The organism is Pseudomonas sp. (assembly GCF_035497915.1).
Classification (GTDB): Bacteria; Pseudomonadota; Gammaproteobacteria; order Pseudomonadales; family Pseudomonadaceae; genus Serpens.
Genome location: NZ_DATJCS010000017.1, coordinates 1 through 111663 on the forward strand (window position 1 = coordinate 1; position 111663 = coordinate 111663).

A 111663-nucleotide genomic window follows, 5' to 3' on the forward strand; every position below is an offset into this window, starting at 1 on the left:
CGGCCAGCGCCAGGGCTTCGTCCTTGTAGGCCTGGGAATGACGGGTACGAGTTTGCTTCATCGGATTTATGGGTCTTGCCATGGTTCACCTCGTCGCAGTTTATCGCTTAACGGGGTGTCCACTGGAACTGGGCAAGATCAGCCCTCACGACAGCTCGGCCAAAACCGCTTCCAACTCGACTCGCCAATCCGCAGGTTCAATACCATGAGCCTGCCGAAGCAACGAACAATCCAGCACCGAGCTGGCCGGTCGCCTGGCCGGAGTTGGATACTGCGCGGTGGTGATGGCATGCACAACGGGCTGCCGCGCCAGCACTCCGGCCTGCTGGGCCTGCTGGAAGATCTCCACGGCAAATGCATGCCAGGAGCACGCCGGCGTGCCGCTGTAGTGATACAGCCCCCAACGCAACTTGCCCTCTAGCCGGTACTGCTCCGCCAATGCCCACAGGGCCCGGGCAATACTGGCTGCGGAGGTTGGGCAACCTTGCTGGTCCGCCACCACCGAAAGCTCGCTCCGCTCGCGCCCCAGCCGCAGCATGGTTTTCACGAAGTTGTTGCCGTGGGCGCCAAATACCCAACTGGTCCGCAGGATCAGATGCCGGGAACAGGCATCAGCCAACGCCTGCTCGCCAGCCAGCTTGCTGGCACCGTACACACCGGTCGGGCCCGTGGAATCACTTTCCCGGTAGGGCGTTGTGGCATCGCCGGCAAACACATAGTCGGTGGAAATATGCAGCACGGGAATGCCCAGTTGCTCGGCGGCACGCCCCAGGTTTGCAGGGCCGTCCCGGTTTACCGCATAGGCACGCCCGGGTTCGGACTCGGCCTTATCGACTGCCGTATAGGCTGCCGCGTTGATGATCAACTGCGGCCGCAAGCGATCAATTTCCCGCCCTACTGCCGAGGCATCGCCGATATCCAGTTCAGTTGAACCCAGGCCAACCACTTCGCAACCTTCGGGCGCCAGACGCAACAGCTCGTAACCCACCTGACCACGAGCGCCAGTTATCAGTACCCGCATCGCTTACCTCTCCAACAGCTGGCGCAGGCTCGGGTTCTGCTGGTCCTTGGCGGACAGTTGCGGTGTGTCGATCGGCCACGGAATACCCACCTCAGGATCATTCCAGAGCAGCCCGCCTTCATCCTCGGGGAAGTACAGATCGGTGCACTTGTAACAGAAGTCGGCAACGTCACTGAGCACACAGAAACCATGGGCATAGCCCGGTGGAACCCAGAGCTGGCGGTGGTTCTCGTCGTTCAGTTCGACGCCCACATACTGCCCGCAGGTTGGCGATGCCGGATCAATATCCACGGCTACGTCGTACACCGCCCCACGGGCCACGCTGACCAGCTTGCCCTGCGGACGAGACTTCTGGAAATGCAGCCCACGCAGAACCCCCCGCTGCGAGCGAGAATGGTTGTCCTGAACGAACGGCAGATCGATCCCCGCCTCGCGATAGCGCTCGACCTGGAACGTTTCCAGAAAGAACCCGCGATGATCCCCAAATACGTTGGGCTCAATGATCAGCACCCCGGGAAGCTTCGTTTCAATAACCTTCAAAACTGTACTCCTGCCCGCGACGAAGCCGGCGTCGTCACCTGTAGGGCCGGGTTATCCCGGCCGATGGAGCCGAATCCCCATACAACCCGACCGCTCAGAGAGCGGGCGGCATCACCAACAACCGCTGCAAATACTGCCCATACCCCGTCTTGCTCAAGGCTTCAGCCTGTCGGACCAGCTGCTCCTTGCTCAGCCACCCCTGGTGGTAGGCAATTTCCTCCAGGCACGCCACCTTCAACCCCTGTCGCGCCTCGATGGTCTGCACGAAGTGGCTGGCCTCCATCAGCGAATCATGGGTACCGGTATCCAGCCAGGCAAAGCCGCGACCCAACAGGCTGACATGCAGATCACCGCGCTGGAGGTAGGCGTTGTTCACATCGGTGATCTCCAGCTCGCCACGTGGCGAGGGCTTCACCTGCTTGGCGATTTCCACCACCGAGTTGTCGTAGAAATACAGCCCGGTAACCGCATAGTTGGATCTGGGCGCCTTGGGCTTCTCCTCAATGGAGACAGCCTTGCCACTGGCATCGAACTCAACGACCCCGAAGCGTTCGGGATCGGTCACGTGATAGCCGAACACGGTGGCGCCATTCTTGCGGCTGGCAGCCTCGCGCAGCATGGCGCTGAAACCGTAGCCGTAGAAGATGTTGTCACCGAGGATCAGGCAAACGCTGCTGTCGCCGATGAACTCCTCGCCGATCAGGAATGCCTGGGCCAGCCCATCCGGCGAAGGCTGCTCGGCATAACTCAAGGAAATGCCGAAATCCGAACCATCGCCGAGCAACTTGCGAAAGTTCGGCAGATCGTCGGGGGTGGAGATCACCAGGATCTCACGGATCCCGGCCAGCATCAGCACTGACAACGGGTAGTAGATCATCGGCTTGTCGTAGATCGGCAACAGCTGCTTGGACACGCCGCGCGTGATCGGATGCAGACGGGTGCCAGAGCCGCCGGCCAGAATGATGCCCTTCATGCCTTCTCTCCCAAACGACCCAGTTGATAGCTGCCGTTCAAGACACGCTCCCACCACTGGCGATTATCCAGATACCACTGCACCGTCTTGCGGATACCGCTCTCGAAGGTTTCCTGTGGTTTCCAGCCCAGCTCGCGCTCGATCTTCGAGGCATCGATGGCATAGCGACGATCATGCCCCGGCCGGTCCTTCACGAAGGTAATCAGCTCCTTATAGGAACGACCATCGGCAGCGGGCTTCAACTCGTCCAGCAGCGCACAAATGGTCTCGACGACTTCAAGGTTGCGCTTCTCGTTGTGGCCACCAATGTTGTACGTCTCGCCGATTTCGCCACGGGTCACCACCTCGACCAGCGCGCGGGCATGGTCTTCCACATACAGCCAGTCACGAACCTGTGAGCCATCGCCATACACCGGCAGCGGCTTGCCCGCCAGGGCGTTGAGAATCATGTGTGGAATCAGCTTCTCGGGGAAATGATAGGGGCCGTAATTGTTCGAGCAGTTGGTGACGAGGGTCGGCAGCCCGTAGGTCCGCTGCCAGGCACGTACCAGATGATCGGAACTGGCCTTGGAGGCCGAATAGGGAGAGCTGGGGGCGTAAGGCGTGGTTTCGGTGAACAGATCATCGGTGCCTTCCAGATCGCCATACACCTCATCCGTGGAGATGTGATGGAAGCGGAAGGACGCTTTCGACTCAGGCTCAAGAGCGTTCCAATAGCGCCGTGCAGCTTCCAGCAACGTGTAGGTACCGACGATATTGGTTTGAATAAAGTCAGCAGGCCCATCGATGGAGCGATCCACATGGGACTCGGCTGCCAGATGCATCACCGCTGTCGGCTGGAACTCGACGAAAACTCTTTTCAATGCTTCTGCATCACAAATATCTTCCCGATAAAAAGTATACCTCGGCGAAGAAGAAACTGAGATTAATGACTCGAGATTACCTGCATAAGTCAGCTTATCGAGGCAGGCGATTTTATAATCAGTATTATCAATCAAAAAGCGCACAACAGCAGAACCAATAAAGCCGGCCCCACCGGTAACCAAAATAGCCTTAGACATAACAAACCTGTCAATATTTAAAAACAAAAAATGCAAGTAGAAAAACCAACCCTTTAGATTCTCCCATACTTATCGTCGAAACGAACGATATCATCTTCACCCAAATACGATCCGGATTGGACCTCAATCACTTCAAGGGGGATCACCCCAGGATTTTCCAAGGAGTGAACCTGCCCAACAGGTATATACGTAGACTGATTTTCGGCAACCAAATATGTATTATCACCATTAGTCACCTTGGCAGTTCCACTGACCACAATCCAATGTTCAGCCCGATGGTGGTGCATTTGAACTGAGAGCTTTGCACCTGGGTTAACTGTAATCCGTTTAACCTGATAGCGATGACCATTGTCGACAGCTTCATAGACACCCCAAGGCCGATATACCTCTCGATGATTGAGATGCTCATTGCGATCTTCCGCCTTTAGCCGCTCCACAATCATTCTAACGTCTTGGACTTCCGATTTCCTCGCTACGAGAACGGCGTCTTTCGTCTCGACAACCACTAGGTCATCGACCCCCAAAGTTGTGATTAGACGGCTGTCACCATGCACATACGAATTAGTCGTCTTGATGCCTATCACATCACCCTTGAAGACGTTGCCGGCCTCGTCTTTTATACCTACATCCCAAAGCGCCGACCAAGAGCCGATATCACTCCAGCCCGCATCCAAAGGAACCATCACCGCCTCAGTCGTTCTCTCCATAACTGCATAATCAATCGATTTATCGGGGCAAGCCAAAAAAGCCTTACTATCAATACGAGTGAAATGCATATCTTGGGTACCGCCTGCCAAAGCACTCCTGCATGCTGCCAGAATTTCAGGGTGAAAACGCTCCAGCTCCGCAAGGTAGCGACTAGCCCGAAACATAAACATCCCGCTATTCCATAGGTGATTCCCGCCACGCAAATATTCTTGCGCTGTATGTATATCGGGCTTTTCTACGAAACGACTTACAGCAAATCCGGCCCCAACCGGAGCACCCTTTTCAATGTAGCCATAGCCTGTTTCGGGATGCGTTGGTACGACCCCAAAAGTAACTAGCTTGCCTGCTTCCGCCAAAACTTGGGCAGCACGAACGCTGACGTGGAACGCGGCTACATCTTGAATCAAATGATCAGCAGCCAGCACCAGAAGGATTGGATCACCCACCTCGACGGCCTGCAATGCAGCTAAAGCAATTGCCGGAGCAGTATTCCTACCTGCCGGTTCTAGCATAATGGCGGCTTGCTCCATACCCAGCTGACGGAGCTGCTCGGCTGCTAAAAAACGGTGTTGTTCATTACATATTAAGCAGGGCGGGGAGATATCGAGCCCCTGCAAACGAATTATTGCGGCCTGGAGCATAGATTTCCCCATTTCGCCCAACTCCAAAAATTGCTTCGGATTGAGATGGCGCGACAGAGGCCATAGCCGCGAACCGGAACCACCAGCCATAATGATTGGGTAAATCATACTATTGGTGCCCTATCTCTAAAGAAAAAAATAATAGCTTCAAAAGCATAATAAGCTATGAGTCTTTTTTACTACCCATCGGATGCCAGGCAGATAGAAGAACTTCGTATTCGTGTAAAATACTTTCCCAGGTAAAACATTCGTTAAACCTGGCGCGACTAGCATCTTTCATATTTTTTATTGAAATATCATCCACCGCCAACATTCGCTCAAATAGCGAAGCAAGACTAGTCTCATCTTTAAAATAAAGGGCGCCCGAACCAGAGACCCACCGATTAAATGGATTGTCATGTGCAATAATTGCACACCCTGCCCCCAAGGCTTCAACTAAAGATGGATTAGTCCCGCCAACACGATGCCCATGCAGGTAAAATCGACTAAAAAAACGTAAAGCCTGAATAACTGCCGAGTCATAGATAGCGCCAGGAAAGATAACCTCATCACTGGCGGCTTCCACCACCAAACGATGAAACTCATTGACGCCTGGAGTAAAATTCCCCAAAACTATCAACTTATGATCTCGTCGTTGACGACTAAACGCCCGCACCATTTCTAGAAACGAATTTTCAGGTTCCGGGCGAGCAATAATCACGGAGAATTGATCAGGTTCTACCCCAAACCGTTTAAGAATTTCAACATCGGCAAAGCGAATTTCATCTCCACCATAGGGGATCATAGAAATTTTCGATCCATGTACACGCGTAGCCAAGTGCTCTTTTATTTTGGGATGATCGGCCACGAGATGATTGCCTATCCAGCAGCCTAGACGCTCATTAATCCAGAACCAAGCTTTTGCCAATGCCCCCCATTTTTCGCGCCGCCACTCAATTCCATCCATGTTAATTATATTGATCTGTCCTTTCAATCGCTGAAAAGCATTAAAAATAGCCGTATTATATCCCAGCGTTAAAAATAACCCATCGCTTTTTAGTGCATGTAGAATAGCACGAAGATCAAATAGGACAGTGCCAAGCGCACCAGTTTGTTTCACAGGAACATGAATACGGTGAATATTTCGCCATTTGCTTTCAGTAATATTCCCGACACCTTCCTCTTGACAATAAACAGTTACGCTCCATCCTCGGGCCACCAGATGAAGCGCTAGGCGCTCAGCAAAAGTCTCGAATCCACCATGCGATGCGGGTATACCGCGAATCCCTAATATAGATAATTTCAACTTCAAGCCCGGTACCATTCAGAGTGAGAAATACTTTCTATACGAATCAGCAAGAATCTCAGCAGAGACTCTCCAATCAAATTTATCGATATGCTTTAAACCGCAAGAGCGCAACTGATCGACTTTAATTTCTCCTGATAAAATTCTTTTCATCCCATTAGCTATGCTCTCTACATCTAGTGGGTCTACGAGCTCCGCAGCTCTGCCTGCCACTTCAATTAACGAAGTGGTGCTGCTCGTGATGACTGGAACGCCGCTAGCTAAGGCCTCGACTACCGGCATTCCAAATCCTTCAGCAATGGCAGGAAAAACAAAAAGCCTGGCATTCCGGAGCAGGATTGGCAATACATCGTCGTTGACATTTTCTAGAAAAATTACCTTAGCTGAAATGCCAAACTTTTCTGCAGCCGCAAGCGCTGAATCATAGCCAAAATCCTTTTGGCCAACGCAAACAAGCGGAGGAGCGTTTTCTCCGATCTTCGAATACGCCTCAATCAAGCGCAAGTGATTTTTTCTCGGCTCTAGCCTGCCAATTGTCAAAATATAATTAGACGAGACAAGACCAAATTTCGCCAGCACGCCTTCCGGATCTATATTCTTATCAGGATGAAATCGACTGCGATCCACACCGTTATAAATAACTTTAATTTTCTCAGGGCTTATTGAGTAGCAACGCGAAATTTCCGACCTGGAATACTCGCTTACCGTAAATAATAATTTAGAGTTCCGCGCGGCGTACCTAAACAAAAATTTTGACTGCCACGTGAACAACTTTGGAAAATACTCCGGATGGGTTTCAAAGAGAACATCATGTATTGTACAAGCGCAATCACCCAGTGGATAAATAGGAATTCTATACTGGGTGTGAAGCAGAGATATTTTATTTTTAAACCTAAGCCATGGCAGCTTAATGAAAAGCCTAACAACTCCAGAACAGGGCCGCATGCGCACTAAAGTTACATTACCCCTATTAAACTCTGGATGCTCGCTCAGTAGATTTTCAACCTTATCCAGAAAAAAGAAGAAGCGAACTTCTGGCAAAATGCAAACAACCAATTTAAACAATGCTATTACATGACTTCTGCTCCCCTGATAAATACCATCGTAAGCATGGAAATCCACTCCAACGGAAGGGCTTATTTTTTTTGTGGAATCTTTCATCGATGCCTCGGTCCTTAACTATTCTTGACGCAAAACCGTACGCTCCGGCAAGAAAGCCGTAGCCAGCAGCAGAATAACGAAATAATGCACCCCCATATCAGGGACATCAGTGCCTGTCATTTGAATTAAAAAGCCTACCAAGAACATAAGCCCGAACATAGTCCTTTTGAATAAAAGTTCAAAAAGAGAAAGTATGAAGAAGATAAAGCCCAGAAAACCAACCTCTGCCATTTGAATATAAATGAAAGCATCCGAGACTTTTTTATAATACACCTCACCAACAAGCACATTTCTGTCTATCAAATCGGATTTTAGAAAGCCAATACCTCGCCCCAAGGGATTTTCAAAGAAAGAATTAATGGAGTAATCCTTAAAGCCACCCCGTTGAGAAAGTGCATTTCCATCTTCGGACAATATATTAAAAGAACTCAACGTTTTTTTTGCCTCATCCCCCCCAAACATTGAATATGAGACAATAGAGATAACACCCACCAAGAATAATCCCAACAATCTAAAAACTACACTAGGTAATGTTTTTGAGTGATATAGGGATGCTCCCAAGATCACGCAGGCCCAAAGCACCATCGCGCCTCTTGACATACTTAGTATCACGGCAAGCGAAGCAATAATGATATCGATCTTTTTAAATTTATAATCTGGACTAACTATGGCAATCAATAGATACAAAACGCCAAATATTCCTTGTATTCTAAAATCCCAAAAAGGCCCCAGCATACGTGGGATACCAAATAAGACTAAAGACTGACCCTCAACCGGCTTAGAAAAAACGTCCCCGCTTGCAAGCAGATCATAAGATAGATCCAAATAATTTTCCGTGAAATACAAAAAAATCGCCGTCAAAAACAAGAATCTAAAAAACAAGATAAGCTCTTTTCCTTGAAGCGGGCCTTTTAAAAAAACTAGCGTTCCGAATAGCATTAGCATCGGCACAACCCTAGGAAAAAAGTACTGAGCACTCGTTAAAGGGCTGGGCAACATGTAGATAAGCAGAAATATTATATAAATAGCAGTAAGCCAATACTTACGAAAAAGCTTAACCTCGAAGGAGCACCTGCTAACACTGAAGTTTCTTAATAAATATAATGCTAGCGGCAAATATCCAGAAAGAAAATTGAATAAACTATACGCAGCGGAATTTCCGAATACAATAAACCCATTCAGACATTTCGAAAAGACAATCAGAAACACCACAGGGTAGAATTTGTTATTTATTAGTAAAATCCAATAAGAAGAGAATAGTATTATGGCATTTAAGATGGGCGCTAGCGGCTTGTGGATATATAAGCTAGCGTAGCTTAAACAGAAAAGAGAGATATATAAAAAAAACCACGGCGCGCGGAACACTGGCCGCGCACCCTGAAGCGGCAAAGAATCGTTAGTCATCCGCCTAAGCCCAGCAGTTTAATAAAAGAATCAGCAACATTTTTTATGTTATCAGGATCCACACAAGAAGGATCGGAGTTGGGATCCCCAATTTTCCCACAGAAACTATTAGAAACTATATAATTCTTAACTTCACAATCATTGCCAGCTTCAAGCTCAACCTCAAGCAAACTAGAAGTTCTCAATAGCTCCAGATCCAGTTTTTTGCACATCGAAAATTTGTTGAAAAAACATGGCGAAAAAGTAAGCGCTTTAACTCCAAGAAGCGCCGCTTCGTAAGCAACTGTTCCCGAAACAGTTATAACAAAATTTGCATTCCTTATCAAAGAATGGGAGTCCTCTTTTGGATCTATCAGGATAACATCAGCGAGTCTCGATATATTTCGGTAAAAAGCTAAAGATCGATCTCCTATGGCATTAGAGTGCTCTTTAACAAGCAATTTCCAGCCATCTGGGAGACCCCTCCACACGTTTAATATATTGGAAAATTGGTCGTCATAATACCGACCGATTACGTCAATAGAAGCTTCGGGCTGTTTGTGTAACGCGATAAATATGTATTTTTGCCGAGAAAGCTGTTCAGTGAACTTGTAAAAATTAACAAATCGAATCAAATCTCTATTCAACTCCTCGGAAGCATTTTTCCGAAAGGATACCCAACGACTTACTGTCACAGTGGGATCAAGTGGATCTATATTTTCGCGAGTGATGTACCTCCGAACTCTATCTACTCTCGATTTAAAACTACGAGCCGCACTTACTCTTTTATCATTAATTTTCAGGTAATCCGGCTTAGCCACCTCGAAAGATACTTGCTCCCCTCTATAATTTAATGATGAACCCACCTCATAAAATTCAGATTGATACTCGTCTTTAAAGAATGCAAACCTTCCGTTAGGAATACGAATGGTGTGCGGACACAAATATTGGGCACCCATATCTTTATTGCAATCCAATAATCTATGAAACAGAATTTCATGCGCCCACGTAGTCTCTCCAAACACAAACTTAATACAATTTTCTTTTACAAAGTCGGAGAACGGCTTTTGGATATTTCTCAAATAATCTTTTGCCCACCGACCCTCGTAACGCAATACGCGATCCCCATAAATAAGTTCATTTAATTTAAATTCACTGATAATTGGTTGCCGAGACTTGCTATTTAGCTTGTTTATGTAGAGGATTCTTTCTTTTGGGTAGTGATTGCATAGAAAATCAAAAAGCTTGCGATTAACCACGATCCAGAAAATATTTACATCTTGCTTTTCAAGACACTTTGCAACCTCATGAAAAAAATAAGTCTTATAAAAGTTCGCAACGAAACAGATATTCATAGCTATACGCCCAGCTATATTAATGGAATTTCATATGTTACAGGACTACAAATTAATTATGAACTTCAGCGCATCTGGGACTTAATCTCCCAAAAAATCGTCCCCATGCAGGTAACAGCCAGACGAATCTATATTTAATCTAGATCAAACGCTCTTGGCTCAAGGGGGCTTCAGCGCGGCACTCAATCGCATGCCGCTGGTGATGCGAAAGAGCATGACCCACGACCAAGGCCGGGAGATGGCGCGGCACGCAAACTGACGCAGGATGGGGGTGGCGATTTATTTCTGCGATCCGCACAGCCCTTGGCAGAGCGGCAGCAACGAGAACATCAATGGACTGAGTCAGTACCTGCCCAAGAACACGGACCTGTCGGTACACAGCCAGGAGGAACTGGATGCCATTGCCCTGCAATTGAGCATGCGCCCCCGCAAGCGCTTCGACTACAAGTGCCCGATCGAAGTCATGAGCGAGGTCGTGCAGAAAGCGATCGCTATGCGGCATGATGCTCCGGCTTCAATTCAATGACTGTGTTGCACTCAGTTTCTGCATCCGCCCCTCTTCCTTCAAAAATCTTCAAAATAAGATAGTCCACGTTAAGAAAACGGATGTTAACAGCCCAGGCCACCTGAAAGCCGTATCGGCCTCTAGCTATTCGCTTATAAATTTACCGACGAATCCACTATGACATCACTTATCACTGCGGTTTCTCTGTAGACATCTCGAGAAACTTTCTTACCCAAAATAATGCTTTTGTATTTTGGCGCCAAGCCAAAACCCGGCCGTACGCTACGTATCGAATCCTCTGTAATTACGTCGCCAGCCTTTAAATCTTTAACAAAGTATAATGAGCGGCGGAATTTTGCATTTCCCTGCTCACTGGATTTTCGTCCGTAGTCCACTTTACCAAGAGCCGCCCATGCTATCTTGCTGTCACGACAAAGCATTGCTAACTCGGCAGGTTCAAGCGAGAAGCTATCGTCTGGGCCGCCGCCACTGCGATCAAGCGTGAAATGTTTTTCGATGATCGAGGAGCCCAGTACAACGCTGGCGATGGCCGTGGTGTTGTCCAAGGTGTGGTCGGAAAGTCCCGTAACCAACCCGAAGCGCTGCATCATATCGGGGATTGTGCGCAGATTGTAATCCTCCGCCGGAGCCGGGTATCCACTAACGCAATGGAGAATCGCCAGCTCCTTGCAACCGCCTTCACGTGCGGCGTCGATGGCTTCCTGGATTTCCTCGGCGTCCGCCATTCCAGTCGAGATAATCATTGGCTTGCCAGTGCTGGCTACATACTTGATCAATGGCAGGTCGACGGCCTCGAAGGAGGCAATCTTGTAGGCAGGCGCATTGAGATCTTCCAGCAGATCGACGGCCGTATTGTCGAAGGGCGAGCTGAAAATCGTGATTTCGTGCTTGCGGGCATGCTCGAATAGCGGCTTGTGCCACTCCCAGGGCATGTGAGCTTCTTTATAGAGTTGATAGAGGGTCTTTCCGTCCCACAGACCGCCGTGGATCTGAAACTCTTCAGAGTCGCAGTTAAGCGTGATCGTATCCGCCGTGTACGTCTGCAACTTGATCGCATCGGCACCAGCTTTCTTGGCTTCCTCGATAATCTTCAGCGCAGTTTCCAAACGGCCGTTATGGTTGGCGGAGAGTTCGGCAATGATATAGGGAGGCATATCGGCTGCAATTCTGCGGCCCGCGATGCTGATGCTCGGAATTTTGTGCATGGAGTTCGTTCTCAATGGTTCTTTTGCCATTCGCTGGCAAGCAGGCCGAAGCACACCACATCGTGATAATGCTGGCCGTCGAAATGTTGCTGCCGCAGGATGCCTTCCTGCGTGAATCCCAGACTCAAATGAAACTGAATCGACTTTTCGTTATAGCCAAGTGCCTGACCGCAGAGCTTATGAAGGCCAGCACCCTGGAAGGCATACTGTAATGCGGCTTGCCCAAGTTGTCGCCCCGTCCCTTTTGGTGCGTCTGGTGCTGCGTAGAAGCCCCAGTCCGCTATCCCGCCCGTGGCTATCTGATGGATATTTATGAAGCCTAGGGGAGCGGCGTCGTTCTCAAAGATCAACAAGTGCCGACTGCGGTCCTGTGTGGCTCGCTCGAACCAACGGCTATGCTCTTCCAGTGTAATTTCGTGCTGGGTGTACATATAACGTCGGACTTCGGGATGATTGCGCCAAGCCAATACCCTTTCGAGATCAGAGACGACCATCGGGCGTACCGACTGGTGGGTGGTGGATAGGGTCACGTCAGAACTCCAGATGCTGGATAACAGTATCGATACCCTTTCCATCGACGATATCGCAAGCGGACTGGCTCATGGTTTTTAGCAGCATTGGAGATTCAATCAATGGAATGAGCCGACTGAGTAGATGGCGGGCAATGCTCTGTGTTGACTCAATAACCTGCGCAGCGCCCGCCTGCTCAAGACCTTGGGCAACCTGGTGCTGGTTATCGGCTAGCACAACCATGATCGTTGGCAGGCCAAGACAGCAGCGCTCCCAGGAAGTAGCCCCCGCCGCCCCTATCGCCAAGTCACTGTCAGCCATGAGTTGCGCCATGTCTCTGACGCCAACCTTTACCTGCGTTGGCCATGGCATGTTCTGAGCCAACCGCTCCACCTCATTCAGCCAGGGCGCGGTTGCGCCCATCACCACGGAGATTCGGCAATCCACCGGGAGCGCGCATGAACGCAGTGCTTCGAGCACCTGGCCGGTGGCGTTGTCCTTGTCGACACCGCCCATGGTGATCAGCAACTGGCGCAGTTGCGGTTCGGCACGGCGCTGCAGGCTATAGGGGCGCAGCGCGGCGAATTCCGGGCGTAGCAAGGCGTACTGCGAGCCGCACAGCAGGCGGCAACTGGCCGGGACCCAGGCGCGATAATCGTCAGTCTTGCGGGAATAGGTCTGATCCAGCAGCAGGTCGCTTTCGTGCGGCCTGTCAGCCAGATCGTCGATGACCATTAGCCGCCGGTAATACGGTTTGAGGGCTCGCTCCCAGCGGGCATCCAGCGCGTAGTGGTCCATGATCAGCCAATCCGGCTGCAGCTCGGCAAGGATGGCCGCGCAGGCTTCGGCGTCCTGTGCCTGGGTGACACCCAGCCAGTGGCTATGCGCAACCGATTGCGCCGGGTCCGCACGCAGGTCCGCTTCGATGCCTGCGGGCGATTCCGGCAGGGCATGGACGATGTAGCCTCGGCTGCGGACGAACTCGATCAGGTTGCCTGGGTGTGCGCGGCTGATGAACTGGCAGTTCGCCCCGCGCGCAACAAGTGCATCGGCCAGGGTCAGGCAGCGCATCACATGGCCGGTACCGATCTGCAAGGAGGCATCGGCGCGGAAAACGACGTTCATTCTTAGCCCTGCGCCTGCATGGCTTTGAACAACCATTCGGCTCGCACCCAGTCTTCCGGCGTGTCGATGTCCTGGACCCGATGGCGCGGCAGCATCACCGGCAGCGACGCTGGACTGAAGATCATCTTGCCCTGCAGCCAGGCATCGGCACGGCCCCAATAGAACTGGCCGGCATCGTGATAAGCCTCTTCAAGATCTTGCGAGCGGGTGCTGAAATGTTCGGGGTTGAACATTTCCACTCTGCCCTCAGGCGTGAGGCGAATGGCACGCTGGATGGGGAAGGCATAGCTGGTGACCGAGAACGCGTAATCGCCCCCGCTACCCTGCAGGATCTCCAGCCCGCGTTGCAGATCTTCGGCGCGAATGAAGGGCGCAGTGGCATACAGGCAGCAGGCCTGTTCCACGACACGACCTTCGCTATTGATCATCTCGATGGCATGCCGGATCACCGGAATGGTTCCAGTATGGTCATCGGACAGCTCGAGCGGCCGCATGAACGGAACCTCGGCGCCGTACTGGCGAGCCACCTCGGCAATCTCCTCATCGTCCGTCGAGACGATGACACGGTCGAAGCAGCCGCTATCCAGGGCTGCTTCGATGGACCAGGCGATCATCGGCTTGCCGCAGAACGGTTTGATGTTCTTGCGGGGTATCCGCTTGCTGCCGCCCCGGGCCGGGATGATCGCCAGTTTCATGCTGCTACTGCCTTGCGCACGGCTGCCACGACTGCATCCTGCTGCGCCTCGGTCATGGTCTGGAACATCGGCAGACTGATGGCTTCGGTGTAGTAGCGTTCGGCTTCGGGGTAGTCACCCTGACGGAAGCCCATGCGCTGGTAATACGGCTGGGTGTGCACCGGGATGTAGTGCAGGTTCACGCCGATACCCTGCTCGCGCAGGGCTTCGAACACCTGGCGATGGGTTCTGGTGATCTTGTCCAGTTGCAGGCGAATGACATACAGGTGCAGACCGGAGTAGCTGTCCGGATGCTGCCAGGGGGTGGTGACCGGCAGATCGGCGAGCAGGTCGTCATAGCGGCTGGCCAACTGGTGACGACGCGCCACGAACGCGTCCAGGCGCTCCATCTGGCTGTTGCCGAGGGCGGCCTGCAGTTCGGTCATCCGGTAGTTGAAGCCCAGATCGATCTGCTGGTAGTACCAGGGGCCATCGGCCTCGTGGGTCATCTGCGCCGGGTCACGGGTAATGCCGTGACTGCGCAGCAGCGCCATCTTGTTCGCCAACTCGGCATCGTTGGTCAGCGCCATACCGCCTTCGGCGGTGGTGATGATCTTGACGGGGTGGAAACTGAAGACGGTGATGTCGCTGTAGCGGCAGTTGCCGATGAACTCGCCTCGGTACTTGCCGCCGATGGCATGGGAGGCGTCTTCAATGATCCTGAAGTCGTAGCGTTGTGCCAGAGCATGGATGGCCTGCATATCGCACGGCTGGCCACACAAGTGCACCGCCACTACCACCTTGGGCAGTTTGCCCTCCCGCTCGGCCTGCTCCAGCTTGCGTGCCAAAGCTTGCGGGCAGAGGTTATAGGTGCGCGGGTCGATATCAACGAAATCGACTGCGGCGCCACAATACAGCCCGCAGTTGGCCGAGGCCACGAAGGTGATCGGCGTGGTCCACAGACGGTCGCCGGGGCCAAGCCCCAGCGCCAGGCAGGCAATGTGCAGCGCCGAGGTGGCGCTGTTCACTGCCAGCGCATGGCTGGCGCCCACATGTTGGGCCACGCACTGTTCGAAGCGCGGCACCTGCGGACCCTGGGTGAGGAAATCGGATTTCAGTACATCCAGCACCGCATCGATATCGGCCTGGCTGATGTCCTGGCGACCGTAGGGGATCATGACTTCAGATGCTCCCGATCTTTTCGCGGTTGGCGTCGATCCAGGCTTGCAGCTGGGCGTCGCTCATCCATTCGGTGTTGTTGTCGCTGGCGTAGACGAAACCTTCCGGAACCTTGGTGCCGTCCTTGATGCGCTTCTCGCAGACGCCCCAGTTGTGGATGGTGGGCAGGATCTTGAAGTGTTCCGGGTACTCGTAGGTGTAGTAGGAGTCCTCGGCGCTGATCATCTGCTCGTGCAGTTTCTCGCCGGGGCGAATGCCGACGATCTCCTGGCGGGCATCCGGAGCCACCACGCGGGCGAGGTCGGTCACCTTCATGGAGGGGATCTTCTTGACGTAGATCTCGCCACCCACCATGTCCTGGAAGGCGTGCCAGACCAGTTCCACGCCCTCTTCCAGGGAGATCATGAAACGGGTCATGCGCTCGTCGGTGATGGGCAGCACGCCCTTGTCCTTGATGGACATGAAGAACGGGATGACCGAACCACGCGAGCCCATCACGTTGCCGTAGCGCACCACCGAGAAGCGGGTGCCGTGTTCGCCGGAATAGGAATTGCCGGCCACGAACAGCTTGTCGGAGGTCAGCTTGGTGGCGCCGTACAGGTTGATCGGGCTGCTGGCCTTGTCGGTGGACAGGGCGACGACGCCTTTCACCTTCTTGTCGATGCAGGCATCGATCAGGTTCATGGCGCCCATCACGTTGGTCTTGACGCACTCGAAGGGGTTGTATTCAGCGGTCGGCACAATCTTGGTGGCGGCGGCATGGACGACATAGTCGACGCCATCCAGGGCGCGGTACAGGCGATCTTTGTCACGCACGTCGCCAATGAAGAAGCGCACGCGCTTGTCGCCCTGGAACTTCTTGGCCATGTCCCACTGCTTCATCTCGTCACGCGAGAAGATGATGATCTTCTTCGGGTTGTACTTGGCCAGGGTCATCGGCACGAAGGTATTGCCGAAGGAGCCAGTGCCGCCGGTGACGAGGATGGTTGAATTTTCGAACATGCGAGAAATACCTTTTTCTGAAGATCAACGTTCAAGCTGAGGTGAGTAGTACTGCGCGGGGGTCAGCCTGAAGAAGGCGTACGACTTCCAGAGCGCGATGGAAACAAATGCCAGGCAAAGGCCGAGCGGAACGGCAAGCTGCGGCCAGGTCTGCGAAAACAGCCAGGTGGCTGCAACGAAGACGACCAGGCTGGCGATATGACTTTGAATGATCGGCCGATCGCGATTCTGAGCGTACAGGCCATAGTGGGGAACCATGCCCAGCGCATACAGGAAGGTCCCCAGAAGAACCCAGGGAAACATCGCCTTCTGCTCGAGATAGAGCGGCTTGCCCAGCCAGTGCAACAGGGGGTCGATCAGCAGCAGGGCCATGCCCGCAAAGACACAGGACAGCACCAGCGTATGCACCAGCAAACGCTTCAACTCCTGTCGGAACTCAGCGGAACTGGCCTGCTGGAACGCAGTGATCAGTTTCGGATAGCTGAAGGCGAAAACGCCTGCATCCAGAAAGGACAGCATGGCGTTGGCAATTCCCATGAACAGCACATAGGCGCCCAGCACTTCAAGCCCGGCCAGCGCGTCCAGCCAGTACCGGTCCAGCGTGTACAAGGCGCGTACCGCCAGGGTAGCCACCAGCAACGGGGCGGCTACCTTTATGCCCTGGCGAATCCAGCGCCAATCTACCTTGCTTCGCCAGCCGGAAAGGCCCAGGCGACTCAGCCGCCACACCGCCAGCAATACCGCCAGCAGCCCGCCGAGCGTCCAGGCAGCCAGTATCGTTTGCAGAGTCCGCAATTCGGGCTGGATGAACATCAGCAGCACCACCGCGACCGCCCAGGCTCCTGAGCGCAGGAACAGCACCACGCTGGCCATCAGTTGATCCGATATCGCGATCAGCAACCGCATGAGTTCCTGGTTGAGGTGCTCCAGCACCAGCAGCACGAAGAACCAGAAGGCCAGATACCAGGGCAGCGTTCCCGCCACGAAAATCAGCAACAGCAGCGGAATGAACAGGGCGTAAAGCACCAGGGTGAGGGCCCCCTGGCTTTTCAGCAGCCCGCCCCACTCGTTGCGCTCGCGCTTGAGGATTTCCCGGGTCGAGTAGGTGTAGAAATCCAACCCCAGCAGGTACAGCGCGTAACCGATCGTCGCGACGAGCAAGCCATACAGTCCCAGCTCCGCCGGCTCGAGGAATCTCGCCAGGAAGAAGATCAGCAGGAACTTGCTGCCCAGGGTCATGCCCCGCAGCGCAATGTTGAGCAGGCGATGCGGGATCATGCGTCGGTCAGTTGGTGTTTGGCCTTGGATATCATCCTAATCCCTGCCGAACAGGTCGCGGGTGTAGATCTTTTCCGGCACATCCTGCAAGGCGTCGGCCTGGCGGTTGGCGATGATGACGTCGCTGATGCGCTTGAACTCATCCAGGTCGCGGATGACTCGCGAGTTGTAGAAGCTGTCGTCTTCCAACACGGGCTCGTAGATCACCACTTCCACGCCCTTGGCCTTGATGCGCTTCATCACGCCCTGAATGGCCGAGGCGCGGAAGTTGTCGGAGCCGGACTTCATCACCAGGCGGTAGATGCCCACCACCTTCGGGTTGCGCTTGAGGATAGACTCGGCGATGAAGTCCTTGCGTGTGGTGTTGGCGTCGACGATGGCGCGGATCAGGGTGCTGGGCACATCGGCGTAATTGGCCAGCAGTTGCTTGGTGTCCTTGGGCAGGCAGTAGCCGCCGTAACCGAAGCTGGGGTTGTTGTAGTGCGTGCCGATGCGCGGGTCGAGGCCGACGCCCTCGATGATCTGCCGGGTGTCCAGGCCATGGGTTTCGGCGTAGGTGTCCAGCTCGTTGAAATAGGCCACGCGCATGGCCAGATAGGTGTTGGCGAACAGCTTGATGGCTTCGGCTTCGGTGCTGTCGGTATACAGGGTGGGGATGTCTTGCTTGACGGCACCCTGCTGTAGCAGGCGGGCGAAGGTCTCGGCCCGCTCGGAGCGCTCGCCGACGATGATGCGCGAAGGGTGGAGGTTGTCGTACAGCGCGCGGCCTTCACGCAGGAATTCCGGCGAGAAAAGGATGTTTTGGGTGTGGTATTTCTCGCGCACGCTCTGGGTATAGCCGACCGGCACGGTGGATTTGATCACCATGACCGCGCTCGGATTGATCGCCAGCACGTCCTCGATCACCGACTCGACGCTGCGGGTGTTGAAGAAGTTGGTCTGCGGGTCGTAGTCGGTCGGCGTGGCGATGATGACGAACTGCGCGTCGCGGTAGGCCTCGTGCTTGTCGAGGGTGGCGCGCAGATCCAGGTTCTTTTCAGCGAGGTAGCGCTCGATCTCGCTGTCTTCGATGGGCGACATGCGGTCGTTGATCAGGTCGACCTTGGCCTGAACGACATCCAGGGCGATGACCTTGTTGTGCTGCGCCAGGAGAACGGCATTGGAAAGACCGACGTAGCCGGTTCCGGCGATGGTGATGTTCATCTAAACGCTCTAGGGGTTTCATCCCACTGGGGATGTGTTGCCTTTGATCGCGGCTGAAGCCGCTCCTACAGTTCGTTGTCAGGCGTGCCAAGACACGCTACCGCCCCAGGATTTACCGTCGGTTTCCTGAGAACGAAAGATATGCGCGGCGCTACAGGCAAGAGCTGTGCCGCCGGATATTTGGCCTGGAGGCCGGTGCGTCTGCAGGTACGGATTCCTCCGCGGTCTTGGCGGCTTGAGCCGTTCCCCACTTACGCTGGCCGGCGTAAAGCCGGCCCTACAAACATCATGCGTCGCGGCTGAAGCCGCTCCTACGAGGTACGTTTCTTCTTTAGCCCTTGCGCACGCTGGCCAGGGGCAGGGTCAGTTTCTGTTCACGATTGAGCAGATTCATCAGCAGCACCACGCGTTCTTCACCGTCCATGCTGAGGAAAATGGCGTCCAGTTCGGCAAAGGTGCCTTCCACGATGCGCACCGGGTCGCCGGGCTGCAGCAGGGGCTGCGGCTCGTGCTGGGCGCGTTGCTGAAGGGAGTCGATAAGCTGGTCGGAGACCTGCAACGGGTAGCCACCAAAGCTCACCAGGCGACTGACGCCGCGGGTGGAGCGCAGCGGCGCCCAGTTGGCGTCGGGCTGCAGCTGGATGAAGAGGTAACCGGGAAACAGGGACTCCACCACTGTTTGCCGCCGGCCACGCAGCAGCCGCTCGCGGGGCAAGCGCGGGCGATAGCAGCAATAGCCCTGCCTGGCGAGGTGCTCTTCGGCGCGCTCGTCCTGGCGGGGCTTGCAGTGAACGAGGTACCAGGCTGTTGCAGCGGCCGTGTCGATACCTGCGTGCTGAAGCGAGTTCATGTCCATAACACCTGTTGCCCCCATCCAGAGGGCCTTACTTGCCATGCGGAGGCATCGCATGCCGGCCGGGATTCTACCGAAAAAGAACGCCTACTCCATCACTATTTCCAGGTCGACTTGTCGCGCCTTATAGCGCTGGCGCAGCACGTCAGCCAGTTGCCGCCGAGCCTCGCGCTCGCCGTGCACGAGGCGAATATGAGAGGGCCAACGCCGCATGCGGGTCACGAAATTGACCAGCCCCTGCTGATCGGCATGCGCCGAGTAGCCGCCCAGGGTGTCGATGCCGGCGCGGATGTCGACGCGCTCGCCGTCCAGGTCCACGTAGCCGCCGCGCGGTCCGTGGCTCTGGATGGCGTTGCCGGGCGTGCCGCGCGCCTGGTAGCCGACGAACAGCACGTTGTGTCGTGCGTCGCCGAGCATGGCCTTGAGGTAATTGACGATGCGCCCGCCCGAGCACATGCCGTTGCCGGCGATGACGATGGCCGGGCGGGCCGTGCGGGTCAGGTGCTGGACCATGCGTTCATGTTCGTTGTGGCTATCCACGGTGATCAGTTGCTCGAACGCCAGCGGTCGGCGGCCTGTCCGGACCCGGCGCAAGGCTTCCTGATCCCAGAACGGCTGCAGCTCGCGATAGGCAATGGTGAAGCGGCTGGCCAGTGGCGAGTCGAGAATAATCGGCAACTGCGGCCAATCGATTGGAGTACCGGGCGGGGCAGCCGGTTCCCGACGCGTGGTTTGCCGGGCCTTGCGATGGATGATGTCTTCCAGCTCGTAGAGCAGTTCCTGGGTGCGGCCGATGCTGAAGGCGGGAATCAGCACGCTGCCGCCATCGGCCAGGGCGCGCTCGATCACCGCCTCCAGACGCTGGCGGCGACTCCGGCGATCCTCGTGGAGGCGGTCGCCGTAGGTGCTTTCGATCACCAGGGTGTCGGCGCGATAGGGCGACTTGGGTGCCGGCAGCAGTGGCGCGTGGGGCGCGCCCAGGTCGCCGGAGAACAGCACCCGCTCGCGGTGCTGGCGCTGCGGGTAATGCAGGTCGATCTCAACGTAGGCCGAACCGAGGATGTGGCCGGCGCGCTGCAGGCGGATGCGGGCGTTCAGTTGCGGCTGGTCCGCCAGGGTGAACCAGGTGTTGTAGGGCAAGGCGATCAGGCGCTGTTCGATGAGCTTCAGGTAGCGCTCGACCTGTTTCTGGTCGCGGCTGACGCCGAGCCGGAAGGCGTCTTCCAGCACGATGGGCAGCAGCTTGGCGGACGGCTCGCTGCACAGGATCGGCCCCTTGAAGCCGGCCGCCAGCAGCCAGGGAATGCGCCCGACGTGGTCGATGTGCACATGGGTGGCAACCAGGGCGCGGATGCCGTCGAGGGGGAAGTCGATGGCGAGGTTGTCGGCACCGGCCCTGCCTTCGGCGGAGGTTTCCGCGCCCTGGAACAGGCCGCAGTCGATCAGCAGACCGTGCTGGTCATCCATGTTGAGCTGGTGACAGGAGCCGGTGACGCCGTCCCGGGCGCCATGATGGAGAATCTGCGGGTACTGCATGGCGCGCTAGTCCTTTAACAGCCATCGAGGGGCCGGCATGGTAATGCCGGCGCGTCAAAATCCCAACATCAAGGGGGAGCGAGAGCGACAGGGATCACGTTGGGCGGTCAGTGCGATTCTGGCCACCGAACGCGCCTTGCGGCGCGATGGTGGACAAGAACGACGTTGTCCACCCTACGGTTCCTGTTCCGGCCGCCGATGGGCACCGCTCGGCTCCATGGTGGGTCGGTGCGTTATTTGCTGGGCTGGTAGAGCCTGGGCTCGCCTTCCGGGCGGGTCTTGTAGCGACGGTGGCACCAGAGGTACTGCTCGGGGTGCTCGGTGAGCTTTTCCTCGATCCACCGGTTGATGCGCAGGCAGTCGGCTTCCTCGCTTTCACCGGGGAAGTCCGCCAGCGGTGGATGGATCACCAGCCGGTAGCCCGAGCCATCGGCCAGGCGTTCCTGGGTGAAGGGGATCACGCGCGCGCGGCCCAGGCGGGCGAACTTGGTGGTGGCGGTCACTGTGGCGGCGGGCACGCCGAACAGCGGCACGAAGATGCTCTGCCGGCGGCCGTAGTCCTGATCCGGCGCGTACCAGATGGCCCGGCCGGCGCGCAGCACCTTGAGCATGGTGCGCACGTCCTCACGCTCCACGGCGGTGGCGTCCAGGTTGTGGCGCTCCCGGCCGCGGCGCTGAACGAAATCGAACACCGCGTTGTCGTGCTGGCGATACATGCCGTCGATGGTGTGCAGCTGGCCGAGCAACGAAGCGCCGATTTCCAGGGTGGTGAAGTGCAGCGCCATGAGGATCACGCCCTGCCCTTCGGCCTGCGCCTGCCGCAGGTGCTCCAGACCTTCGACATGCGCCAGCTTCGCCAGACGCGGCTTGGCCCACCACCAGCTCATGGCCATCTCGAAGAAGGCGATGCCCATGGAGGCGAAGTTCTCCTTGAGCAGGTGCGTGAGCTCGGCCTCGCTCAACTGCGGGAAGGCCAGCTCCAGGTTGCGGCGAGCGATGGCGCGACGCTCGGCCCCGAACCGGTACAGCAGCAGCCCTACCGCTCGCCCCAGACGCAGCAGCAGCGGATAGGGCAATTGCACGATCAGCCACAGCAAGCCAAGGCCGAACCACAACAACCAGAAGCGCGGATGCAGGTAATAGGAGCGAAAGGGTGAACGTTCCATGCCGGGACTCGTTTGCGTAAAAGTGCGGCATGTTACCGGTAATTGAGGATTTTTGGAGTCTGCGCGGCGACTTTAGCTGCGGGCTTTGGGGCGGCCGGCCAGGCGCGGCCGGCCAGGCTGGGCTTGCACGAAAAGCGTCCCGGCTAAAGCCCCTCCTACAAAAGCCGGCGCGGCGCGGACTGTAGGAGCGACTTCAGTCGCGAGTTTTGAAGATTCCCATCGCGGCTGAAGCCGCTCCTACGAAAGGCCGATGCGCTGCGAACTTCCACAGAAAAACGACGCCAGAAACCCGGCTGTCCAAAATGCGTATTCTCCCTTGGAAAACCCTTCTATTTCCCGCTATAAGTCCCGTCATTTACCGAAGCGGGCAGATGATGAGCCAGGAACAGGACGCGGTATTCCAACTCAAGGGCAGCATGCTGGCCATTACCCTGTTGGAGTTGGCCCGTTACGACCTCGCCAGGCTCGAACGTCAATTGGCGGACAAGGTGGCCCAGGCGCCGAAGTTCTTCGACAATACGCCGCTGATTCTCGCGCTGGACAAGTTGCAGGACGCGTCCATTCCCGTCGATCTACAGAAACTCATCGACGTTTGCCGGCAACATGGCCTGCAGACATTGGCGGTGCGCACGGATCGCCCGGACGACGTTTCCCTGGCCAGCGAGCTCGAGGTGCCGGTGATTCCTTCCGGTAGCGCCAGCGGCCGCGCCCTGGAACCGAGTGATGACGCTGGCCAGGGCGAGGTAGCCCGGCCGAGCAAGGTCATCCACCGCCCGATCCGTGGCGGCCAACAGGTCTATGCCCAGGGCTGCGATCTGATCGTAATCGGACCGGTGAGTCCCGGGGCGGAACTTCTCTCGGACGGCAATATCCATGTTTACGGCCCCCTTCGTGGCCGCGCGCTGGCCGGCATCAAGGGCGATGGCAAGGCGCGGATATTCTGCAAGGAGTTGAAAGCCGAGCTGGTTTCCATCGCCGGGCGTTACAAGGTTGCCGAAGATTTGCGCCGCAGTCCCTTCTGGGATCAGGGTGTGCATATCAGTCTCACGGGGGATTTATTGAATATCCACCGGTTATGAAAGACGCAGTTAGGAAGATCCGGAAAGGAAGCCACCTTTCGGCTCTCGAAGTTCCCGTTTTACTCATTCAGGGGTGATTTACCTTGGCCAAGATCCTCGTAATTACTTCCGGCAAGGGAGGCGTAGGTAAAACCACTACCAGCGCCGCACTGGGCACCGGACTCGCCCTGCGAGGGCACAAAACCGTCATCGTCGACTTCGACATTGGCCTGCGTAATCTGGACCTCGTCATGGGCTGCGAGCGCCGGGTGGTGTACGACTTCGTCAACGTCATCAACGGCGACGCCACGCTGCACCAGGCGCTGATCAAGGACAAGCGCCTGGAGAATCTCTACGTGCTGGCCGCCAGCCAGACCCGCGACAAGGACGCGCTGACCCAGGACGGTGTCGGCCGGGTGCTGGACGAACTGTCCCAGAACTTCGAGTACGTCATCTGCGACTCCCCCGCCGGCATTGAGCGTGGCGCCCACCTGGCCATGTACTACGCCGACGAGGCCATCGTGGTGACCAACCCGGAAGTGTCCTCGGTGCCCGACTCCGACCTCATGCTGGGCCTGCTTTCCAGCAAGTCGCGGCGCGCCGAGCGCGGCGAGGAGCCGATCAAGGAACACCTGCTGCTGACCCGCTACGACCCGACCCGCGTCGACAAGGGCGAGATGCTCGGCGTCGATGACGTCGAGGAAATCCTCGCCATCCGCCTGCTGGGCGTGATTCCCGAATCCCAGTCGGTGCTCAAGGCCTCCAACCAGGGCGTGCCGGTCATCCTCGACGAGCACAGCGACGCCGGCCAGGCCTACAGCGACGCGGTCGACCGCCTGATGGGCAAGGAAGTCCCGCACCGCTTCATCGACGCGCAGAAGAAGGGATTCCTGCAACGTCTGTTCGGAGGCCGCTAAATGAGCTTTTTCGACCTGCTGCGCGAGCGCGAGAGAAAACAAACCGCCTCCATCGCCAAGGAGCGCCTGCAGATCATCGTGGCCCACGAGCGCGGCCAGCGGGTGCAACCCGACTATCTGCCGGCCCTGCACAAGGAACTGATCGCCGTCGTGCGCAAGTACGTGAACATCAGTGACGACAAGGTGCAGGTCACTCTGGAGGACCACGACAACTGCTCGATCCTGGAAGTGAACATTCCGCTGCCGGATCGCTGAGATCGGCGTCCCCCCTCTCCCTAACCCTCTCCCGCGAGGGGAGAGGGAACTATATGTGCACACTCCTCCCCTCTCCCTTGATGGGAGAGGGGCCGGGGGAGAGGGTGGAGGCTCGTAGGGTGGATCACGCTTCACCGATCCACCAACGCGCCGGGTGCGGCCGGCCAGGCGCCTAATCGGCGCTGCCCCTTTATCGCCGCTGAAGCCGCTCCTACAATCCCGCACGCACCCTGCGCGGACACGTCCGCCCTCGCCTTGTTTTACGGATTTGTCCCCATGCCCCTGTCGAACATCGAGATCCTCCACCAGGACGACGCCCTGCTGGTGATCAACAAGCCTACCCTGCTGCTGTCAGTACCCGGCCGCGCCGAGGACAACCGCGACTGCCTGGTGACCCGCCTGCAGGAAAACGGCTACCCCGAGGCGCGCATCGTGCACCGCCTGGACTGGGAAACCTCCGGGGTGATCGTGCTGGCCCGCGATGCCGACAGCCACCGCGAGCTGTCCCGCCAGTTCCATGATCGGGAAACCGAGAAGGCCTATACCGCCCTGTGCTGGGGCGAACCGGAGCTGGACAGCGGGCGGATCGAACTGCCGCTGCGCTACGACCCGCCGACCAAGCCGCGCCATGTGGTGGACCATGAACTGGGCCGGCATGCGCTGACCTTCTGGCGCGTACTGGAGCGCTGCGGGCACTACAGCCGCGTGGAGCTCACACCGATCACCGGCCGCTCGCACCAGTTGCGCGTGCACATGCTGAGCATCGGCCACCCGCTGCTCGGCGACCGCCTGTATGCCCACGACGAAGCCCTGGCCGCCCACGACCGCCTGTGCCTGCACGCCAGCCTGCTGGTGCTCACCCACCCGGTGACCGGCGAGCGGATGCGCTTCGAAAGCCACGCCCCGTTCTGACAGCCCAACACCAAACCTGTGGGAGCGAACTTGTTCGCGAGCTTCTGGGTGACGCCTGCAGCCTAGCCGGCCGCACCTAGCCGGCCGCCGAAAAGCTCGCGGACAAGTCCGCTCCCACGAAAGGCGGGCGCGGCGCGATACCTGGGGGAGCGAATTCATTCGCGAGTTTTTTGGCCGAGCCTGCATGAAAGCTCGTGGACCAATCCGCTCACCTGTCTTTGCGGCAGGCTAGTCTCCTTGCCTCACGAATCCAGAGGCAATGGACATGCCCAACTCACACCGCTTGCGCCTGGGGCGACACTCCGAACCAGGGCGCATTTATCTGCTGACCGCATGTACCCATGACCGCCGCCCATTCTTCGCCGAGGCGAAGGCTGGCCGCCAGCTTGTCAGGGAATTGCGCGCCGCTCAGGAGCAGGGTTGGGTAGATTCCCTGGCCTGGGTGGTCATGCCGGATCATTTTCATTGGCTGATCCAGCTCCACAAACAAGACTTTCCTTGCTGATGAAGCGGATCAAGGCCAACAGTAGCCGCCGGTTGCGAATGCCGGGCCGGATCTGGCAACCAGGCTTCCATGACCGGGCCTTGCGCAAGGAAGATGACCTGCTCGCTGTGGCCCGTTACATCGTCGCCAACCCCTTGCGGGCAGGATTGGTGACCCGCCTTGGGGACTACCCGCTGTGGGATGCGGTCTGGCTGTAGAAAAAGAGGCCGAAAAGCTCGCGGACAAGTCCGCTCCCACAAAAGCGGGCGCGGCACGGGGCCTGTGGGAGCGAATTCATTCGCGAGCTCTTGGCTGGGCCCACAGCCCAGCCGGTCGCACCTAGCCGGCCGCCGAAAGCTCGCGGACAAGTCCGCTCCCACAAAAGCGGCTAGCAGCTCATCCCCGTCTGCAGCAGCGCCAGGCCGCCGCGGGTCCAGCCCCACCAGGCCAGGGCCAGCAGCAAACCGAGGCCGATCAGCAGTGCGGTTTTCAGCCAGGCGCCACGGTTCATGCGCTCGCCCCTCCGGTCTGCAGGCGGGCCACCGGGACTTCGCGCACCGGCCAGTTGAGCAGGGCCGCCATCAGGCTAAGCAGGATGGAGATCTCCCAGACCAGCGAATAGCTGCCGGTCAGGTCATACAGGTAGCCACCCAGCCAGCCGCCCATGAACGAGCCCAGTTGGTGGAACAGGAACGCGATGCCGCCCAGCATCGACAGGTTGCGCACACCGAACAGGGTGGCCACCGTGCCGTTGGTCAGCGGCACGGTGGACAGCCACAGCAGCCCCATGGCCATGCCGAACAGGTAGGCGGACATCTCGCTCAGCGGCAGGTAGAAGAACGCGGTGATCACCACGCCGCGCAGCAGGTACAGGGCCACCAGCAGCTTCGGCTTGGACATGCGTCCGCCCAGCCAGCCGGCGCCGTAGGTGCCGGCGATGTTGAACAGGCCGACCAGCGCCAGCACCGTGGTGCCCACATGTACACCGAGGCCCTGGTCCACCAGGTACGCCGGCAGGTGTACGCCGACGAACACCACCTGGAAGCCGCAGACGAAGAAGCCCACCGACAGCAGCCAGAAGCCCGGATGGCGGGCCGCCTCGCTAAGCGCCTCGCCCAGCGTCTGCTGGTGTGCCTGGCGCGGCGCCGGCGCTTCGCGCAGGGCGGCGCCCATCGGCACGATCAGCGCCACCAGCGCGCCCAGCGCCAGCAGGGCCGCCGACCAGCCCAGCCACTCCATCAGCCCCAGGGTGCCGGGCAGCATGATGAACTGGCCGAAGGAGCCGGCCGCGGCGGCGATGCCCATCGCCATACTGCGCTTTTCCGGGGTGGCGGCGCGGCCGACGGCGGCCAGCAGCACCGAGAAGGAAGTGCCGGACAGCCCCAGGCCGATCAGCACGCCGGCGCTCAGCGACAGTCCCAGCGGGGTTTCCGCCATGCCCATCAGCACCAGGCCGACCACATAGAACAGCCCGCCCACCAGCACCACGCGCCCGGCGCCGAAGCGGTCGGCCAGCGCGCCGGTGAACGGCTGCGCCAGGCCCCAGATCAGGTTCTGCAGGGCAATGGCGAAGGCGAACACCTCGCGCCCCCAGCCGAACTCGGCGCTCATCGGCGCCAGGAACAGGCCGAAGCCGTGTCGCACGCCGAGCGACAGGGTCAGCACCACCGAACTCAGCACCAGGATCCACAGTCCCGCCCGGGTAAAACCGTTCATCACCACCCCTGTCTATCTCAAGGCATGCCCATGTGCGCGGGCGAGTGGGGCTGTATAGCCCCGCGCCCACGGGTGCGTCAATTGGTCCCGTGGCTCGCCTGGGTGTGGGGCCGGGGTTATCCCGGCCAACGCAGCCAGCCCTGACCTCCACCGGCCGGCATCAAGCCCGCCCCACCAGGTGCTGCCTTTCAGCTTCGGTTAAGCCACCTTGCCTACCCTGTGTTCGTCAAAGCAATTCACTGGAGACCATCCCCATGCGCAAGACCCTCACCCTGCTGTTCGCCGCCTCCAGCTTCGCCCTCGGCGCCAACCTGGCGCTGGCCGCCGACCGCGACATCGGCCCGGACGAAGCCCTCAAGCTGCGCGATGCCGGCACCATCCAGTCGTTCGAGAAGCTCAACGAGGCCGCCCTCGCCCAGCATCCCGGCGCCCAGGTGGAAGAAACCGAACTCGAAGAGGAGAATGGCCGCTACCTCTACAAGCTGGAACTGCGCGATGCCCAGGACCAGCAGTGGGAGCTGAAACTGGACGCCGCCACCGGCGAAGTCCTCAAGAACCGCAAGGACGACTGACGCGCTCCGCACGGACCTGTAGGGTGGACAACGCCGTCCTTGTCCACCATCGCGCCGCGCCTCGCGGCGCGATGGTGGATCGATGAAGCGCGATCCACCCTACAGGCTTGGACGGCTGCCGAAAAAGCTCGCGGACGAGTCCGCTCCCACAACAGGCCCTGACCGCTCCTGATGAGTAAACCACCCATGCCGCGCACCCTGCCCCTGCTGCTCGCTGCCCTGCTCGCTGCCAGCCCAGCGCTGGCCGGCCGCGATCTGGACCAGGACGAAGCCCTGCGCTTGCGTCAGGCAGGCGTGATCCAGCCTCTGGACGCGCTGCTGCGCCCGCTGCTGGAGCGCTACCCCGGTGCACGCTTGCTGGAGGCCGAACTGGAGGAAGAGCATGGCCGTTACATCTACGAGCTGGAGCTGCTGACCCATCAGGGCGAGGTGCGCGACATCGAACTCGACGCCAGTAGCGGCGCCGTGCTCGAGGACAAGGAGGACTGATGCGCCTGCTGCTGGTGGAAGACCATGTGCCGCTGGCCGACCAGTTGCTGGCCGATCTGCAGCGCCACGGCTACGCCGTCGACTGGCTGGCGGATGGCCGCGACGCCGAGCACCAGGGCGCCAGCGAGCCCTATGACCTGATCGTGCTGGACCTGGGCCTGCCCGGCAAACCCGGTCTGGAGGTGCTGCGCACCTGGCGCGCCCGGGGCCTGGCCACGCCGGTGCTGATCCTCACTGCCCGCGACAGCTGGGCCGAGCGTATCGATGGTCTGAAGGCCGGCGCCGACGATTACCTGACCAAACCCTTCCATCCGGAGGAACTGCTGCTGCGCATCCAGGCGCTGCTGCGCCGCGCCCACGGCCTGGCCAACCAGCCGCTGCTGGCGACCGGCGGGCTGGAGCTGGACGAGGCGCGCCAGGAGTGCCGGCGCGACGGACAGGCCATCGCGCTGACCGCCGGCGAATTCCGCCTGCTGCGCTACTTCATGCTGCATCCCGGTCAGCTGCTGTCCAAGTCCCAGCTGGCCGAACACCTGTATGACGGCGAAACCGAGCGCGACTCCAACGTCATCGAGGTGCTGGTCAACCGTCTGCGCGGCAAGCTGGGCCGCGAGATCATCGAAACCCGCCGCGGCCAGGGCTACCGCTTCGGAACGCGTGAATGAACTCCCTGCAGCGCCGTCTCGGCCTGGGCCTGATCGCCGCCTTGCTGGTGGTCGGGCTGATTCTGCTGCAGGCCAGTCTGTGGCTGTTCGAAGCGGGGCTGCGCCGCAGCCTGGAAACCGACCTGCGCGAGGAGACCGAAGGCCTGCTGGTGGCGCTGGTCCCCGGAGCCGACGGCCTGCAGCTGGATGCCCAGCGTCTCGGCCCGCGCTACCAGCGGGCATTCTCCGGTCATTACTTCCGCATCGACAGTGCCAATCGCGACTGGCGTTCCCGCTCGCTATGGGACAGCGACCTCGACTGGCCCGCACAAGACGGTCTGCACTCAGAACTGGTCGACGGGCCGCAGGGACAGCGCCTCTTGGTCTACCGCGCCGAGTACCGGCGCAGCGGCCAGACCCTGCACATCAGCGTGGCCCAGGACTACACCCCGATCCTCGACAGTTTCCGCCAGGTGCGCCTCGGCGGACTGGCGCTGCTCGGCCTCGCGCTGCTGGCCTTCGGGCTGCTGCAGCGCCTGGCGATTCGCACCGCCCTGCGCCCGCTGGAAAGCGCCCGCGTGCAGATCGCCGAGCTGCAACAGGGCCGCCGCGCCCAGCTCGACACCCACGTGCCGCAGGAACTGCAGCCGCTGGTCACGCAGATCAATCATCTGCTGACGCAGACCGACGAGACCCTGAAACGCTCGCGGCATGCCCTCGGCAACCTCGGACATGCCCTGAAGACGCCGCTGGCGGTGCTCACCGGCCTGCTGGACAGCGAAGCCCTGACCGGCCAGCCGGCGCTGCGCCAGCAGCTGGAGGAGCAACTGGGCCAGATTCGCCAACGGGTCTCCCGCGAACTGAGCCGCGCCCGGCTGGCCGGCGAGGGTCAGCCGGGCGGCGGCTTCGATTGCGCCGAGGAACTGCCGGCGCTGTTCGCCACCCTGGCGGCCATCCACCGCCGCGACCTGGCGCTGGACTGGCAGGCACCGCCGGGCTGCCGCCTGCCCTGGGAACGCGAGGATGTGCTGGAGCTGCTCGGCAACCTGCTGGACAACGCCTGCAAGTGGGCGCGCAGCCAGGTGCGCCTGAGTATCGAAACGTCGCCTGACGGCTATTGGCTGCGGGTCGACGACGACGGCCCGGGCATTCCCGTCGAACGTCGCGCCGCCGTGTGCCAGCGTGGCACCCGTCTGGACGAAGGCTTCGAGGGTCATGGCCTGGGGCTGGGTATCGTCGCCGACATCGTCAGCGCCTGGCGCGGTGAATGGCAGTTGCAGGACAGCCCGCTGGGCGGGCTGCGGGTGGAGATTCACCTGCCCGCCGTATCACCAGGACGGTAGGAGCGGTCCGCTGCTGCTCCCGTGGGAGCGAATTCATTCGCGAGCTTTTGATGGTGCCTGCAGGAAGCTCGCGGACGAGTCCGCTCCCACAAAAGGCGAGTCCGCTTGGGCGGCTGCAGCGGCCTGCCACCCGCAGCCATGGTAAAGTCCCCAGCGTTCATTTTTTCCCACGGTTGCTCATGCGCGCTCTGTTGACCCTGCTGCTCTGCCTCGCCCTGCCGGCGCACGCCGATGGCTTCCTTTCCCGCCTGCTCGACAAGCCGGTCCCCGGTGGCGTCGCCGTGGTCGATCTGGGCGATGCCCCGCAGGCGCCGCAGGTGAGCTATCAGGACAAGCCGGCGCTGGTTGTCCGCGAGGACGACCAGCGCTGGATCGCCATCGTCGGCGTGCCGCTGCGGACCCCCGCCGGCGCGCAGACCCTGCTGGTGGATGGCCAGCCGCGCGACTTCGCGGTCGGCGAACGCACCTACCGCGAGCAGCACATCACCCTGAAGAACAAGGAACAGGTCAATCCCGGCCCGGAAGCCCTGGCGCGCATCGGCCGCGAGCTGGCCGAGCAGCAGGAGGCGTACCGACGCTTCAGCGCCTTCCAGCCGAGCAACCTGTACTTCGACCGGCCGGTGGACGGCCCGCTGTCCTCGCCGTTCGGGCTGCGGCGCTTCTTCAATGGCGAGGAGCGCAATCCGCATTCGGGCCTGGACTTCGCCGCCTCGGCTGGCACGCCGGTCAAGGCCCCCGCCGCCGGCGAGGTGATCCTGGTCGGCGACTACTTCTTCAATGGCCAGACGGTGTTCGTCGACCACGGTCGCGGGCTGATCAGCATGTTCTGCCATCTCTCGGCCATCGACGTGACGGTCGGCCAGCGCCTGGCGCGTGGCGAGGTGCTGGGCAAGGTCGGCAGCACCGGTCGCTCCACCGGCCCGCACCTGCACTGGAACGTCAGCCTGAACGATGTGCGCATCGATCCGGCCATTTTCATCGGCGCCTATCGCCCCTGATTTCACACCTGCACACGGAGACTCACATGCAAGAAGAGCTGGCCTTAGGGCTCGACTGGCTGCGCGGCCATCCCGAACTGCAAACCCTCGCCGCCTGCGTCGGCCTGCTGCTGGTCGCCGCGATCGCCAACTGGCTGGTCAAGCGCATCCTGGTGCGCGGCCTGTATTCGCTGCTGAAGACCGGCGCCTTCGAAGACTTCGGGCTGATCCGCCGGCTGTCCAACGTGGTGCCGGCGCTGATCATCACCGGCGGCGTGAACGCCGTGCCGGGGCTGCCCCAGGCGGCGATCACCGTCACGCAGAACGTCTGCGCCGGCTTCATCATCCTTACCGTGGCCATGGCGCTGGGCGCCGCGCTGAACATCGTCAACCATCTCTACCAGCGCCGCCCGGATGCGCAGCGTCGGCCCATCAAGGGCTATCTGCAGGTGGTGAAGATCGCCATCTACGCCATCGCCACCATCCTGGTGATTGCCGCGCTCATCGACCGCTCGCCGCTGATCCTGCTCTCCGGCCTGGGTGCCATGGCCGCGGTCCTGATGCTGATCTTCCAGGACACCCTGCTGTCGCTGGTGGCCAGCGTGCAGATCACCTCCAACGACATCGTGCGCGTCGGCGACTGGGTGGAGATGCCGCAGCTCAACGCCGACGGCGACGTGATCGATATCGCCCTGCACACCGTTAAGGTGCAGAACTGGGACAAGACCATCACCACCATCCCGACCAAGCGCTTTATCACCGACCCCTTCAAGAACTGGCGTGGCATGCAGGAGTCCGGCGGCCGGCGCATCAAGCGCAGCCTGCTGATCGACGAGCAGAGCATCCACTTCCTGGACAGCGAGGAGCGCGAGCGGTTGTATCGCTTCAACCTGCTGCAGGACTACCTGGTCAACAAGCGCCGCGAGATCGACGACTGGAACGCCAAGCTGGCCGAAGCCGGTCGCGAGCCGGTGAATACCCGGCGCGTCACTAACATCGGCACCTTCCGCGCCTATGTGGAGCGCTATCTGCGCAGCCACCCGGGGATCCACCAGGGCATGACGCTGATGGTGCGCCAGCTGGCGCCGAGCGCCGAGGGCCTGCCGCTGGAAATCTACTGCTTCACCAACACGGTGGCCTGGGGAGAGTACGAAGGCATCCAGGCGGATATCTTCGACCACCTGCTGGCGATCCTGCCGGAGTTCGGCCTGCGCGTGTTCCAGAGCCCGGGCGGCGCGGATCTGCGCGCCTGGAGCGAAGCCATGCCGGCACCGGCACGCAGGGCGCTGCCGGTTTAGGCTGCCCCGCCCGACTCGAAGGTGGCCAACGCCTGGCGTTGACCACCCTACGATTTCGCTGGCCCGACATGAAAGCTCAGCGAGATGCCATCGCCGCTGCCATCCCCCACCACAGAGCCCACCACCGGGTCGGCGTGCACGCTGCGCCCGGGGTAGGCTTCCTGCAGATGGCGGCGGCAGACGGCGCTGATCTCGTTGAGCAGGCTGGTGAACTGGGTATCCCGCGGAATGATGAAATGCAGCTGCACCAGCAGCGCGCAGGCATCCCTAGGCAAATGGGTCAGCCCACAGGTGTTCCACTGGTCGTTGACGTAGGCTTCGGCACCTTTCATGGGATGACCTCCCTGCTGGACTTCCCCTATCTATAGACCAGCGGCTGGCGGTTCGCCGATGCAACGGCGGCGGTAAACTGGTCGCCCTTCACTGTTCAGGAAACGACCATGCAGCAGCCGAAAGCGGAGATCGTCATCACCTATTGCACCCAGTGCCACTGGCTGCTGCGCGCCGCCTGGCTGGCCCAGGAGCTGCTGAGCACCTTCGCCGACGACCTCGGCAGGGTCAGCCTGGAACCAGGCACCGGCGGCGTGTTTCGCATCACCTGCAATGGCGAGCAGATCTGGGAACGCAAGGCCGACGGCGGCTTCCCGGAGGCCAAGGAGCTCAAGCAGCGGGTGCGCGACCGCATCGATCCGCAACGGGACCTGGGGCATAACGACCGCTGAACCACCAGACGGCGCGCCGAACCCTGTAGGGCCGGCTTTACGCCGGCCTGCGGAGTCGAGTGGCAGGCTGCGGTTTCCTGTACCCCGGAAACACAAGACCCCGCCGAAGCGGGGTCCTGGATGGAGCAGGCGCAGCGATCAGGCGTTGGCGGCCAGCTTCTTCAGCTCTTCGTCCCGCAGCTCGCGGCGCAGGATCTTGCCGACGTTGGTGGTCGGCAGGCTGTCGCGGAACTCGACCATCTTGGGACGCTTGTAGCCGGTGACGTTGTCGTGCATGTGCTTGAGCACCTGCTCCTTGGTCAGGCTGGCGCCCGGCTTGACCACCACGAACATCTTGATGGCCTCGCCGGCACGCTCGTCCGGCACACCGATGGCGGCGCACTGCAGCACGCCCGGCAGGGTGGCCAGCACGTCTTCCAGTTCGTTCGGGTACACGTTGAAGCCGGAGACCAGGATCATGTCCTTCTTGCGATCGACGATGCGCATGTAGCCGTCGTCCTGGATGATCGCCACGTCACCGGTGCGCAGCCAGCCTTCGGCGTCCATCACTTCGCGGGTGGCTTCCTCGCGTTGCCAGTAGCCCTTCATCACCTGCGGGCCCTTGACGCACAGCTCGCCGCGCTCGCCGAACGGCAGCACCTTGCCTTCGTCGTCGATCACGCGGCACTGGGTGGAGGGCAGCGGGATGCCGATGGTGCCGACCTGGATGTTCTGTACCGGGTTGACCGACACCACGGGGCTGGTCTCGGTCATGCCGTAGCCTTCGCAGATGGCGCAACCGGTGACTTCCTTCCAGCGTTCGGCCGCCGCCAGTTGCAGGGCCATGCCGCCGGAGAGGGTCAGCTTCAGGTTGGAGAAGTCCAGGCGACGGAAGTCCTCGTTGTTGCACAGGGCCACGAACAGGGTGTTCAGGCCGATGAAGCCGGTGAACTTGTAGTTGCCCAGGTCCTTGATCATCGCCGGCAGGTCGCGCGGGTTGGTGATCAGCACGTTATGGTTGCCGGTCAGCATCAGCATCATGCAGTGCACGGTGAAGGCATAGATGTGGTACAGCGGCAGCGGCGCGATGACCACCTCGCCGCCTTCGCCCAGGTTGGCGCCCATCAGTGCCTTGCACTGCAGCATGTTGGCCACCAGGTTGCGGTGGGTGAGCATGGCGCCCTTGGCGACGCCAGTGGTGCCGCCGGTGTATTGCAGCACGGCAACGTCGGAGTTGGCCGGATTGGCTTCGCGCACCGGCACACCCTTGCCCTTGGCCAGGGCGTCGGTGAGCTTGATGGCCTGCGGCAGGCGGTAGGCCGGCACCATCTTCTTCACGTGCTTGACCACGGCATTGACGATCAGGCGCTTGAGCGGCGGCAGCATGTCGCCGACTTCGGTGACGATGACGTGCTTCACCCCGGTCTTGGGCAGCACTTCCTCGGCCAGGTGGGCCATGTTGGCCAGGCACACCAGCGCCTTGGCGCCGGCGTCGTTGAACTGGTGTTCCATTTCCCGCGCGGTGTACAGCGGGTTGGTGTTGACCACGATGAGGCCGGCGCGCATGGCGCCGAAAACCACCACGGGGTACTGCAGCACGTTGGGCAGCTGGACGGCGATGCGGTCGCCCGGTTGCAGGTCGGTGTGCTGTTGCAGCCAGGCGGCGAACCGACCGGAAAGCGCATAGAGCTCACCGTAGGTCAGGGTCTTGCCCAGGTTGCTGAAGGCGGGCTTGTTGGCAAAGCGCTGGCAGGACTCTTTCAGAACGGCCTGGATGTTCGGAAACGCATCGGCATTGATCTCCGCAGGCACGCCTGCCGGATACTTGTCCTTCCAGTAATGTTCGGTCATGGAAAGCCCACTCCTAAGCTACAGCTTGTCTTCACCGTCGGCAGTGACGGTTGGTTGATATTATTCGGTGGCCGAGAGCCCGGTGCAGAGCCCCTAAGCGCCGCGAGAGTACCAGCTTTACAAAAGGTCATCCATAGGCAAAATCAAGCCGTTACGTCTCACTAATGACTGAAAATTGACATCCAGTCACACAACCGAATGCTCAGCGACCCGATAGCCGGCGCGGCTTCCAGCAAGCCCCGGAGCAAGGTAGCAGCCCCTGATCAGAGCGCAAACGCAAACCGTGACGCGGTGCGCGAACGCTCCGGCTGGGCAGCGACGGGAGGCCTACCTACAATGCGTGCTTTCCCTTACGGAGCGCCGCCATGCGCACCTTCACCCTGCCCGCCAGCGACGGCGTGGCCATCCAGGTCCACCAGTGCGGCGGCGACCCGCCGGTACGCGCCGCGCTGTTGCTGATTCACGGCATGAGCGAACACACCGCGCGCTACGCCGAATTCGGCGCGGCCCTGGCGGCGCGCGGCATCGCGCTCTACGCACCGGATCTGCGCGGCCATGGCGCCACCGGCCACGCGCAGGGCCTGCTCGGCCACTTCGCCGACCACGACGGCTGGCAGCGCGTGCTGCAGGATCTGCACGCGCTGGAAGGCCTGATCCGCGAGCGGCACCCCGGCGTCCCGCTGCTGCTGTTCGGCCACAGCATGGGCAGCTACCTGGCGCAGGCCTACCTGCTGCGCCACGGTCCCGGCTTCGCCGGCGCGGTGCTGTCCGGCTCGAACTATCAACCGGTGGCCCTGTATCGCCTGGGCCAATTGGTCGCACGGCTGGAACGCTGGCGGCAGGGACCGACCGGGCGCAGCGACCTGCTGGAGGCCCTGACCTTCGGCGCGTTCAACCGCACCTTCCGGCCGACGCGCACCAGTCACGACTGGCTGAGCCGCGACCCCGCCGCGGTCGATGCCTACCTGGCCGATCCGCTGTGCGGCTTTCGCTGCACCAACCAGTTGTGGATCGACCTGTTCGGCGGCCTGCGGGAAATCACCCCGCTGGCCAACCTGGCGCGCATTCCCCACGACCTGCCGCTGCTGGTGATCGGCGGCGAACGTGACCCGGTCAGCGCCGGACGGCGTCAACTGGACCTTGCCGACGCGCTGCGCCGTGCCGGCCTGGAGCGCGTCAGCGCTCGGCTTTACCCGGACGCCCGCCACGAACTGCTGCACGAAACGAACCGCGCGGATGTCATAGCCTTTTTGCTCGACTGGCTGGAGGCCGCCCTGGCCGCCCGGCAGTCCTGCCACCCCAAGGAGATCGCATGACCCAACTCACCAATACTCCCTACGAGGCGCTCGAAGTCGGCCAGCAGGCCACTTACAGCAAGACCGTCGGTGAGAAGGACATTCAGCTGTTCGCCGCCATGTCCGGCGACCGCAACCCGGTGCACCTGGACGCGGAGTTCGCCGCCGGCACGATGTTCAAGGAGCGCATCGCCCACGGCATGTTCAGCGGCGCCCTGATCAGCGCGGCGGTGGCCTGCACCCTGCCCGGCCCCGGCACCATCTACCTGGGCCAGACCATGAAGTTCACCCGCCCGGTGAAGTTCGGCGACACCCTTACCGTGCAGCTGGAAATCCTCGAGAAGCTGCCCAAGTTCCGCGTGCGCATCGGCACCCGCGTGGTCAACCAGCGCGACGAGATCGTCGTCGACGGCGAAGCGGAAATCCTCGCCCCGCGCAGCCAGCAGACCGTGACCCTGCCGGAACTGCCGCCGATCAGCATCGGCTGATATCCCGCGCCTCGCCGGGATCAGCGTTCGGTCCCGGTGTCATCCTCGTACAGGTCCGGCCGGTCCGCGCCCTCGGCGGTCGGATTGCCCGGCTGCATGGCCGGCGCGGCGGGCGGCCGCTCCCGCTGCTCGGCATCCTCGCCACAGGCGCTCAGCAACAGTCCCAGCAGCGCCACGGCACCCCAGCGCACCTCCCGCATGATGTCCTCCCGCCTCGCGGCCGCGTGATCGTCTTCACAACCGACCCGAAGCGTCCGCTGAAATTCGCCCCGGGCGAACCCATTCCCCGCCGAGCCTTCTAAAGCGGGTACTGCTCAGCAAGGAAATCCACCATGTTCCGGCCTCTGTTCGCCCTCTGCGGCCTCGCCCTGGCCCTGCCCCTGTTCGCCCAGGATGCCGAGCCCGAAATCATCCTCCACCACGACGGCCTGGAGATCGACGTCCAGCCCATGGGCAAACCGCTGCAGGCGCTGGACGGCGAACTGCTCGGCGTCCGCGCGGTGAAGGTGACCAACCGCGGCGAGCAAACCATCGTCTGCGAGTTCCAGGTTCCGTCCGAGGTGCGCTCGACCACTCCACCGGCCCCCTTCCGGATCCTCCCGGGGGCCCAGGTGGTGGAACGGGTGCCCGGTGACTATGCGCCGGGCCAGCCCTACGCCGAACTGAGCTGTCGCCCCGTCCCCTGAAGCGCGGCTCGCCACGCCAGCGGAACTCGTGCGCCGCACCCTCGGTCCCCTGCTCAGCCCTGTCACTACATCGGGGGATCTCATGATGGCCACCGGCAACCCGCACGATTCGAAACCCCAAGCCGATCCGCTGGGGGAAAGCGGTGAAAATGGCGAGCCCGCTGAAGCGCCCCATGTCGGCGATCTGCGTCATCAGGGCGAGCGCCTGCACGACAAGGCCAGCGATCTGGGCCAGGGCACGCCGGGAAAGCCCGGCGCCGAGGGGACGCCAGAGCAGAATCCGTAGATCGGCCGGCACACGAAGGGGTAAGCCAGCAGTCGAGCCTTCCCCCACCTGCGCTGGCCGGGATAAACCCGGCCCTACAGTCCCACTCTCCCCTTGCGGGAGAGGGCCGGGAAGAGGGGTAGCAAGCCCCGCCGGGCAGGCCCGGCTTCACAGGGATCGACTTTTCTTCCCGCCGCCACTTATGCAAAACAGCTATATCACTATGAGAATTCCGTATTTTCATAGCATATAGCTATCCCGCAGAATCCCCACCCAGACGGCCTCCCGGCCCCCTCCGATTCCCGCTTGTGCGAAGGACGATCCCGATGTTCAAGAAACTGTTGCTGGCCACCGCCCTGTCCACCAGCCTGTTCGGCGCCGCCGCCCAGGCGCAGACCCCGCCGCTGCTCAACGCCTCCTATGACGTGGCGCGCGAGCTGTTCGCCGAGATCAACCCGAAGTTCGTCGAACACTGGAAGGCCGCCAACGGCGAGGAGCCGAAGATCGACCAGTCCTTCGCCGGCACCTCCAAGCAGGCCCAGGACATCATCCAGGGCAAGAAGGTCGACGTGGTGACCTTCAACCAAGTGACCGACGTGGACATCCTCGCCAAGCGCCGCCTGCTCAACGAGGATTGGGCCAGCGAGTTCCCCAACAACAGCTCGCCCTACTACAGCACCATCGGTTTCCTGGTGCGCGAGGGCAACCCGAAGAACATCCAGAGCTGGGATGACCTGATCCGCGACGACGTGAAGCTGGTGTTCCCCAACCCGAAGACCTCCGGCAACGCCCGCTACACCTACCTGGCCGCCTGGCTGTTCGCCAACGAGAAGTTCAATGGTGACCAGGCCAAGATCAAGGCCTTCGTCAGCAAGCTGCTGCACAACGTGGAGAACTTCCCCACCGGCGGCCGTGGCGCCACCGTGGCCTTTGCCCAGAACGGCCAGGGCGATGCCCTGCTGACCTTCGAGTCGGAAGTGATCAACATCGCCAACCACCCGGATTTCAAAGCCGGCAAGTTCCAGCCGGTGATCCCGCCGGTGAGCGTGCTGGCCGAGTTCCCGGTGGCCATCGTCGACAAGGTGGTGGACCAGAAGGGCACCCGCAAGCTGGCCACCGACTACCTGAACTTCCAGTACAGCAAGGACGTGCAGCAACTGCTGACCCGCTACAACCTGCGCGTCCACCACCCCGAAGTGGTCAAGGCCACCGAGGCCCAGTTCGCCAAGGTTCGCCTGATCAACCCCACCGACGTGCTGGGTAGCTGGGACGCCATCACCGAGACCCACTTCGGCCGCAACGGTGTGCTGGACCAGCTGCTGAGCCAGCGCGCCAACTGATGTCCCGCCTGCGCTAGACTGTGCCGCCCCCACCGGGCGGCACTGCCTTTGCGGCGGTTGTTCTCCGATCGACAAGCGATTTCCCGTGACCTTTCCGATTCCGCGCTTCTTTCATCAGGCACCCACCCTGCCGGGTTTCGGGCTGAGCTTCGGCATCAGCACCCTGTACCTGTCGCTGGTGATCCTGCTGCCCATCTCGGCGCTGCTGCTCTACGTCAGTGATCTCAGCTGGCTGGAATACTGGCGGGCGATCAGCGATCCGCGGGTGGTTTCCAGCTACGCGGTGACCCTCGAGGCGGCGCTCATTTCGTCCTTCGCCGCGCTGCTGATCGGCCTGCTGCTGGCCTGGATCATCGCCCGCTACGACTTTCCCGGCCGGCGGCTGGTCGATGCCCTGGTGGACCTGCCCTTCGCCCTGCCCACCTCAGTGGCCGGCCTGACCCTGGCCGTCCTGCTGGTGCCGGACGGCTGGATCGGCCAGTGGCTGGGCTTCAAGGTCTCCTACGCCTTCCCCGGCATCGTGGTGGCCATGATCTTCACCAGCCTGCCGTTCGTGGTGCGCACCGTGCAGCCGGTGCTGCTGGAGCTGGGCAATGAGTTCGAGGAAGCCGCCCACACACTGGGCGCCAGCAAGTGGCAGACCTTCTGGCACGTAATCCTGCCGATGCTGGTGCCGGCGCTGATTACCGGCGGCGCGCAGTCCTTCGTGCGCAGCCTCGGCGAGTTCGGCGCGGTGGTGATGATTGCCGGCAACATGCCGTTCAAGACCGAGGTCAGTTCGCTGATGATCTTCGTGCGCCTGCAGGAGTTCGACTACCCCGCCGCCGCGGCCATCGCCTCGGTGATCCTGCTGGCCTCCCTGGTTCTGCTGTTCACCCTGCAGGTGGTGCAGAGCCGCGTCCTTCGTTGGCAGCGCAAGAAATGAAGAAACCGCATTCCTGGCAGCAATGGCTGCTGATCGGCCTCGGCCTCGCCGTGGTCGCCGTGATCCTGCTGGTGCCGCTGGTGCTGATCTTCAGCCGCGCCCTCTCCGGCGGCTGGGAGCTGCTGGTGCAGAACCTCTCCGAGGACTACATGCAGCACGCGCTGATGCTCACCGTGCTGGTGGCCATCGCCACGGTGCCGATCAACCTGGTGTTCGGCATCTGCCTGGCCTGGTGCGTGACCCGCTACGACTTCCGTGGCCGCCGCCTGCTGTCGACGCTGATCGACATCCCCTACGCGGTCTCGCCGGTGGTCGCCGGCCTGTGCTACCTGGTGATCTACGGTATCGAGGGTTTCGTCGGCCAGTGGTTCTACGAGCGCGACATCCAGCTGATGTTCGCCTGGCCGGGGATCGTCATGGTCACGGTGTTCGTCACCGCGCCCTATGTGGCGCGCATCCTGATTCCCACCATGCAGAGCCAGGGCGCCGAGGAGGAAACCGCCGCGCTGACCCTGGGCGCCAGTGGCTGGCAGATCTTCCGCCACGTCACCCTGCCCAACATCAAGTGGGCGTTGCTGTATGGCGTGGTGGTCACCAATGCGCGGGCGGTGGGCGAGTTCGGCGCGGTGTCGGTGGTGTCCGGCACCATCATGAACCAGACCCTGACCCTGCCGCTGCTGGTCGAGCAGTTGAACAACGACTACAAGACCGCGGCCGCCTTCACCGCCGCCGCGCTGCTGGCGTGCATGGCGCTGCTCACGCTGTTTCTGAAGACCTTCATGGAATGGCGCCAGCGCCAGGCGATGGCGCGGGCCGAGGCGGCCTGAAAGCGGCGCACTCCTTCTCCCTGTAGGGCCGGCTTTACGCCGGCCAGTGGGGCCAAGCAGCATGCTGTGGTGCGGTACCGCATCGGCGGCCAGAAAAGCGCTGACCACCCTACTGCCCGTGCCGTCGCTTGTAGGAGGGGCTTCAGCCGCGATGCTTTTTAGCGCCGCGCCTTGAAGAATTCCTTCAACACCGCCCCGCACTCCTCCGCCAGCACGCCACCCTCGACGCGCACCCAGTGGTTGAGGAAGTTCTGCTCGAAGAAGCGCCCCTGGCTCACCGCCACCCCGGCGCGCGGCTCGGCGGCGCCGTAAACCACGCGGGCGATGCGCGAATGCACGATCAGCCCGGCGCACATGCTGCAGGGTTCCAGCGTCACGTACAGGGTGCTGCCCGGCAGGCGATAGTTCTGCGCCGCCTCGGCGGCGGCGCGGATGGCGAGCATCTCGGCGTGGGCGCTGGGGTCGTGGCGGCTGATCGGCGCGTTGAAGCCGCTGCCGATCACCTCGCCGTCGCGCACCAGCACCGCGCCGACCGGGACCTCGCCCTGCGCCGCGCCCAGGCGCGCCTGTTCCAGCGCCAGGCGCATGAAATGCGCGTCGCGGGAACGGTCGATGATGGGGCTGAACTTGCTCATGGCGAATCCGGAAACAGAAATTTCAAGTTGAAGCGGGACGAGAGTACCCACGTAGCGCGGTCAGCGCTTTGCTGGCCGCCGTGCGGGCTCAATGGCGGACAGGAACAACGTTGTCCACCCTACGGCGCTTCGGTGCACCCTATCGTGGACAAGTCCGCTCCCACGAAAAGCGGATCAGCCCGGCACCAGCCTTGTGGGAGCGAATTCATTCGCGAGCTTTTTTGGTGGCGGCCGGCACGGATCCGTCAGAATCCATCATCTTCCCAGCACTTGCCGCGCGTCTTGCCGATCACCGGCAAACCCTGCTGCAGCGCGGCCTTGGCCAGCATGTGCGCACTGACCGGGGCGGTGATGAACAGGAACAGGGCGATCAGCAGCTCGTGCAGGCTCAGTCCCTGCTTCTGCACGGCGAAGAAGATCGCCGAGGCGATGATGATGCCGCCCACCCCGAGGGTGGTGGCCTTGGTCGGTGCGTGCAGGCGGGTGAAGAAGTCCGGCAGGCGATACAAACCGATGGCGCCGACCAGCGCGAACAGGCTGCCCAGCAGCAGGAAGGCGCAGATCAGCAGTTCGATCCAGAAAGGCATGACTCATATTCCTCAGTCGATCAGGTCGCCGTGCAGCAGGTGCTTGCCCACCGCCACGGTGCCGACGAAGCCGAATAGCGCGATCAGCAACGCGGCCTCGAAGAAGATGTCCGACGCCAGCCAGATGCCGAACAGCACGACCAGCGCCAGGCCGTTGATGTACAGGGTATCCAGCGCCAGGATCCGGTCGGGTACCGAGGGCCCGCGCACCAGACTCAGCATGTTCAGCGCCAGGGCCAGACCGAGCAGGCCCATGCACAGCGGAATCACGTAGGCGAGCATTCGAATATCTCCAGCAGCGGGGCCTCGTAGCGTTTCTTGATTTCGACCACCAGCGCGTCGATGTCCGGCACGTCAAGCGCATGCAGCAACAGGGTCTTGTGGTCGGGCGTCAGGCCGGCGGAGACCGTCCCCGGGGTCAGGGAAATGATGCTGGCCAGGGTGGCGAGCAGGAACTCGTCCTTGAGCTCCATGGGCACCTCGACGAACGCCGGGTTCAGGCGCGATTTGGGGCCCAGCACCAGGCGCGCCACATGCAGGTTGGCGACCACGATATCCCAGAGCACCTTGAGCAGGAACAGACACAGCCCCAGGGGCTTGCGCACCCTTGGCACGAAGATCAGGTAGCGACGCAGCAGCAGCGGAATGGCCCAACCGAGGAACAGGCCGAGCAGCAGCTGGCCGAGGCTGAGCTGGTTGGCCAGCAGCAGCCACATGCCGGTAAGCAACAGGGTCAGCCCCGGATGGGGCAGCCAGGCGAAGCGCTTCATGCCCCACCTCCTTCGACGATGCGCAGATAGGGAGCCAGGTCGAGCAGCTGCGCCGCGGTGGCGTCCAGGTAGTCCTGCAGCGGCTCGGCGACGATGACCAGCACCACGCTGGCCAGCAACAGCCCGGTGGCAGCCACCAGCCGCACGGGGTCAGCCAGCGGCCCCTGGGCGGTCTGCCCGTTGTTGCGCCAGAACAGGCGATTGCCGGCCCGGCTGAGGGTGACGATGGAGGCCAGCCCGGCGATCAGCAGCAGCGGCCAGAACTCCAGCGCGGTAGCGCCGGTGCCGGCCGAGCGCAGCATCAGCAGCTTGCCGATGAAGCCGGACAGCGGCGGCAGGCCGGCCACCGCCAGCGCGCCGAAGAAGAACAGCCCGCCGAGCAGCATCGGCTGGCGCAGCAGCGGGCCGACCTGCAGGGCACCGCCCAGCTCGCCCCGCTGACGACCCAGCAGGTCGGCCAGCAGGAACAGGCCACCGCACACCAGGGTGCTGTGCAGCAGGTAATAGAGTCCGGCCCCCAGACTGGCGCGGCTGCCCAGGGCGAACACCGCCAGCAGGCTGCCCACCGAGATCAGCAGCAGGTAGGCGATCATTTCCTGCAGGCTGCGCGCGGCCAGGGCACCGATGGCGCCGCCCACCAGCGTCGCCAGTGCCAGCCACCAGAACCAGTCATGGGCATAGAAGGCCAGATCGCCGGCTTCGCTGCCGAAGATCAGCGTGAACACGCGCAGGATGGCGTACAGGCCCACCTTGGTCATGATCGCGAACAGCGCCGCCACCGGCGCGCTGGCCGACGCATAGGCGCGCGGCAGCCAGAAATACAGCGGCAGGATGGCCGCCTTGAGGCCGAACACCACCAGCAGCAGGAAGCCGGCGGCGGCAATGATCGGCGCCGTGTCCGGTCCGGCGGCGCCGGCGCGGGCGGCCAGGTCGACCATGTTCAGGGTGCCGAGCAGGCCATAGAGGGTGCCGACGCCGATCAGGAACAGCGAGGAGCCCAGCAGGTTGAGCACCACGTAGTGCATGCCGGCGCGCGCCCGCGCCGCGCCGTTGCCGTAGACCAGCAGGCCGTAGGAGGCGATCAGCAGGATCTCGAAGAACACGAACAGGTTGAACAGGTCGCCGGTCAGGAACGCCCCGTTGATGCCCGCCAGCTGGAACTGGAACAAGGCATGGAAGTTGGGCGCGCGTTCGTCCTCCCCGGCGCTGGCGTACAGCGCGGCAAAGGTGGCCAGCACGGCGGTGAGCAGCACCATCAGCGCGCTCAGGCGATCGAGCAGCAGGATGATGCCGAACGGCGGCTGCCAGTCGCCCAGGGCGTAGACGCGCAGCTCGTTGTCGCCGGCCAGCAGCACCAGCCAGGCGGTCGCCGGGATCAGCGCCAGCGTCGCCAGCAGGGACAGCGCGCGCTTGAACGACTTGCCGCGACGGTGCAGCACCAGCAACAGGGCGCCGGTGAACAGCGGCAACAGGATCGGCAGGATGACGGCGTGATTCATTGACGCGGCTCCCGACCATCCACGTGGTCGCTGCGCAGTTCGCCCATGCTGCGCAGGGCCAGCACCAGCACGAAGGCGGTCATGGCGAAGCCGATGACGATGGCGGTCAGCACCAGCGCCTGGGGCAGCGGATCGGCGAATTCGACGCTCTTGCCGATCACCGCCGGCGCGCCGGTGACCAGGCGCCCCATGGCGAACAGGAACAGGTTGACGGCATAGGAGATCAGCGTCAGGCCGAGCACCACGGGAAAGATGCGCGCCCGCAGCAGCAGATAGACGCCGCTGGCGACCAGCACACCCAGGGTGATGGCATACAAAGCTTCCATATCAGAGCATTTCCTCGCAATCGGTCTGGCTCACGTGGCCGATGTTGGACAGGATCAGCAGGGTCGCGCCGACGACCGCCAGATAGACCCCCAGGTCGAAGAGCATGGCGGTCGCCAGCTCCACATCGCCGATCAGCGGGATATGGAAATGGCCGAACGCCGAGGTGAGGAACGGATGGTCGAAGGCCCAGCTGCCCAGGCCGGTGAGCGCGGCGATCAGCACGCCGCCGCCAGCCACCGCGTGGTAGCTGAACGGCTGGCGCGCCTCGGCCCAGGTCACGCCGTGGGAGATGTACTGCAGCACCAGGGCCACCGCCGTGACCAGGCCGGCGATGAAGCCGCCGCCCGGCATGTTGTGGCCGCGCAGGAAGATGAACACCGCCACCAGCAGCGCCAGCGGCATCATGGTGCGCGCCAGCACGTCGAGGATCATCGGATGGCTGTCGGTGGACCATGGCTGGCCGCGATAATCGCGGCGCGGGTGCGGCAGGTGCAGGCCGTGCAGCAGGCCGTAGATGCCCACGGCGGCGATGGCCAGCACGCTGATCTCGCCCAGGGTATCGAAGCCGCGGAAGTCCACCAGGATCACGTTGACCACGTTGGTACCGCCGCCACCGGACACACTGTTGGCCAGGAAGAAGCCGGCGATGGTCTCGTAGGGGCGGGTCAGCACGGCGAAGGCCAGCACCGCCACCAGCGTGCCCACGGCGATCGCCACCACCAGGTCGCGGAAACCGCGCAGGCTGCTGGTTTCCATCTCGGCGCGCGGCGGCAGGAAGAACAGCGCCAGCAGCATGAGGATGATGCTCACCACTTCCACCGCCAACTGGGTCAGCGCCAGGTCCGGCGCCGAGAAGCGCGCGAAGACCAGCGAGACCATCAGGCCCACCACGCTGAGCAGCGCCAGGGCGGTCAGGTAGCGCAGCTTGTACACCACCGTCAGCAGGCCGGCCACCATCAGCACCACCAGGCCCAGTGCGGTGACCGGATCGATCGGCGTCATGGCCAGCTCGCCAGTCAGGGCGCGCAGCGGCGACAGGGCCACCACCACCAGCACCAGCGTCAGCACCAGCACCCAGATCAGGTAGCTCTGCAGTGAGCCGTTCTCCAGCACGCGGGTCAGGCGCCGGGCGATGTTGACCAGGTTGGTCATCGCACGGTCGAAGATCATCAGCGCGTTGAACGACGGCAAGCCGTCGAACCAGGCGTACAGGGGTTTGCGCGCCGCGTACAGCGCCAGACCGCCGAGCAGCGCCACGGTGCTCATGGCCAGCGGCATGTTCAGGCCATGCCAGATCGACAGGCTGTACTCCGGCAGCAGGCCGTTGAGGCTGGCGCTCGCCGCCGAGGCCAGCAGCGGGGCCACCGTCCAGGCCGGCAGCATGCCCACCACCAGGCACAGCAGCACGAGAATCTCCACCGGGATCTTCATGTAGCGCGGCGGCTCGTGGGGCGGGTACTTGGGCAGGTCGATGGGCTCGCCATTGAAGAACACGTCATGGATGAAGCGCAGCGAATAGGCCACCGAGAACATCCCGGCCACGGTGGCCAGGGTCGGCACCAGCCAGTTGAAGCCGCCGAACAGGCTCTGGTGCAGGGTTTCGCCGAAGAACATTTCCTTGCTGAGGAAGCCGTTGAGCAGCGGCACGCCGGCCATGGCCAGCGAGGCCACCATGGCCAGCACGGCGGTGTGCGGCATGTACTTCCACAGGCCGTTGATGCGCCGCATGTCGCGGGTGCCGGTCTCGTGGTCGATGATGCCGGCCGCCATGAACAGCGAGGCCTTGAAGGTGGCGTGGTTGATGATGTGGAAGATCGCCGCCACGTTGGCCAGCGGCGCGTCCAGACCGAACAGCAGGGTGATCAGGCCCAGGTGGCTGATGGTGGAATAGGCCAGCAGGCCCTTGAGGTCGGTCTGGAACAGCGCCAGTACGGCACCCACCAGCAGGGTCGACAGACCGGTCAGGCTGACCAGGTAGAACCACCAGTCGGTGCCGGCCAGCGCCGGATACAGGCGCGCCAGCAGGAAGATGCCGGCCTTGACCATGGTCGCCGAGTGCAGGTACGCGGACACCGGCGTGGGCGCGGCCATCGCCCGGGGCAGCCAGAAGTGGAACGGGAACTGCGCGGACTTGGTGAACACGCCCAGCAACACGAGGATCAGTGCCACCGGATACAGCGCATCGGCGCGAATCCGGTCGCCGGAGGCCAGCACATCGCTCAGCTCGAAGCTGCCGACGATGTTGCCGATCAGCAGGATGCCGGCCAGCAGGGCGAAGCCGCCGCCGGCGGTGATGGTCAGCGACATGCCGGCGCCCATGCGCGCATCGCGGCGGTGCGACCAGAAGCCGATCAGCAGGAAGCTGGACAGGCTGGTCATTTCCCAGAACACCAGCATCAGCAGCAGGTTCTCGGAGAGCACCACGCCCAGCATGGCACCCATGAACAGCAGCAGGTAGGTGAAGAAGCGCCCGGCCGCCTCGTGGCGACCCAGATAGTAGTGGGCGTAGAGAATCACCAGCAGACCGATGCCGAGGATCATCAGCGCGAACAGGAAACCCAGTCCGTCCAGACGCAGGCTGAGGTTGAGGCCCAGCTCGGTCAGCCAGGGCTGGTAGAGGATCAGTGTCTCGCCGGAGAACACCCGGCTGGCTTCACTCAGCAGCAGGCCGAAGGCGATCGCCGGCGCCAGGGCGGTGGCCAGCGCGCAGACCAGACGGCCGCGCCCCTCGGCCAGGGTGGGCAGGAAAGCACCCAGGAAGGGCAATGCCAGGATCAGTGCCAGAATCATCCATCGCACCTCGTGAGTCGGTTGGAGATGTATACGACGCCCACGCAGAGCGAAACGGCAGCATTCTCAAATAAACAAAGAATTGCCGTCATGCTTTTTTTATTACAAAAGACGATTAGCAGCGCCATTAGCCTTCCGTCGGGCTTGGCGCCGCGCGATTCACCCCAAGGGAGCCGCCATGTTCACGGGAGAGGCTGCGGGCGCGGCGCTTCCGGCGCCATTCGTCGTGGCGCCCTCGGTAGACCGGTACGCCGGTGTCCCTTACAGCGGCGCCACCCGGCTGGTGCCATCCACGGTGAGGATACGTACCCGCTGGCCGACCCGGAAGGTCTGGTTCGGTTCCACCGCTTGCACGTAGGCACGCAGGCTGCCATCGTCCTCGCGCACGGTGATCTCCACCCCCTGGGTGCGGGTCATACCCTCTTCCGCCGCCGCGCCCAGCATACCGCCGGCCACCGCGCCGATCACCGCTGCCACGGCACTGCCGCGACCGCCGCCCACGCCGCTGCCGGCGATGCCGCCGACCACCGCGCCGGCACCGGAGCCAATGGGCGTCTTGGTGCCTTCGATGCGCACCGGCCGCAGCGACTCGATGGTGCCCATGCGTACCAGTTGCACGGTACGCGCCTCGCTGCGCGAATAGGTATCGCCGGTCAGGCTGGAGGCACAGCCGCCCAGCACCAGCCCGCTCAGGGAAACACTGGCAATCAGGATCAGGGATTTACGCATGGACTCCTCCGCTTTGACCGAAGCACCAGTTCCGAAGCATGCCCCTGGAGCGCACCCGGGGCGTCACTTCCAGACGACCGGCAGTTCCGTTAGGGTAGCGGCTTTTGTGCGAAGGTCAGACGTTCCATGGACTACTTCATCATCTTCATCGCCACGGCCAGCGGGCTGTACTTCCACTGGTGGCTGATGGTGCGCATCCGCCGTTGGGCCGACCGCGACCTGGCGCTGTCGATGGCCGGCGAGGACGCGGCCAAGCGGGAATACATGCTGGAGCGCCTGGAGCAGGCCAAGCGAGACAAGGTGCCGCGCAAGCAGCTGCAGGGCTGGCTGGAACAGGCGGCCGGGGAATATGCCGGGCGAGCCTAGATCACACGCCCTGTAGGGCCGGGTTACCCCGGCCGACGCCGGTGGACCAGAGCAGAATCGGATTTCGACTCCGCTGGCCGGCGTAAAGCCGGCCCCACAGGGGTGATAACCCCTCCCCGAGTCCGGCTATTTGGACAGGAAGCGCATGCCCTCTTCCAGCCCCTGCAGCGTCAGCGGGAACATCTGGTCGTTGGTCAGCTCGCGCACCAGCGAGGTGGACGCGGTGTAGTCCCAGGTGTGCTTGGGGTACGGGTTGATCCAGATGAGCTTCTTGTATTTCTCCATGAAGCGGCGCATCCACACGTAGCCGGCTTCCTCGTTCCAGTGCTCGACGCTGCCGCCGGCCTGGGTGATTTCGTAGGGCGCCATGGCGGCGTCGCCGACGAAGACGATCTTCCAGTCCGCGCCGTACTTGTGCAGCAGATCGAAGGTGGAAAAGCGCTCGGTGGTGCGGCGCATGTTGTTCTTCCACACCGACTCGTAGATGAAGTTGTGGAAATAGAAGAACTCCAGGTGCTTGAACTCGGTCTTGCAGGCCGAGAACAGCTCCTCGCAGACCTTCACGTGGGCGTCCATCGAGCCGCCGATGTCCATCAGCAGCAACAGCTTCACGGTGTTGCGCCGCTCCGGACGCATCTGGATGTTGAGCAGGCCACCGTCACGGGCGGTGTGGTCGATGGTGCCGTCGATATCGAACTCTTCCGCTGCGCCTTCGCGGGCGAACTTGCGCAGGCGGCGCAGGGCGACCTTGATGTTGCGGGTGCCGAGTTCCACCTGGTCGTCGAGGTTCTTGTACTCGCGCTGGTCCCAGACCTTCACCGCCCGCCCCTGGCGCTTGCCGGCGTCGCCGATACGGATGCCTTCCGGGTTGTAGCCGCCGGAGCCGAACGGGCTGGTGCCGCCGGTGCCGATCCACTTGTTGCCGCCGGCGTGCTTTTCCTTCTGCTCTTCCAGACGTTTCTTGAATTCCTCGATCAACTTATCCAGCCCGCCGAGGGACTGGATCATCGCCCGTTCCTCGTCGCTCAGGTGACGCTCGAACTCCTTGCGCAGCCATTCCTCCGGGATCAGCGCCTCGATGTGCCGGTCCAGGTCCTCCAGGCCTTTGAAGTAGGCGCCGAAGGCCCGGTCGAACTTGTCGAAGTGGCGCTCGTCCTTCACCAGGATCGCCCGCGACAGGTAGTAGAACTCGTCCATGTCGGCGAACACGACGTTGTGCTTGAGCGCGTTGATCAGGTCGAGCAGCTCGCGCACCGACACCGGCACCTTGGCCGCGCGCATTTCATTGAACAAACCAAGCAGCATTGCTTACCTCGATGGGCGACTCACAGATCGCCGCTGTGCTGGGGCAGATCGTCCTGGATGCGGTACCAGTCGGCCTTGGAATCCACATAGATGTGCGCCTGGCGCACCGCGCCCAGCGGCGAATCCAGCGTACCGGCGGCCACGCCGATTTCTCCGGCATGCGCGTCGATGAACTGCAGGGTGGCTCCGCAGCGACTGCAGAAGGTCCGCGTGATGCCGGGCGAAGACGGGTAACGGGCGACCAGGGCTTCCCCGGCGGTGAAGTGGAACGCCTCGGGCGGCACGCCGGCATAGGAGGCGAAGGCCGCGCCGTGGGCCTTGCGGCACATGCTGCAATGGCAATGGGTGACTTCCTCGATGGGTGTGTCGATACGGTATTTCACCGCCCCGCACAGGCAGCTGCCGTTATGCATCGCTGTGTCCCCTCTCCCATGTTGCAGTCGTAGCCGCGCAGCGGCGTAACCCACCGTCTCGTGCCCGGCCAGCCTGGCGGCTGCTTGGCGGGTTACGCTTCGCTAACCCACCCTACCTTCACCCTATCGGGCGGCACGGCGGCTCATGAACGCCAGGCGTTCGAGCAACATCACGTCCTGCTCGTTCTTCACCAGGGCGCCAGCCAGCGGCGGGATGGCCTTGGTGGGGTCGCGCTCGCGCAGCACCGCTTCACCGATGTTGTCGGCCATCAACAGTTTCAGCCAGTCGACCAGCTCGCTGGTGGAAGGTTTCTTCTTCAGGCCCGGCACCTTGCGCACGTCGAAGAACACGTCCAGCGCTTCCGCCACCAGCTCGGTGCTGATGCCCGGGTAGTGCACATCGACGATCTTCTGCAGGGTCTCGCGATCCGGGAAGGCGATGTAGTGGAAGAAGCAGCGGCGCAGGAAGGCGTCCGGCAGCTCCTTCTCGTTGTTGGAGGTGATGATGATGATCGGGCGCTGTTTGGCCTTGATGGTTTCGTTCGTCTCGTAGACGTAGAACTCCATCTTGTCGAGTTCCTGCAGCAGGTCGTTGGGGAACTCGATGTCCGCCTTGTCGATCTCGTCGATCAGCAGGATGACGCGCTCCTCGGCCTCGAAGGCTTCCCAGAGCTTGCCCTTCTTCAGGTAGTTGCGTACGTCGTGGACCTTGTCCACGCCCAGTTGGGAGTCGCGCAGACGGCTCACCGCGTCGTACTCGTACAGGCCCTGATGGGCCTTGGTGGTCGACTTGATATGCCAGGTGATCAGCTTGGCGCCGAAGGCGGCCGATAGCTGCTCGGCGAGCATGGTCTTGCCGGTGCCCGGCTCGCCCTTGACCAGCAACGGTCGCTGCAGGGTGATGGAGGCGTTGACCGCCAGCTTGAGATCGTCGGTGGCGACGTAGGAAGGAGTGCCTTCGAACTTCATCGGGAAATATTCCTCGGTGGGGCCGCCCGTCGCGGCGCAAACAGGCTGCGACTATACCCCGCACCCGGGATTCTGTGAACGCAACGACAGGTTCCGGTCACGTTCCGGTCGAAGGTTGGTCGCCGGGCCGGATAAGCGCAGCGTTCGGCCGGGTAAAGCCTCTACTCCGCCGGCCGGCGTAAAGCCGGCCCTACAGGTGTACCGGCCTTTCCGTCTACTCGCCCTCCTCATCCAGCGCCCGCTCGAAGCGCGCGGTGAAGGCCTCGACGAAGGCATTACGCAGCACGGCCAAGAAGGCCTGAAACGGACTGACATCGCGCTCCTTGATGGTGCCGGACAGCTCGACCCGGGTGGCGAACTGGTCCTTGCGCTGGTTCTTCAGCAGGGTCTGGCCGCCGCCGACAATGGCTTCCCACAGTCCGCGCAGGAAGCCCTTGTCCTCGGCCTCGATGTCCTGCTCCCAGTCGAACACCTCGACATTGCGCAGCAGCGGCTTGATATAGCCGCTGAGCTGGCTCTTTTCGGCTTCCACTTCCATCACCAGGTCACCGCTGCCCTCGGCAAAGTCGAAGCGCCCGTAGGCGCGGCTGAAGTCGTTGAGCCGCACCAGCGGCACGTCGGTGACACGCAGCTGCAGCTCGAAATCCTCCCAGTCGGTGAACGGGTCGAAGCGTGCGCTGGCTTCCATGGGCGCCACTTCCAGGAAACGCGCCTCGCCGACGAATTCCGCCACGCGACGCCCCTCGGCGTCGGTACTGTTGGTCAGGTTGTAGAAGGTGCCGACCACCTGGTCGGCATAGACGTGCACCTGCGGGTCGGAGGTGAAGTTGCGAAAGGACACCCGGCCGTTGCGGATGCGCACCTCGTTGAGGGTGATCGGCAGCAGGGCTTCCAGGCGGTCCCGCCAGTCCACCCCCTGACCGGTCTGCTCCTGCCCGGGCTGGGTGGAATCCACGAAATTCAGCTGCGGGTCGACGAACTCCACTTCGGCCACCACCGCGCGGTCCTGCCATAACGCGCGCCAGCTCACTGCAAGGTCGATCAGCGGCGCGTCGAGCAGGGGCACCGGCACCCCGCCAGTCTTCTTCTCGATGACCAGCCCCTCGATCTGGTAGGCGCCGCGCCACCAGGCCAGGTCCACATCGGCGACTTGCCCGCGATAGTCACCCATGTCGGCGAGCGTGTCGTTCAGGTAGTTGCGCACCAGTTGCGGCAGCGCCAGATGCAGTAGCAACAGCAGCAGCGCAATGATCAGCAGGATCCACAACGGCAGGGCCTGGCGGCGATTCATCGGCAACTCTCCCGCGGCGGACGATATGCTGCAGTGGACCGGCCGTCCCCAGCCCGGTTCGGCTGGACTGACCGACACGACAGGCATAGGCTGGCTAACCTCGTCAACCCACTTGCGACGGAACGAACATGAGCCGCATCTTTGCAGACAACTCCCTGGCCATCGGCAACACCCCGCTGGTCATGATCAACCGCCTCGGCCCCAAGGGCGTGACCCTGATGGTCAAGACCGAGGGCCGCAACCCCGGCTATTCGGTGAAGTGCCGGATCGGCGCCAGCATGATCTGGGACGCCGAGGAGCGTGGCGTGCTCAAGCCCGGCATGACCCTGGTGGAACCGACCTCTGGCAACACCGGCATCGGCCTGGCGTTCGTCGCCGCCGCGCGCGGCTACAAGCTGATTCTCACCATGCCCGCCTCCATGAGCCTGGAGCGCCGCAAGGTGGTCAAGGCCCTGGGTGCCGAACTGGTACTCACCGAGCCGGCCAAGGGCATGAAGGGCGCCATCGAGAAGGCCAACGAGATCGTCGCCAGCGACCCGGCCAAGTACTACCTGCCCCAGCAGTTCGAAAACCCGGCCAACCCGGCCATCCACGAGAAGACCACCGGCCCGGAAATCTGGAACGACACCGACGGCGCGGTCGACGTACTGGTGGCTGGCGTCGGCACCGGCGGCACCATCACCGGCATTTCGCGCTACATCAAGCACACCCAGGGCAAGCAGATTCTCTCGGTGGCGGTGGAGCCGGTCAGCTCGCCGGTGATCAGCCAGGCCATGGCCGGCGAGGAACTCAAGCCCAGCCCGCACAAGATCCAGGGCATCGGCGCCGGCTTCGTGCCGAAGAACCTCGACCTGTCGCTGGTCGACCGCGTCGAGCAGGTCAGCGACGACGAAGCCAAGGCCATGGCCCTGCGCCTGATGCGCGAGGAAGGCGTGCTGTGCGGCATCTCCGGCGGCGCGGCCATGGCCGCCGCGGTGCGCCTGGCCGAGCATCCGGACATGCAGGGCAAGAACATCGTGGTGATCCTCCCCGACTCCGGCGAACGCTACCTGTCCACCATGCTGTTCGACGGCCTGTTCAGCGAGCAGGAGCTGGTGCAGTAGGGACGGCCTGCGGGAGCGAATTCATTCGCGAGCGGGTGTCGGCCGGCACGAAAGGCTCGCGGATGAATCCGCTCCCACAACCGTGGCGGCCGTCCTGCGCCAGCCACTGAACTTTGCCCGAGCGAAGCGGACACAGACTACTCAGGGAAATGGGAAACCGGGAAGGATGTCGAACCGATCCGGAATGCCTGCCCATGTACGCCGCTCGGCAGAACCTCTCCATGGAAACCCTACGGGGGCTGGCCTGCATCCTGCTGGTCGCCTACCACGTGGTGGGTTCCGAAGCCTTGGCCAACGGCCTGAAGCTGCCGGGCGGTCATGACCTGCATCGCTTCAACGAGGCGCTCAGCCACCTGCGCATGCCGCTGTTCACCTTCATTTCCGGCTATGTGTATGGCTATCGGCCGCTGTCCGGGGGCCTTGCCGCATTCCTCGCGGGCAAGCTGCGGCGCCTGGGCCTGCCGCTGGTTTGCGTGGGCAGCCTGTTCGCCGTGCTGCAATACCTGACGCCGGGCACCAGCACCCAACTGGCCCTGGGCGAATTCTGGAAGCTCTACCTTTACCCGTTTGCCCACTACTGGTACCTGCAGGCGCTGCTGGTGATATTCGCCCTGTTCGCCCTGCTGGAGCACAGCGGCCTGACCCGCAGGCACGGCGGCCTGGCGGTGTTGCTGCTGGTTCTTGGCGTGATCTACCCGTACCGCGAACAACTGCCGGCGCTGTTCTCGCTGCGCCAGGCGTTCTATCTGTTCCCCTACTTCGTCCTCGGCGTGCTGTACTTCCGGATGCTGGAAACCGCCGTTCGGGCCCACTCGCGGATCGTGGTGCCGGCGCTCGCCCTGCTCTGCCTCGGCTATGGCTGGCTGACGCCCGTGCTGGGCGATACCGCCACGCTGAGTCATCTATCCCTGGGCTTCAGCATGCTGCTGCTCCTGCTGGTCGCCGCGTCCAACCTGCGCTTGCGGCTGCTGGCCCGGCTGGGGATATATTCCTACGCCATCTACCTGCTGCATGTGTTCTTCACCGCCGCCACACGCCTGGCGCTGGAGCGCCTGGGCGTGAACCAGCCCTACCCAGGCTTTGCGCTCGGCCTGGCCGCCGGGCTGCTGGGGCCGATCCTGGCCTACCGGGCCTGCCAGCCGCTGCCGTGGGCCCGCCTGCTGCTGTTCGGCCAATCGCTGCCGCGGCGCCAGCCCGCCACGCCGCCGCCCACAGCGGCGACTGGCTTCCCGCCGTCCGCCGACTGACATAAGCTCGCCATTCCATAGCCAGCAGGAACCCCAACATGGCGCAGCAATGGCCGGCCGATATCGCCCGCTCCATCCTCAAGGGCTTCGACGACTACCGCGAGCAGTTCCGGCTGATCACCGACGGCGCGCGCCAGCGCTTCGAGCAGGCGCAGTGGCAGGAGATCCAGCAGGCCTCGGCGGCGCGCATCGCCCTCTACGAAGACAAGGCCCAGGAAACCACCGAGCGCCTGCGCCGGGAATTTCCCGCCGAGCAACTGCTGGACGTGCAGCTCTGGCCGCTGGTGAAGAGCGCCTACATCGAGCAGATCAACCCGCGCAGCGACGACGAGCTGGCGGAAACCTGGTTCAACTCGATCTTCTGCCACCTGTTCAGCCATGACTGCATCAGCGACGGCACCATGTTCATCCACACCACCCGTCCGGCGCTGCACCCCCATCGCCGCGCGGCGCAGACCCGGGTGTACCGGCCGAAGGGCAACCTGGCCGACCTGCTGCGGGCGGTGTTCGAAGACTATCGCTTCGACGTGCCCTATATCGATCTGGAGGGCGACCTGGCCCGCCTGGAAGCCACGCTGCAGGCCAACCTGCCGGACTGGGTGTGCAAGGACCCGGAGCTGACCATCGAGCTGTTCTGCTCGCCGCTGTATCGCAACAAGGGCGCCTACCTGGTCGGGCGCATCTATACGCCGGAGGAACAGTGGCCGCTGGCGATTCCTTTCGTGCACAAGGAAGGCGAAGGCATCCGCATCGACGCACTGATCACCGATGAGGCGGACGTGTCGATCATCTTCTCGTTCACCCGTTCCTACTTCATGGTCGATGTCTCCTACCCGGCCGAGTTCGTCGCCTTCCTCAAGCGCATCCTGCCCGGCAAGCACATCGCCGAGCTGTACACCTCCATCGGCTTCTACAAGCAGGGCAAGTCGGAATTCTTCCGCGCGCTGATCCACCACCTGATCAACACCGACGACCGCTTCGTGATGGCGCCCGGCGTGCGCGGCATGGTGATGAGCGTGTTCACCCTGCCCGGCTTCAACACCGTGTTCAAGATCATCAAGGACCGCTTCTCGCCGTCCAAGAACGTCGACCACGCCACCGTCATCGAGAAGTACCGGCTGGTGAAGCGTGTCGACCGGGTCGGCCGCATGGCCGACACCCAGGAGTTCGCCGACTTCCGCTTCCCGGTGGAAAAATTCGACCCCGAGTGCCTGGCCGAGCTGCTGGAAGTGGCGCCTTCCACCGTGGAACTGCAGGGCGACACGGTGCTGGTGCGCCACTGCTGGACCGAGCGACGCATGACGCCGCTGAACCTGTATCTGGAAGGCGCCAGCGAGGCCCAGCAACGCGAGGTGCTGGAGGATTACGGCCAGGCCATCAAGCAGCTGGCGGCGGCCAACATCTTCCCCGGCGACATGCTGCTGAAGAACTTCGGCGTCACCCGCCACGGCCGTGTGGTGTTCTACGACTACGACGAGATCTGCTACCTCACCGAGGTGAACTTCCGGCACATCCCGCCGCCACGCTTCCCCGAGGACGAGATGTCCGCCGAGCCCTGGTACTCGGTCGGCCCCAACGACGTGTTCCCCGAGGAATTCCCGCGCTTCCTGTTCGTCGATATCAAGCAGCGCCGCCTGTTCAGCCAGCTGCACGGCGACCTGTTCGACGCCGATTACTGGAAAAGCCTGCAGAACGCCATCCGCGAGGGCAAGGTGATCGACGTGTTCCCCTACCGGCGCGATCGGCAGCAGAGTCTGCAGTGATCCTTCTTTTGTGGGAGCGGACTCGTCCGCGAGCTTTTCAGCAGCCCGCAAGATGCGGCCGGCCAGGCTGCAGGTCTCACCCAAGGGCTCGCGAATGAATTCGCTCCCACAGGTTCATGCACGGCGCCGCTTTCGTGGGAGCGCTTCAGCCACGATGCTTTTCTCGCCAATGGATACCTCATGCCCCGCCCCACCTGCCCCCGTTGCCGCCGCCCGCTGAGCCACTGCCTGTGCGCGCTGATCCCGCGCCTGGACAGTCGCACCCGCGTGCTGATCCTGCAGCACCCGGACGAAAGCGGCCACGCGCTGAACACCGCGCGGCTGGCGGCGCTGGGACTGGTGAATGCCGAGCTGCTGGTCGGCGAAACCTTCGGCGAGGAGCTGGCCGAGCGCCTGGCCGATCCCGCCTACCGCAGCCTGCTGCTGTTCCCCGGCGAACAGGCCGAACTGCCCGTCCCGCAGCGCGCCGATGAGCGCCCGCTGCAACTGATCGTTCCCGACGGCACCTGGCGCAAGGCGCGCAAGCTGCTTTACCTCAACCCCTGCCTGGAAAGCCTGCCGCGTCTGTGCCTGCCGGAGGGGCTGACCTCCCGCTACCGCCTGCGCAAGGCGCCGCAGCCGGGCGCGCTGTCCACCCTGGAAGCCGTCGTGGAAACCCTCTCGCGGCTGGAGCCGGAGCACCGCTTCGACGATCTGCTGCGCCCGTTCGAGGCGCTGATCGAAGGGCAGATCGCCGCCATGGGCGAGTCCACTTACCAGCGCAACCACGCGACGCGTGGGTGATTCACGTATCATCGCCGCCATGCGTAACGACCCCTTCGAACGCCTCCACCTCGACCGCGAGGTGCTGAGCGTCAGCCAGCTCAACAACCGTGCCCGCCTGCTGCTGGAGGATGTCTTCGCCCAGGTGTGGGTGGAAGGCGAAATCTCCAACCTGGCCCGGCCGGCCTCCGGCCACGTGTATTTCACCCTCAAGGACGGCCAGGCCCAGGTGCGCTGCGCACTGTTCCGGCAGAACGCCCTGCGCGTGCGCCAGGCGCTGCGCGACGGGCTGGCAGTGCGGGTGCGTGGCAAGGTCTCGCTGTTCGAGGGGCGTGGCGATTACCAGTTGATTCTCGACAGCGTCGAGCCGGCCGGTGACGGCGCGCTGCGCCTGGCCTTCGAAGCGCTGAAGGGCAAGCTGAGCGACGAGGGGCTGTTCGCCGCCGAGCGCAAGCGCCCGCTGCCCAGCCATCCGCGGCGCATCGGCATTGTCAGTTCACCGACCGGTGCGGTGATCCGCGACATCATCTCGGTGTTCCGCCGCCGCGCGCCGCAGGTGGAACTGACCCTGGTGCCCACCGCCGTGCAGGGTCGCGAAGCCACCGCGCAGATCGTCCGCGCCCTGCAGCTGGCCGACCGCCAGGGCTTTGATGCGCTGATCCTGGCCCGTGGCGGCGGTTCGCTGGAGGATCTCTGGTGCTTCAACGAGGAAGCGGTGGCCCGCGCCTTGGGCGCCTGCGTCACCCCGACGGTCAGCGCCGTGGGCCACGAGACCGACGTATCGATCTGCGACTTTGTCGCCGACATGCGCGCGCCCACGCCCTCGGCCGCCGCCGAACTGCTGGCGCCGCACAGCGCCGATCTGCAGCAGCGCCTGGCGGTGCTGGAACGCCGTCTGCAGCTGTGCATGCGCCAGCACCTACACCGCGAACAATTGCGTCTGGAGGGCCTGCTGCGCCGCCTGCGCCATCCGGGCGAGCGCCTGCAGCAGCTGGCGCTGCGCGTGGACGATCTGGAGCGGCGCCTGCATCAGGCGCTGCAGCGCCGTCTGGGGCAGTCACGGGAACGCCTGCTGCGCCTGGAACACCGCCTGGCCAGCCGCCATCCCGGGCGTCAACTGGCCCTGCTGCGCCAGCGCCTGGACAGCCTCGCCGAACGCCTGCCGCGCGCCACCCTGACCGGCCTGCGCCAGCGCCGCCTGCAACTCGCCGCGCTGGCGCAGACCCTGCAGGTGGTCAGCCCGCTGGCCACCCTGGGCCGGGGCTACAGCATCCTGCTGGACGAGCAGGGCCGGGCCATCCGCGACGCCCGCCAGACCCACGTCGGCCAGCGCCTGGAAGCCCGCCTGGGCGACGGTCGCCTGAGCGTGCGCGTGGAAGACAATCACCAGGAGCCGGTGAATCTGTCGTTGCTGGACTGAGCCTGCGCCTGCAGGGTGGACAGCGCTTTTTTGTCACCATGCCCCGCGCACAGGCCCGCCCGGCGGCCGGAACAGCGCTGATCGCCCTACGCTTTGGACTCGCCTTGCACCACCCAATAGAAGCGCCCAAAAAACAACACCGGCTCAAGGCCGGTGTCGTGTGGAGCGCCATCCGCTGTCGCGATCAGCGCGCCTTTTCGAAGCAGGCCACACCATCGGTGCCGAAGCGATTGGCAGTGGTGTACTCGGAGACGTAGACCAGCTTCCAGCCATCGTACTTGGCGAAAGCGTTGTCCATCTCCTTCTTGGAGCGCATATCCACCTGCTCGCAGCGGGTGGTCACGTTCGCACCGTTGTTGGTATCCCACTTGGCCGAGGTGATGTTGGCCGGGGCGCAGCCTGCCAGAACAACGGTCGACAGGGCGAGCAGCAGCAATTGCTTTTTCATGCAGACATCCTTGCGGTAAGACGGCTAAGAGAAAGGGGCCCGATGCCGGAGGGGCTGGGCGGCGCAAAGCTATCAATTAGCCATCACCCTGTCCATTCGGCGTTGTCCGCCTCGTCATGCCCCTGGCAGCCAGAAAAACGCTAACCGCCCTACGTTCGCGCCCCGCCCAGCACGCCGCGGGCCCGCAAATCCTGAACCCGCTCCTCGTCATACCCCAGTTCGCGCAGCACCTGTTCGCCATGCTCGCCCAGCGCCGCGCCGCTGTGGCGTGGTGGCGGCAGGCCGGCGGAGAACTTCAGCGGGCAGGCCAGCTGGCGCAACGGGCCGGATGGGCCGGGCACCTCGGTGACCAGCTGGCGCGCCGCGATCTGCGGATGCTCCAGCGCCTCGCTTAACGACAGCACCGGTTCCACGCAGGCGTCCAGGTCGGCGAACAGCGCCTGGCACTCGGCGAGGCTGCGCCGCTCGATCTCGGCGGCGAACTCGCCCTTGAGGGCCTGCTGATCCTCCGCCCGTTGCGACAGGCCGCGCGCCGCCAGCTCCGGCCGCCCCAGCGCCTGACAGAAGGCCTGCAAGAACTGCGGCTCCAGGCAGCCGACGGCCAGCCAGCGGTCATCGCGGGTGCGGTAGTAGTCGTAGAAGCCGCCGCCATTGAGCGGCTGGTTTTCCAGTCCCGGCTCGACGCCGCCGGCCAGATAGCCGGCGCCACCCAGGGCGTGCAGGCTGAAGGCGCAGTCGGTCATGCTGACATCCACCTGCTGGCCTTCGCCGCTGAGCTGGCGCTGGATCACCGCCGCAAGCAGACCCACCACGCCGTGCAACGAGCCGCCGGCCAGGTCGGCGATCTGCACGCCCTGCGGCACCGGGCCACTGTCGCGCCGGCCGGTGCCGGCGGCCAGGCCGCTGAGCGCCAGGTAGTTGATGTCGTGGCCGGCGCGCGCCCGATACGGGCCGGTCTGGCCGTAGCCGGTGATGGACACGTAGATCAGCCGCGGATTGATACGCTTCAGGGCCTCGTAGCCGAGCCCGAGGCGTTCCATCACTCCGGGGCGAAACTGCTCGATGAGGATGTCGTAGTCGCGCAGCAGATCATGCACCACCTCCCGCGCCGCCGGTTGCTTGAGGTCCAGCGCCAGGCTGCGCTTGTTGCGGTTGACCCAGGCATGGGCGGCGGAGGCGCCCTGCACGCGGGGCGGCAGCAGGCGCAGCAGATCGGGCCGGCTCGGCGATTCGATGCGCAGCACCTCGGCGCCGAGGTCGGCCAGCAGCAGCGAGGCGAACGGCCCGGGCAGCAGGGTGGAGAAATCGAGGACTTTCAGCGAGGCCAGGGGACCGGGCATGGCGGACTCCTTCTTGAAGGTCCGGCAAGCCTAGGCCGGCGGGCATCCCGCGCTCAATGACCCGAACGCTCGACCGGGCTGATGCAAACGCGCTTGTCCGCGCCCGCCCCGGCTGACTACCATCGAGCGCCTGAGCCAGGGAAGCCACCATGCGCGAACGCACCATTGCCAGTCATTTCGTCCGCGCCGCGCTGCACGGGGCGCGGTTGCGCGACCTGGACATCCCGGCGCTGCTGAGCGAAGCCGGCCTGCCGCCCGCCGTGCTGGAGGAGTCCGCCGCACGGGTGACGGCGGCGCAATACGCACGACTGATCCGCCTGCTCTGGCGGCACCTCGATGACGAGTACCTGGGACTGGCCGGCCAGGCCAGCCTGCCCGGCACCTTTGCCATGATGGCCTGCGCCATCATCCATTGCGGCACCCTGGAGAAGGCCCTGCGGCGTGGCATCCGCTTCTATCGACTGTTCCCCGGCAGCCCCGAGTTCACGCTGCGTCGCGAGGGCGCGCAGGCCTGGCTGTGCCTGCGGGTGGAACCGGCCCATGACCCCGAGCATTTCCTCAGCGAAAGCCTGCTGCTGATCTGGCATCGCCTGGCCAGTTGGCTGATCGGCCAGCGCATCGCCCTCGAGGAGCTCTGTTTCGCCTATGCGCAGCCGCAGCATGTCGCCGAGTACGACCTGCTGTTTCCCGGCGTGCGGCGCTTTGCCGCCGGCTTCACCGGGCTGCGCTTCGCCGCCGCGCACCTGGATCAGCCGCTGCTGCAGGACGAGCGCACCCTCAAGCACTTTCTGGAACAGGCGCCCGCCGACCTGCTCAGCCGTCCGGCAGGCGACGACTCGCTGATCGTGCGCATCCAGCGCCTGCTCGGCCGCGACTGCCGCCAGTGGCCGGACCTGGAACAGCTGGCCCGCCAGCTCAACTGCAGCCCGCAGACCCTGCGCCGGCGCTTGCGCGAGCAGGGCAGCAGTTTCCAGGTCATCAAGGACCAGCTGCGCCGCGACCGCGCCATCTACCTGCTCGGCCGCCCGGAACTGTCCATCCAGGAGATCGCCGAGCAACTGGGTTTCTCGGAGGCATCGGCGTTTCACCGGGCGTTTCGCAAATGGACGCACCTGACGCCCGGCGCCTACCGTGAGCCGGTAGAAAAATGAGACAGAGCCCCGCTTGCAGCCGCTAGCGGAATGGCCAGAATGGAGGCCCTTCGCCTGCCCTGTCCGGATTCGCCATGCTCCTGTCCCGAGGTTTCAAGTCCATCGTCACCACCTGGCTGGCCGGCCTGCTGGCCCTGCTGCCCCTGACCCTCACCCTGGCGCTGGTCACCTGGATCGTCAGCCTGCTCAACCGCTTCGCCGGCCCGTCCACCGGTGTCGGCCAGTTGTTCGCCGTCCTCGGCTATCCGTTCGTGGAAAGCCCGAAGCTGGCCTACCTGCTCGGCACGCTGATCCTCATCGTCGCCATCTACCCGCTGGGGCTGGCGGTGCAGTTGGGGCTGAAAAAGCCGCTGGCCAGGCTGTTCAAGCTGACGGTCGAGCGCATTCCGCTGCTGGGCAAGCTGTACGGGCTGACTGACCGCTTCGTTGGCCTGCTGGACCAGAAGGAAGACGCCGACATTGCCGCCATGAGCCCGGTCTGGTGCTTCTTCGGCGGCGACGGCGTGGCGGTGCTGGCGCTGCTGCCCAATCCAGAGCCCGTCGTGATCAACGGTCGACGCTACCTCGCGGTGCTGGTGCCCACCGCGCCGATCCCGGTGGGTGGCGGCCTGCTGTACATGCCGGTGGAGTGGATCAAGCCGGCGCAGATGGGCATGGATACCTTTACCAGCATCTATGTATCGATGGGCATCACCCCGCCCCCCTACCCGCCCGTGGACAGCCGGCCGGCGGAGCGGGTCGACTGATCAGCCCCGGGCCAGGCGCAGGCTCTGCAGGCTGGCCAGCAGGAACACGCCGGACAGCAGCACCAGCAGCGGCAACCAGCCGGCGTGGCTCCATACCCACCCGCCGCAATAGCCGATGACACTGGAGCCCAGGTAATAGGCGCACAGGTACAGGGCCGAGGCCTGCGCCTTGGCGCCCCGGGCACGCTGGCCGACCTGGCCGCTGGCCACCGCATGGGTGGCAAAGAAGCCCAGGGTCACCAGGCCGAGGCCGAGCGCCACCGCCGGCAGCCAGGGCAGCGCGCACAGCGTCACACCCAGCAGCATGATCATCAGGCCGCCCAGCATCACGCGCGGCGCGCCGAAGCGCGGCACCAGCCGCCCGCCCCAGCCGGCGCTGAGGATGCCGAGCAGATAGACGGTGAACAGCAAGCCGATCACCGTCGAGGACAAGCCGAACGGTGCCGCCGCCAGGCGGAAGCCAATGTAGTTGAACAGCGCAACGAAGCCGCCCATCAGCAGGAAGGCGATGCTGAACAGGATGCGCAGCTCGCGGTTGGCCAGGTGCAGGCGGAAGTTGCCCAGCAGCGTGCGCAGCGACAGCGGCTGCGCGCGGAAATGCCGCGACGGCGGCAGCAGCCAGTGGAACAGCAGCAGCGCCAGCAGACCGAGACCGGCGATGCCGCCGAGCGCCAGCTCCCAGCCACCCAGATCGGCGAACAGGCCGGCCAGCAGGCGACCGAGCAGGCCGCCCAGCGCGGTACCGCCGATATAGAGTCCCATCGCCGCCGGCAGCGAGGGCGGATCGAACTCCTCGCCCACATACGCCATGGCCAGCGCCGGCAGGCCGCTGAGCGCCAGTCCCAGCAGGGTGCGCAACACCAGCAGCGCCTGCCAGTCGTCCACCAGGGCGCTGGCGATGCCCAGCACGCTGGCCAGACCCAGGGCGGCGACCATCACCGGCTTGCGCCCCCAGCTCTCGGCCAGCGCGCCGGCCACCAGCATGGCCAGCGCCAGGCTCAGGGTGGTCAGCGACAGGACCAGGCTGCTGCTCGCGGCGGACACGCGAAAGTGCGCCGCCAGCAGGGGAAGCAGCGGTTGCACGCAGTACAGGAGGGCGAAGGTGGCAAAACCGGCACAGAACAGCGCCAGGGTGGCCCGGCGGTAATCGGCACTGCCGCGCTGGATATAGCCGGCAGAATCGGAAGGAGCAGACATTCGGGTAAAGCACTCGCAGTTCGCCCGGACAAGGGCGGCGCGCAGCCTACCACTTCTCCCCCCGCCCTGCAGGACAAAATGACACAGGGAACCTGCGGACGATCTCAGTGCCTCCTTGATAAGTCCCGCAGCGGAGAAAACGTCATGAGCATCCCCTCTTCCGACGGCCTTGCCCAGGCCGAAATCCACACCCGCGAACTGACCTACCAGAGCGCCGACGGTACGGCGCTGCGGGGCTACCTGGCCAGCGACGAAGCCGAGCATGGACCGCGCCCGGGCATCCTGGTGGCACCCGAGTTCTGGGGACTCAACGACTACATTCAGCGCCGTACCCGCGAACTGGCGGCGCTCGGCTACGCCGCGCTGGCGCTGGACATGTACGGCGAGGGCAGGACCACCACCGACCCGGGCGAGGCCCGCACCCTCATGCAGGCCGCCACGGCCAGCGTGGAAATCACCCGGCAGCGCTTCGAGGCGGCGCTGGATCTGCTGCTGCGCCAGCCGGAAGTCGACCCGCGTCGTATCGGCGCGATCGGTTACTGCTTCGGCGGCAAGCTGGTACTCGACATGGCCCGCCAGGGGCTGCCACTGGCGGGCGTGGTCAGCTTCCATGGCCGGCTGGCGCCGACGGTGCCGGCGACCCCAGGCAGCGTCAGGGCACGCATTCTGGTGGAACACGGCGAGGCAGACAGCATGACCACGTCCGAGCAGTTGCAGGCGTTCCAGGACGAGATGCGCGAGGCGGGTGCGGACTACCGGCTGGTGATCCACCCCGGCGCTCGCCACGGCTTCACCAACCCGCAGGCCGACCAGCGGCGCACGGCGACGCTCGATATCGGCTATCAGCGGGAAGCCGATGAGCGCTCGTGGCAAGACATGAAGGCGTTCTTTGCGGAGGTGTTCGTGTAAGGCGGTTGGCGCTGTTCCGGCCGCTGCGGTGGCCAATGTGTGGCGTTGACCACCCTACGTTCTGGCGGAAGCGGACGTTGTGGGGCCGGGTTTATCCCGGCCGACGAAGGTAGGCGCAACACCCTGCGCCGGCCTGACTCCGTAGGCCCGGTGTAAGCCGACCCCACAGGTGAGCCGCGCCCGGTATTCGCAGCAACAAAAAAGGGCGACCGAAGTCGCCCTTTTTCATCAGCAGGAAATCAGAACTTAGTTCTGGTTTTCCATCTGAGCACGGATCAGATCACCAATGGTGGTCGGACCGGTGGTCTCGGTTTCCTGCTTGGTACGCAGTTCCTTCATCGCGTCCTTCTCGTCCTCGACATCCTTGGACTTGATGGACAGGCTGATGACGCGGGACTTGCGGTCGATGCTGATGATCTTGGCTTCGACTTCGTCGCCTTCCTTCAGCACGTTACGGGCGTCTTCGACGCGGTCACGGCTGATTTCGGAAGCCTTCAGGGTGGCTTCGATGTCGTTGCCCAGGTCGATGACCGCGCCCTTGGCGTCAACTTCCTTCACGGTGCCGCGAACGATGCTGCCCTTCTCGTGGGAGGAGGCATAGCTGGAGAACGGATCGTCTTCCAGTTGCTTGATACCCAGGGAGATGCGCTCACGCTCCGGATCGACGGAGAGGATGACGGTTTCCAGCTCGTCGCCCTTCTTGAAGCGGCGAACGGCTTCTTCACCCGGCTCGTTCCAGGAGATGTCGGACAGGTGAACCAGACCGTCGATGCCGCCGTCCAGGCCGATGAAGATACCGAAATCGGTGATCGACTTGATGGTGCCGGAGATCTTGTCGCCCTTGTTGAAGCTGGACGAGAAGTCTTCCCACGGGTTGGACTTGCACTGCTTGATGCCCAGGGAGATACGACGACGCTCTTCGTCGATATCCAGGACCATGACTTCCACTTCGTCGCCGACCTGAACGACCTTGGACGGGTGGATGTTCTTGTTGGTCCAGTCCATTTCGGACACGTGCACCAGACCCTCGACGCCTTCTTCCAGCTCGGCGAAGCAGCCGTAGTCGGTCAGGTTGGTGACGCGAGCCTGAACACGGGTGCCTTCCGGATAACGGGCCTTGATGGCGACCCACGGATCTTCGCCCAGCTGCTTCAGACCCAAGGAGACGCGGTTGCGCTCGCGGTCGAACTTCAGCACCTTGACGTCGATCTCGTCGCCAACGTTGACGATTTCCGACGGATGCTTGATGCGCTTCCAGGCCATGTCGGTGATGTGCAGCAGGCCGTCCACGCCGCCCAGGTCGACGAACGCGCCGTAGTCGGTGAGGTTCTTGACGATACCCTTGACCTGCTGGCCTTCCTGCAGGGATTCCAGCAGAGCTTCACGCTCGGCGCTGTTCTCGGCTTCCAGGACGCTGCGACGGGAAACGACAACGTTGTTGCGCTTCTGGTCGAGCTTGATGACCTTGAATTCCAGTTCCTTGCCTTCCAGGTGAGTGGTATCACGCACCGGACGCACGTCGACCAGGGAACCCGGCAGGAACGCGCGGATGCCGTTGACGTCGACGGTGAAGCCGCCCTTCACCTTGCCATTGATGACGCCCTTGACCACTTCTTCAGCAGCGAAAGCAGCTTCCAGAACGATCCAGCACTCGGCGCGCTTGGCTTTTTCGCGGGACAGCTTGGTTTCACCGAAGCCGTCTTCCACCGCGTCCAGCGCGACGTGAACTTCGTCACCTACCTTGATGGTCAGCTCGCCCTGTTCGTTATAGAACTGCTCGACCGGGATGACGCCCTCGGACTTCAGGCCGGCGTGGACGGTGACCCAGTCACCATCGATGTCGACCACGATGCCGGTGATGATGGCACCGGGCTGCATGTCCAGGGACTTCAGGCTTTCTTCAAAAAGTTCTGCAAAGCTTTCGCTCATGTTGATTCCTGTTGTTCAAGGCGGTGGATCCGCCCAAAGCCACACTCCAGCCAAATGTGGGTTCGTTCATGTAAAAGACGCTCGCAGGACATGGACTGGTTCCCTGCAAGCTTCCTTGCGATCCTTCGTGGCGAAGCGATCGACTTACCCGACGAGTCCGCGGGCAGCGGCTTCGCCAAGAATTCTTTCGAGCACCTGCTCGATGCTCAGTTCGGTCGAGTCCAGCAGCAGCGCATCGTCAGCCGGCTTGAGCGGCGCGGTGGCCCGCTGCGTGTCGCGCTCATCGCGCGCGCGGATCTCCTCGAAAAGACCCGCGAGGTTAACAGCCTCGCCCTTTTCCTTCAACTGAAGATAGCGGCGACGTGCGCGCTCTTCCACGCTGGCCGTCAGGAAAATCTTCAGCGGCGCGTCAGGAAACACCACCGTGCCCATGTCGCGACCGTCGGCGATCAGCCCGGGCGCGGCCCGGAAGGCGCGCTGGCGGTCCAGCAGTGCGGCGCGCACCGCCGGCAGCGCGGCGACCTTGGAGGCGCCGGCGCCAGCCTGCTCGGTGCGGATGGCACGGGTGACATCCTCGCCGTCGAGCAGCGTGATCTGTTCCTGGCCGGGCTGGCCGGGGATGAATTGCACGTCCAGACGCGCGGCCAGCTCCACCAGCCGCGCCTCGTCGGCCAGGTCGATGCCGTGCTTGCCGGCCCCATGGGCCAGCAGACGATAGATGGCGCCCGAATCCAGCAGATTCCAGCCCAGGCGGTTGGCCAGCAGGCCGGCCAGGGTGCCCTTGCCCGAGCCGCTCGGCCCATCGAGCGCGATGACGGGAGCGGTCATGTCAGGACTCCTTGGCTACGCGGATGCCCACCTGCTCGGCCAGGGCCAGGAAGTTGGGAAACGAGGTGGCGACGTTGGCGCAGTCGTGGATGCGGATCGGCGCCGTGGCGCGCAGCGAGGCGACGCTGAACGACATGGCGATGCGGTGATCGCCGTGCGCCCAGACTTCGCCGCCGCCGATCGGGCCGCCGTGGATGACGATGCCGTCCGGGGTCGGCTCAGCCTTCACGCCCAGCGCCTGCAGGCCATCGGCCATGACCTGGATGCGGTCGGATTCCTTGACGCGCAGTTCCTCGGCGCCGCGCAGCACGGTGCGCCCTTCGGCGCAGGCGGCGGCGATGAACAGCACCGGGAATTCGTCGATGGCCAGCGGCACCAGATCCTCGGGGATGTCGATGCCCTTGAGCTTCGCCGAGCGCACGCGCAGATCGGCCACCGGCTCGCCGCCGACTTCACGTTGATTCTCCAGGGTGATGTCGCCGCCCATCAGACGGAGGATGTCGATCACCCCGGTGCGGGTCGGGTTGATGCCCACGTGCTCCAGCACCAGCTCGGCGCCCTCGGCGATGCTGGCCGCGACCAGGAAGAACGCGGCCGAGGAAATGTCCGCCGGCACCTCGATCTGGGTGGCCGTCAGTTTGTGGCCGCTTTCGACCTTGGCGGTGGCGCCGTCGACCTCGACCGGGTAACCGAAACCACGCAGCATGCGCTCGGTGTGGTCGCGGGTCGGTGCCGGCTCGGTCACCGCGGTTTCCCCGGCGGCGTACAGGCCGGCCAGCAGCAGGCAGGATTTCACCTGGGCGCTGGCCATCGGCATCTCGTAGTGCATGCCGGTCAGTTTCTGGCCGCCGCGAATGGTCAGCGGCGGACGACCTTCGGGACCGGTTTCGATCACCGCACCCATCGCGCGCAGCGGCTTGGCGACACGGTTCATCGGCCGCTTGGACAGCGACGGGTCGCCGGTCAGCGTGGTGTCGAACGGCTGCGCGGCCAGCAAGCCGGAGAGCAGGCGCATCGAGGTGCCGGAGTTGCCCATGTACAGCGGACCGGCCGGCGCCTTCAGGCCGTGCAGACCGACGCCGTGCACGGTGACGCGGCCCTTGTGCGGGCCTTCGATGACCACGCCCATGTCGCGGAACGCCTGGATGGTGGCCAGCGCGTCCTCGCCTTCGAGGAAGCCCTGCACTTCGGTCACGCCATCGGCCAGCGAGCCGAGCAGAATCGAGCGGTGGGAGATGGACTTGTCGCCCGGCACGCGGATTCGGCCGTTGACGCTGCCGCCCGGCTGGGCGAGGAAGATCAGATCATTGTTGGAATGCATGGCGTCCACATAGGCCCGGCGGGCCAGGATTTTGCTGAAATGCTCGCGGGCCACCCGGGCGCGGGTGAACACGCCCAGCAGGTGATGCCCATCCCCTTCGACCACCGCGGCGCGCAGGGCGTCGAGGTCGTCGCGAAAATCGTCCAGCGCCTGCAGCACGGCGTCCCGGTTGGCCAGGAAGATGTCGTGCCACATCAATGGATCGCTGCCGGCGATGCGCGTGAAGTCGCGAAAGCCGCCGGCGGCGTAGCGGAATATCTCCAGGTTCTCGTTGCGCTTGGCCAGCGAGTCCACCAGCGTGTAGGCCAGCAGGTGCGGCAGATGGCTGGTGGCGGCCAGCACCTGGTCGTGGTGCGCCACGTCCATGTGCTCGACATCGGCATCCAGCGCGCGCCACAGGTGGTCGACCAGCGCCAGGGCGTCGGGATCGGTCTCCGCCACCGGCGTGAGAATCACCTTGTGGCGGCGGAACAGCTTCGGATTGGCCGCCGTCACACCGCTCTGTTCGGACCCGGCAATCGGATGACCGGGCACGAAGCGCGCCGGCATGTGACCGAACACCTGGCGCGCGGCGCGCACCAGGTTGCCCTTGGCGCTGCCCACGTCGGTGATTATCGCCTGGCCGAGATCGAGCCTGGCCAGCTGCGCCAGCACCTTTTCCATGACCAGGATCGGCACCGCCAGCTGGATCACGTCGGCGCCCTGGCAGGCGACGGCCAGCTCGGCCTCGCAGCGATCGACCACGCCCAGCTCCACCGCCAGGCGGCGGGACTCGGGGTCCAGGTCGACGCCCACCACCTCGCGGAACAGGCCGGTGGCGCGGATGCCCTTGGCGAAGGAACCGCCGATCAGGCCCAGGCCGACCACCACCAGGCGGCCGAGCCGCGCCTCGTTGGGGTGCTTGAGATCAGCCACGCAGCACGTGCTCCAGCGCGTCGAGGAAACGGGCGTTCTCCGCCTCGGTGCCCACCGACACGCGCAGGAAGGTCGGCATCGCGTAGCCGGCCACCGGCCGCACGATCACGCCCTGGCGCAGCAGCGCGGCGTTGATCGGCGCGGCGTCGCGGCCGAAGTCCACGGCCAGGAAGTTGCCGCGCGAGGGAATCCAGCTCAGCCCCAGTGCCTGCAGGCCAGCTTCCAGCTGGCGCATGCCGGCGCGGTTGACCTGGCGGCTGCGCAGCACGTAGTCCTCGTCGTCCAGCGCGGCGCTTGCGGCGACCAGCGCCAGGCTGTTCACGTTGAACGGCAGGCGCACGCGGTTCAGCACGCCGGCGATGGCTGCCGAAGACGCGCCGTAGCCGATGCGCAGGCCGGCCAGGCCGTAGGCCTTGCACAGGGTGCGCGAGACCAGCAGGTTCGGGTAGCGGGACAGGTACGAGAGACCGTTGGGCAGCTCGCCCGGCTCGGAGAACTCGATATAGGCCTCGTCCAGCACCACCACGACATGCTCCGGCACTCGGGACAGGAAGCGTTCCAGCGCTTCGGCACCGAACCAGGTGCCGGTCGGATTGTTCGGGTTGGCGACGTAGGCGACCCGGGTGTTGGCGTCCATGGCGGCGATCAGGCCATCCAGGTCATGGCCATAGTCGATGGCCGGCACCACGCGGCTTTCCGCGCCAACAGCCTGGGTGGAGATTGGGTAGGCGGCAAATGCATGGGCGCTGAATACGGCGTTGAGGCCCGGCGCCAGGAAGGCACGCGCCACCAGGTCGATGATGTCGTTGGAACCGTTGCCCAGGGTGATGCCCGCCGGGTCGATGGCGAACTTGCCGGCCAGCTTCTGCTTCAGGGCATAGCCGCTGCCATCGGGGTAACGGGTCAGTTCGGGCAGCGCGTCCTGGATGGCGGCCAGCGCCTTCGGGCTCGGGCCCAGCGGGTTCTCGTTGCTGGCCAGCTTGACGATCTGTGCCGGGTCCATGCCCAGCTCGCGGGCCAGTTCCTCGATCGGCTTGCCGGTGACGTAAGGGGACAGCTTCTGTACGCCCGGCACGGCCAGGGCAAGGAAATCAGCACTCATGCGTATAGCCTCGACGGCCAGCGGGCCCCGCGTCGGAGCCCGCCGAAAAGATTAGAGAACAGCCTTGGGGTAGGAACCCAGCACCTTCAATGCCACCGACTCGTCAGCGAGCTTCTCCAGCACACCCTTGACCAGCGGGTCCTTGTGGTGGCCGACGAAGTCGATGAAGAACACGTAGGTCCACTTGCCGCTGCGCGACGGGCGGGTCTCGATGCGCGTGAGGTCGATGCCGTTGGTGTGGAACGGCACCAGCAGCTCATGCAGCGTGCCCGGCTTGTTGCGCATGGAGACGATGATCGAGGTCTTGTCGTCGCCGGTCGGCGGCACTTCCTGGTTGCCGATGATCAGGAAGCGTGTCGAGTTGTCCGGACGGTCTTCGATCTTTTCGTGCAGCTTGGTCAGGCCGTACAAGGTAGAGGCCATGTCGCCGGCAATCGCCGCGCTGTTCCACTCGCTCCTGACCCGCTTGGCCGCGTCGGCGTTGCTGGACACCGCCACGCGCTCGACATTCGGGTAATGGGCGTCCAGCCACTTGCGGCACTGGGCCAGGGACTGGGCGTGGGAATAGATGCGCGAGATCTTGTCGGTCTTGGTGTTTTCGCCGATCAGCAGGTGATGGTGGATGCGCAGCTCCACCTCGCCACAGATCACCAGGTCGTGTTCGAGGAAGCTGTCCAGCGTGTGGTTGATGGCGCCCTCGGTGGAGTTTTCCACCGGCACCACACCGAAGTTCACCGCACCGGCGGCCACTTCGCGGAACACTTCGTCGATTGCCGCCATCGGCTGGCTCTTCACCGCCGCGCCGAAGTGCTTGAGCACCGCGGCGTGGGAGAAGGTGCCTTCCGGGCCCAGGTAGGACACTTTCAGCGGCTGCTCCAGCGCCAGGCAGGACGACATGATTTCGCGGAACAGGCGGGCCACTTCCTCGTTGTCCAGCGGCCCCTTGTTCAGCTCCATGATGTGCTTGAGCACCCAGGCTTCACGCTCGGGGCGATAGAACACCACCTCTTCGCCCGGCTGCAGGCCGGCGGTTTTCACCCGCGCCACATCCTGGGCACACCGCGCGCGCTCGCTGATCAGCTCGAGGATCTTCTCGTCGAGGCTGTCGATGCGAACCCGCAGCGCCTTGAGCTGATCGGCGTCGCTCATCAGGCGTGCTCCTTCTCGAACTCGGCCATGTAGGCGACCAGTGCCTCGACGGCATCCAGGCCGGTGGCGTTGTAGATAGAGGCGCGCATGCCGCCCACCGAACGGTGACCCTTGAGGTTGAGCAGGCCACGCGCATCGGCGCCGGCCAGGAAGTCCTTGTCCAGACGCTCGTCGGCCAGGCGGAACGGCACATTCATCCAGGAGCGCGCGTTGCGGCTCACCGGGTTGCTGTAGAACTCGCTGGCGTCGATGGTGCTGTACAGCAGGTCCTGCTTGGCATGGTTGCGGCGGGCCATGGCCTCGATACCGCCCTGCTCCTTCAGCCACTCGAACACCAGGCCGGCCAGGTACCAGGAATAGGTGGCCGGGGTGTTGTACATGGAGCCGTTGTCGGCGGAGACCTTGTAATTGAGCATGGTCGGGCAGCTGGCGCGCGCCTGGCCGAGCAGATCTTCACGGACGATCACCACCACCAGGCCGGACGGGCCGATGTTCTTCTGCGCGCCGGCGTAGATCATGCCGAACTGCGACACGTCGACCGGACGCGAGAGGATGTCCGAGGACATGTCCACCACCAGCGGCACGTCGCCGGTTTGCGGTACCCAGTCGAACTGCACGCCGCCGATGGTTTCGTTGCTGCAGTAATGCAGGTAGGCGGCGTCCGGGGTCAGTTGCCAGTCGTTCTGGCCGGGGATGCCGAAGTAGTCCAGCGACTTGCCGCTGGCCGCCACGTTGACGTTGCCGAAGCGGCGCGCTTCCTCGATGGCCTTCTTCGACCAGATGCCGGTTTCCACGTAGTCGGCGGTGGCGCCTTCGGGCAGCAGGTTCAGCGGAATCTGCGCGAACTGCTGGCTGGCGCCGCCCTGCATGAACAGCACCTTGTAGTGGTTCGGCACGTTCATCAGCTCGCGCAGGTCCTGCTCGGCCTTCTCGGCGATGGCCACGTATTCGTCGCTGCGGTGGCTCATTTCCATGACCGACAGGCCCATGCCATGCCAGTCGAGCATCTCGGCCTGGGCGCGCTCCAGGACGGCGGTGGGAAGGGCTGCGGGGCCTGCACAGAAGTTATGGGCTCGTTTCACGTCGTTCTCTCTCGATTCGCCGCACACCAGGCCACCCGGCGCTGGTGCTGTTCTTGCGAAATCTGGCGCCAGCGCGCCAGATCCGTCAATTCTTGTCTCCCGGGCCGCGGCCCGGGAACGCGACGGGCGGCACCTGGCCGCCCGTACGTGCACTTAAACGTCCGACGCCTCGTCGGCGTCCTCGCCCGCTTCGGGCACAGCGTCCTCTTCGCCCTCGAGCGCGTCATCCTCGACCGGGGTCGGTTCCTGGACACGTTCGAGGCCGACCAGCACCTCGTCCTTGGCCAGCTTGATCAGGGTGACGCCCTGGGTGTTGCGGCTCAGGCTGGACACTTCGTCGACGCGGGTACGCACCAGCGTGCCCTGGTCGGAGATCAGCATGATCTCCTCACCGTCCTGCACCTGGATGGCGCCGACCAGCTTGCCGTTGCGCTCGTTGGTCACCATGGCGATCACGCCCTGGCCGCCCCGGCCGCGCTGCGGATATTCGTCGATCGGCGTGCGCTTGCCGTAGCCATGCTCGGAGGCGGTGAGGATCTGCGCCTCGCCCTCGGGAATGATCATGGAGATCAGCTGCTGGCCGTCCTGCAGGCGCATGCCGCGCACGCCGCGGGCGGTACGGCCCATGGTGCGCACGTGGCCTTCCTTGAAGCGGATGACCTTGCCGGCGTCGGAGAACAGCATCACTTCGCGACTGCCATCGGTGATGGCGGCGGCGATCAGCGTGTCGCCCTCCTCCAGGCGCAGGGCGATCAGGCCGCTGCTGCGCGGCTTGCTGAACTGCACCAGCGGGGTCTTCTTCACGGTGCCGTTAGCGGTGGCCATGAAGATGAAGGCACCGGTCACGACCTCTTCGGCTTCGCCGGCCTCTTCACCCTCGGCCAGGTCCTCGACCTCGTCGTGCTCGATCACCTCGTCCAGCTCCTCGTCTTCCGGAGCCTGCTGACGCAGCGCTTCCAGGTCGACCTGCAGCATGGCGGTGATGCGTTCGTTCTCGTCCAGCGGCAGCAGGTTGACCAGCGGCCGGCCGCGCGCGGTGCGCGAGGCTTCCGGAATCTCGTAGGTGCGCAGCCAGTAGACCTTGCCCTTGCTGGAGAACAGCAGCAGCGTGGCGTGGCTGTTGGCGACCAGCAGGTGCTCGACGTAGTCCTCGTCCTTCACCCCGGTGGCCGACTTGCCCTTGCCACCACGACGCTGGGCTTCGTAGGAGGCCAGCGGCTGGCTCTTGGCGTAGCCGCCGTGGGAAATGGTCACCACGCGCTCTTCCTCGGGGATGAGGTCGGCGATGGTCAGGTCGGCGTGGGACGCCATGATTTCGCTGCGGCGCGCGTCGCCGTATTCGCTGCGCACCTGCTCCAGCTCTTCGCGGATCACTTCCAGCAGGCGCTGCGGGTTGGTCAGGATGCGAATCAACTCGCCGATCTGGTTGAGGATCTCCTGGTACTCGCCGAGCAGCTTCTCGTGCTCCAGGCCAGTCAGGCGATGCAGGCGCAGGTCCAGGATGGCCTGGGCCTGTTCCGGCGACAGGTAGTACTTGCCGTCGCGCAGGCCGAATTGTTCCGGCAGGTCCTCGGGGCGGCAGGCGTCGGCGCCGGCACGCTCGACCATCGCTTCCACGGCGGAGGACTCCCAGCCGGTGGCCAGCAGACGCTCCTTGGCCTCGGCCGGGGTCGGCGATTTCTTGATCAGCTCGATGACCGGGTCGATGTTCGACAGCGCCACCGCCTGGCCTTCCAGGATGTGGCCGCGCTCGCGGGCCTTGCGCAGTTCGAAGATGGTGCGGCGGGTCACCACTTCGCGGCGGTGACGGACGAACACCTCGAGCATGTCCTTGAGGTTCAGCAGACGCGGCTGGCCGTCGACCAGGGCCACGTTGTTGATGCCGAACACGCTCTGCATCTGGGTCTGGGCGTAGAGGTTGTTGAGCACCACCTCGCCGACTTCGCCCCGGCGCAGCTCGATGACGATGCGCATGCCGTCCTTGTCGGACTCGTCGCGCAGCTCGCTGATGCCTTCGATCTTCTTCTCTTTCACCAGCTCGGCGATCTTCTCGATCAGCCGCGCCTTGTTCAGCTGGTAGGGCAGCTCGGTGACGATGATCTGCTGGCGGCTGCCGGCCTTGTCCATGTCCTCGACGGTGGCGCGGGCGCGCATGTACACCCGGCCACGGCCGGTGCGGTAGGCCTCGATGATGCCCGCGCGGCCGTTGATGATGCCGGCGGTGGGGAAGTCCGGACCGGGGATGAACTGCATCAGTTCGTCGACGGTCAGTTCCGGGTTGTCGATCAGCGCCAGACAGCCGTCCACCACCTCGCCCAGGTTGTGCGGCGGGATGTTGGTGGCCATGCCCACGGCGATACCGGCGGAGCCGTTCACCAGCAGGGCGGGAATCTTGGTCGGCAGGACTTCGGGGATCAGCAGGGAGCCGTCGTAGTTCGGCACCCAGTCCACGGTTTCCTTGTGCAGGTCGGCCAGCAGCTCGTGGGCCAGCTTGGTGCGGCGCACTTCGGTGTAGCGCATGGCCGCGGCACTGTCGCCGTCCACCGAACCGAAGTTGCCCTGACCGTCCACCAGCAGGTAGCGCAGCGAGAAGGGCTGCGCCATGCGCACGATGGTGTCGTACACCGCCGAGTCGCCGTGCGGGTGGTATTTACCGATCACGTCGCCGACCACACGGGCCGACTTCAGGTAGGGCTTGTTCCAGTCGTTGCCCAGTTCGCTCATGGCGAACAGCACCCGGCGGTGCACCGGCTTGAGGCCGTCGCGCGCATCGGGCAGCGCACGACCGACGATGACGCTCATGGCGTAATCGAGGTAGGACTGTTTCAGCTCGTCTTCGATGTTGACCGGGAGGATTTCTTTGGCCAGTTCGCCCATGGAAGCCTGGTTCCTTTAGTCAGCAGGGTCCTGCGATAAGCGCGGGATGGTATCACAGCTTGCCGCGCCAGGCTTCAGGACCCAGGCCGCAACTTTCCGTTATCCGGCGGTAGGTTGCGTGGCGCCGAGCCGGCAATCAATGCAGGCGCTTGCGACACATCAGCTCGGCCAGCTTCGCGGTATCCGGCCGCTCGATCACGCCGCGCTCGGTGACGATCACATCGATCAGGTCGGCCGGTGTCACGTCGAAGGCCGGATTGAACACCTCGACCCCCACCGCCGGGTCGAGCACTTCGCTCGCCGCGTGGTCTTCGAGGGGAATGTCCTCGCCATGCTCCAGGCTCATGTCGATGCACGAGCTGGGCGCCGCCACCATCACGCGCAGGCCGTGGTGCATGGCCAGCACCGTCAGCGGATAGGTGCCGATGGTGGCCGCCACGTCGCCGTTGGCGGCGATGCGCTCGGCGCCGACGATCAGCCAGCCGATGCGCTCGCTCTTCATCAGATGGCCGGCCGCCGCGTCCACACACACGGTGGTCGGCACGCCGTCGCCGTGCAGTTCCCAGGCAGTCAGCCGCGCGCCCTGCAGTCCCGGGCGGCTCTCGCCCACATAGACCTGCTCGACCAGTTCGCCCAGCCAGCCGGCGCGGATCACGCCCAGCGCGCTGCCGAAGCCGCCGCCGGCCAGGGCGCCGGCGTTGCCATGGGTCAGCACCGCGCGAATGCCTTCGTCATGCTGGCGCAGCAACTCCAGACCGAACTGGGCGATGGCCAGATTGGCCTCGCGGTCGCTGGCCAGGATGGCGCCGGCCTCGACTTCCAGCGCCGGAAGCGGGTCCGCCCCGGGCGATAGCCGGCGCAGGCGGTTACGCAGGCAATCCAGCGCCCAGCCCAGGCCGGCCGCCGCCGGTTGCGCCTCGCGCAGCAACTGGAAATCCGCCTCCAGCGCCGCTTGCCAGTCGCCGCCGGCGGCCAGCCGCGCCCGCGCGCCGAGCACCAGCCCGTAGGCCGCCGCAATGCCGATGGCCGCCGCGCCGCGTACCGCCCCATCGCGAATCGCCTCGGCCACGGCGGCGGCGCTGTCCAGCGCCAGCCAGGCTTCGCGGGCCGGCAGCAGACGCTGGTCCCGCACATGCAGGACGCCCTCGCGCCACTCGAGAGCCTTTACCCGTTCCGCCGCCAGCAATCGCTCACGCATGTCCACCGCCCACCCGACACAAAGGGCGCGGATTATACGCACATCGCCGCCGATCCTTGTGGGGCCGGCTTTATGCCGGCCAGCGGAAGCGTGGCTGACGCCTCGGCTACTGACTCACCCCTGTCGGCCGGCATAAAGCCGGCCCCACAGGTTGCGCCCCTTCAAAACCCACCCGACGCGGCCGTACACTGCCGGCCCTGCCACCGTTTTGTGAACGCCATCATGCCCGCCGCCGCTCCGCTCGACCTCCTCCTGTTGCCTGGTTGGCTGGTTCCGGTCGAGCCGGCCGGCGTGGTGCTGAAGAATCACGCGCTGGGCATCCGCGACGGGCGCATCGCCCTGCTCGCCCCGCGTGAACAGGCCCTGCGTCTGGAGGCCCGCGAGGTGCGCGAACTGCCCGGCATGCTGCTCGCCCCCGGGCTGGTGAATGCCCACGGCCACGCCGCCATGAGCCTGTTTCGCGGCCTGGCCGACGACCTGCCGCTGCTGCCCTGGCTGCAGGACCACATCTGGCCGGCCGAATCGGTTTGGGTGGACGAGGATTTCATCCGCGACGGCAGCGAACTGGCCATCGCCGAGCAGCTCAAGGGCGGCGTCACCTGCTTTTCCGACATGTACTTCTACCCGCGGGTGACCAGCGAGGTGGCGCACCGCGCCGGCGTGCGCGCGCAGTTCTGCGTGCCGCTGATGAATTTCGCCGTGCCGGGCGCGCTGGATGCCAGCGACGCGGTGCGCCAGACCCTGCAGCTGTTCGACGAGCTGCGCCATCATCCGCGCCTCTCGGCGGCCTTCGGCCCGCACTCGCCCTATACGGTGACCGACGAACAGCTGGGCCAGGTCGTGATGCTGGCCGAACAGCTGGACGCCAGCATCCAGATGCACGTGCATGAAACCGAGTTGGAGGTGCAGCAGAGCCTGACGACCCACGGCGAGCGGCCGCTGGCGCGCCTGCAGCGCCTGGGCCTGCTCGGCCCGCGCTTCCAGGCGGTGCACATGACCCAGGTGAACGACGAAGACATTCAGCGCCTGGTGGAAAGCAACAGCAGCGTCATCCACTGCCCGGAGTCCAACCTCAAGCTGGCCAGCGGCTTCTGCCCGGTGGAACGCCTGTGGCAGGCCGGCGTCAACGTCGCCATCGGCACCGACGGCGCGGCCAGCAACAACGACCTGGACCTGCTCGGCGAAATCCGCACCGCCGCCCTGCTGGCCAAGGCCGTGCAGCAGGACGCCAGCGCCCTGGACGCCCACCGCGCGCTGCGCATGGCCACCCTGAACGGCGCCCGCGCGCTGGGCCTGGAACAGGATTGCGGCTCGCTGGAAGTCGGCAAGTGGGCCGACCTGGCGGCCTTCGACCTCTCCGGCCTGTACCAGCAGCCGGTCTACGACCCGGTGTCGCAGCTGGTCTACACCGGCGGCCGGCACTGCGTGCGGCATGTCTGGGTCGGCGGCAAGCAGCTGCTCGACGAGGGCCGGCTGACACGCCTCGACGAGGAGCGCCTGCTGGCGACCACCCGCGCCTGGGGCGCGAAGATCGCCGCCGGACGCGCCGCGCCGCGCGACTGAACGCGGCCTGCCACCGTCAGCGCTGCCGCTGGCGATACTCCCCCGGCGTCTGTCCGGTCCACTGCTTGAAGCTGCGGTGGAACGAGCGCGGCTCGCTGAAGCCCAGGTAGCAGGCGATGTCCTGGATCGGCAGCTCGCTGTGGCGCAGGTAGTGCTCGGCCAGCTCGCGGCGCAGCTGATCGAGGATCGCCTGGTAGCTGGTACCGGCCGCCTGCAGATGGCGCTGCAGGGTGCGCAGGGTCATGTGGAACCGCGCGGCGACCCGTTCCTTGCGCGGCAGGCCGTCGCTGAGCATCTCGCGCAGCGCCGCGCGGACCCGCAGCGGTAGCGGCTGGTCGTCCTCCAGGCGGTCGAGCAGACCCAAGGCGTGCGCCTCCAGGGCGCGCAACAGGCCGGCATCGGCCTGGCGCAGCGGCAGACCCAGATACTCCAGCGGGGCCAGCAATGCGCTGTGCGCCTGCTCGAACAGCACCGGACAGCCGAACACCCGCTCGTAGTCCTCGACCCGGCAGCCCGCCGGCAGCGCATGCTCGAACTGTACGCAACTGGGGGAATGCTCCACGCCGGCGATCCAGCGCCCGTAATGCAGCCAGGACGCCAGCACGTTCTCGATCAGGTGTCGGCGCACCGGCTGCTGCGGATGCCGGCAGTGCCAGCTCAGGCGCACCTGGCCATCCTGCTGCTCGATGTGACTGGTGCCCATGTCACCGACCAGCCGCTCGTAGGGCAGGATGCGCGCCATCGCCTCGCCGAGGGTGGCGCAGTTCATGGTGATGTAGCCGAGCACGCTCCACGAGCCGGGCTGCACGTGGCGCGCCGCATGCAGGCCGAACAGCGGATCGGCGGACTGCCGCAGCAGGTGTTCGAGCAGGCGCTCGTGCTGTTCGCTGGGCACCCGCTGGCCGTTGTCGGCCAGGCACTCGGCGCTCAGCCCGGCGGCCTGCCGCGCCGCGGCGCAGTCCAGGCCGAGGGTCTGGGCATGGCTCAGGTACTTGAGCAGGACGGGAACCGCCGTATAGCCGAGTGTCTGCATGCGAGGGGTGTTTTTGGCTCGATTGGCGAATGCGCGTGGCCGGATCGGACAGTGACCGCCACGCGCGGCTGGCTAGTATAGGCAGCCGACACGCGGGACCGACAAGGGGGCAAGGCATGCGGCGCTGGAATGGCTGGGGTGACGAGGGTACCGAGGTACATCTGCCGGAACAGGGCGCGGCCTTTCTCGCCGAACGCCTCGGCCCGAGCCGGCCGCTGGCCGACGCCAGCCTCGCCGAGGTGCTCGCCCAGGTGCCGCCATCGCGCCTGCCCGAGCACCCGCTGATCACCCGCCAGGCCGAGGCGCGCGTGCGCCACGCCCGCGGCCAGAGCCTGCCGGACTGGCTGGCCATGCGCTCCGGCAGCTTCGGCGTGTTTCCCGACGCCGTGGCCCTGCCGCAAACCCCGGCGCAGATTCGCGAACTGCTGGCCTGGGCACGGCAGCGGGACGCCATCGTCATTCCCTACGGCGGCGGCACCTCGGTGGCCGGACACATCAACCCGGCCGCCTCGGCGCGGCCGGTGCTGACCCTGTCGCTGGAGCGCATGAACCAGTTGCTCGACCTGGACGAGGACAGCCGCATCGCCACCTTCGGCCCCGGCGCCAACGGCCCGCAGGTCGAGGCCCAGCTGCGCGCGCGCGGCTACACCCTCGGTCACTTCCCGCAGTCCTGGGAGCTGTCCACCCTCGGCGGCTGGGTGGCCAGCCGCTCCAGCGGCCAGCAGTCGCTGCGCTACGGACGCATCGAGCAGCTGTTCGCCGGCGGCACCCTGGAAACCTTCGCCGGCAGCCTGGAGATCCCGACCTTCCCGGCCTCGGCCGCCGGCCCCGATCTGCGCGAGCTGGTGCTAGGCAGCGAGGGCCGCTTCGGGGTCATTTCCGAAGTCAGGGTGCGGGTCAGCCCGCTGGCCGAGCAGGAGCGCTTCTACGCGGTGTTCCTGCCCGACTGGCCGCGCGCCCTGGCCGGCGTGCGCGCCCTGGCCCAGGCGCGCATCCCGCTGTCGATGCTGCGTCTGTCCAACCCGACCGAAACCGAAACCCAGTTGGCCCTGGCCGGTCACCCCCGTCAGATCGCCCTGCTGGAGCGCTACCTGGCGCTGCGCGGCGCCGGCGCCGGCAAGTGCCTGCTGACCTTCGGCGTGACCGGCAATCGCCAGCAGAACGCCCTGTCGCTGCGCCAGACCCGCCGCCTGCTCAGGAACCACGGCGGGGTGTTCACCGGCACCCTGCTGGGTCGCAAGTGGGCCGAGGGCCGCTTCCGCTTCCCCTACCTGCGCCACGGCCTGTGGGCCGCCGGCTACGCCGTGGACACCCTGGAAACCGCCACCGACTGGGGCAACGTCGATGCGCTGCAGCAGGCGGTCGAGCACAGCCTGCGCCACGGGCTGGCCGACCGGGACGAGCGGGTGCACGTGTTCACCCACCTGTCGCACGTCTACGGCCAGGGTTCGAGCCTCTACACCACCTATGTGTTCCGCCCGGGTGCCGACTATGCCGAGGCCCTGGCGCGTTGGCAGACCCTCAAGCACGCTGCCAGCCGCACCATCGCCAGCCACGGCGGCACCATCAGCCACCAGCACGGCGTCGGCCGCGACCACGCGCCCTACCTGGCGGCCGAGAAGGGCGAGCTGGGCCTGGCGGCGCTTAGCGCGCTGGCACGGCATTTCGACCCCGAGCGGCGCCTGGCCCCGGGCGTGCTGCTGGAGGACTGAGATGAGCTGGAACGCCGCCTGGCGCAAAGCGGCGCTGCCTGAGCTGGCGGCCTGCGACTGGGACCTGATCGTGGTCGGCGGCGGCATCACCGGCGCCGGCATCCTGCGCGAGGCCGCCCGGCGCGGCTGGCGCTGCCTGCTGCTGGAACAGCGCGACTTCGCCTGGGGCACCTCCAGCCGCTCGTCGAAGATGGTGCACGGTGGCCTGCGCTATCTCGCCAAAGGCCAGTTGTCGCTGACCCGCGACGCGGTGCGCGAACGCCAGCGCCTGCTCGCCGAGGTGCCGGGGCTGGTCGATCCGCTGCCCTTCCTGTTCCCGCATTACCGTGGCCGCTTCCCCGGCCCGCGCCTGTTCGGCGGCCTGCTCGGCCTCTACGACGCCCTGGCCGGCCAGCGCCTGCATGGCTACCACCCGGCCGCCGAGCTGGGCTTCCTGGCGCCCGGCCTGCAGGGCCAGGCACTGCTGGGCGCGACCCGCTTCGGCGACGCCATCACCGACGATGCGCGTCTGGTGCTGCGTGTGCTGCAGGAGGCGCGCGCCGAGGGCGGCGAGGCGCTCAATGGCCTGCGCGTGGTCGAGCTGCGCCGCGAAGGGGGCCGGGTGGTCGGCTTGCTCGCCGAGGACCGCGAGAGCGGCCGGCGCTTCAGCCTGCGCAGTCGCATGCTGGCACTGGCCACCGGCGCCTGGAGCGACACGTTGCGCCAGCCGCGCGGCGCGGAACGCATCCGCCCGCTGCGTGGCAGCCACCTGCTGCTGCCGGCCTGGCGCCTGCCGGTGGCCCAGGCGATCAGCTTTCTGCACGCCGGGGACCGCCGCCCGGTGTTCGTCTTCCCCTGGGAGGGCGCCACGGTGATCGGCACCACCGACCTGGATCACGGCGATGCGCTGGAACAGGAGGCGCGCATCAGCCCCGCGGAAATCGATTACCTGCTCGCCGCCTGCCACCAGGTGCTGCCGGGCGCCGCCATCCGCCACACAGACATCCTCTCCACCTGGGCCGGCGTGCGTCCGGTGGTCGGCGCCGCCGCGCCTTCGCGCCGGCGGCCTTCCGACGAGAAGCGTGAACACACGCTGTGGAGCGAGCCGGGCTGCGTGACCCTGGCCGGCGGCAAGCTCACCACCTTCCGCCTGCTCGCCCTGGAGGTGCTGCGCGCCTGCGCGGCGCAGCGCGGGGAAACCCTCAATGTCAGCGAAGCGCCGCTGTTCCGCGCCCCGCCCCGCGTCCCCCTGCCCGGCCTGTGCCTGAGCCAGCGCCGCCGCCTGGAGGGGCGCCACGGTCATCGGCTGCCGCGCCTGGCCGAGTTGCTGGCTGAGCTCGGAAGCGAACGGGTCGGCGCCACGCCCACGCTGTGGGCGGAGCTGGCGCTGGCCTGCGAGGACGAACTGGTGCTGCACCTGGATGACCTGCTGCTGCGCCGCACCCGCCTGGGCCTGCTGCTGCCACGCGGCGGCGCCGAGCAGCTGGCGGACATCCGCGCGCTGTGCCAGCCGCGCCTGGGCTGGAGCGACGCGCGCTGGCTGCGCGAGCTGCGCGACTATCAGCAGTTGTGGCGGACCTGTTACGGGCCGGGAGACCGGCCATGAGCGCGCCGCGCTACCTGCTGGCCATCGACAACGGCACCCAGAGCGTGCGCGCGCTGCTCTTCGACCTGGCCGGCAACCTGCTCGGCAAGGGCAAGGTGGAACTCGAGCCCTACTACGCCGCGCAGCCCGGCTGGGCCGAGCAGGACCCGGAGTACTACTGGCAGAGCCTGGGCGAGGCCTGCCGGCGGCTGTGGCAGGCGACCGGCGTCGACCGCGGCCTGATCGCCGGGGTGGCGCTGACCACCCAGCGCGGCACGCTGATCAACGTGGATGCCGCAGGCCGGCCGTTGCGCCCGGCGATCCTCTGGCTCGACCAGCGCCGCAGCGCGCCACAGGGGCGCATCCGCGGACCCTGGGGCTGGCTGTTCCGGCTGCTGCGCGTCGAGGACACCGTCGACCACTTCCGCAGCCAGGCCGAGGCCAACTGGATCGCCCAGCAACAGCCGGACATCTGGGCGCGCACCGACAAGTTCCTGCTGCTCTCGGGCTTTCTCACCCACCGGCTGTGCGGGCGCTTCGTGGATTCGGTGGGCAGCTGTGTGGCCTACCTGCCGTTCGACTACAAGCGCCTGCGCTGGGCAAAGCCCGGCGACTGGAAGTGGCAGGCGCTGCCGGTCACCCCGGCGATGCTGCCGGAACTGGTCAAGCCGGGCGAACCGCTCGGGCGCATCAGCGCCACGGCCAGCGCCCACACCGGCATCCCCGAGGGCCTGCCGCTGATCGCCGCCGCCGCCGACAAGGCCTGCGAAGTGCTCGGCGCCGGCGGCGTGGACCCGCGCATCGCCTGCCTGTCCTACGGCACCACGGCGACCATCAACACCACCCGCGCCCGCTACCTGGAGATCAACCGGCCGATCCCGCCCTACCCGGCCGCGCTGCCCGATCACTACAACACCGAGGTCATGCTGTTTCGCGGCTTCTGGATGGTCAGCTGGTTCAAGGAGCAGTTCGGTCACCTGGAACGCCAGCGCGGCCTGGAACTGGGCGTGGAGGCCGAGACGTTGTTCGACGAACTGGTCGAGCGCGTGCCGCCCGGCGCCATGGGCCTGACCCTGCAGCCGTTCTGGTCGCCGGGCATCCGCGAACCGGGCCTGGAGGCCAAGGGCGCGATCATCGGCTTCGGCGACGTGCACACCCGCGCGCACCTGTACCGCGCCATTCTCGAAGGCCTGGCCTACGGGCTGCGCCAGGGCAAGGAGCGCATCGAACGGCGCTCCGGCACGCGCATCGAGCGCCTGCGCGTGTCCGGCGGCGGCTCGCAGAGCGACGCCGCCATGCAGTTGACCGCCGACATCTTCAACCTGCCGGCCGAGCGTCCGCACCTGTACGAGACCTCCGGGCTGGGCGCGGCCATCGACTGCGCGGTGGGCCTGGGCCTGCACCCGGACTTCCCCACGGCGATCGCCGCCATGACCCGCCCCGGCCGACTGTTCACGCCGAACCCACAGGCGGCGGCGACCTACGAACGGCTGTATCGCAAGGTCTACCTGCGCATGTACCGGCAGCTGCGGCCGCTGTACCGCAGCATCCGCGAGATCACCGGCTATCCGCCGTGACGGCTCACTCGGCGAACGGCCAGGTGTCCGGCACGCCCGGCTCGCTCGGGCCGTGCAGCGGCTTGACCGCCCGGGTCTCTTCAAACCACAGCCAGGCGTCGAACTGCTCCCCCAGCTCGGCATGGAAGTAATGGCTGACCCGCTCGGTGCGCGGCCGGTAGATGACGCCGATGGCCCGCTCCAGTCTTGGCTCCAGCAAGGCCGCGCGCAGCTCGGCGCGCCCGGGGCCGCGCCAGTCATACAGCGCGGCGGACTGCCCGGCCTGCAGGAACAATCGTTCCCAGCTGTCGGCCCGGGATGGCAGCACCGACTTGACCTGCATCGGCTCGTCCCAGTTGTCGGCGGCGGCCACCGTGCCCCGGTCGGTGGACTGGCCGATCAGCACCGCGTCGCGACCGAAGGCGGTGCGGCACAGCTCGCCCAGGTTGGTCTGCCCGCTCCAGCCCATCTCGGTGGCGCCGGCATTGCCCAGGTGCGAATTGTGCGCCCAGACCAGCGCCTTGGCGTCCGGCCCGCGATGTTCCAGCAGCGCCCGGAGGGTCTCGAACATGTGCCGGTCGCGCAGGTTCCAGGACGCGGTGCTGCCCTGGTACATGGCCCGGTAGTACTGCTCGGCGGCCAGCACCACCCGCGCGTTGCGCTCGGCGTGGAAGAACGCCTCGTCGTCCGCCTGCAGGTCCTGCAGGCGCAGCGCCAGCAGGTCGCGCAGCTGCTCCACCACCGCCTGTTCGCAGGACGGCTTGCCCGCCAGGGTCACCCGCTGGCCGTAGGCGGCCGGCTCGTCCTGCCAGGGCGTCAGGCAGCCGTAGCGCTGCCGGGCGCGCTGGGCGGCGTCGGGGTCCACGCCGTCCAGGTACTGCAGCACGGCCTCCAGCGAAGCGCCGAGGCTGTAGACATCCAGCCCGCGAAACTCCACCGGCCGTTCGGCGCCCAGGTTGAAGTCACGCAGCCAGCGCACGAAGCCGTCCACTTCACGGTTGCGCCACATCCACAGCGGAAAGCGCCGGAAGGCCGTCTGCCGCCAGTCATGCAGCGTTCGCCCACGCGCCCAGGCATCCACGGCGGCGGCGTCCGGCCAGTCGCCTTCCACCGCGACGATGGAGAAGCCATGACGCTCGATCAGCCTGCGACTGATGGCCGCACGGGCGCGGTAGAACTCCGAGCTGCCGTGGCTGGCCTCGCCGACCAGCACCACCCGGGCATCGCCAAAGCGGTCGAAGGCGGCGGCGAACTCCGGATCGTCCAGCGCCGGCAGCGGCTCGGCGTGGCGGCGCAGCAGCGCGGCGAGGGCCGCTTCGTCTGCATGGGCGGGGGTGCGGGGCATGGTGCCGATCCTCGTCGAGGTTTGCGGGGAAGACCCGCCCGGTGGTCGCGCGTTCCGGCCAAGGGACGTCCGGCCGCGCCCGGGACAAGCGGCGCGGCGTTGGGCAATGCCGCGAATAAACTGGCATCATGTCGACCTTTTTCCGCCGCCGGCTGCGGCGCCAGTTTCAGGGAACCCGTCATGAGCAACGTCGATCGCGCCGAAATCGCCAAGTTCGAAGCCCTCGCCCACCGCTGGTGGGACATGGAGAGCGAGTTCAAGCCGCTGCACGAGATCAACCCGCTGCGCGTCAACTGGATCGACGAACGTGTCGGCCTGGCCGGCAAGAAGGTGCTGGACGTCGGTTGCGGCGGCGGCATCCTCAGCGAGGCCATGGCGCGCCGTGGCGCCACCGTCACCGGCATCGACATGGGCGAGGCGCCGCTGGGCGTGGCCCAGCTGCACCAGCTGGAATCCGGCGTCGAGGTGGAATACCGGCAGATAACCGCCGAGGCCCTGGCCGAGGAGCAGCCCGGCGAGTACGACGTGGTCACCTGCCTGGAGATGCTCGAACACGTGCCGGACCCGGCCTCGGTGATCCGCGCCTGTTACACGCTGGTCAAGCCGGGCGGCCAGGTGTTCTTCTCGACCATCAACCGCAATCCCAAGGCCTACGCCTTCGCCATCCTCGGCGCCGAGTACCTGCTGCGCCTGCTGCCGCGCGGCACCCACGACTTCAAGAAGTTCATCCGCCCCTCCGAGCTGGGTGCCTGGAGCCGCGCCGCCGGCCTGGAAGTGAAGGACATGATCGGCCTGACCTACAACCCGTTCACCAAGCACTACAAGCTGGAGAACGACGTGGACGTCAATTACATGGTCCAGACCCTCAAGGAGGCCTGATGCGTCTGCGCGCTGTACTGTTCGACATGGACGGCACCCTGCTCGACACGGCGCCGGACTTCATCGCCGTGTGCCAGGCCATGCGCCGCGAGCGCGGCCTGCCGCCGGTGTCGGACGCGCTGATCCGCGACGTGGTCTCCGGCGGTGCCCGCGCCATGGTGGCGGCCACCTTCGAGATGTCGCCGCTGGACGAGGCCTTCGAGGCGCTGCGCCAGGAATTCCTCGAGCGCTACCTGGCGCACTGCGCGGTGGAAACCTGCCTGTTCGACGGCATGGGCGAGCTGCTGGCCGACCTGGAAAAATCCCGCCTGGTGTGGGGCGTGGCGACCAACAAGCCGCTGCGCTTCGCCGAACCCATCATGCACGGCCTGGGCCTGAGCGAGCGCTCGGCGGTGCTGCTGTGCCCCGAACACGTGACCCGCAGCAAGCCGCACCCGGACATGCTGCTGCTGGCCTGCCAGCAGATGGACATCGACCCGTCCGAAGTGCTGTTCGTCGGCGACGATCGCCGCGACATCGAGGCCGGCCAGGCCGCCGGCACGCGCACCGTGGCGGTGCGTTACGGCTATATCCACCCCGAGGACAACCCGGGCAACTGGGGCGCCGACGCGGTGATCGACCACCCGCGGGAGCTGCGCAAGGTGATCGACCAGGCGCTGTGCGGCTGCTAACTCCTTTCTGCAATCTGCAAAGAGACCGATCCATGTTCGACTACACCGCCCGTCCCGATCTGCTCAAGGGCCGGATCATCCTGGTCACCGGCGCCGGTCGCGGCATCGGCGCCGCCGCCGCCAAGGCCTACGCCGCCCATGGCGCCACCGTGCTGCTGCTGGGCAAGACCGAGGAAAACCTCGATCGCGTCTATGACGAGATCGTCGCCGCCGGCCACCCCGAGCCGGTGAGCATTCCCTTCAACCTGGAAACCGCGCTGCCGCACCAGTACGACGAGCTGGCGGCGACCATCGAGCGTGAGTGCGGCCGCCTCGACGGCCTGCTGCACAACGCCTCGATCCTCGGCCCGCTGACCCCGCTGGAACAGCTGTCCGGCGACAACTTCATGCGCGTCATGCAGGTGAACGTCAACGCGGTGTTCATGCTGACCAGCACCCTGCTGCCGCTGCTCAAGCTCTCCGAGGACGCCTCGGTGGTGTTCACCTCCAGCAGCGTGGGCCGCAAGGGGCGCGCCTACTGGGGTGGCTACGCGGTGTCCAAGTTCGCCAACGAGGGGCTGATGCAGGTGCTGGCCGACGAGGTCGACGGCATCGCCGCGGTACGCGCCAACAGCGTCAACCCCGGCGCCACCCGCACCGACATGCGCGCCAAGGCCTATCCGGGTGAAGACCCGATGACCCTGCCGACGCCGGAAGAGATCCTGCCGGTGTACCTGTACCTGATGGGCCCGGACAGCCGGGGCGTGAACGGCAAGGCGTTCGACGCGCAGTAACCCCGGTTGAAATAGAAAAACCCGCCATCAGGCGGGTTTTTTATGGGCGGCTGGCTTAGCGCTTGCGATCAAAGCCGGGGCGCATGCCTTCGCCGGCCGGCACGCTACGGCGATTGACCGGCGCCTTCGGACGCGGCTTGGCCGGGCGCTCGCCCTGAGCCGGACGATCGGCATTCGGGCGGGCCGGACGCTTGTCGGCCGGGCGCTCCGACTGCGGACGCGGCTTGCGCTCGCTGTCGAACGGGCGATCACCCTGCGGGCGCGGCTTGCGCTGCTCGCCGGCAACCGGACGGTCGCCCTGCGGACGCGGCTTGCGCTCGCCATCGAACGGACGATCACCCTGCGGGCGCGGCTTGCGCTGCTCGCCGGCAACCGGACGGTCGCCCTGCGGACGCGGTTTGCGCTCGCTGTCGAACGGGCGGTCACCCTGTGCGCGCGGCTTGCGCTGCTCGCCATCGAACGGACGGTCGCCCTGCGGACGCGGCTTGCGCTGCTCACCGGCGAACGGACGATCACCCTGCGGGCGCGGCTTGCGCTCGCTGTCGAACGGACGGTCACCTTGCGGGCGCGGCTTGCGCTTCACGTCGTTGGGACGCTCGGCCACCTCGGAACGACCCGGGCGCGCCGGCCTGGCGTCATCACGACGCGGCTTTTGGCGTCCCGGGCGCTCGCTGGGCTTGAGCGGCTTGACGGACTTCTTCTGCAGGCGCTCCATGCGCTCGCGGAATTTGGTGGTCACTTCCGGCAGCGCGACCGGCGCCAGACCGACTTCTTCGCTGAGAATGTCGATTTCCTTCTGGGTCATTTCGCGCCAGCGGCCCATGAGCAGCTCGGAGGTGAGGAACACCGGCCCGAAACGCACGCGCTTGAGGCGGCTGACCACCACGCCCTGGGATTCCCACAGGCGGCGCACCTCGCGGTTGCGGCCTTCCATAACCACCACGTGGAACCAGCGGTTCAGGCCGTCGCCACCCGGGGCTTCCTGGATGTCGGTGAACTTGGCCGGGCCGTCTTCGAGCATCACCCCGGTCTTCAGGGTCTCGATCATCTCTTCGGTGACTTCGCCACGCACGCGCACCGCGTACTCGCGGTCCATCTCGTAGGAGGGGTGCATCAGGCGATTGGCCAGCTCGCCGTCGGTGGTAAACAGCAGCAGGCCGGTGGTGTTCAGGTCGAGGCGACCGATGTTGATCCAGCGCCCGCCTTGCAGACGCGGCAGACGGTCGAACACGGTCGGGCGGCCTTCCGGATCGCTGCGGGTGCAGACTTCACCGTCGGGCTTGTTGTAGATGAGCACGCGGCGCACCACCTGGGCGGCTTCATCCAGGCGCAGGGGCCGGTCGTCGAGCTGGATGCTGTCCTTCGGCTCGATGCGCTGGCCGAGGCTGGCGATCGCACCGTTGACCTTGATGCGTCCGGCGCTGATCCAGCCCTCGATGTCACGGCGCGAGCCGAGGCCCAGGCGTGCCAGGACCTTCTGCAGCTTCTCGCCGGAAACGGGTTGGGGAATGGGTTCTTGATTCTGATCGGTCATCTGGGCACCTCCCGGTGTAGCGGGTCCGATATAAGGGGCGCGAATCATACGCCGTTGCGCGGTGAGTTGGGAGCGGAATCACTCGGGGTGCCAGTGAATCTCCAGCGGGTAGCGCAGGAAGGCGCGGATCGGCATTTCCCGCACATCGTTGCCGGCGATGGCGCGGCGCAGGGTCTCCACCTTGGCCGTACCGCTGATCACCAGCAACTGATGGCGCGCGGAGATCAGCAGCGGGAGGGTCAGGCTCAGGCGCTCTCGGGGCTCCACCGGAGCAAGCATCGGCAGGCAGCGGCGCTCGCCTTCCGGATCGAGGGCCTGCGCCAGGTTCGGGCTACCCGGGAACAGCGAGGCGGTGTGGCCGTCCTCGCCCATGCCCAGCACCAGCACGTCGATGGGCTGCGGCAGCGCCTCGAGTGCCGCGTCGGCGGCCAGCGCCGCCGCCTCCGGCGAAGCGGCCGGCTGGTGCAGGCCGATGAAGGACGCCGAGGCGGCGCGCCCCTGCAGCAGGTAATTGCACACCAAGTACTCGTTGCTCTGCGTACTGCGCGGATCGACCCAGCGCTCGTCGGCCAGGCTCACCACCACGTGCGACCAGTCCAGCTCGATACGGGACAGGCACTGGAAGAAGGCCACCGGGCTGCGCCCACCCGAGACCACCAGGCTGGCGCGCCCATGGCTGGCGATGGCGTCGCGCAAGGCCTCGGCCACCGTTTCCGCCAGTTGCTGTGCACTGCGCTGCGCATCGCTATGGCTGTGCGCCATGACATCAAGCGGCAGATCCAGGAGATAAATCACGTCGACTCCTCTTGTTTCAGGCCTGGCGCAACTGGTCGAGGCGCTGAGTGAACACACTGGCGCCCTGCTCCGCCGGACCGAAGGCGGCGCGCACGAAGGCGAACAGTTCGCGGCCGCTGCCCACGCCGGGATCCGGCGGCGCCGGCACGGCTTCGCGGGCCTGCCAGTCGGCGGCATCCACCCGCACCTCGACGCGCCCCTGCTCGCCATCCACCCGGATCAGGTCGCCGTCGCGCACCCGCGCCAGCGGGCCGCCTTCATGGGCCTCGGGATACAGATGGATCGCCGCCGGCACCTTGCCGGAGGCGCCGGACATGCGCCCGTCGGTGACCAGCGCCACCCGGTAGCCGCGGTCCTGCAGCACGCCGAGGAACGGCGTGAGCTTGTGCAGTTCGGGCATGCCGTTGGCGCGCGGGCCCTGGAAACGCACCACCGCGACGAAATCGCGCTCCAGCTCGCCGGCCTGGAAGGCGGCGGCCAGCTCGGCCTGATCGGCGAACACCCGCGCCGGGGCTTCCACCACGCGGTGCTCCGGCGCGACGGCGGAGATCTTCATGATGCCGCGCCCCAGGTTGCCCTCCATCAGGCGCAGGCCGCCCTCGGCGGCGAACGGCCGGGCCACCGGACGCAGCACATTCTCGTCGAGGCTGGCCGCCGGCGCCGGACGCCAGTCCAGCTCCAGGTTCTGGCTTTTCAGGAAGGGCTCCTGGCAATAGGCCTCCAGGCCCTGTCCCAGCACCGTGTTGACGTCGCGGTGCAACAGTCCGGCGTCCAGCAGGGTGGCAATCAGGAACGGCGTGCCGCCGGCGGCATGGAAGTGATTCACGTCGGCGCTGCCATTCGGATAGAGCCTGGCCAGGGTGGGCACCACGGCGGACACCTCGGCCATGTCCTGCCAGTCGAGCTGGATCCCGGCGGCGCGGGCGATGGCCGGAATGTGCAGGCTGTGGTTGGTCGAGCCGCCGGAGGCCAGCAGCGCCACCACGGCGTTGACGATGCACTTCTCGTCGACGATCGCGCACAGCGGCAGGTAGTTGCCGTTGTCACGGGTCAGGCGGGTCACCTGGCGCGCCGCCTCGGCAGTCAGTTCGTTGCGCAGCGGCGTGTAGGGTGTGACGAAGGACGAGCCGGGCAGCTGCAGGCCCATCACTTCCAGCATCACCTGGTTGGTGTTGGCGGTGCCGTAGAAGGTGCAGGTGCCGGGGCTGTGGTAGGACTTCATCTCCGATTCGAGCAGCTCCTCGCGGGTCGCCTTGCCTTCGGCGTACAGCTGGCGCACGGCGGCCTTCTTCTCGTTGGAGAGGCCCGACGACATCGGTCCGCCCGGCACGAACAGCACCGGCAGGTGGCCGAAGCGCAGCGCGCCGAGCAGCAGGCCGGGGACGATCTTGTCGCAGATGCCCAGGCACAGCGCGCCATCGAACAGGTTGTGGGACAGCGCCACGGCGGTGGACATGGCGATCACTTCGCGGCTGGCCAGGCTCAGCTCCATGCCCGCCTCGCCCTGGGTCACGCCGTCGCACATGGCCGGCACGCCGCCGGCGAACTGCCCGACCGAGCCGACCTCGTCCAGGGCGCCCTTGATGATGGCCGGAAAGTAGTGATACGGCTGATGGGCGGAGAGCACATCGTTGTAGGCCGAGACGATGGCCACGCTGGCCTGGCCGGGCAGGCGCAGCTTCTGTTTGTCCGAGCGCGAGCAGCCAGCCATGCCGTGGGCCTGGTTGGCGCAGGGCAGCGAGCCGCGGCGCGGCCCCTGGTCCGCCGCCTCGCGCATCTGCGCCAGATAGGCGGCGCGCGTGGGCCGGCTGCGTTCGATCAGCCGCTGGGTGATGGCTTGAATAACGGGATGCATGGGGAGCTCCTGAAAGGTACGACACAGTGCGGTGCTGCCATGCCAGTCAGACTAACGCAGATTCGCCGCGAAGGAACCGCCACCCGCCACGAGGCACCGCGGCCTGTTGACTTCCCGTTTTCAATCAGTAAGATACGCGGCGCTGTTCCGCGATAGCTCAGTCGGTAGAGCAAATGACTGTTAATCATTGGGTCCCTGGTTCGAGTCCAGGTCGCGGAGCCAAATTCAAAAGCCCTGACGCATGTCGGGGCTTTTTCGTTTCAGCCGCTGGACTCTCACCAGGGACTGCGTCCCAGGTTATTCGGCCCTGCGGGCCTCACCCCTTCGGGGCCGCGCTGAAGCGCGTTCGGCTTACGCCGTCGAGTCCAGGTCGCGGAGCCAAATTAAAAGCCCTGACGCATGTCGGGCTTTTTTGTTTTAGGGCCAAAAGCCCGCAGCCACGCAGGGCGGTCAGCGCTTTTCTGGCCGCCAGGCACCACCGCACCGGCGTGACGGCGGACAAGAAAAAGCCCTGCCCGCCCTTCTGCGCTTCCAGAACCAAACCGCAGCCGGGGATTCAACGCCGCTGGCCGGCGTAAAGCCGGCCCCACAGGGGATCGGCGGCGTCCCCGCCGTCTCGCACCCATGAAAAAGCCGGCCCTGGGGCCGGCTTCCGGTTACCGCAATCGCCTTACTTCACGCTCAGCCTGTGAAGGTTCTTCTCCAGGATGGCGGTGCCGATGCCTTTGACTTCCAGCAGCTCGTCCACGGTGGCGAACGGGCCGTGGGCCTGGCGGTGGGCGATGATGGCTTCGGCCTTGCTGGCGCCGATGCCGACCAGCTCGCGGGCCAGGGTGTCGGCGTCGGCGGTGTTGAGGTTGACCTTGGCGGCGACCTCAGCGGTCTGGGCGGCCTGCGGTTGGGCGGCGGTTTCGACGGCCAGGGCGGCCACGGAGGTGGTGCCGGCCAGGATGGCCAGGCTCAGGGCGGACAGCAGCTTGCGCATGGAAAGTTCCTTTTTCATTGAAGTTCCGTGGGCAGCCCCTGCCGCCCGGCAGGCAAACTAGCCCAACGCGCGCGGCCCGCCAGGGCAATGCACCGGAACGCGAGCGGCGTCACGCGGGCGGCGCGACTCAGCGCAGAAGTCGCGTGTCCAGAACCTTGGAGCGTCCACCCATGACGTTCTCGCTGATGTCGATGAACTCCTGGGTGCTGGCCGTTTCCAGGCGCATCAGGCCACGCAGGACATCATCCAGCGAGCGCTGCTCGTTGCTGCGCTTGCGGATCTCGCCGTCCAGCTCCTGCAACAGCAGCACGGCGCGGGCGGTCACCGGGCCGCTGGAGCGTTCGCCGCGCAGGCTCTTCACCTCCTTCGACCATTCCGTCAGATGCTTGCGCACCTGCTGGTAGCGGTCCTCGCTCATGCCTCCGGCGCGGCGCAGCAGCTCGATGGCGTAGTACTCGGCCAGGCCTTCGCTGATCCAGTCGCTGTTGTCGTGATCGGTGACACGCGCGATGACGTGGACCATCTCGTGCAGCAGCGCACTGGTGCCGTTCTCGCTGACCAGTGGCCGGTCGGCGTGCATGAACAGCGAGTTGGGGCCGGACAGCCCGCCGCGCCACATGGGCTCGCCGGCGCCGACGATCAGCAGCTTGGCCGGATCGCGCTGGAACAGCTGCTGCACCTGCGGCCAGACGAAGGTCAGCAGGGTGAGCACATCCATGCGCCGCATGCCTTCGTTGAGCGGCGCGGCCACGGTGACTTCGGTCAGCCCCAGGCGCTCGCGGCGCGTGCCGAGCTTGCCGGCGATCAGCCAGCCGGTGGGGCGGTCGAAATTGCGCGAGGGATTGTCGACGCGAAAGCGCTGCGGGCCGATGCGGGTCCAGCCGGTTTCCACACTCTTCCAGCCGGCCGGCAGCTCGAACTGCAGACGACTCACCAGCTCCACGCCCGGACGCAGCGACGCGCGGGCCGGCGGCACCAGGTCATCGCCGCGCATCAGCAGCCAGTCCTCGGTCATGCGCGCATCGTAGCGGCCCGAACTGCGCTGGTTGCTGATGCGCACGCGGTAACGCAGGCTGGTCTTGCCCTTGCCGGGCAGCCATTTGCCGCGCCCGTCCTCGAGCGTCCACTGGCCGTCGGCCTGGAAATCGCTGTAGGCATCACGCCCGTGCAGATCGAAGTCCAGCAACTGCACAGCCTCGCCCTTTTCCAGGGTCAGGCTGACTTCAGCCAGGTCCTCGGCCGGAAGGAATTTCACCCGATAGTCCAGGTCGATCTTGGCCGCCCAGGCCGGCAGGGCGGTCAGCAGAACGGACAACAGCAGTGCGGTGCGAGCGAGCATGACGGCTTCCTGCGCAAGAGAGGGGGGAAGTAAAGCGGATCAACCGCTCAGACCTCAACCGGCGCGGAAAATCAGGTGCTGTTCCCAATCCTCGTCGGCGACGGCGGTTTCGCTGAGCATCTTGCCGGACAGGGAAATGCCGGCCTGGTGCACCGCGTCAGGATCGTTGCATACCAGCGGGTGCCAGGGCAGCAGGTCCTTGCCCTCGGCCACCAGCCGATAGGCGCAGGTGGGCGGCAGCCACTTGAACTCATCGGTGCGCGCCGGCGTCAGCTGGATGCAGTCGGGCACATGCGCGCGGCGGTTGGCGTAGTCGGTGCAGCGGCAGGTCTTCAGGTCCAGCAGCTTGCAGGCGATGCGGGTGTAGTAGACGCTGCCGTCGTCCTCGTCCTCGAGCTTCTGCAGGCAGCACAGGCCGCAGCCGTCGCACAGGGACTCCCACTCCTCCTGATCCAGCTCGGCGAGGGTCTTGCGTTTCCAGAAGGGTCGGACTTTGTCGGCCATGGCGATGACATCGGGCGGGGGCTTGAAAGGCGCGCAGTCTATGCCGCCGGCCGATGGGTGCCAAGGGCGCATGGTCGCAACGGCTGTTCCTGTGGGGCCGGCTTCATGCCGGCCAGCGGTGGTCGGACCGGTGCTGCCGCGAAGCCTCACCTCCCTCGGCCGGGGTAAACCCGGCCCCACAGGGATGCGGTGTGCAGGGTGGTCAACGCAACGCGTTGGCCACCGTCGCGCAGGCACGGCGCGCCTGGCGGCCGGAGTGGCCTACCCGAACAGGTAGGCCTCGACGTCCAGGCCGGCGTCGCGCATCTGCGCCAGCTTGTAGCGCAGGGTGCGCGGGCTGATGCCCAGGCGCTCGGCAGTTTCCTTGCGGCGGCCGCGCTCGCTGCGCAGGGTATCGAGGATCAGCTCGAACTCGCGGCGGCGCAGGTCTTCGCCCAGCGCGCCGGCGGCATCACCGCCCTCCTCCGCCAACGGCGGCAGGGAGGTGGCCACGGGCGCCGCGGCCAGAGGAGCCGGCGCCGGCGCGGCGGCGGGCAGCGGCGCCAGGCCGATGGGCATGTCCAGGCACAAGTCGTGAGGCTGGATCAGGTTGTTCTGCTGCAGGATCAGCGCGCGCTGGATGGCGTTGTCCAGCTCGCGCACGTTGCCCGGCCAGGGATGCCGGCGCAGGCACTCGGCCGACTCGGGCGAGAGCCTGACCGGCGGCAGGCGCATCTTGCTGGCGTGCTTGACCAGCAGGCGCTCGGCCAGCGGCAGGATGTCCGCCGGACGCTCGCGCAGCGGGCGCCAGGCCAGCGGGAACACCGAGAGACGGTAATAGAGGTCTTCGCGGAAGCGCCCGGCCGCCACTTCGCCCTGTAGGTCGCGGTTGGTGGTGGCCAGCACGCGGATGTCCAGCGGCAGCGGCTTGCGCGCGCCGACCCGCTCCACCTCGCGCTCCTGCAGCACGCGCAGCAGCTTGGCCTGCAGGCCCAGGGGCATTTCGGAGATTTCGTCGAGCAGGATGGTGCCGCCGTCGGCCAGCTCGAACTTGCCCGGCTGCGCGGCGATGGCGCCGGTGAAGGCGCCCTTCTCGTGGCCGAACAGGGTGGCTTCCAGCATGTTGTCGGGGATCGCCGCGCAGTTGATGGCCACGAAGGCCTTGCCGGCGCGCGGCGAACACTGGTGGATGTAGCGCGCCAGCACTTCCTTGCCGGTGCCGGACTCGCCGGAGATCAGCACGGTGGAATCGCTGCGCGCCACCCGGGCGGCCAGTTCCAGCAGCTGGCGGCTGGCCGGTTCCTCAGCCACCGGACCGTCATTCTCGTTCAGGGTCAGCACGCCGTTGGCGTGGCGCGCCACCAGGTCGAGCAGCGCCTTGGGCTCGAAGGGCTTGAGCAGGTAGTCGGCGGCGCCCTGGCGCATGGCGTCCACCGCGCGCTCGACGGCGCCGAAGGCGGTCATCAGCAGCACCGGCAACTGCGGCTGGCGCTGGCGGATGGCGACCAGCAACTGATGGCCGTTCATGCCCGGCATGTTCACGTCGCTGATCACCAGCGAATAGCTGTCCTGCTCCAGGGCCAGCAGCGCCTCCTCGGCGTTTTCCACGGCGCGGAAGGCGTAGCCGCCCAGCTCCAGGGTGTCGCCCAGCGCATCGCGCAGCGCGCGGTCGTCTTCGACCAGCAGAACCTTGGCTGTCATGCGTACTCCTGAACTCCTTCGGCCGCCAGGATCAGCGGCAATTCCACTATGGCGCAGGTGCCACGGCCGACCCTCGAGCGCAGCAGCAGCTCGCCACGATGGGCGCGGGCCACCGCCTTGACCACCGCCAGACCCAGGCCGGTGCCGGCGGTCTTGGTGGTGAAGAAGGCCTCGCCCAGGCGCGCCAGCACCGCCGGCTCGATGCCCGGGCCGCTGTCGCTGACGGTCAGGCGCAGGGTGTCGGCGCGGCGCACCAGGTGGACCTTCAGGCGCACCTGCGGGCCGCCGGCCTGCACGGCGTTGTTGATCAGATTGAGGATGGCGCCGACCAGGGTGTCGCGGTTGCACAGCAGCTCGCCGCCGCGCGCATCGCACTGCCAGCGCACCTGCAGGCCCTCGACATGGGAGTCGGCGGCGGCGCGCAGGGCATCGAACAGCTCGCGGGGCGCCAGGCGATCGGACAGCGGCAGCTCGCCGCGGGCGAACACCAGCATGTCGCGCACCTGGTGCTCCAGCTCCTGCAGGCGTTCCTTGATGCGCAGGGCGAAGCGCTGCTGCTGCTCGAAGGGCAGCGGGCGCTCGCTGAGATGCCCGGCATAGAGCAGCGCCGCCGACAGCGGCGTGCGCACCTGATGGGCCAGCGAGGCGACCATGCGCCCGAGGCTGGACAGGCGTTCGTGGCGGGCCAGCTGTTCCTGCAGCAGGCGCGTCTCGGTCATGTCCTGCAGCATCACCAGTTGGCCGGGCTCGGCCTCCAGCGAACGGGTGGCCAGCGACACGCGGCGGCCGTTGCGCAGGGAAATCTCGTGGCCGTCGTCCTTGCGCGGCGCGAAGCAGCGGGCGATCACGTCGCGCCACAGTGCACCGACCAGCGGCTCGCCGAGCAGCTCGCGGGCCGCCGGGTTGGCTTCGCGCACGCGGCCGTGGCCGTCGATGACCACCACGCCGCCGGGCAACAGGTCGACGATGTTCTGCAGGCGCCGCGCCAGGCGCTCGCCGTCGGCCAGCTCCTGGATGCGCTGCAGGCTGAACTGCTCCAGACGGCCCTGCAGCTCGTCCACGCGCGCCTCCAGACTGCGCTGGTCGGCATCGGCGGAGGGGCCATCGGGGCGGTGGAGAAGCGCGGAGTGCATGGGCGTACCTGAGAAAACCGTCACGAAACAGGCGGTAGTCAGGCCGCGAAGCAAAGGGCGTGCCGGGAAGGGATCGGAGATGCGGCACGGGGACCGCCGCCGCGTCGGGGCGGCGGGACACCTGTGGGGCCGGCTTTATGCCGGCCAGCGCTGCGGTGAACAGCTCAGCTCCGTCGGCCGGGATAAACCCGGCCCCACAAGGTGCGGTGCACCGGATAAAACGGCCCCCAGGGTCCACGGACGCCGGATAGGGTGGTCAATGCCTCGCATTGGCCACCTGCCCGCCGGAACGGCGGGCAGACGCCATAGGTTCAGCGCAGCGGCACGGCCCGCTGTTCGCAGAGCTGGTTGAGCGCGTCGGCCCACTGCGGGTGGTCGTTGAGGCAGGGCACCAGCACCAGTTCCTCGCCACCGGCGGCCTGGAAGACTTCACGGCCGCGGTCGCCGATTTCCTCCAGGGTCTCGATGCAGTCGGCGACGAACGCCGGACACATGACCAGCAGCTTCTTCACGCCCTTGGCGGCCAGCGCCTCAAGAGTCGGCTCGGTGTAGGGCTCGATCCACTTGTTGCGCCCCAGGCGCGACTGGAAAGACACCGACCACTGCTCGTCCTTCAGGCCCGCGCGTTCGGCGAACAGCTCGGCGGTGCGCTGGCACTGGCTGCGGTAGCACAGCGCCAGGTTTTCCGGGCTGACGCCCTGGCTGTTGGGCGCGCGCAGGTCATGCGCAGGGTCCTTGACCAGCTTGCGGATGTGCGACTCGGGAATGCCGTGGAAGCTCAGCAGCAAGTGATCGAAGCCCTGCGCCAGATGCGGCTGGGCGCTGGCCAGCAGCGCCTGCTGGTAGGGCTCCTCGGCGAAGAACGGCGGCAGGTAATCCAGTTCGTAGGCAAAGCCACGCCGCGCCATCACCCGGCGGATTTCCTGCAGCACGGTGGTGGTGGTGCTGTCGGCGAACTGCGGATACAGCGGCACCACGGTGACCCGGCGCACGCCACGCTCGGCCAGTCGCTCCAGCGTGCCCTCGATGGACGGCTCGGCATAGCGCATGGCCAGTTCCACCGGGCCGTGGTTCCAGCGTTCGGCCATCGCCGCCTGCAGCCGGCGGCTGAGCACGATCAGCGGCGAGCCCTCCTCCCACCAGATGGAGGCGTAGGCATGCGCCGACTGGGCCGGCCGCTTCCAGAGGATCAGCGACACCAGCAGCCGGCGCAGCGGCCAGGGCAGATCGATGACGTAGGGGTCCATGAGGAACTGGTTGAGGTAGCGGCGCACATCCTCCACCTGGGGGGAGGCGGGCGAACCCAGGTTGACCAGCAACAGCGCGTGATCGGTCATGCAACTTCCTATCGATGGCGGCCAGTCAGGTCGGCCAGGGCTAAATCCAGATCGGCGAAGCGAAACGCGAAGCCATGCTCCTGCAGGCGTCGGGGCGTCAGGTGCTGGCCGCCCAGCAGCAGGCTGGACAGCTCACCGAGGCCCTTGAGGGCGAAGGCCGGTACCCGTAGCGGCGTCGGCCGATGCAGGGCGCGACCGAGCGCGTGGGCGAAGTCGCGGTTGCGCACCGCCTGCGGAGCGCAGGCATTGTACGGGCCGCGCGCGTCCGGGTGGGAGACGAGAAAATCGATCAGGGCGATTTCATCGTGCAGGTGGATCCACGGCATCCACTGCCGACCATTGCCCTGCGGACCGCCCAGTCCCAGGCGGAACAACGGCAGCAGGCGCGGCAACATGCCGCCCTCGCGGGCCAGCACCGGCGCGGTGCGCACCCGCACCACGCGCACACCCAGCGCCTCCGCGCGGCAGGCGGCGTCTTCCCAGGCGCCGCACAGGCGCGCGGCGAAACCCTGGTCGGCGGGCGGCGAAGTCTCGTCCAGCCGCTGTTCGCCGCCGTCGCCGTACCAGCCGGTGGCCGAACCGGAGACCAGCACCGCCGGCCGCTGCGCGCGGCGCGCCAGCCAGTCCACCAGCCGCTCGGTGAGGGTCACGCGGCTGTCCCACAATTCCTGGCGGCGCGCCGCCGTCCAGGGCCGGTCGGCGATCGGCGCGCCGGCCAGGTTGACCACCGCATCCAGCGGCTGGTCGTCCAGTTCGGCCAGTTCGGCGACGCCCTGCACGCCGGCGCCGCAGATCGCCGGCACGGCTTGCGGCCGGCGACTCCACACCCACAGTTCATGGCCCTGGGCACGCCAGAGGTGACACAGATGATGGCCGATCAGGCCGGTACCGCCGGTGAGCAGGATGCGCATGGAAAGTCCCTCCCGGTACGTCTCCCCTCTCCCTTGATGGGCGCCCGGCCAGGGAAAGGGTGAGCGACACGTTCATGCCTCCTCTCCAACCCCTCTCCCCAGCCCTCTCCCGCAAGGGGAGAGGGGGTTTATGTGGCAACCATACTATCGCGGCGAGACCACTGCCGCGCTACAGCGGCAACCGGTAGTACAGGCTGTAGACCTCGGCCCCGTCGTTGGGCTCCTTGATTCCGGCGTTGGAATAGTGGATGGCGCGCAGGCCCAGGGTATGCCCCCGGCCGAAGCGCAGGCCGACACCGAGGCGGTCTTCGAACTGGAACATCGAGCCCAGGTCGCGATCCTCGATCCGCGTGTCGGCGAACACCGCCACGCCAATGCCCGCCTCGATGAACGGACGCAGCCGCTCGCCGGCGAATTCGTAGACGAACACCGGCGCCAGCGACAGGCTGTGGTTGTCCGAACTCAGGTCGCCTTCCCACCAGCTGTAGCCGACGTCCCAGTAGCCGGTCAGCCGGCCGGTGGAGGTCTGCCACCAGCTGCGGGAGAAGTTCGATTCCAGGGCGATTCGCACGACCGCCGTGGAATCGTGACTCTGCCCCGCCGACAGGGTCAGATCCACGGCCTGGGCCGCCGGAGAGATGGCGGCAGCCAGGGCAAATGCCGCCACCAGGGGTAATCCGTTGCACATCGGGAATGTCCTCGTTCGGTGGGACTTCCCGTCATCTGAAGACTCAGGCCGCGCCGAGTTCCGCCGGCAACGCGTCGAGCCGTGCCGCGTGCGGCCAGAGCACCGGCAGCACGTGGCGCAGCACCTCGGGGTCGCCACTGGTGTGGAAGCGCGCCGGCGCGGCCGGGCCGGCGGCCAGCAGGTCGCGCGCCTCCAGCAAGCGGCGCAGCTGGCGCGCCACCGCCTCGCCGGTATCGATCAGGCTCACCGACTCGGGCACCAGCTGGCGCAGCAGCGGCTTGAGGAAGGGATAGTGGGTGCAACCGAGGATCAACGTGTCGCAGCCGGCCTCCAGCAACGGCGCGACGAAGCCCTGCAGCAGCGCGCGGGTTTCCTCGCTGTGCAGCGCGCCGCTTTCCACACATTCCACCAGGCCCGGACAGGGCTGGGTGACCACCCGCACGTCATGGGCGAAGCGATCCAGCAGCGCGGCGAACTTGGCGCTCTTCAGCGTGCCGGTGGTGGCCAGCACGCCCACCGCGCCGCTGCGCGTGGCCGCCGCGGCCGGCTTGACCGCCGGCTCCATGCCGACGATGGGCAGGTCCGGCCAGGTTGCGCGCAGCTCGGCGACGGCCGCCGCAGTGGCGGTGTTGCAGGCCACCACCAGCGCCTTGCAGCCTTGGTCGAGCAGGAATTCGGTGATGGCGCGGCTGCGCGCGCGGATGAACTCCGGACTTTTCTCGCCGTAGGGCACGAAGCCGCTGTCGGCCACGTAGAGCAGGGATTCGTTGGGCAGGCGCGCCTGGATCTCGCGCAGCACCGAGATGCCGCCGACCCCGGAGTCGAACACCCCGACTGGCGCCTCACTGGCCATGGCGTGCTCCACATACCGCACAGGCCGGATCGCGGCGCACCTTCAATTCGCGGAAGCGGCTGCCCAGGGCATCGACCAGCAGCAGCCGGCCGACCAGCGGCTCGCCGAAGCCGGCCAGCAGCTTGAGCGCCTCCAGCGCCTGCAGGCTGCCAACCAGGCCGACCAGCGGGCCGAGCACGCCGGCCTCGCTGCAGGTCAGCTCCGCCTCGCTGCCGTGGCCGTACAGGCAGTGGTAACAAGGGCTGTCCGCGCGGCGCGGATCGAACACCGCCAACTGGCCTTCCAGGCGGATCGCCGCGCCGGAGACCAGTGGCGTGCCGGCCGCCACGCAGGCGGCGTTGACCGCCTCGCGGGTGGTGAAGTTGTCGCAGCAGTCCACCACCACGTCCACCGCCGCCACGGCGGCGGCCAGCGAATCGGCATCCAGCGCGGCGCGATGCGCCACCAGGCGCACCTCCGGGTTGAGCGCGGTGAGCCGGGCGCTGGCCGAATCCACCTTGGCGACGCCCAGGCTGTGGCTGTCGTGGATGATCTGGCGCTGCAGGTTGGTCAGGTCCACCTGGTCGAAGTCCGCCAGGTGCAGCTCGCCCACCCCGGCGGCGGCCAGGTACAGCGCCACCGGCGAGCCCAGCCCGCCGAGGCCGACGATCAGCACGCGGCCCTGCTTGAGGCGCAGCTGGCCGTCGACGTCGATCTGCTTGAGAAGAATCTGCCGGCTGTAGCGCAGCAGCTCCTGGTCGTTCAGTTCAGTCATGGGACTCTCCGGGCCGCCGGCCCAGGCTGATGCGTTCGTGGCCGGCCAGATCGCGGCGGCTGTGCGCCTCGACAAAGCCGGCGCCATCCAGCAGCGCGCGCACCGCCGCGCCCTGGTCGAAACCGTGCTCGAGCAGCAGCCAGCCGCCCGGCAGCAGGTGCCGGGGCGCCTGCGCGACGATCCGGCGGATGTCGTCCAGCCCGTCCGGCCCGGCCACCAGCGCACTGGCCGGTTCGAAGCGCACATCGCCCTCGCCCAGGTGGCGGTCGCCGGCGGCGATATAGGGCGGATTGCTGACGATCAGCCCGAAGCGCTGCTCGCCGAGGCCGTCGAACCAGTGGCTGAGCTGGAAGCGCGCGTTGCTCAGCCCCAGGCGCTGACCATTGCGCGCGGCCAGCGCCACCGCCGCCTCGACGCGATCCACGCCGGTGACGCGCCAGGCCGGACGTTCGGCGGCCAGGGCCAGGGCGATGGCGCCGGTGCCGGTGCCCAGATCGAGCACCTCCAGCGGCATGGCCGGCGCCAGCTGCAGGGCGGTTTCCACCAGCAGCTCGGTGTCGGGGCGGGGAATCAGCGTGTCGGGGGAGACTTCCAGATCGAGGCTCCAGAAGCCCTGGCGACCGAGCAGGTAGGCCACCGGCTCGCCGGCGCGGCGACGCTGCAGCAGGCGTTCGTAGCGGGCGCATTGCTCGGCATCCGGCTCGTGTTCGGGCCAGGTGCGCAGGAAGCTGCGCGGCTTGCCGAGCACATGGGCGAGCAGCAGCTCGGCGTCCAGGCGCGGGCTGGTCGAATCCGGCAGGTCGGCGGCGGCGAGCAGGGATTGGAGGGTGGGCATTGGACAGGAATACTCCTCTGCGGCCGTGGCCGCTCTGTGGGAGCGAATTCATTCGCGAGCTTTTGGCTTCGGTGCGCCCCGCATCGCGGACAAGTCCGCTCCCACAAAAGCGCTGTGCTTAATCCCCCAGCGCCGCCAACTGGTCGGCCTGGAATTCCTGACGCAGCGGCTCGATCACCTGTTCGACCGCGCCGGCCATGACTTCCGCCAGCGAATACAGGGTCAGGTTGATGCGATGGTCGGTGACCCGCCCCTGCGGGAAGTTATAGGTGCGGATGCGTTCGGAGCGGTCGCCCGAGCCCACCAGCAGCTTGCGGGTGTCAGCGATTTCCTTGTGCGCGGCGGCGTCCTGCTGGTCTTGCAGCTTGGCCGCCAGCCAGGCCATGGCCCGGGCACGGTTCTTGTGCTGCGAGCGCTCTTCCTGACACTCCACCACCATGCCGGTGGGCAAGTGGGTAATGCGCACCGCCGAATCGGTCTTGTTGATGTGCTGGCCGCCGGCCCCCGAGGCGCGGTAGGTGTCCACGCGCAGATCGGCCGGATTGATCTCGATAGCCGCCTGCTCGTCCGGCTCAGGCAGCACCGCCACGGTGCAGGCCGAGGTGTGGATGCGCCCTTGCGATTCGGTTTCCGGCACGCGCTGCACGCGGTGTGCGCCGGACTCGAACTTGAGCTTGGCGAACACGTCGTCGCCCTCGACACGGGTGATGATTTCCTTGTAACCGCCGTGCTCGCCGGGGTTCTCGGAGAGGATCTCGATACGCCAGCCCTGCTTCTCCGCATAGCGCGAGTACATGCGGAACAGGTCGCCGGCGAAGATCGCCGCCTCGTCGCCGCCGGTGCCGGCGCGCACTTCCAGGAACACGTTGCGGCTGTCGTTGGGGTCGCGCGGCAGCAGCATGCGCTGCAGGCGATCTTCCAGCTCGACCAGCTGTTCGCGGGCCTGCTCGACCTCTTCCTCGGCCATGGCGCGCAGCTCAGGATCGCTGTCCTTGAGCATCTCGCGGGCGCCGTCCAGGTCGCCCTGCACCTTGCAGAAATCCCGGTAGGTGAGGATCACCGGTTCCACTTCGGCGTATTCCTTGGAATAGGCGCGGAACTGGTTCTGGTTGCCGATCACCTCGGCGTCGCCGAGCAGCGCGGTGAGTTCTTCGTAGCGGTCCTGAAGCCCTTCCAGCTTCTTCAGAAGGGATGCCTTCATTTCTTCGTCTCGTCGAGGGCAAACAGCTCCTGCGCCACAGCCAGCGCATCCAGGCGGCCGTCGGCGCTGAGTCGCTTGAGCTGCACGCTGGGCGCGTGCAGCAGCTTGTTGGTCAGGCCGCGAGCCAGCTGGGCCAGCACATCCTCGGCGCTGCCGCCGTTCTGCAGCAGACGCTGGGCCTTGGCCAGCTCCTCGTCGCGCAGGCGCTCGGCCTGCTGGCGGTAGGCCTTGAGCACGTCCACCGCCGCCAGCTCGCGCAGGCGGGCCATGAACTCGTCGGCGCCCAGCGACACCAGATCCTCGGCGGCGCGGGCCGCGCCCTGGCGGCTCTTGAGGTTCTCCTCCACCACCTCGTGCAGGTCGTCAACGGTGTAGAGGTAGACGTCATCCAGCTCGCCGACCTGCGGCTCGATGTCGCGCGGCACGGCGATGTCGACCATGAACATCGGCTTGTGCTTGCGCAGCTTCAGCGCGCGCTCGACGGCGCCCTTGCCGAGGATCGGCAGCTGGCTGGCGGTGGAACTGATGACGATGTCGCTGTTGACCAGTTCATCGGGAATGTCGGAGAGCAGCACCGCGCGGGCGCCGAGCTCGTCGGCCAGTTTGCGGGCGCGCTCCAGGGTACGGTTGGCCACCACGATGCGCTTGACGCCCTGCTCGTGCAGGTGGCGGGCGACCAGGGTGATGGTTTCGCCGGCGCCGATCAGCAGCGCCTGACTGTTCTCCAGGCGGCTGAAGATCTGCTTCGCCAGGCTCACGGCGGCGAAGGCCACGGACACCGGGTTCTCGCCGATGGCGGTGTCGGTGCGCACGGTCTTGGCGGTGCTGAAGGTGGCCTGGAACAGGCGACCCAGCAGCGGGCCGATGGTGCCGGCCTCACGGGCCACCGCGTAGGCGGATTTCATCTGGCCGAGGATCTGCGGCTCGCCGAGCACCAGCGAATCCAGCCCGGACGCCACGCGCATCATGTGCCGCACGGCCTGCTCGTCGGCGTGCACGTAGGCACACTGGCGCAGCTCGTCTAGGCTCAGGCGGTGGTAGGCGGCCAGCCATTGCAGTACCTGGTCGGCCTGCAGGCAGTCCTGGTGCAGATACAGCTCGCTGCGGTTGCAGGTCGAGAGAATCGCCGCTTCACTGCTCGGCGTCACGTTGCAGAGCTGCTGGAGCGCCTCGACCATCTGCTCGGGCGTGAACGCCACCCGCTCGCGGATGTCCACGGAAGCGGTCTTGTGGTTGATACCAAGGGCGAGGAAGGCCATGCACGTCTTAGGTCGGGTCAGGGAAGCGCGTGATTCTCCTATGTCGCCCGGGTTTGAACAACTCCCATCCACCCTGCCCCGCCGATGGGCTTGCCGGCAGGCCTGTGTCATGATGGCGCAAAGCAGGTGAGTTACCCCTCCATGAAGATATTCGTCACGTTGTTGGCCAGCCTCATGCTCCTGGGCTGCCAGACACTGCCCTCCGCGTCCCGCAGCACCGAGCCCGATACCGCCAGTCCGCCCGCACCGCCCGTGGAGTACGCCTCGTTCCGCCCGGACACCCTGTTCGCCCTGCTGACCGCCGAGCTGGCCGGACAGCGCGGCCGCTTCGACATCGCCCTGGCCAACTATCTGCGCGAAGCGAACGCGACCCGCGACCCGGGCGTCGCCGAGCGCGCCTATCGCATCTCCGAATACCTGGGCGCCGACCAGGCGGCGCTCGACAGCGCGCGCATCTGGGCCGACAGCGACCCGAGCAACACCGAGGCGCAGCGCGCCGCCGCCATCCAGCTGGCCCGCGCCGGACGCTTCGAGCAGTCGCTGGTGCACATGGAGAACATCCTGCGCCACCAGGGCAATCCGCATTTCGACTTCCTCGCGCTGTCCGCCGCGGAAACCGATCCGGACACGCGCGCCGGACTGATGACCAGCTTCGAACAGCTGCTGCAGAAGTACCCGGACAACGCCCAGCTGCTGTTCGGCCAGGCCCTGCTGCTGCAGCAGGACGGCAAGCCGGAAGAAGCCCTGGCGCTGCTCGACCATCCGGCGCTGCAAAAGGGCGACGTTGGCGCCCTGCTGCTGCGTGCCCGTCTGCTGCAGAGCCTGGACCGTGGCGACGAGGCCCTGCCGCTGCTGCGCAAGGGCATTCGCCAGCACCCGGACGACAAGCGTCTGCGCCTGGCCGAAGCGCGCCTGCTGGTCGACCAGCGCAAGCTGCCCGAGGCGCACAAGGCGTTTTCCGAGCTGCTGGAACAGCACCCGGAGGACGACGACCTGCGCTTTTCCCTGGCCCTGGTCAGCATGGAAACCGAGGACTGGCAGGAGGCGCGCACGTTGCTGGAGGAACTGGTCGAACGCGACACCCACCGCAACGCCGCCCTGCTGCACCTGGGCCGGGTCTACGAGGAACTCGACGAGCCGGACGCGGCGCTGAACGCCTACGCCCAGGTCGAGCCGGGCAACGAATACCTGCCGGCGCTGGCGCGCCAGAGTACCCTGCTGTTCGAACGCCAGCAGGGCGGCGACGCCGCGCGCCTGCTGCGCGAAGCCCGCGCCAGCTACCCGGAGTACGCGGTGCAGCTGTACCTGATCGAAGCCGAAGCCTGGTCCCGGCACAACCAGCCGCAACGCGCCAGCCGACTGATCGACCAGGCCCTGGCCGAATACCCCGGCGACCTCAACCTGCTCTATAGCCGGGCCATGCTGGCCGAGAAGCGCGGCGATCTGGCGCAACTGGAACGCGACCTGCGTTTCATCCTCGAACAGGAGCCGGACAACGCCATGGCGCTCAACGCGCTGGGCTACACGCTGGCCGATCGCACCGATCGTTACGAGGAAGCCCGTCGCCTGATCGAACAGGCCTACCACCTGAGTCCGGACGACGCGGCGGTGATCGACAGCCTCGGCTGGGTCAATTACCGCCTGGGCAACTTGGCGGAGGCCGAGCGCCTGCTGCGCCTAGCCATGGACAAGATGCCCGACGCGGAAGTCGCCGCGCACCTCGGCGAGGTGCTCTGGGTACGCGGCAAGCAGCGCGAGGCCCGCAAGGTCTGGGCCGAGGCGCTGAAAAACGACCCGCAAAGCACCACCCTGCTGCGCACGCTGCAACGCCTGACCGGATCGGAGAAGCCCTGACGCCATGAAACGCCTCGCGACCCTCCTCGCCATCCTCACCCTGCTCGCCGGTTGTGCCGCCCAGCAACCCCGCGAACTCACCGAAGGCCTGGGCAACCCGGCCCAATGGCAGGCCCACAAGGTGCAGATCAGCCAGATCGATGGCTGGCAGATCACCGGCAAGCTGGGCCTGAAGACGCCGGACGAGTCCGGCAGTGCCACCCTGCAGTGGTTGCAGCGCCAGTCGTACTTCGACATCCGCCTGTCCGGCCCCCTCGGCCAGGGCGCCAGCCGCCTGACCGGGCGCCCCGGCGCCACCGAACTGGAGATCGCCAACCAGGGTCGCTACAGCGCCGAATCGCCGGAAGCGCTGCTGGAAGAACAACTCGGCTGGCAACTGCCGGTCTCCCACCTGCTGTGGTGGGTACGCGGCCTGCCCGAGCCGGACAGCCGCAGCCAGCTGATCCTCGACGCCGACAGCCGCCTGGCGCGCCTGACCCAGGACGAGTGGCGGGTGGACTACCTGAGCTACCTGGAGCAGGACGGCTTCGCCCTGCCCTCGCGCCTGAAGCTGTACGGCAAGGACCTGGAGATCACCCTGGTGATCAAGGACTGGCGCCCGCGCCTGCTGGGACGGTAGCGCCGACACACTCCCCTCTCCCCTCGCGGGAGAGGGGCCGGGGGAGAGGGGGCGGGCGAAGACAACGCCTTCCACCCTCTCCCCAACCCTCTCGAGAGGGAGATGAATCCACGCAACCGAACCCACGCCATGCATGACGCCCAACTGATCCTGCCCGCCCCGGCCAAGCTCAACCTGTTCCTGCACATCCTCGGCCGCCGTCCGGACGGCTATCACGAGCTGCAGACGCTCTTCCAGTTCCTCGACCACGGCGACGAGCTCGGTTTCCGTTGCCGCGAGGATGGGCAGATCCGTCTGCACACCGACGTGCCCGGCGTGCCCCACGACAGCAACCTGATCGTGCGCGCCGCGCGACGCCTGCAGGAACAGTCCGGCACCCGCTTGGGCGCCGACATCTGGCTGGACAAGCGCCTGCCCATGGGCGGCGGCATCGGAGGCGGCAGTTCGGATGCCGCGACCACCCTGGTCGGCCTGAACCACCTCTGGGGACTGGACTGGAGCGAGGACCGCCTGGCCGAGCTGGGCCTGGCGCTGGGCGCGGATGTGCCGGTGTTCGTGCGCGGCCGCGCGGCCTTCGCCGAAGGCGTCGGCGAGCAGCTCACCCCGGTTAGCCCGGACGAGCCCTGGTACCTGGTGCTTGCGCCGCAAGTGTCTGTTAGTACAGCAGAAATTTTTTCCGACCCGGAGTTGACACGTGATACTCCGGCCATTAGAGTTCGCAGCCTTCCTGAGGGGGGCGGTCATAACGACTGTCAGCCGGTGGTTGAGAAGCGCTACAGCGAAGTTCGTAACGCTTTGAAGTGGTTGAACAATTTTGTTCAGGCACGCATGACCGGCACTGGAGCTTGTGTGTTTGGGAGCTTCCCAAATCGCGATGAGGCTGATAGAGTCTCGCGCCAACTTCCAGCCACTCTGCCGAGCTTCATCGCTCGCGGTTGCAACCGGTCTCCGCTGCATCGCACGATGGAAAACCTGGCAAGGAAGTGAATGCCTGAATTCGGGAATTCGATACAGGGGCGTCGCCAAGCGGTAAGGCACCAGGTTTTGATCCTGGCATGCGTTGGTTCGAATCCAGCCGCCCCTGCCATATTCCAGAGCTGTTCAAAAAGCCCGCCTTTTTGAACAGCTTTTCAATTTCATCGGACCCAATCCAGGCAGGTACTGCGCGTGTCCAAGATGATGGTCTTCACGGGGAACGCCAACCCCGATCTGGCGCGTCGCGTCGTTCAGCAACTGCACATCCCGCTCGGTGACGTTGCCGTAGGCAAATTCTCCGACGGCGAGATCAGCGTTGAAATCAATGAAAATGTTCGCGGTAAGGACGTCTTCCTGATTCAACCGACCTGTGCGCCCACCAACGACAACCTGATGGAACTGGTGGTGATGGCCGATGCCTTCCGCCGCTCCTCCGCGTCGCGCATCACCGCCGTGATCCCCTACTTCGGCTATGCCCGTCAGGATCGCCGCCCCCGCTCCGCCCGTGTGGCGATCAGCGCCAAGGTGGTGGCCGACATGCTGGCCAACGTCGGCGTCAACCGTGTGCTCACCGTTGACCTGCACGCCGACCAGATCCAGGGTTTCTTCGATATCCCCGTGGACAACATCTACGGCTCGCCCACCCTGGTGGACGATATCGAAGACCAGCGCTTCGAGAACCTGCTGATCGTGTCCCCGGACATCGGTGGCGTGGTGCGTGCGCGCGCCGTAGCCAAGAGCCTGGGCGTGGACCTGGCGATCATCGACAAGCGTCGCCCCAAGGCCAACGTGTCCGAAGTCATGCACATCATCGGTGATGTCGAAGGCCGCACCTGCGTGCTGGTCGACGACATGGTCGATACCGCCGGCACCCTGTGCCTGGCCGCCAAGGCCCTCAAGGACCATGGCGCCGAGCGTGTCTACGCCTACTGCACCCACCCCGTGCTGTCCGGCCGCGCCATCGAGAACATCGAAGGCTCCGCGCTCGACGAAGTGGTGGTCACCAACACCATCCCGCTGTCCCCGGCGGCGCAGGCCTGCCCGCGCATTCGCCAGCTGGACATCGCCCCGGTGGTCGCCGAAGCGGTACGCCGCATCAGCAACGAAGAATCGATCAGCGCCATGTTTCGTAGCTGACGGCCCTGCCGCCAGCTATCGCGCTGAACACAAGCGCCCCGCCTGACGCGGGGCTTTTCCGAGTCGCCCAAACGCTGGTCGCAAGCGTGCGGGCGACACGTATATCTGGAGATACAACATGACCAAGATCATCCTGAATGCCCAAGCGCGTTCCGACCTGGGGAAAGGTGCGAGCCGCCGCCTGCGTCGTAACGCCAGCCTGGTTCCGGCCGTTGTCTACGGTGGCGACAAGGCTCCGCAATCCATCAGCCTGGTGGCCAAGGAACTCGCCAAGGCCCTGGAAAACGAAGCCACCTTCAGCAGCGTCATCAGCCTGACTATCGACGGCAAGGCCGAAGACGTGATCATCAAGGCCCTGCAGCGTCACCCGGCCAAGAGCTTCGTACTGCATGCCGACTTCATTCGTGTCGTTGCCGGCCAGAAGATGACTGCCCAGGTTCCGCTGCACTTCATGAACCAGGAAACCTCCGTGGGCGTGAAGCAGCAAGGCGGCGAAATCTCCCACGTGATCAGCGAAGTGGAAGTTTCCTGCGAAGCCAAGGATCTGCCCGAGTTCATCGAAGTCGACCTGGCCAACGTCGAAGTCGGTCAGATCGTTCACCTGTCCGATCTGAAGCTGCCGAAGGGCGTCGAGCTGGTAGCCCTGGCTCACGGCAACAACCTGGCCGTGGCCAATATCCACGCGTCCCGCGTTGAGAAGGAAGAAGGCGCCGCCGAGTAATT

Annotated in this window: 103 protein-coding genes, 2 tRNA genes and 4 pseudogenes; 43 read left to right on the forward strand and 66 right to left on the reverse strand. The window is 65.0% G+C overall.

Annotation, left to right across the window (positions count from 1 at the left end):
• Window positions 1-145: 145 nt before the first annotated feature.
• From rfbD to VL129_RS05855, 9 genes are all read right to left on the reverse strand, one after another.
• On the reverse strand, window positions 146-1021 hold the full coding sequence (gene rfbD, locus VL129_RS05815) for a dTDP-4-dehydrorhamnose reductase (RefSeq protein WP_325411022.1): 876 nt from the start codon (window positions 1019-1021) through the stop codon (window positions 146-148).
• A 3-nt stretch (window positions 1022-1024) separates the two neighbouring features.
• Window positions 1025-1561, reverse strand: coding sequence for a dTDP-4-dehydrorhamnose 3,5-epimerase (gene rfbC / locus VL129_RS05820; RefSeq protein ID WP_325411024.1), 537 nt, complete (start codon window positions 1559-1561; stop codon window positions 1025-1027).
• Between the two features lie 94 nt (window positions 1562-1655).
• Window positions 1656-2534: a glucose-1-phosphate thymidylyltransferase RfbA gene (gene rfbA / locus VL129_RS05825; protein ID WP_325411027.1), complete on the reverse strand. Its 879-nt coding sequence runs from the start codon at window positions 2532-2534 to the stop codon at window positions 1656-1658.
• Window positions 2531-3595: a dTDP-glucose 4,6-dehydratase gene (rfbB, locus tag VL129_RS05830; RefSeq protein WP_325411029.1), complete on the reverse strand. Its 1065-nt coding sequence runs from the start codon at window positions 3593-3595 to the stop codon at window positions 2531-2533. Before rfbB ends, rfbA begins: the two co-directional genes overlap by 4 nt.
• 53 nt (window positions 3596-3648) lie before the next feature.
• Window positions 3649-5052, reverse strand: coding sequence for a mannose-1-phosphate guanylyltransferase/mannose-6-phosphate isomerase (locus VL129_RS05835; RefSeq protein ID WP_325411030.1), 1404 nt, complete (start codon window positions 5050-5052; stop codon window positions 3649-3651).
• A gap of 55 nt (window positions 5053-5107) precedes the next feature.
• A complete protein-coding gene (locus tag VL129_RS05840) occupies window positions 5108-6235 on the reverse strand; it encodes a DUF1972 domain-containing protein (RefSeq protein WP_325411032.1) in 1128 nt (375 codons plus the stop codon).
• Between the two features lie 12 nt (window positions 6236-6247).
• Window positions 6248-7390, reverse strand: coding sequence for a glycosyltransferase family 4 protein (locus tag VL129_RS05845; RefSeq protein WP_325411034.1), 1143 nt, complete (start codon window positions 7388-7390; stop codon window positions 6248-6250).
• An 18-nt stretch (window positions 7391-7408) separates the two neighbouring features.
• Window positions 7409-8335, reverse strand: a complete 927-nt coding sequence (locus VL129_RS05850; RefSeq protein ID WP_325411036.1) for a hypothetical protein — start codon at window positions 8333-8335, stop codon at window positions 7409-7411.
• Between the two features lie 455 nt (window positions 8336-8790).
• The gene (locus VL129_RS05855; protein WP_325411038.1) at window positions 8791-10128 is read right to left on the reverse strand and encodes a hypothetical protein; all 1338 of its coding nucleotides are present in this window, start codon (window positions 10126-10128) and stop codon (window positions 8791-8793) included.
• A 157-nt stretch (window positions 10129-10285) separates the two neighbouring features.
• On the opposite strand from VL129_RS05855, the pseudogene VL129_RS05860 reads away from it, so the two are divergent.
• A pseudogene (locus VL129_RS05860) lies at window positions 10286-10654 on the forward strand (IS30 family transposase); the annotation flags it as partial.
• 131 nt (window positions 10655-10785) lie between these two features.
• Here the strand turns inward: VL129_RS05860 and pseI are convergent.
• The 11 genes from pseI to VL129_RS05915 all read right to left on the reverse strand — a co-directional run bounded on the left by pseI (window position 10786) and on the right by VL129_RS05915 (window position 22385).
• Window positions 10786-11859 carry a pseudaminic acid synthase gene (gene pseI / locus VL129_RS05865; RefSeq protein WP_325411040.1) on the reverse strand — a complete coding sequence of 358 codons (1074 nt, stop codon included), beginning with the start codon at window positions 11857-11859 and terminating at the stop codon, window positions 10786-10788.
• Window positions 11860-11870: 11 nt separating this feature from the next.
• Complete coding sequence (gene pseH, locus VL129_RS05870; protein WP_325411277.1) at window positions 11871-12353, reverse strand: UDP-4-amino-4,6-dideoxy-N-acetyl-beta-L-altrosamine N-acetyltransferase; 483 nt, start codon at window positions 12351-12353, stop codon at window positions 11871-11873.
• Window positions 12354-12390: 37 nt separating this feature from the next.
• On the reverse strand, window positions 12391-13494 hold the full coding sequence (gene pseG, locus VL129_RS05875) for a UDP-2,4-diacetamido-2,4,6-trideoxy-beta-L-altropyranose hydrolase (RefSeq protein ID WP_325411043.1): 1104 nt from the start codon (window positions 13492-13494) through the stop codon (window positions 12391-12393).
• A 2-nt stretch (window positions 13495-13496) separates the two neighbouring features.
• Window positions 13497-14189 (reverse strand): pseudaminic acid cytidylyltransferase, encoded by a 693-nt coding sequence (gene pseF / locus VL129_RS05880; protein ID WP_325411045.1) that lies wholly within the window; start codon window positions 14187-14189, stop codon window positions 13497-13499.
• The gene (pseC, locus tag VL129_RS05885) at window positions 14186-15346 is read right to left on the reverse strand and encodes a UDP-4-amino-4,6-dideoxy-N-acetyl-beta-L-altrosamine transaminase (RefSeq protein WP_325411047.1); all 1161 of its coding nucleotides are present in this window, start codon (window positions 15344-15346) and stop codon (window positions 14186-14188) included. Before pseC ends, pseF begins: the two co-directional genes overlap by 4 nt.
• A gap of 4 nt (window positions 15347-15350) precedes the next feature.
• Window positions 15351-16349, reverse strand: coding sequence for a UDP-N-acetylglucosamine 4,6-dehydratase (inverting) (gene pseB, locus VL129_RS05890; RefSeq protein ID WP_325411049.1), 999 nt, complete (start codon window positions 16347-16349; stop codon window positions 15351-15353).
• Window positions 16350-16373: 24 nt separating this feature from the next.
• Window positions 16374-17627 (reverse strand): lipopolysaccharide biosynthesis protein, encoded by a 1254-nt coding sequence (locus VL129_RS05895; protein ID WP_325411051.1) that lies wholly within the window; start codon window positions 17625-17627, stop codon window positions 16374-16376.
• A gap of 36 nt (window positions 17628-17663) precedes the next feature.
• A complete protein-coding gene (locus tag VL129_RS05900) occupies window positions 17664-18830 on the reverse strand; it encodes a nucleotide sugar dehydrogenase (protein WP_325411053.1) in 1167 nt (388 codons plus the stop codon).
• A 331-nt stretch (window positions 18831-19161) separates the two neighbouring features.
• Entirely contained in the window at window positions 19162-19680 is a 519-nt protein-coding gene (rfaH, locus tag VL129_RS05905) for a transcription/translation regulatory transformer protein RfaH (RefSeq protein ID WP_325411055.1), read from the reverse strand.
• Between the two features lie 90 nt (window positions 19681-19770).
• Window positions 19771-21219 carry an MBL fold metallo-hydrolase gene (locus VL129_RS05910; RefSeq protein ID WP_325411056.1) on the reverse strand — a complete coding sequence of 483 codons (1449 nt, stop codon included), beginning with the start codon at window positions 21217-21219 and terminating at the stop codon, window positions 19771-19773.
• 233 nt (window positions 21220-21452) lie between these two features.
• The gene (locus VL129_RS05915) at window positions 21453-22385 is read right to left on the reverse strand and encodes a lipid A biosynthesis lauroyl acyltransferase (protein WP_325411058.1); all 933 of its coding nucleotides are present in this window, start codon (window positions 22383-22385) and stop codon (window positions 21453-21455) included.
• A 371-nt stretch (window positions 22386-22756) separates the two neighbouring features.
• Between VL129_RS05915 and minC the strand changes: the two genes are divergently transcribed.
• From minC to VL129_RS05940, 5 genes and pseudogenes are all read left to right on the forward strand, one after another.
• A complete protein-coding gene (gene minC / locus VL129_RS05920) occupies window positions 22757-23464 on the forward strand; it encodes a septum site-determining protein MinC (RefSeq protein ID WP_414705146.1) in 708 nt (235 codons plus the stop codon).
• Between the two features lie 83 nt (window positions 23465-23547).
• On the forward strand, window positions 23548-24360 hold the full coding sequence (gene minD, locus VL129_RS05925; protein ID WP_325411060.1) for a septum site-determining protein MinD: 813 nt from the start codon (window positions 23548-23550) through the stop codon (window positions 24358-24360).
• Window positions 24361-24615 (forward strand): cell division topological specificity factor MinE, encoded by a 255-nt coding sequence (gene minE, locus VL129_RS05930; protein ID WP_325411062.1) that lies wholly within the window; start codon window positions 24361-24363, stop codon window positions 24613-24615.
• A gap of 276 nt (window positions 24616-24891) precedes the next feature.
• Window positions 24892-25527, forward strand: a complete 636-nt coding sequence (locus tag VL129_RS05935; protein ID WP_325411064.1) for an RluA family pseudouridine synthase — start codon at window positions 24892-24894, stop codon at window positions 25525-25527.
• Window positions 25528-25786: 259 nt separating this feature from the next.
• A pseudogene (locus VL129_RS05940) lies at window positions 25787-26229 on the forward strand (REP-associated tyrosine transposase).
• Between the two features lie 170 nt (window positions 26230-26399).
• Here VL129_RS05940 and VL129_RS05945 read toward each other — a convergent pair.
• Together VL129_RS05945 and VL129_RS05950 are read right to left on the reverse strand one after the other, a co-directional pair.
• A complete protein-coding gene (locus VL129_RS05945) occupies window positions 26400-26522 on the reverse strand; it encodes a hypothetical protein (protein WP_325411066.1) in 123 nt (40 codons plus the stop codon).
• Window positions 26519-27727 carry an MFS transporter gene (locus VL129_RS05950; protein ID WP_325411068.1) on the reverse strand — a complete coding sequence of 403 codons (1209 nt, stop codon included), beginning with the start codon at window positions 27725-27727 and terminating at the stop codon, window positions 26519-26521. Before VL129_RS05950 ends, VL129_RS05945 begins: the two co-directional genes overlap by 4 nt.
• 254 nt (window positions 27728-27981) lie before the next feature.
• Between VL129_RS05950 and VL129_RS05955 the strand changes: the two genes are divergently transcribed.
• The 6 genes from VL129_RS05955 (at window position 27982) to VL129_RS05980 (ending at window position 33050) form a co-directional block, all read left to right on the forward strand.
• Window positions 27982-28299, forward strand: a complete 318-nt coding sequence (locus VL129_RS05955; RefSeq protein ID WP_325411070.1) for a PepSY domain-containing protein — start codon at window positions 27982-27984, stop codon at window positions 28297-28299.
• Window positions 28300-28470: 171 nt separating this feature from the next.
• Complete coding sequence (locus VL129_RS05960; protein WP_325411072.1) at window positions 28471-28788, forward strand: PepSY domain-containing protein; 318 nt, start codon at window positions 28471-28473, stop codon at window positions 28786-28788.
• Complete coding sequence (locus VL129_RS05965; RefSeq protein ID WP_325411074.1) at window positions 28788-29453, forward strand: response regulator transcription factor; 666 nt, start codon at window positions 28788-28790, stop codon at window positions 29451-29453. Before VL129_RS05960 ends, VL129_RS05965 begins: the two co-directional genes overlap by 1 nt.
• Complete coding sequence (locus VL129_RS05970; protein WP_325411076.1) at window positions 29450-30775, forward strand: ATP-binding protein; 1326 nt, start codon at window positions 29450-29452, stop codon at window positions 30773-30775. The genes VL129_RS05965 and VL129_RS05970 overlap by 4 nt, the downstream gene beginning before the upstream one ends.
• Before the next feature lie 179 nt (window positions 30776-30954).
• A complete protein-coding gene (locus VL129_RS05975) occupies window positions 30955-31773 on the forward strand; it encodes a peptidoglycan DD-metalloendopeptidase family protein (protein ID WP_325411078.1) in 819 nt (272 codons plus the stop codon).
• Between the two features lie 26 nt (window positions 31774-31799).
• Window positions 31800-33050, forward strand: coding sequence for a mechanosensitive ion channel family protein (locus VL129_RS05980; protein ID WP_325411080.1), 1251 nt, complete (start codon window positions 31800-31802; stop codon window positions 33048-33050).
• A gap of 47 nt (window positions 33051-33097) precedes the next feature.
• Here VL129_RS05980 and VL129_RS05985 read toward each other — a convergent pair whose 3' ends face one another.
• Window positions 33098-33382: a hypothetical protein gene (locus VL129_RS05985; RefSeq protein ID WP_325411082.1), complete on the reverse strand. Its 285-nt coding sequence runs from the start codon at window positions 33380-33382 to the stop codon at window positions 33098-33100.
• A 108-nt stretch (window positions 33383-33490) separates the two neighbouring features.
• On the opposite strand from VL129_RS05985, the gene VL129_RS05990 reads away from it, so the two are divergent.
• Entirely contained in the window at window positions 33491-33772 is a 282-nt protein-coding gene (locus VL129_RS05990; RefSeq protein ID WP_325411084.1) for an Rdx family protein, read from the forward strand.
• Between the two features lie 138 nt (window positions 33773-33910).
• Here the strand turns inward: VL129_RS05990 and fadD1 are convergent, their stop codons facing one another.
• Window positions 33911-35602 carry a long-chain-fatty-acid--CoA ligase FadD1 gene (gene fadD1 / locus VL129_RS05995; RefSeq protein WP_325411087.1) on the reverse strand — a complete coding sequence of 564 codons (1692 nt, stop codon included), beginning with the start codon at window positions 35600-35602 and terminating at the stop codon, window positions 33911-33913.
• A 365-nt stretch (window positions 35603-35967) separates the two neighbouring features.
• On the opposite strand from fadD1, the gene VL129_RS06000 reads away from it, so the two are divergent.
• A complete protein-coding gene (locus tag VL129_RS06000; RefSeq protein WP_325411089.1) occupies window positions 35968-36918 on the forward strand; it encodes an alpha/beta hydrolase in 951 nt (316 codons plus the stop codon).
• Entirely contained in the window at window positions 36915-37385 is a 471-nt protein-coding gene (locus VL129_RS06005; protein ID WP_325411091.1) for a MaoC family dehydratase, read from the forward strand. Before VL129_RS06000 ends, VL129_RS06005 begins: the two co-directional genes overlap by 4 nt.
• Before the next feature lie 20 nt (window positions 37386-37405).
• Here VL129_RS06005 and VL129_RS06010 read toward each other — a convergent pair whose 3' ends face one another.
• Window positions 37406-37585, reverse strand: coding sequence for a hypothetical protein (locus VL129_RS06010; protein WP_325411093.1), 180 nt, complete (start codon window positions 37583-37585; stop codon window positions 37406-37408).
• A gap of 132 nt (window positions 37586-37717) precedes the next feature.
• On the opposite strand from VL129_RS06010, the gene VL129_RS06015 reads away from it, so the two are divergent.
• The 5 genes from VL129_RS06015 to cysW all read left to right on the forward strand — a co-directional run bounded on the left by VL129_RS06015 (window position 37718) and on the right by cysW (window position 41428).
• Window positions 37718-38071 carry a hypothetical protein gene (locus VL129_RS06015; protein WP_325411095.1) on the forward strand — a complete coding sequence of 118 codons (354 nt, stop codon included), beginning with the start codon at window positions 37718-37720 and terminating at the stop codon, window positions 38069-38071.
• Window positions 38072-38156: 85 nt separating this feature from the next.
• Window positions 38157-38357: a hypothetical protein gene (locus tag VL129_RS06020; protein ID WP_325411097.1), complete on the forward strand. Its 201-nt coding sequence runs from the start codon at window positions 38157-38159 to the stop codon at window positions 38355-38357.
• Window positions 38358-38662: 305 nt separating this feature from the next.
• Entirely contained in the window at window positions 38663-39676 is a 1014-nt protein-coding gene (gene cysP / locus VL129_RS06025) for a thiosulfate ABC transporter substrate-binding protein CysP (protein ID WP_325411099.1), read from the forward strand.
• Window positions 39677-39761: 85 nt separating this feature from the next.
• Window positions 39762-40601, forward strand: coding sequence for a sulfate ABC transporter permease subunit CysT (cysT, locus tag VL129_RS06030; RefSeq protein WP_325411101.1), 840 nt, complete (start codon window positions 39762-39764; stop codon window positions 40599-40601).
• Entirely contained in the window at window positions 40598-41428 is an 831-nt protein-coding gene (gene cysW / locus VL129_RS06035; RefSeq protein WP_325411103.1) for a sulfate ABC transporter permease subunit CysW, read from the forward strand. The genes cysT and cysW overlap by 4 nt, the downstream gene beginning before the upstream one ends.
• A gap of 158 nt (window positions 41429-41586) precedes the next feature.
• Here the strand turns inward: cysW and tadA are convergent, their stop codons facing one another.
• From tadA to VL129_RS06075, 8 genes are all read right to left on the reverse strand, one after another.
• The gene (gene tadA / locus VL129_RS06040; RefSeq protein WP_325411105.1) at window positions 41587-42063 is read right to left on the reverse strand and encodes a tRNA adenosine(34) deaminase TadA; all 477 of its coding nucleotides are present in this window, start codon (window positions 42061-42063) and stop codon (window positions 41587-41589) included.
• Window positions 42064-42308: 245 nt separating this feature from the next.
• Window positions 42309-42650, reverse strand: coding sequence for a Na+/H+ antiporter subunit G (locus VL129_RS06045; RefSeq protein WP_325411107.1), 342 nt, complete (start codon window positions 42648-42650; stop codon window positions 42309-42311).
• 12 nt (window positions 42651-42662) lie between these two features.
• The gene (locus VL129_RS06050; protein WP_027590887.1) at window positions 42663-42932 is read right to left on the reverse strand and encodes a K+/H+ antiporter subunit F; all 270 of its coding nucleotides are present in this window, start codon (window positions 42930-42932) and stop codon (window positions 42663-42665) included.
• Entirely contained in the window at window positions 42917-43420 is a 504-nt protein-coding gene (locus VL129_RS06055) for a Na+/H+ antiporter subunit E (protein ID WP_325411110.1), read from the reverse strand. The genes VL129_RS06050 and VL129_RS06055 overlap by 16 nt, the downstream gene beginning before the upstream one ends.
• Window positions 43417-44919: a monovalent cation/H+ antiporter subunit D gene (locus VL129_RS06060; protein WP_325411112.1), complete on the reverse strand. Its 1503-nt coding sequence runs from the start codon at window positions 44917-44919 to the stop codon at window positions 43417-43419. Before VL129_RS06060 ends, VL129_RS06055 begins: the two co-directional genes overlap by 4 nt.
• Window positions 44916-45245, reverse strand: a complete 330-nt coding sequence (locus tag VL129_RS06065) for a Na+/H+ antiporter subunit C (protein ID WP_325411114.1) — start codon at window positions 45243-45245, stop codon at window positions 44916-44918. Before VL129_RS06065 ends, VL129_RS06060 begins: the two co-directional genes overlap by 4 nt.
• Before the next feature lies 1 nt (window position 45246).
• Window positions 45247-48036 (reverse strand): monovalent cation/H+ antiporter subunit A, encoded by a 2790-nt coding sequence (locus tag VL129_RS06070; protein WP_325411116.1) that lies wholly within the window; start codon window positions 48034-48036, stop codon window positions 45247-45249.
• 261 nt (window positions 48037-48297) lie between these two features.
• Complete coding sequence (locus tag VL129_RS06075; protein ID WP_325411118.1) at window positions 48298-48765, reverse strand: outer membrane lipoprotein; 468 nt, start codon at window positions 48763-48765, stop codon at window positions 48298-48300.
• Between the two features lie 126 nt (window positions 48766-48891).
• On the opposite strand from VL129_RS06075, the gene VL129_RS06080 reads away from it, so the two are divergent.
• Window positions 48892-49131 carry a hypothetical protein gene (locus tag VL129_RS06080; RefSeq protein WP_027589367.1) on the forward strand — a complete coding sequence of 80 codons (240 nt, stop codon included), beginning with the start codon at window positions 48892-48894 and terminating at the stop codon, window positions 49129-49131.
• Between the two features lie 126 nt (window positions 49132-49257).
• Here the strand turns inward: VL129_RS06080 and VL129_RS06085 are convergent, their stop codons facing one another.
• From VL129_RS06085 to VL129_RS06100, 4 genes are all read right to left on the reverse strand, one after another.
• Window positions 49258-50436 (reverse strand): vWA domain-containing protein, encoded by a 1179-nt coding sequence (locus VL129_RS06085; protein ID WP_027589366.1) that lies wholly within the window; start codon window positions 50434-50436, stop codon window positions 49258-49260.
• Window positions 50437-50456: 20 nt separating this feature from the next.
• Window positions 50457-50849 carry a GFA family protein gene (locus VL129_RS06090; protein WP_325411122.1) on the reverse strand — a complete coding sequence of 131 codons (393 nt, stop codon included), beginning with the start codon at window positions 50847-50849 and terminating at the stop codon, window positions 50457-50459.
• A 123-nt stretch (window positions 50850-50972) separates the two neighbouring features.
• Entirely contained in the window at window positions 50973-51818 is an 846-nt protein-coding gene (locus VL129_RS06095; protein ID WP_325411124.1) for an AAA family ATPase, read from the reverse strand.
• 214 nt (window positions 51819-52032) lie between these two features.
• A complete protein-coding gene (locus tag VL129_RS06100; RefSeq protein ID WP_325411126.1) occupies window positions 52033-53109 on the reverse strand; it encodes a DUF748 domain-containing protein in 1077 nt (358 codons plus the stop codon).
• A 128-nt stretch (window positions 53110-53237) separates the two neighbouring features.
• Between VL129_RS06100 and cysK the strand changes: the two genes are divergently transcribed.
• The 5 genes from cysK to xseA all read left to right on the forward strand — a co-directional run bounded on the left by cysK (window position 53238) and on the right by xseA (window position 59404).
• Window positions 53238-54212 (forward strand): cysteine synthase A, encoded by a 975-nt coding sequence (gene cysK / locus VL129_RS06105; RefSeq protein WP_027589362.1) that lies wholly within the window; start codon window positions 53238-53240, stop codon window positions 54210-54212.
• A gap of 194 nt (window positions 54213-54406) precedes the next feature.
• Window positions 54407-55459 (forward strand): acyltransferase, encoded by a 1053-nt coding sequence (locus tag VL129_RS06110; RefSeq protein ID WP_325411128.1) that lies wholly within the window; start codon window positions 54407-54409, stop codon window positions 55457-55459.
• A 38-nt stretch (window positions 55460-55497) separates the two neighbouring features.
• Complete coding sequence (aceK, locus tag VL129_RS06115; protein ID WP_325411130.1) at window positions 55498-57222, forward strand: bifunctional isocitrate dehydrogenase kinase/phosphatase; 1725 nt, start codon at window positions 55498-55500, stop codon at window positions 57220-57222.
• 180 nt (window positions 57223-57402) lie between these two features.
• Window positions 57403-58005, forward strand: coding sequence for a tRNA-uridine aminocarboxypropyltransferase (locus VL129_RS06120; protein ID WP_325411132.1), 603 nt, complete (start codon window positions 57403-57405; stop codon window positions 58003-58005).
• A gap of 19 nt (window positions 58006-58024) precedes the next feature.
• Complete coding sequence (xseA, locus tag VL129_RS06125) at window positions 58025-59404, forward strand: exodeoxyribonuclease VII large subunit (RefSeq protein WP_325411281.1); 1380 nt, start codon at window positions 58025-58027, stop codon at window positions 59402-59404.
• 184 nt (window positions 59405-59588) lie between these two features.
• On the opposite strand, the gene VL129_RS06130 is transcribed toward xseA, so the two are convergent.
• Together VL129_RS06130 and VL129_RS06135 are read right to left on the reverse strand one after the other, a co-directional pair.
• Window positions 59589-59852 carry a hypothetical protein gene (locus VL129_RS06130; RefSeq protein ID WP_325411134.1) on the reverse strand — a complete coding sequence of 88 codons (264 nt, stop codon included), beginning with the start codon at window positions 59850-59852 and terminating at the stop codon, window positions 59589-59591.
• A 149-nt stretch (window positions 59853-60001) separates the two neighbouring features.
• Window positions 60002-61192, reverse strand: coding sequence for a CaiB/BaiF CoA transferase family protein (locus VL129_RS06135; RefSeq protein ID WP_325411136.1), 1191 nt, complete (start codon window positions 61190-61192; stop codon window positions 60002-60004).
• A 149-nt stretch (window positions 61193-61341) separates the two neighbouring features.
• Between VL129_RS06135 and VL129_RS06140 the strand changes: the two genes are divergently transcribed.
• Both VL129_RS06140 and VL129_RS06145 read left to right on the forward strand, forming a co-directional pair.
• Entirely contained in the window at window positions 61342-62343 is a 1002-nt protein-coding gene (locus VL129_RS06140; RefSeq protein WP_325411138.1) for an AraC family transcriptional regulator, read from the forward strand.
• 74 nt (window positions 62344-62417) lie between these two features.
• Window positions 62418-63089 carry a DUF502 domain-containing protein gene (locus VL129_RS06145; protein ID WP_037008471.1) on the forward strand — a complete coding sequence of 224 codons (672 nt, stop codon included), beginning with the start codon at window positions 62418-62420 and terminating at the stop codon, window positions 63087-63089.
• Here VL129_RS06145 and VL129_RS06150 read toward each other — a convergent pair whose 3' ends face one another.
• Window positions 63090-64286 carry an MFS transporter gene (locus VL129_RS06150; RefSeq protein WP_325411141.1) on the reverse strand — a complete coding sequence of 399 codons (1197 nt, stop codon included), beginning with the start codon at window positions 64284-64286 and terminating at the stop codon, window positions 63090-63092.
• Between the two features lie 144 nt (window positions 64287-64430).
• On the opposite strand from VL129_RS06150, the gene VL129_RS06155 reads away from it, so the two are divergent.
• The gene (locus VL129_RS06155) at window positions 64431-65195 is read left to right on the forward strand and encodes a dienelactone hydrolase family protein (protein ID WP_325411143.1); all 765 of its coding nucleotides are present in this window, start codon (window positions 64431-64433) and stop codon (window positions 65193-65195) included.
• A gap of 246 nt (window positions 65196-65441) precedes the next feature.
• On the opposite strand, the gene rpsA is transcribed toward VL129_RS06155, so the two are convergent.
• The 8 genes from rpsA to mtnA all read right to left on the reverse strand — a co-directional run bounded on the left by rpsA (window position 65442) and on the right by mtnA (window position 77596).
• Complete coding sequence (rpsA, locus tag VL129_RS06160) at window positions 65442-67124, reverse strand: 30S ribosomal protein S1 (protein WP_325411145.1); 1683 nt, start codon at window positions 67122-67124, stop codon at window positions 65442-65444.
• A 144-nt stretch (window positions 67125-67268) separates the two neighbouring features.
• Complete coding sequence (cmk, locus tag VL129_RS06165; RefSeq protein WP_325411147.1) at window positions 67269-67952, reverse strand: (d)CMP kinase; 684 nt, start codon at window positions 67950-67952, stop codon at window positions 67269-67271.
• A 1-nt stretch (window position 67953) separates the two neighbouring features.
• On the reverse strand, window positions 67954-70188 hold the full coding sequence (locus VL129_RS06170; RefSeq protein ID WP_325411149.1) for a bifunctional prephenate dehydrogenase/3-phosphoshikimate 1-carboxyvinyltransferase: 2235 nt from the start codon (window positions 70186-70188) through the stop codon (window positions 67954-67956).
• Window positions 70181-71290 carry a histidinol-phosphate transaminase gene (hisC, locus tag VL129_RS06175; protein WP_325411151.1) on the reverse strand — a complete coding sequence of 370 codons (1110 nt, stop codon included), beginning with the start codon at window positions 71288-71290 and terminating at the stop codon, window positions 70181-70183. Before hisC ends, VL129_RS06170 begins: the two co-directional genes overlap by 8 nt.
• Window positions 71291-71341: 51 nt before the next feature.
• The gene (pheA, locus tag VL129_RS06180) at window positions 71342-72439 is read right to left on the reverse strand and encodes a prephenate dehydratase (RefSeq protein WP_325411153.1); all 1098 of its coding nucleotides are present in this window, start codon (window positions 72437-72439) and stop codon (window positions 71342-71344) included.
• Window positions 72439-73521, reverse strand: coding sequence for a 3-phosphoserine/phosphohydroxythreonine transaminase (gene serC / locus VL129_RS06185; RefSeq protein ID WP_325411155.1), 1083 nt, complete (start codon window positions 73519-73521; stop codon window positions 72439-72441). Before serC ends, pheA begins: the two co-directional genes overlap by 1 nt.
• Before the next feature lie 153 nt (window positions 73522-73674).
• The gene (gene gyrA / locus VL129_RS06190) at window positions 73675-76398 is read right to left on the reverse strand and encodes a DNA gyrase subunit A (RefSeq protein ID WP_325411157.1); all 2724 of its coding nucleotides are present in this window, start codon (window positions 76396-76398) and stop codon (window positions 73675-73677) included.
• A 136-nt stretch (window positions 76399-76534) separates the two neighbouring features.
• The gene (mtnA, locus tag VL129_RS06195; protein ID WP_325411159.1) at window positions 76535-77596 is read right to left on the reverse strand and encodes an S-methyl-5-thioribose-1-phosphate isomerase; all 1062 of its coding nucleotides are present in this window, start codon (window positions 77594-77596) and stop codon (window positions 76535-76537) included.
• 222 nt (window positions 77597-77818) lie between these two features.
• Here mtnA and VL129_RS06200 point away from each other — a divergent pair, with 222 nt between their 5' ends.
• Window positions 77819-79159 (forward strand): TRZ/ATZ family hydrolase, encoded by a 1341-nt coding sequence (locus tag VL129_RS06200; protein WP_325411161.1) that lies wholly within the window; start codon window positions 77819-77821, stop codon window positions 79157-79159.
• Between the two features lie 16 nt (window positions 79160-79175).
• On the opposite strand, the gene gliR is transcribed toward VL129_RS06200, so the two are convergent.
• Window positions 79176-80192, reverse strand: coding sequence for an AraC family transcriptional regulator GliR (gene gliR / locus VL129_RS06205; RefSeq protein ID WP_325411163.1), 1017 nt, complete (start codon window positions 80190-80192; stop codon window positions 79176-79178).
• Between the two features lie 116 nt (window positions 80193-80308).
• Between gliR and VL129_RS06210 the strand changes: the two genes are divergently transcribed.
• The 3 genes from VL129_RS06210 to VL129_RS06220 are packed head-to-tail and all read left to right on the forward strand — an operon-like array spanning window position 80309 to window position 85045.
• Complete coding sequence (locus VL129_RS06210) at window positions 80309-81904, forward strand: FAD-binding oxidoreductase (RefSeq protein WP_325411165.1); 1596 nt, start codon at window positions 80309-80311, stop codon at window positions 81902-81904.
• 1 nt (window position 81905) lies between these two features.
• The gene (locus tag VL129_RS06215) at window positions 81906-83489 is read left to right on the forward strand and encodes a glycerol-3-phosphate dehydrogenase/oxidase (RefSeq protein ID WP_325411166.1); all 1584 of its coding nucleotides are present in this window, start codon (window positions 81906-81908) and stop codon (window positions 83487-83489) included.
• The gene (locus VL129_RS06220) at window positions 83486-85045 is read left to right on the forward strand and encodes an FGGY-family carbohydrate kinase (RefSeq protein ID WP_325411167.1); all 1560 of its coding nucleotides are present in this window, start codon (window positions 83486-83488) and stop codon (window positions 85043-85045) included. The genes VL129_RS06215 and VL129_RS06220 overlap by 4 nt, the downstream gene beginning before the upstream one ends.
• Window positions 85046-85049: 4 nt before the next feature.
• Here VL129_RS06220 and VL129_RS06225 read toward each other — a convergent pair whose 3' ends face one another.
• Window positions 85050-86369: an erythromycin esterase family protein gene (locus VL129_RS06225; protein ID WP_325411169.1), complete on the reverse strand. Its 1320-nt coding sequence runs from the start codon at window positions 86367-86369 to the stop codon at window positions 85050-85052.
• A gap of 180 nt (window positions 86370-86549) precedes the next feature.
• Here VL129_RS06225 and ubiG point away from each other — a divergent pair, with 180 nt between their 5' ends.
• The 3 genes from ubiG to VL129_RS06240 are packed head-to-tail and all read left to right on the forward strand — an operon-like array spanning window position 86550 to window position 88692.
• A complete protein-coding gene (gene ubiG, locus VL129_RS06230) occupies window positions 86550-87248 on the forward strand; it encodes a bifunctional 2-polyprenyl-6-hydroxyphenol methylase/3-demethylubiquinol 3-O-methyltransferase UbiG (protein ID WP_325411171.1) in 699 nt (232 codons plus the stop codon).
• Entirely contained in the window at window positions 87248-87919 is a 672-nt protein-coding gene (gene mupP / locus VL129_RS06235) for an N-acetylmuramic acid 6-phosphate phosphatase MupP (RefSeq protein ID WP_325411173.1), read from the forward strand. The genes ubiG and mupP overlap by 1 nt, the downstream gene beginning before the upstream one ends.
• A 32-nt stretch (window positions 87920-87951) precedes the next feature.
• Window positions 87952-88692 carry a YciK family oxidoreductase gene (locus VL129_RS06240; RefSeq protein WP_325411175.1) on the forward strand — a complete coding sequence of 247 codons (741 nt, stop codon included), beginning with the start codon at window positions 87952-87954 and terminating at the stop codon, window positions 88690-88692.
• 379 nt (window positions 88693-89071) lie between these two features.
• Here the strand turns inward: VL129_RS06240 and rluB are convergent.
• The 3 genes and pseudogenes from rluB to edd all read right to left on the reverse strand — a co-directional run.
• Window positions 89072-90226: pseudogene (rluB, locus tag VL129_RS06245) on the reverse strand (23S rRNA pseudouridine(2605) synthase RluB); the annotation flags it as partial.
• A 78-nt stretch (window positions 90227-90304) separates the two neighbouring features.
• A complete protein-coding gene (gene pgl / locus VL129_RS06250; RefSeq protein WP_325411283.1) occupies window positions 90305-90988 on the reverse strand; it encodes a 6-phosphogluconolactonase in 684 nt (227 codons plus the stop codon).
• A 49-nt stretch (window positions 90989-91037) separates the two neighbouring features.
• The gene (edd, locus tag VL129_RS06255) at window positions 91038-92876 is read right to left on the reverse strand and encodes a phosphogluconate dehydratase (protein ID WP_325411179.1); all 1839 of its coding nucleotides are present in this window, start codon (window positions 92874-92876) and stop codon (window positions 91038-91040) included.
• Between the two features lie 146 nt (window positions 92877-93022).
• On the opposite strand from edd, the gene VL129_RS06260 reads away from it, so the two are divergent.
• Window positions 93023-93098: transfer RNA gene (locus VL129_RS06260), tRNA-Asn, on the forward strand.
• Window positions 93099-93546: 448 nt separating this feature from the next.
• On the opposite strand, the gene VL129_RS06265 is transcribed toward VL129_RS06260, so the two are convergent.
• The 13 genes and pseudogenes from VL129_RS06265 to hemA all read right to left on the reverse strand — a co-directional run bounded on the left by VL129_RS06265 (window position 93547) and on the right by hemA (window position 106355).
• Window positions 93547-93861 (reverse strand): ComEA family DNA-binding protein, encoded by a 315-nt coding sequence (locus VL129_RS06265; protein WP_325411181.1) that lies wholly within the window; start codon window positions 93859-93861, stop codon window positions 93547-93549.
• Window positions 93862-93988: 127 nt separating this feature from the next.
• Window positions 93989-95200, reverse strand: coding sequence for a hypothetical protein (locus tag VL129_RS06270; RefSeq protein ID WP_325411183.1), 1212 nt, complete (start codon window positions 95198-95200; stop codon window positions 93989-93991).
• A 54-nt stretch (window positions 95201-95254) separates the two neighbouring features.
• Window positions 95255-95704 carry a YcgN family cysteine cluster protein gene (locus VL129_RS06275; RefSeq protein WP_325411185.1) on the reverse strand — a complete coding sequence of 150 codons (450 nt, stop codon included), beginning with the start codon at window positions 95702-95704 and terminating at the stop codon, window positions 95255-95257.
• Window positions 95705-95965: 261 nt separating this feature from the next.
• Window positions 95966-97384 (reverse strand): sigma-54-dependent response regulator transcription factor FleR, encoded by a 1419-nt coding sequence (gene fleR / locus VL129_RS06280; protein ID WP_325411187.1) that lies wholly within the window; start codon window positions 97382-97384, stop codon window positions 95966-95968.
• Window positions 97381-98457: pseudogene (locus VL129_RS06285) on the reverse strand (sensor histidine kinase); the annotation flags it as partial. The pseudogene VL129_RS06285 and the gene fleR, both read right to left, overlap by 4 nt.
• Before the next feature lie 371 nt (window positions 98458-98828).
• Complete coding sequence (hemH, locus tag VL129_RS06290) at window positions 98829-99854, reverse strand: ferrochelatase (protein WP_325411189.1); 1026 nt, start codon at window positions 99852-99854, stop codon at window positions 98829-98831.
• 8 nt (window positions 99855-99862) lie between these two features.
• A complete protein-coding gene (locus tag VL129_RS06295; protein ID WP_325411191.1) occupies window positions 99863-100765 on the reverse strand; it encodes a TIGR01777 family oxidoreductase in 903 nt (300 codons plus the stop codon).
• Between the two features lie 169 nt (window positions 100766-100934).
• Entirely contained in the window at window positions 100935-101453 is a 519-nt protein-coding gene (locus tag VL129_RS06300; RefSeq protein ID WP_325411193.1) for an acyloxyacyl hydrolase, read from the reverse strand.
• Between the two features lie 43 nt (window positions 101454-101496).
• Window positions 101497-102306: a glutamate racemase gene (murI, locus tag VL129_RS06305; RefSeq protein ID WP_325411195.1), complete on the reverse strand. Its 810-nt coding sequence runs from the start codon at window positions 102304-102306 to the stop codon at window positions 101497-101499.
• Window positions 102296-103060: a molybdopterin-synthase adenylyltransferase MoeB gene (locus VL129_RS06310; RefSeq protein WP_325411197.1), complete on the reverse strand. Its 765-nt coding sequence runs from the start codon at window positions 103058-103060 to the stop codon at window positions 102296-102298. The genes murI and VL129_RS06310 overlap by 11 nt, the downstream gene beginning before the upstream one ends.
• Entirely contained in the window at window positions 103053-103895 is an 843-nt protein-coding gene (gene prmC / locus VL129_RS06315) for a peptide chain release factor N(5)-glutamine methyltransferase (RefSeq protein ID WP_325411199.1), read from the reverse strand. The genes VL129_RS06310 and prmC overlap by 8 nt, the downstream gene beginning before the upstream one ends.
• Before the next feature lie 118 nt (window positions 103896-104013).
• Window positions 104014-105096 (reverse strand): peptide chain release factor 1, encoded by a 1083-nt coding sequence (prfA, locus tag VL129_RS06320; protein WP_325411201.1) that lies wholly within the window; start codon window positions 105094-105096, stop codon window positions 104014-104016.
• Window positions 105093-106355: a glutamyl-tRNA reductase gene (gene hemA / locus VL129_RS06325; protein ID WP_325411203.1), complete on the reverse strand. Its 1263-nt coding sequence runs from the start codon at window positions 106353-106355 to the stop codon at window positions 105093-105095. Before hemA ends, prfA begins: the two co-directional genes overlap by 4 nt.
• Before the next feature lie 141 nt (window positions 106356-106496).
• On the opposite strand from hemA, the gene VL129_RS06330 reads away from it, so the two are divergent.
• From VL129_RS06330 to VL129_RS06355, 6 genes are all read left to right on the forward strand, one after another.
• Entirely contained in the window at window positions 106497-108209 is a 1713-nt protein-coding gene (locus VL129_RS06330; RefSeq protein ID WP_325411205.1) for a tetratricopeptide repeat protein, read from the forward strand.
• Window positions 108210-108213: 4 nt separating this feature from the next.
• Window positions 108214-108828 (forward strand): lipoprotein insertase outer membrane protein LolB, encoded by a 615-nt coding sequence (gene lolB / locus VL129_RS06335; protein ID WP_325411207.1) that lies wholly within the window; start codon window positions 108214-108216, stop codon window positions 108826-108828.
• A 129-nt stretch (window positions 108829-108957) separates the two neighbouring features.
• A complete protein-coding gene (gene ispE / locus VL129_RS06340) occupies window positions 108958-109815 on the forward strand; it encodes a 4-(cytidine 5'-diphospho)-2-C-methyl-D-erythritol kinase (protein WP_325411209.1) in 858 nt (285 codons plus the stop codon).
• 25 nt (window positions 109816-109840) lie between these two features.
• Window positions 109841-109915 (forward strand) — tRNA-Gln (locus tag VL129_RS06345).
• 80 nt (window positions 109916-109995) lie between these two features.
• On the forward strand, window positions 109996-110940 hold the full coding sequence (locus tag VL129_RS06350; protein ID WP_027591208.1) for a ribose-phosphate pyrophosphokinase: 945 nt from the start codon (window positions 109996-109998) through the stop codon (window positions 110938-110940).
• Window positions 110941-111058: 118 nt separating this feature from the next.
• Window positions 111059-111661: a 50S ribosomal protein L25/general stress protein Ctc gene (locus VL129_RS06355; protein WP_325411212.1), complete on the forward strand. Its 603-nt coding sequence runs from the start codon at window positions 111059-111061 to the stop codon at window positions 111659-111661.
• The last annotated feature ends 2 nt before the right edge of the window (window positions 111662-111663 follow it).

Excerpts from the sequence above, each read along its gene's own strand:
- rfbD (WP_325411022.1), bottom strand. The coding sequence starts at position 1,021 with ATGCGGGTACTGATAACTGGCGCTCGTGGTCAGGTGGGTTACGAGCTG.
- rfbA (WP_325411027.1), bottom strand. The coding sequence starts at position 2,534 with ATGAAGGGCATCATTCTGGCCGGCGGCTCTGGCACCCGTCTGCATCCG.
- rfbB (WP_325411029.1), bottom strand. The coding sequence starts at position 3,595 with ATGTCTAAGGCTATTTTGGTTACCGGTGGGGCCGGCTTTATTGGTTCT.
- VL129_RS05835 (WP_325411030.1), bottom strand. The coding sequence starts at position 5,052 with ATGATTTACCCAATCATTATGGCTGGTGGTTCCGGTTCGCGGCTATGG.
- VL129_RS05845 (WP_325411034.1), bottom strand. The coding sequence starts at position 7,390 with ATGAAAGATTCCACAAAAAAAATAAGCCCTTCCGTTGGAGTGGATTTC.
- VL129_RS05850 (WP_325411036.1), bottom strand. The coding sequence starts at position 8,335 with ATGCTAATGCTATTCGGAACGCTAGTTTTTTTAAAAGGCCCGCTTCAA.
- VL129_RS05855 (WP_325411038.1), bottom strand. The coding sequence starts at position 10,128 with ATGAATATCTGTTTCGTTGCGAACTTTTATAAGACTTATTTTTTTCAT.
- pseI (WP_325411040.1), bottom strand. The coding sequence starts at position 11,859 with ATGCACAAAATTCCGAGCATCAGCATCGCGGGCCGCAGAATTGCAGCC.
- pseH (WP_325411277.1), bottom strand. The coding sequence starts at position 12,353 with ATGGTCGTCTCTGATCTCGAAAGGGTATTGGCTTGGCGCAATCATCCC.
- pseG (WP_325411043.1), bottom strand. The coding sequence starts at position 13,494 with ATGAACGTCGTTTTCCGCGCCGATGCCTCCTTGCAGATCGGTACCGGC.
- pseF (WP_325411045.1), bottom strand. The coding sequence starts at position 14,189 with ATGAAACTGGCGATCATCCCGGCCCGGGGCGGCAGCAAGCGGATACCC.
- pseC (WP_325411047.1), bottom strand. The coding sequence starts at position 15,346 with ATGATCCCCTACGGTCGCCAGGACATCAGCCAGGCCGATATCGATGCG.
- pseB (WP_325411049.1), bottom strand. The coding sequence starts at position 16,349 with ATGTTCGAAAATTCAACCATCCTCGTCACCGGCGGCACTGGCTCCTTC.
- VL129_RS05895 (WP_325411051.1), bottom strand. The coding sequence starts at position 17,627 with ATGATCCCGCATCGCCTGCTCAACATTGCGCTGCGGGGCATGACCCTG.
- VL129_RS05900 (WP_325411053.1), bottom strand. The coding sequence starts at position 18,830 with ATGAACATCACCATCGCCGGAACCGGCTACGTCGGTCTTTCCAATGCC.
- rfaH (WP_325411055.1), bottom strand. The coding sequence starts at position 19,680 with ATGAACTCGCTTCAGCACGCAGGTATCGACACGGCCGCTGCAACAGCC.
- VL129_RS05910 (WP_325411056.1), bottom strand. The coding sequence starts at position 21,219 with ATGCAGTACCCGCAGATTCTCCATCATGGCGCCCGGGACGGCGTCACC.
- VL129_RS05915 (WP_325411058.1), bottom strand. The coding sequence starts at position 22,385 with ATGGAACGTTCACCCTTTCGCTCCTATTACCTGCATCCGCGCTTCTGG.
- minC (WP_414705146.1), top strand. The coding sequence starts at position 22,757 with ATGATGAGCCAGGAACAGGACGCGGTATTCCAACTCAAGGGCAGCATG.
- minE (WP_325411062.1), top strand. The coding sequence starts at position 24,361 with ATGAGCTTTTTCGACCTGCTGCGCGAGCGCGAGAGAAAACAAACCGCC.
- VL129_RS05935 (WP_325411064.1), top strand. The coding sequence starts at position 24,892 with ATGCCCCTGTCGAACATCGAGATCCTCCACCAGGACGACGCCCTGCTG.
- VL129_RS05945 (WP_325411066.1), bottom strand. The coding sequence starts at position 26,522 with ATGAACCGTGGCGCCTGGCTGAAAACCGCACTGCTGATCGGCCTCGGT.
- VL129_RS05950 (WP_325411068.1), bottom strand. The coding sequence starts at position 27,727 with ATGAACGGTTTTACCCGGGCGGGACTGTGGATCCTGGTGCTGAGTTCG.
- VL129_RS05955 (WP_325411070.1), top strand. The coding sequence starts at position 27,982 with ATGCGCAAGACCCTCACCCTGCTGTTCGCCGCCTCCAGCTTCGCCCTC.
- VL129_RS05960 (WP_325411072.1), top strand. The coding sequence starts at position 28,471 with ATGAGTAAACCACCCATGCCGCGCACCCTGCCCCTGCTGCTCGCTGCC.
- VL129_RS05965 (WP_325411074.1), top strand. The coding sequence starts at position 28,788 with ATGCGCCTGCTGCTGGTGGAAGACCATGTGCCGCTGGCCGACCAGTTG.
- VL129_RS05970 (WP_325411076.1), top strand. The coding sequence starts at position 29,450 with ATGAACTCCCTGCAGCGCCGTCTCGGCCTGGGCCTGATCGCCGCCTTG.
- VL129_RS05975 (WP_325411078.1), top strand. The coding sequence starts at position 30,955 with ATGCGCGCTCTGTTGACCCTGCTGCTCTGCCTCGCCCTGCCGGCGCAC.
- VL129_RS05980 (WP_325411080.1), top strand. The coding sequence starts at position 31,800 with ATGCAAGAAGAGCTGGCCTTAGGGCTCGACTGGCTGCGCGGCCATCCC.
- VL129_RS05985 (WP_325411082.1), bottom strand. The coding sequence starts at position 33,382 with ATGAAAGGTGCCGAAGCCTACGTCAACGACCAGTGGAACACCTGTGGG.
- VL129_RS05990 (WP_325411084.1), top strand. The coding sequence starts at position 33,491 with ATGCAGCAGCCGAAAGCGGAGATCGTCATCACCTATTGCACCCAGTGC.
- fadD1 (WP_325411087.1), bottom strand. The coding sequence starts at position 35,602 with ATGACCGAACATTACTGGAAGGACAAGTATCCGGCAGGCGTGCCTGCG.
- VL129_RS06000 (WP_325411089.1), top strand. The coding sequence starts at position 35,968 with ATGCGCACCTTCACCCTGCCCGCCAGCGACGGCGTGGCCATCCAGGTC.
- VL129_RS06005 (WP_325411091.1), top strand. The coding sequence starts at position 36,915 with ATGACCCAACTCACCAATACTCCCTACGAGGCGCTCGAAGTCGGCCAG.
- VL129_RS06010 (WP_325411093.1), bottom strand. The coding sequence starts at position 37,585 with ATGCGGGAGGTGCGCTGGGGTGCCGTGGCGCTGCTGGGACTGTTGCTG.
- VL129_RS06015 (WP_325411095.1), top strand. The coding sequence starts at position 37,718 with ATGTTCCGGCCTCTGTTCGCCCTCTGCGGCCTCGCCCTGGCCCTGCCC.
- VL129_RS06020 (WP_325411097.1), top strand. The coding sequence starts at position 38,157 with ATGGCCACCGGCAACCCGCACGATTCGAAACCCCAAGCCGATCCGCTG.
- cysP (WP_325411099.1), top strand. The coding sequence starts at position 38,663 with ATGTTCAAGAAACTGTTGCTGGCCACCGCCCTGTCCACCAGCCTGTTC.
- cysW (WP_325411103.1), top strand. The coding sequence starts at position 40,598 with ATGAAGAAACCGCATTCCTGGCAGCAATGGCTGCTGATCGGCCTCGGC.
- tadA (WP_325411105.1), bottom strand. The coding sequence starts at position 42,063 with ATGAGCAAGTTCAGCCCCATCATCGACCGTTCCCGCGACGCGCATTTC.
- VL129_RS06045 (WP_325411107.1), bottom strand. The coding sequence starts at position 42,650 with ATGCCTTTCTGGATCGAACTGCTGATCTGCGCCTTCCTGCTGCTGGGC.
- VL129_RS06050 (WP_027590887.1), bottom strand. The coding sequence starts at position 42,932 with ATGCTCGCCTACGTGATTCCGCTGTGCATGGGCCTGCTCGGTCTGGCC.
- VL129_RS06055 (WP_325411110.1), bottom strand. The coding sequence starts at position 43,420 with ATGAAGCGCTTCGCCTGGCTGCCCCATCCGGGGCTGACCCTGTTGCTT.
- VL129_RS06060 (WP_325411112.1), bottom strand. The coding sequence starts at position 44,919 with ATGAATCACGCCGTCATCCTGCCGATCCTGTTGCCGCTGTTCACCGGC.
- VL129_RS06065 (WP_325411114.1), bottom strand. The coding sequence starts at position 45,245 with ATGGAAGCTTTGTATGCCATCACCCTGGGTGTGCTGGTCGCCAGCGGC.
- VL129_RS06070 (WP_325411116.1), bottom strand. The coding sequence starts at position 48,036 with ATGATTCTGGCACTGATCCTGGCATTGCCCTTCCTGGGTGCTTTCCTG.
- VL129_RS06075 (WP_325411118.1), bottom strand. The coding sequence starts at position 48,765 with ATGCGTAAATCCCTGATCCTGATTGCCAGTGTTTCCCTGAGCGGGCTG.
- VL129_RS06080 (WP_027589367.1), top strand. The coding sequence starts at position 48,892 with ATGGACTACTTCATCATCTTCATCGCCACGGCCAGCGGGCTGTACTTC.
- VL129_RS06085 (WP_027589366.1), bottom strand. The coding sequence starts at position 50,436 with ATGCTGCTTGGTTTGTTCAATGAAATGCGCGCGGCCAAGGTGCCGGTG.
- VL129_RS06090 (WP_325411122.1), bottom strand. The coding sequence starts at position 50,849 with ATGCATAACGGCAGCTGCCTGTGCGGGGCGGTGAAATACCGTATCGAC.
- VL129_RS06095 (WP_325411124.1), bottom strand. The coding sequence starts at position 51,818 with ATGAAGTTCGAAGGCACTCCTTCCTACGTCGCCACCGACGATCTCAAG.
- VL129_RS06100 (WP_325411126.1), bottom strand. The coding sequence starts at position 53,109 with ATGAATCGCCGCCAGGCCCTGCCGTTGTGGATCCTGCTGATCATTGCG.
- cysK (WP_027589362.1), top strand. The coding sequence starts at position 53,238 with ATGAGCCGCATCTTTGCAGACAACTCCCTGGCCATCGGCAACACCCCG.
- VL129_RS06110 (WP_325411128.1), top strand. The coding sequence starts at position 54,407 with ATGTACGCCGCTCGGCAGAACCTCTCCATGGAAACCCTACGGGGGCTG.
- aceK (WP_325411130.1), top strand. The coding sequence starts at position 55,498 with ATGGCGCAGCAATGGCCGGCCGATATCGCCCGCTCCATCCTCAAGGGC.
- VL129_RS06120 (WP_325411132.1), top strand. The coding sequence starts at position 57,403 with ATGCCCCGCCCCACCTGCCCCCGTTGCCGCCGCCCGCTGAGCCACTGC.
- xseA (WP_325411281.1), top strand. The coding sequence starts at position 58,025 with ATGCGTAACGACCCCTTCGAACGCCTCCACCTCGACCGCGAGGTGCTG.
- VL129_RS06130 (WP_325411134.1), bottom strand. The coding sequence starts at position 59,852 with ATGAAAAAGCAATTGCTGCTGCTCGCCCTGTCGACCGTTGTTCTGGCA.
- VL129_RS06135 (WP_325411136.1), bottom strand. The coding sequence starts at position 61,192 with ATGCCCGGTCCCCTGGCCTCGCTGAAAGTCCTCGATTTCTCCACCCTG.
- VL129_RS06140 (WP_325411138.1), top strand. The coding sequence starts at position 61,342 with ATGCGCGAACGCACCATTGCCAGTCATTTCGTCCGCGCCGCGCTGCAC.
- VL129_RS06145 (WP_037008471.1), top strand. The coding sequence starts at position 62,418 with ATGCTCCTGTCCCGAGGTTTCAAGTCCATCGTCACCACCTGGCTGGCC.
- VL129_RS06150 (WP_325411141.1), bottom strand. The coding sequence starts at position 64,286 with ATGTCTGCTCCTTCCGATTCTGCCGGCTATATCCAGCGCGGCAGTGCC.
- VL129_RS06155 (WP_325411143.1), top strand. The coding sequence starts at position 64,431 with ATGAGCATCCCCTCTTCCGACGGCCTTGCCCAGGCCGAAATCCACACC.
- rpsA (WP_325411145.1), bottom strand. The coding sequence starts at position 67,124 with ATGAGCGAAAGCTTTGCAGAACTTTTTGAAGAAAGCCTGAAGTCCCTG.
- cmk (WP_325411147.1), bottom strand. The coding sequence starts at position 67,952 with ATGACCGCTCCCGTCATCGCGCTCGATGGGCCGAGCGGCTCGGGCAAG.
- hisC (WP_325411151.1), bottom strand. The coding sequence starts at position 71,290 with ATGAGTGCTGATTTCCTTGCCCTGGCCGTGCCGGGCGTACAGAAGCTG.
- pheA (WP_325411153.1), bottom strand. The coding sequence starts at position 72,439 with ATGAGCGACGCCGATCAGCTCAAGGCGCTGCGGGTTCGCATCGACAGC.
- gyrA (WP_325411157.1), bottom strand. The coding sequence starts at position 76,398 with ATGGGCGAACTGGCCAAAGAAATCCTCCCGGTCAACATCGAAGACGAG.
- mtnA (WP_325411159.1), bottom strand. The coding sequence starts at position 77,596 with ATGCGTGAGCGATTGCTGGCGGCGGAACGGGTAAAGGCTCTCGAGTGG.
- VL129_RS06200 (WP_325411161.1), top strand. The coding sequence starts at position 77,819 with ATGCCCGCCGCCGCTCCGCTCGACCTCCTCCTGTTGCCTGGTTGGCTG.
- gliR (WP_325411163.1), bottom strand. The coding sequence starts at position 80,192 with ATGCAGACACTCGGCTATACGGCGGTTCCCGTCCTGCTCAAGTACCTG.
- VL129_RS06210 (WP_325411165.1), top strand. The coding sequence starts at position 80,309 with ATGCGGCGCTGGAATGGCTGGGGTGACGAGGGTACCGAGGTACATCTG.
- VL129_RS06215 (WP_325411166.1), top strand. The coding sequence starts at position 81,906 with ATGAGCTGGAACGCCGCCTGGCGCAAAGCGGCGCTGCCTGAGCTGGCG.
- VL129_RS06220 (WP_325411167.1), top strand. The coding sequence starts at position 83,486 with ATGAGCGCGCCGCGCTACCTGCTGGCCATCGACAACGGCACCCAGAGC.
- VL129_RS06225 (WP_325411169.1), bottom strand. The coding sequence starts at position 86,369 with ATGCCCCGCACCCCCGCCCATGCAGACGAAGCGGCCCTCGCCGCGCTG.
- ubiG (WP_325411171.1), top strand. The coding sequence starts at position 86,550 with ATGAGCAACGTCGATCGCGCCGAAATCGCCAAGTTCGAAGCCCTCGCC.
- mupP (WP_325411173.1), top strand. The coding sequence starts at position 87,248 with ATGCGTCTGCGCGCTGTACTGTTCGACATGGACGGCACCCTGCTCGAC.
- VL129_RS06240 (WP_325411175.1), top strand. The coding sequence starts at position 87,952 with ATGTTCGACTACACCGCCCGTCCCGATCTGCTCAAGGGCCGGATCATC.
- pgl (WP_325411283.1), bottom strand. The coding sequence starts at position 90,988 with ATGGCGCACAGCCATAGCGATGCGCAGCGCAGTGCACAGCAACTGGCG.
- edd (WP_325411179.1), bottom strand. The coding sequence starts at position 92,876 with ATGCATCCCGTTATTCAAGCCATCACCCAGCGGCTGATCGAACGCAGC.
- VL129_RS06265 (WP_325411181.1), bottom strand. The coding sequence starts at position 93,861 with ATGCGCAAGCTGCTGTCCGCCCTGAGCCTGGCCATCCTGGCCGGCACC.
- VL129_RS06270 (WP_325411183.1), bottom strand. The coding sequence starts at position 95,200 with ATGCTCGCTCGCACCGCACTGCTGTTGTCCGTTCTGCTGACCGCCCTG.
- VL129_RS06275 (WP_325411185.1), bottom strand. The coding sequence starts at position 95,704 with ATGGCCGACAAAGTCCGACCCTTCTGGAAACGCAAGACCCTCGCCGAG.
- fleR (WP_325411187.1), bottom strand. The coding sequence starts at position 97,384 with ATGACAGCCAAGGTTCTGCTGGTCGAAGACGACCGCGCGCTGCGCGAT.
- hemH (WP_325411189.1), bottom strand. The coding sequence starts at position 99,854 with ATGACCGATCACGCGCTGTTGCTGGTCAACCTGGGTTCGCCCGCCTCC.
- VL129_RS06295 (WP_325411191.1), bottom strand. The coding sequence starts at position 100,765 with ATGCGCATCCTGCTCACCGGCGGTACCGGCCTGATCGGCCATCATCTG.
- VL129_RS06300 (WP_325411193.1), bottom strand. The coding sequence starts at position 101,453 with ATGTGCAACGGATTACCCCTGGTGGCGGCATTTGCCCTGGCTGCCGCC.
- murI (WP_325411195.1), bottom strand. The coding sequence starts at position 102,306 with ATGGCCAGTGAGGCGCCAGTCGGGGTGTTCGACTCCGGGGTCGGCGGC.
- VL129_RS06310 (WP_325411197.1), bottom strand. The coding sequence starts at position 103,060 with ATGACTGAACTGAACGACCAGGAGCTGCTGCGCTACAGCCGGCAGATT.
- prmC (WP_325411199.1), bottom strand. The coding sequence starts at position 103,895 with ATGCCCACCCTCCAATCCCTGCTCGCCGCCGCCGACCTGCCGGATTCG.
- prfA (WP_325411201.1), bottom strand. The coding sequence starts at position 105,096 with ATGAAGGCATCCCTTCTGAAGAAGCTGGAAGGGCTTCAGGACCGCTAC.
- hemA (WP_325411203.1), bottom strand. The coding sequence starts at position 106,355 with ATGGCCTTCCTCGCCCTTGGTATCAACCACAAGACCGCTTCCGTGGAC.
- VL129_RS06330 (WP_325411205.1), top strand. The coding sequence starts at position 106,497 with ATGAAGATATTCGTCACGTTGTTGGCCAGCCTCATGCTCCTGGGCTGC.
- lolB (WP_325411207.1), top strand. The coding sequence starts at position 108,214 with ATGAAACGCCTCGCGACCCTCCTCGCCATCCTCACCCTGCTCGCCGGT.
- ispE (WP_325411209.1), top strand. The coding sequence starts at position 108,958 with ATGCATGACGCCCAACTGATCCTGCCCGCCCCGGCCAAGCTCAACCTG.
- VL129_RS06355 (WP_325411212.1), top strand. The coding sequence starts at position 111,059 with ATGACCAAGATCATCCTGAATGCCCAAGCGCGTTCCGACCTGGGGAAA.